The organism is Aquimarina atlantica, assembly GCF_000626715.1.
GTDB lineage: Bacteria > Bacteroidota > Bacteroidia > Flavobacteriales > Flavobacteriaceae > Aquimarina > Aquimarina atlantica.
Window position 1 is genome coordinate 1 of the sequence record NZ_AQRA01000011.1, and the last position, 115,343, is coordinate 115,343.

Consider the following 115,343-nt stretch of genomic DNA (forward strand, 5'->3'; position numbering starts at 1 on the left):
TGTTTCTGGGTCAAGTTCCTGTCCCTGGTAGGCATATCGATACGGTTCGTTTGTGATCTTACGGTTAGGCATGGGCATCCCAAAAGGATAATAATCGGTTGCACTGGTCATTGCCATAGGTTGCCCTTGTGCATTTCTACCTACTACCGCACGTACATTACCCAAATGATCGGTTAATTGATACAAGTGAATCCCATCTGATTTTCTTATTCCTAATCTGCTTGTACCATAGATCGTATTCTCTATAACTTGCCCATTACGATAAATCGCCATTGCTGTTCCTGCGGCATCTCGCACATAATGCTCTGTAAAAATTAGGCTTCCGTTGCTAGGGTTATAGGATTCTTTACGTACCCTATGTCCCTTGTCATTGTAAAAGAACTTAACTAGTGGCTGATTTCCTTTTTTTACTTCGGTTACCAAACCACTGGCATTGTAAATATAGGTAATATTTTCAGAACTGTTCTTTATTAATTGTCCAATACTATTATACTCATAATTATCACCATTTTGGTCTCCTATATCCTCTGCTCCTGCCACATCGCCGGCAGCATCCTCTACTCTTCTTAATTGGTTTGGCTTATAGAATTCATTGGGGTTAGCGGGATTGGGGTCATCATAATACTTATACGATAACTGATCCATAGCATTATTACCGTTCTCTGTATGCTTATTACGATGTAATGATAAGATATTACCATTGGCATCATAGGTAATATTGTCTACTTTATAATCGCCATTACTATCCTCATTAAAAGCTACTTCTGCTTCTACAATACTTGCAGAAAATGTACTCCCGGCTTTACTATGAAATCCAGGTTTTAAGGTAATTGATCGGGTAGCCGTAAGATCAAGAGTCGCCCCAGAATTGATCACATCGGTAGATATAATATCTTCTTGCCCTGTAGTAGTAGCACCTTCTCCATACGTCCCATACACAGCAGATTTTAACCAATTGTTACGATCATACTGGTAACTATATGCATGGTGTTTCCCCTGGATTGGGTTATAATCAGAGTTCCAACGGATTCCTTTGATATTACCATTATATTGGTCTTTACCGTAGGGCGCACTCTTGATACTTGCTACAGGGCGATTATAATCTTCGTTATGGTAATCCAGAATCATCCCAAAAAGGTCATTGCTATCTCCTCCCGGATCATCGTTATTTGTTAAACTAGGATGATTGATACTTTTTAACGCTCCTTGTAAATTATAGATATAATCTATCCCCTGTAAACCTTGAGCAATATTGGTACGTTTTAAGCCCCCGGTTTCATAATACTCGTAGGTAGCTTGTTCTGTAAAATTGGTATCATCTACCGATGTTTCTACTTTGGTTAAACTATAATCTGCAGGGTCATAGGTATAGCGATGTACAAACTGTTCTCCAGACATTCCTTTTTGGTAATATACTTTGGTTACCTGGCTGGTTACGGGATCATATACATAATCTATTGTTTTTACTCCAGATAATCCATTAATCTGCTGTACTATCCATTGTACTCTCCCGTAGATATCATAACTATACCAGGTGGTCGTGGTTTCTGGGTTTACGGTATACGTTTTTGCAACATTACCCGCCACAAAAGACTGTTGCGCATAATTACTTTTTCTGGTATCACTACCAAAAGCAGTAGATAATCCATTATTGTCATTACTATCATATTGTGTGACATGCTCTTCTTTTTTGGTGCCAGAAGGTAAGTTTGCATCTGGATCACTGGTCGTAAAACCAGTATGTATAAGTACCCCACTTTCTATCGGGCGTCCTCGATCATCATAGTTGGTATAGGAAAACTCTCCTGCCGCCTGTTGCTTACTATTTTGTGAGAAGCGTATTTGCCCGTCTCGACGATACTTAAACCAGGCCTCTCCTTCATCGGGACTCTTGGTGTATTCTAATTGCCCCAAAGCATTGTATTGGTACTCACTTTTTAGTTTATGTAGTGGTTGATACGAAGACACTAAACGCCCTGCTTTGTCATATTCATTAAGACTATAATCATAATAATTTTCGGGATAGGCTACCTTAATGTTTTGTGCAGCAGCATCAAAATCATTTAAATTTGTCACTGCTATACGATAAAAACCAGGAGGCAAATTGCTTAGACCTGTAGCTATCTTTTTTTCTGTTATTAGATTATAAATTTCAATTTGTTTTGGTGCCAGAGATTGATTTTGAGTAACCGTAACTCCTTGTAACCCCACCGGGATATGCACATCTACATATCCTTGTGCACCCATTACCACTGTAGACGTTCTAGAATTCGTATTTCCGTTTTCATTACCACTACGAGCAGCCGCCAGGGTATTACCATCGGTATCTGTAAATACTACATTATCTATCCCATGTACGTCTCTGCTAATTGTTTTTACAATCTTATAGTTATTATACTTTGCATCCCCAAAAGCGGCAGTACTTGATAATTCTTGCCCGGCAGGCATAGAAAAGACGTATCCATTTTTCCATTGTCCGTCAATTTTGTTACCTCCAACAGTTTTTAGTATTGCTCCCGGGTTTAACTCACTATAGATGGTACGAGAATACGGTCGTTCTGTTATGTCTTGATACGGTTCTGTAGTATTATTAGTGCTATAATACCAACCTACGGTATTAGCTTGCGAATTTACAGTACTTGGATTTTCTGGATCATTTTCAAAATCGGCCGTTGTAAATGTAGCATTGCCAGAATTTTGTATAAAATTATTCTTAAATTCAAACAATGCCTGATTACGAACTGGTGCAGACAAGGTTTGCAGCGCTGACCTACCTTGATTGTCGTATAGTGTTTGAGCTGTCCAAATCTTTCCATTCTTTATATCATATGTTTGTGATTGAGTTGGCTTCCCTAATTCATCAAAATAAGATTTGGTAGCAGAAATCAGATCTCCATTACTATTAAAACTTAATTGCCTTATAGAATTTAATTTTTCATTAGGGTTTTCATCCACAAGACAACCATTATTTGGTCCTTTTTCACCAATACAGTTATCCAGATTATTATCTACATATCCTGGAGGGGGTTTACACCCTTTTTCAGGTGTTGAATCTCCTGAATGATCTGGAAATGCAATCCCTCCTGAAAGATCACTTGAATGCAAAGGGTCATTGGGATCTCCAAAACCATCTCCATCCTTATCTCTATACCAGGTCATAAGATTAACATCTGGATCATTATCATTACAATCTCCCTTCCATACTGAAAACCCAGTATCAGGTACTCTACAGGTAGAGTATCCCATACCTGCACCATATCCATCCCCATCTTTATCTATATATACTGTAGTTTCTGCCTGAGCCTGACAATAAGGTTCTCCTGTTGGTAAATTTATAATTGAAGGGTCGTCATCATTATAATCTCCACCAACCTCGGCATATCCTGCAGGCTTTTCACAGAAAAGTTCTCCGGTTCCAATTCCAAAACCATCATTATCACTGTCTACATAGTAACGTTTTTTTGCAGTAATATTTGGATCGTTATCATTACAATCTATCTTATAGGCATATCCCAAAACTTTGGCACAGGATACTATGCCTGGTTTACTATCATCTCCATGACCGTCACCATCTGTATCTGGATACCAGGTAGAAGCTTCATAAAGCCACTGATTATCATCATGACAATCATCATTATTATATGCAACACGAAGACCTCCTGATCCAATAATTTCTCCTGTTAAATCTATAAAAGCCTTTATGACAGGAGGGTCAAAAGTGATAAACTGATCACAGGATGTTATTCTTATTACACTTGCATTTACATCTCCTTTACCATCTTTATCGCGATCCGGCCAATAATCTCCTAACCTACACGATTCTAAACCAGGTGGTAACGGTGGACCTACTTCTTGCGACGCTTCCCCTCCAATCTGTGACTCTCCTTGTTGTACTTCTTGGGTTTGCCCATTAACAACAGAGCAAATACACACGAATAAAAGCCCAATAATATATCCAAATTTTGTAGTTCTTCTATGATTTGATTTTATATACATATCCATAGCTATTATTGGTTTTTATATTTGTATTGCACTGTATTGCTTAATTTAAATCCTCCTATACCTTTTCCATTAATGGTATCAGCAAAGATGTCCTGGATTTTTTGTTTATCAACATCAGAGAGACATCGATAGGTTCGTAATGCTTCGGGGTTAGATACTGTATAAGTAGCTTGTTCGTAATACTCCTGAAGTTTTTGCCCAAATTCTGTATCATTCATTGCAGATAGAGTTGCCGTATTCATACCCAGTGCATTTGCTATAATATGTAAATCAAGAGATCCAACATTTTGACGCACACAATCTTTTATGTAAGAAATACTATTTATAAAAATATTCTTGATTTGATTTTGTTCTTCAGTATCAATTAAATAATCCGTAGAACTATCTACTACTTCTACATACGTTTTTTTCAACCTACCAGCTTCATCATATTCATATCGGGTAGCTAAATTATTAGCCCCAATAATATGGGTTAATTCATCCCATTGATTATATACATAACTGGTCATAGAAGATTCAACCGGATGTATCCTAAAATCATCTGCATTTATTTCTCCTGCAGAAGACGTTTCTATAAAAATGGTTTGTGCATTTGTAGATAAATATTCATAATGATTTAATAATATCCAGTTTCCGGCAGTTATAATCTCTCCGTTAAATGGTTTGGAAACTCCATTAATATTAATTTTGGTTTGTGTTGGGTCATATACTTCACTAGTCGCTCTAGGAATCCCATTAGAAGTTGTAGTGATACGATGTTTATTATAAACCCAAACCGATATTTTATAGTCTCCTGCTCGATGTTCATTACTCTTCATCACGGTTTTAAAGACCTGATCTCCAGATTTTATTCCTAAAGATCTGGATCCGGTATGTGCTCCTGCCCATTGAATACTTGTATTTCCTGCCTCAATTTCTTTCCCGATATAACTTCCATTCTTATATTCTGCCCCAGAGTAAAACATTTCGTTATATCCAGCATTTGCCACTGCCATTATTTTGGTATTGTTATCACCCATTTTGGTTGCCACTTTATTGCCGTTAATATCTTCTGATTCTAATGGCATCGAATAATGATCATACATCGTTACCGTAGCCGTATTGATCCATTTGGGATTGGTTTGCGTACTTCCCCAAACAAATCCATCAAAATCTCCCGTATATCCGACATATGCTCCATCTGCATCAACATCTCCTTTCCAGGTATAGGTTTTATGCTTTCGCCAGATTTTTTGAGCCCCTGTAGCTAATGGCTCTATCGTGCCATCGTGTTTTCGATATGTCCAATTATCGTTCCAGGTAGTAATATCAGCTCCTATGGTTTTCCAAGTAGACCCAACTTTTATTTGAGTTAGATTTGCTGCCGTTTGAGTGAGCATATTTTTATGGGTAGGGTTATCTACTTTAGAGCCCATACTCTCATATTCTATATAAGCAGGAATTATTTTTGTTTTGTATTCTGTACCATTGCTAGAAACTGTTTTGGTTTCGGTTACCTGACCAGTTAAGAAATCGTGATTATCGAAGTAGGTTATATTTGTAAACCCACTTTGAACATTTGTAGTACTTTCTAATACACTTGGGTAATCCACTTTACTAGAAGATGTAATTAAAAAGTTAATATCATCTCCTTTTTTAAGCTTTTTAATACTTTTATAAGATTGTTGGGATACTCCTATTTGACCGTCATTATCTAAATTTTCTTTATAGTTACTGACTGTTTTATTTAAAACCTGACCATATTTATTATAAGAGGTTACTGCTTTTACTCTCCCAATATCACTTATTTTATTATATATCGTATATTTATTAGCTTGAACCTGTCCATTAAAAAATTTTTGATTTTGTTGTTCTTTTACTTTGAAAAAATCCCCTAAGCTGAAAAGATAATCAGGGTTCTCTTCAAAAGGTTTTAATACATCAAATTCATACGATGTGCTTCCTAAAAAGTTATTGTTCCCATCATAATTCTTTAAAGTAACATTTCCATATGTTACTAATGGAGAGGGAAGTTCTGAAACATAAGGAATACCCTTTTGCTCTTTTGAAGGGGCATATGACGTAATTCCTGATATCTTATTATCATGTAGATTAGTATAATCATAGACTGTTCTTAATCTAGTCCCATCTCCCGTAACTTCAATACTTGAAACACGAAGTCCTCCTCCCCTTTTTCCGTTAGCATTAATATCTGTATATAAAAGGTTAGGTGCTTTAGTACTTTTTATACTTGGCTTAGAAAAATGATATACCGTTGAATATGTTGAAGTATTAGTGTTACTTAGGTTAGTCAAAGGGAAATTGTTGATATGTTCTCCTCTTGCACCATCTACATAATCTACAATTTTAAAACTGGCTTTTTTGCTCGAATTATTAATACTTATTGCTTTAATTTTTGTGGTAGGAGTATAACTGCCATAAGCAGGATATGTAAAATCCAAATTAAAAAACAGGCTAGTTTCTGTGTTTATGTTGAAATATTGATCCAAATTAATATTCGTGTCAAGAAAAGTAATTTCTAAAATATCACTATTAGAATTTTTATTTACGATAATATTCTCAAAAACTTTAGTAGCATCATATGCTGCTTCTGAATAATAAGAATCTGAGTCTTGGTTAATTTTAATTATTCCTCCTGTTGGGGTAACAATTGAATTTAAACTCCAAGCTTGAGGGTATGAATTATGATAACCCCATTCATCTTGATTATTTTTATCATATGATATGGCTGATTCATTATAAAAAAATCTATACGGTGGAATTAAAGATTTTCCCTTTTTCCCCTTAAAATTAACCTCCTTTAAAGACAAACGTCCTTTTGTTGAAGCTTCAGAATTGGAAGATTGCTGAGCAAGTGAGTAATCATAATTAAAATCAATTACCTGACTTGCTTTTTCCTCTAAATTTAACCCTGCAACGTCCTTTATATCAAGAACTTTTTGATGTTGATGAATTTTAAAATCTTTTAGTACAGCTTTTTCTGTTAATAAGTGAAGGTCGCTATATTGCAACCAAGGTAAGGTACCTCCACTTGCCTGTTTCCCATTGGCAATCACATTTACATACCCCGTATTAAAACCAGAATATCCCGTAAGAGAATTTGTTAAGACTCCTCTACTTTTATTTATAGTACTTATATTTTCATTTTTCAATAATAAAATTTTTGACAATCCCAACGTTTTATTTTCAGGAATATCTATGTATTTAAAAGAAGACTGATCTCCACGATATTCCTGAAATACAATATCACGTCCTCCCCAAGTATTCCAGGGTAGACTTATTTCTTCATTATTTGTTTTAAACACCTTGTCATATGGTTTAGCAAAAGGTGTTTTAAGTGAATTATTTGAACTGAACACTTTGCTATGATGCAATACATCGAAAGTACCTCCTGTATACTTATTTTTATAAATATCTTTAAAACTATTAGATGATTTATTATCAACTCTAAGATGTTTAACAAAAAGTGCAGTATGTGTTCTGGTTTTTACAGCATCCAAATAATATACTTGTTTTCTTCCCCAATAGTAAGAATACGTCTTATCATCAGGGTTCTCTTTATTCTCATTCACTTCATAACCATCAACTGGACCTTTCCAAACATATCCGTCCGTCCACTTGCCGTAATCAAACTCTACCCAATACCCATAATCTTCTTTATCTACTTTCCCATCTGCATTTACATCTATATAATCAGGTCCTGTAATAGCAGTTAACAACCAATGAGTTGCGTAAGGCTCTGTCTTCTTTATTTCAAAGAAATTTTGATCTTCATTACTTTGATCTTTAAAGTTTTTATAAAACAGCTCGAAATTGTATACAGGTAAAGAGTAATGATAAATCTTACCGTCTATTGCTGTAATTCTAAAAGCGCCAATTCCTTCATCTAAGAATGTATCTACTTCTTGTGCTCTATTAATATTTTTGGCTTCAATAAATCCTGTTATATTAGAATTTTCTCTAATCTGTTTATTAGTAAAAGTTTCTATATAACTACCTGATCGTTTTCTATTTCCTGATTTTAATTTGTCTCCATTTGGTAAAACTGTACTGCTATAGATATTTGTATTCGCTGTTTCGAATCCTTTAAACAACAAAAAATCAGAAGCTTCAGTTGCACCATTGGCTATAAGATTTTTATATATAGTAGATCTATCCATTCTTAAAAATGTGCTGAATTCATTTTCAAAATAAAAATGCGTGCTCCCTCCTAAATCATTCGCTCTATCCAAATAACTATCAAAATTGTCCGCAACATATGCTGTATAGATATTATCGTTATTGGCTTCCCCTCTACCTCTATCTACCATGTTCAACTCATGAAAAGAGGCAGGTGTAATATTACCTGATAATCCTTGAGAAGTCACCGTATAAGAATCATACGAAGGCAAGGAAAAGTTATTTTTATCAACTTTATAATTTTGTTCAATCAGATGATCTAAGCTCATGTTTTTATGAGAAAATGCAGAAAACTCATTAACATCCATAAAATAATCCTCTTCCATTAAATAACTAGGATTTTGGTTTGAATCTAACTTAGTTTTATTGGCATGATATGGATAGGCTGCACCTGAAACTGTAAGATCATTTTTTTTGTATAAAGAATAGGATATTCTTTTATGACCAAAACCAATATAAAAAGTATAAATTGGTATTATGGCTTGAAAAGAGCTAATATTAATATCATAGTTTCCTCCAGAAAGGCTAAAATTTGTATTAGAAATACCAGCACCCCGACCATTTACAGAACCGCCAATTGTGGCTCCATTAGAGCCAAAATTAATTCCTAATGAAGATGATTTTATTTCACTATTTACTTTTTCCGAGCTACTAACAGAAAAACCTCCAGAAAGACCTGAATTGTAATTATAATTTAAACTTAATCCAAAACCTGCTCCACTATTTTTATTAGAGGTACCATAACCTATTCCTATACCATTTGTACCAATATTTACTCTATAACCATTCATGCTTCCACCTGCTCCACCAACGGTATACCCTACTCCAGCATTAACTCCATCTGTCCCAGCGGTTACACTTCCTCCAACTCCACTACCTCCTGGTGTATATCCTAAGGAAACAAATCCACCTGTTGATCGATGAGACCCCCATGAAGCACCTAGTCCAACGGAAACTGTACCATTTATTGTTGCTCCTACACTAAAATTATATTCATTTTCTGTCCAACCTGCATCATAAAAGAATTCATCATATTTTGTCTTTCCCCAATCATCAGGATATCCATTTATATTACGATTTATTGATCCCGGATTCAAATTCCATCCTAATCCTACCCATGAAGCCTCTTGATTTTGAGCGATTCCACCATGGTAAGATAATGCTAATGGATACCCCCCTTCTGGACTTGGCACATTAAGCAAGGGTAATACATATGAGAAATCCCCAGTTAACAGATTTACCATATCACTTGCATCGACAGGTTCAAAAGAAGCGGCTTCCGGAGCATTAGGTCCATTATTATTTGCCCGTAATTGATTGTATGGAATCAATGTTTGTAAAAAGGTTAGCGTAAAAAACAGAGCAATTACCCGGTGTCGGCTAGGTGTCCGAAGTCTGGACTCCGAAGCTAGAGGTCGGGTGTCAGGTATCAGAGGTTGGGAGTTTGAAGTCTGAAATCGAGTGTCCCAAGTCAGGTGTCTGAGGTCTGATACTAAGGACCGAAGTTTAAGGTTCAAAGTCTTAAACTTATCTAGTAAAAAAGTTTTAATCTTAGTGAAATTCATAAACTATATTTATTTCTATTTGCGCCCCGACAACACTTCGACTAGCTCAGTGTGACAGCTTAGCGTGGCAATTGGTTTTTATTTTATGTTGTCCGAAGTCGGAGGTTTGAAGTCCGAAGTCGGGATCGGAAGTTGGGTGACCGATATCCGAGGTTTTCTATTTTTTTACCTGAAGCCCGAAGACAGAAGTAGGATGCTCTGTGTTTTTTTGTCATCAAACTTCTGACTTCGGTCACCCGACCTCTAACTCATTTAAACTGTAATTTTGGTTCATTGTTTATTATTTTCGTTGGGATCTTAAATTTTACTTCGCCAGTATAAAATCCTAAATCTTCTATCGTTAGTGTCATAAATTCAGATGTTGTTACTTTTTCTTCTCTGGGGTACACAAACATCATCGTGGTTGATCCACTCATTCCATACATTCTGGGATAAATATAATCTGCCATTGCTATGGTATCTTTTGTTGGAGTGTATAGATGTACTTTCTGTTCCATCCCAAAAGCCAATTGATTTACCATAGCACCGAATCTTTGTTTATCTCTTGCTACGTTGGTTAATAATTCCTGATTGTTTTTAGACATCGATACTATGAAATACATATACTCTTTATATTTATTTCGTAAACTATCGATCTTAGCAGGTATAATTTTATCTCCTAATTCCTGAGCAACAAGTAAATCTGTTGGCTTGTATAGTAAAGAAAAGTCAACTCCGTTTACCGTTTTTACATATCTATACTCATTACCCGGTTCTTCGATATACCTTACTAATTCTTCTGAGGAATCAAAAATCTTGTTAGAACAGGATACGAAGATGAGTAGTATGTTTATGATTAGTGTTTTGAGTCCGAATTTGGAAATCCGAAGTCGGGTGACCCAAGTTGGAAATCCAAAGTTGGGTGACCGAAGACGGATGTCCGAAGTCTGAAATATGAACATTGGAATCTTACTACTGACTTTCTTATGATTTTTATCTTTTATCATTTAGTTTTTAATTATTGCTTTTCTGTCAGAGGTCGGAAGACCGATGACGAAAGTCATAGGTTTTTCTCTTCTGATTTTTGATCTCTGGCTTCGGTCTTCCGGTTTCTGACCGGTTTTCTCTCATCAATTAATTTTATTTTTAAAAGCTACCATCATATTCATGAGTTCGTAACTTTGATTATAATATTTTTTAAACTCTACTTTAGTCATATAGTTTCTTCTATCTGCTTTATGAAGACATGTTATCACTTCTGCCAAGGATCGTATTGCATATCCCATAAATCTTTTAAATTCAGGATTAGTTTGACCTATAGACCCTTCAGAAATATTAAGCGCAATAGAATCCACAGCTCTTCTTGTTTGAGATGTTAGATTATAAAGTTCTGTTTTAGGGAATTTTGATGTTATTTTATGTAATTCTTCCCCTAAATCCATTGCTTTTTGCCAGATTATTAGATTTTCAAATTTGAATTTCATTTCTTTTTTATAAATCTGAAGTCAGATGATTGATGTCGAAGGCTACATTTATTTTTTAGTCTGAGGATCAAAGTCAAAAGGAATTTTTTGTCGGAAGTTGGGTAACCGAAGTATGATGTTTTGCTTTTATAACATCCGTCTTCCAGTCTCCGACTTCGGTTTTTTTCTTCTAACTTCTGACCTCCGACTTCCGTCATCGGTCTTCCTACCTTTTACTTCTCCCCTTCAAATTCAGCATTTAATTCTTTTAAAACAGCCTCTGTTAGATCTGAAGACTCTTCTCCATACATAATGGTTCCATTTCCAGTAGCTCCAAAAATCACTTTATATCCTTTCTTTTTACCATATTCTTTCACAAAATCATTAATATCATTAATCACAGTTTGTGTTACTTTTTTATCCTCTTCTACCAATTGTTTTTGTACAGCTTGCTGGTAATTATTAATCTTTTGTTGTTTATTTCCTAATAATTCTTGTTTTAGCTCTAACTCTTTTTTACTCATACTACTACGTTCTTTTTCATATACTTTGAGCTCTGTCTGCCAATTTGAAATTAAACTATCTACATTAGCCTGCATTGTTTTGGCTTTCTTCTCGAATTCTGCCTTTACAATTTCGGTCCTCTTATAACCTTCTAATAGTCTATTTACATCTACATATACTAATTCTGATGAAGATTGTAAAAAGAAAAAAGATCCTACTGATACAATTAATGCTAAAATGGCAATGGGTAATGCTAATTTGTTCATAGTTTTTTATTAAGTCAGAAGACCAAGGTTGGAAGTCTGAAGTTTTATTTTGGTTTTTAGTTTGATATCGGAAGTCGGGTGACTGGTGTTTGATGTCCGAGGTCAGGTGACCGATGTCCGAGGTTTTGTTTTGCTTTTTAGTACGATGTCAGAAGTCAGCTTACTTAATTAGGAATACGAATAACTTCTGTCTTCTGACTTCCGTCATCAGACTCTTAATCATCTACTTTTTATTAATGAGATTTTCTATTTTTTTCAATCGATCCTCTAACGCTTTATTTACTTTTTGTTGTTCTTTTAATTGTTTTTCCTGTGCTATGGTATACAATGTAAGTTCTTCTATTTTTTCAAGAAGCTTCATGTTCATAACTCCCAACGCTACCCCATTTTTCTCCATTTCGGTTGCAGAAGGGATATTAGGCAAATGTCCTTTTTCTTTAATATGCTGCTGTATTTCTTCTATGGTTAATAGATCATAGTCTTTGGCAAACACATAATCCGGAGCAGGAACACTAAGATCTACTTTCACCTCTTCGGCATGAATTTTTCCTTTTACAGTGAGTTTGGAGTCTGGCGATGTAGTTCCAATACCTACATTGCCATTGGTTTTAATCATTATTTTTTCCTTTCCTTTAGTCATAATACCAAAATCATGATCTGACACTGTACCTACTCTAGCATTACCACCAGTATGTGACCATAATGACGTTTGAACACCGGTCGTTCGCTCTTCAATTAGTATTCTCGAATGAATATTATCATCAATATTTATTGTTTGTCCCCAACCAGCTGGGTTAGAAAATACTTCATCTCCCACATAAAGATGACCATTTCTAATATCTACTTTGGCTGTTGGGTCGCTAGTTCCGATACCTACATTACCACTATTCTTTATTGTTATTCCTTTTCCCTTATTTTTCAGATTTAAATCATAACCATCTCTGTTTGTAAAAAAACCTAAAAGCTTTGTATTAGTGCTTCCTTCTCCTAACCACCATACTTCATTTCCACTTTTATCATATCCACCTAGCCATCCCCGAAAATCATTTGTCGTATTTTCATGGGAAGTATCCTGAAGTTTGATTACTGCGCCATCACCTGCTATATGTAATTTAGAACCTGGACTAGTAGTTCCTATTCCTACATTTCCACTTGTAGGAAAAGTATTGGTTTGTGCAATACCAAGTGTTGACATAAATACCATAATAGTACAGAATAAAAAGTTTTTCATTATTTATTATTTTTTAATTAAAAGTGCTAGTTTATTTTCTAAGGTTTTAAGTCTGGTTTCTTGTTCGTTAAGTTTATTTTCCTGTGCAATGGTATATAATGTAAGTTCTTCGATTTTCTCAAGAAGCTTCATATTCATAACTCCTAGCTCCACACCATTTTTCTCCATTTCGATTGCAGAAGGGATATTAGGTAAATGTCCTTTTTCTTTAATATGCTGCTGTATTTCTTCTATGGTTAACAAATCATAGTCTTTGGTAAACACATAATCTGGAGCAGGAACACTAAGATCTACTTTCACCTCTTCTGCATGGATGTTTCCTTTTACTGTGAGTTTGGAGTCTGGATTAGCAGTACCAATACCTACATCTCCGTTTCCGTTTATTCCTAATGCAACGTCTCCATATGTACCATCTGCTTTTCTTGTTAAAAAAGCAAACCTGGAATCAGGTGCTCCTAAATTTTCAAAATAAAAAGTATTATCGAGTTTCTTATGATATAAATTAGTTCCAATATCATAAGAATCCCCCATACCTAATCTAATTCCAGAAATAGAATTCGAAGCAGTACTATTATTATATATACCTAACCATACAGGTCCATTAACATCATCATAAACTTGCAATTTTGATGTTGGACTAGTAGTTCCTATTCCCACATTACCACTCGCAGGAAAGGTATTGGTTTGTGCAATCCCAAGTGTTGATATAAACACCAAAACGATGTTGATTAAGAATTTTCTCATAAATTGTTTTTTTATTTTATCTTATCTCTTTTAATACAATAATCTTACTTCACTCATCTTCTTTTCTCAAGCATCAAAAAGAAGGCGCAAATATAGAAACCTTAAGGTATTCCCATATATTGAACTTATAATTGTTAACAAAAACTTAATTCGTCACTACTTTTTTTAATAAATCTTATCAAAAATCTATTTTCTTTGTACATTACAACAAGAAGTCATTTGAACTTCTAATAAAACCCTCCCACGCCGAAACATGGGAGAATTTTAAGAATTGCAAAAAAAATCAGCTAATAGCCAAAAAATAAAAAGGGGTAACCCTACCCTTACATAGTCCAAAATTTCATCCCGACTTAGTCCTACCCTGGTCAGGATTTAAAATTGGATTTGTCATTATTGCAATTGTTTTATAGTGCAATAATAAAACACGCCAGTTTCATTTTTCGGAACTGGCGAAAAAAAAGTCACTTTTTTTGATATTTTTTTCTTTGTATTAAAAAAAGCTTCCTACACCCCTATTTTATTGACCCTATGGTTAAATTAATTTTATATTTTCAAGCTATTTTCTGTTTAACGAAATTAAATTCTCATATAATTAGGATAGTTTTAACTTTGATCAATATTATCACATATTCCTAATATCTACCTTTACAGAAAGCAATGTTCATTGCTTTTTTAAATTCAATAACAGATATACATGCAACATCAAAAACATCTCTTTGATCTATCAGACAATATCACTTATCTAAATGGGGCGTATATGGCACCTCAACTAAAATCTGTAACAGAAGTTGGTCTTGCCTCTGTTATTCAAAAAGCCAAACCTAATGAAATCATGCCTCAAGATTTTTTTACTCAAAGAGAGATTTTAAAGCAACGTTTTGCCACGTTGATCGATGCCCCTGATTATAGAAATATTGCGATTATACCTTCGGTATCCTACGGTATTGCTAATGCTGCTAATAACGTCCCGATCAATCCTGGAGATGAAATTATAGTAGTTGATGAGCAGTTTCCCAGTAATGTATATGTCTGGCAAGAGGTAGCAAATAGACATGGTGCTTCTATAACAGTAATCAAGCCTCCAAAAGATTTTAAAGATCGAGGTGCAATATGGAACCAGAATATCATAAACGCAATTACCAAAAAAACTGCTGTTGTAGCAATGTCACATGTACACTGGGCAGATGGTACATTATTTGACCTAAAAGCAATACGAGCAAAAACTAAAGCTGTACATGCTTTTTTAATCATTGATGGGACTCAAAGTGTGGGAGCACTTCCTTTCTCTGTCTCAGAAATTAAACCCGATGCTTTGATTTGCGCAGGATATAAATGGTTGCTTGGTCCCTATTCTACCGGGGTAGCATATTATAGTGATGCTTTTAATGAAGGAACACCTATAGAACACAACTGGATGAATCGTTATAACAGTGAGGATTTTACCAGGTTAACTCAATACGAAGATCGCTACAAAGAAAAGGCTGCCAGATACTCGGTTGGAGAATCTAGTAATTTTGTATTAACCCCAATGTTGATTAAGGCAATAGAACAATTGATCGAATGGTCACCAGAAGCTATCCAGCAATATTGTAAAACAATCTCTACAACTGCCATACAACAGCTTAGAGATTTAGGCTGTTTTATCGAAGAAGACCATCATAGAGCACATCATCTTTTTGGTATTTATTTGCCAGATCATATCGACTTAGAAAAATTAAGCGCCAAACTCAAAAAAGAAAATATATTTATTTCTTTTCGTGGTAATGCCATTCGAGTTTCTTCTAATGTATATAATTCTGAAACAGATTTTAATCGATTACTGGCACAATTTAATTAGTATAAGTTAAAACAGATTACATATTTCTTTGGCGTGCCCTTCGGGTCGAGCTATCTGCTATATCTTTTGTTTATAAAAAAGCCTTTAAACAGTTTTAAACCCCAATATATGCATTAGAGCAAACAACTTGGATTGCAAAATATAGAAAACAAAAGGATGCCGCTACTATCCCTCACGCAATATATCCAAACATAGAAATTTAAAATCCCTTTGCCAGAAATTGATATAGCTCTTATATTTGCTACAAAACATCATTACGTGAGTGTAAATTTAATCTCGCAAATCGTTGCACAGTCTCGGCAAATGCAGAAACTGGGAGAAGCTATTGCCCAGTCCGAAACAAAAATACATCTGCAAGGAAGTATCGGATCATCGTTATCATTTATTATTGAAAACAGCTTTACCCAAGCCGAAAAACCATTTCTCTGCATTTTTAATGATAAAGAAGAAGCTGCGTATTATCTCAATGACCTCGAACAATTACTCGGAGATAAAAATGTGCTTTTTTATCCTGGGAGCTATCGTAGACCCTACCAAATCGAAGAAACCGATAATGCAAATGTACTACTAAGAGCAGAAGTACTTAATCGCATCAATTCTAGAAAAAAACCAGCATTAATTATTACGTATCCCGATGCACTATTTGAAAAAGTGGTAACTCGAAAAGAACTCGAAAAGAACACCTTAAAAATTAGTATTAATGATACGCTTTCACTTGATTTTGTAAACGAAGTATTATTCGAATATCAGTTTCAAAGAGTAGATTTTGTTACTGAGCCTGGAGAATTTTCGGTTCGAGGGGGAATTGTAGATGTGTTTTCTTTTAGTAATGACGAACCTTATAGAATCGAGTTTTTTGGCGATGAAGTTGATAGCATTAGAACTTTTGATGTAGAGACTCAACTATCTACAGATCAAATTAAAAAAATCTCTATCATCCCCAATGTAGAGAATAAAGCATTACAAGAAACCAGGGAAAGTTTCTTAAAATATATTACTTCAAAAACAGTAATTATCACAAAAGACATCGACCTTCTTTCTGCCAGAATTGATAAAAACTTTAAAAAAGCCGAAGAAGCATTCGAAACACTTTCTAAGGAGATCAAACATAGTACCCCAACAGAACTTTTTGCTACATCAGAAGGTATCAAAAAACAATTATTAGATTTTACATTGATCGAAATCGGTAATCGACCTATTACCAAAGCAGATTATGCCATAAAATTTGACACCAAACCTCAACCCTCTTTCAATAAACAATTTGATTTACTGATCAAAAACCTGAATGAAAATCATGAAACGGGTTATAAGAACTATATCTTCTGCGTAAGCGAACAACAAGCAAAACGTTTTCATGATATTTTTGATGACGCAGATCTTGATGTAAAACAATATGAAACTATTGTTTTTTCTGCCTTTCAGGGATTTATTGATCATGATCGTAAAATTGCCTGCTATACAGATCACCAGATATTCGAGCGTTACCATAAATTTAATCTCAAAAATGGATATGCCAAAAAACAGGCGATCACTCTAAAAGAGCTCACCAACCTGGATGTAGGTGATTATGTAACTCATATCGATCATGGGATTGGTAAATTTGGTGGATTACAAAAGATAGATGTAGAAGGCAAAAAACAAGAGGCCATCAAATTAATTTACGGAGAAAGAGATGTGCTTTACCTTAGTATACATTCGCTTCATAAAATCTCGAAGTTTAATGGTAAAGATGGTAAACCTCCGCAGGTATATAAATTAGGCTCCAAAGCCTGGAAAACACTTAAACAAAAGACCAAAGCCCGGGTAAAACATATAGCTTTCAATTTGATTCAGTTATATGCAAAACGAAAACTACAAAAAGGATTTCAGTATAACCCAGATAGTTATTTACAACATGAGTTAGAAGCTTCTTTTATATATGAAGATACCCCCGATCAAAGTACGGCTACAGAAGCAGTAAAAACCGATATGGAAAGTGAGCGACCAATGGATCGGCTTATTTGTGGAGATGTTGGTTTTGGTAAAACCGAAGTCGCTATCCGGGCAGCATTTAAGGCTGTTGATAACGGGAAACAAGTAGCTGTTCTGGTGCCCACTACAATTCTTGCATTTCAGCATGCAAAAACCTTTAGAGAACGTCTTAAAGATTTTCCTGTGACGGTAGAATATATAAATCGTTTTCGCACAGCAAAACAAAAAAAAGAAGTTCTCGAAGACCTGGCCGTAGGTAAAGTAGATATCATTATTGGGACTCACCAGCTAGTTAACAAAAATGTGAAGTTTAAAGATCTTGGGTTATTGGTTATTGATGAAGAACAAAAATTTGGAGTATCGGTAAAAGATAAACTCAAAACCATAAAAGAAAATGTAGATACCCTAACTTTGACCGCTACACCAATCCCAAGAACGTTACAGTTTAGCCTTATGGCAGCACGGGATTTATCTACCATTACCACTCCCCCTCCTAATCGTTATCCTATAGAGACCAATGTGATACGATTTAGCGAAGAAACAATACGCGACGCAGTGAGTTATGAAATCCAACGTGGTGGTCAGGTGTTTTTTATTCATAATCGAATTGAGAATATTAAAGAAGTTGCAGGGATGGTACAACGCTTAGTTCCCGATGCCAAAATAGGTGTTGGCCATGGGCAGATGGATGGAAAAAAACTAGAAAGTCTTATGCTTTCTTTTATGAACGGAGAATTTGACGTATTGATTTCTACCACTATTGTAGAAAGTGGGTTAGATGTTCCTAATGCAAATACTATTTTTATTAATAATGCCAATAATTTTGGACTTTCTGATCTGCACCAAATGCGAGGACGTGTAGGTCGAAGTAATAAAAAAGCATTTTGTTACTTTATCACTCCACCTTATTCTGCAATGACCGAAGATGCTCGTAAACGTATCACAGCATTAGAGCAGTTCTCTGAACTGGGAAGCGGTTTTAACATTGCGATGAAAGATCTCGAAATTCGGGGAGCAGGAGATCTGTTAGGAGGAGAACAGAGTGGATTTATTAATGAAATTGGTTTCGAAACATACCAAAAAATCCTAAATGAAGCCATCGAAGAACTCAAAGAAAATGAGTTTGCAGAATTATATAAAGAAGAGGCAACAGATAAGATATATCTAAAAGACACACAGATCGATACCGATTTCGAATTGTTATTCCCCGATGATTATATCAATAATATTACCGAACGTCTTAGTCTATACACCGAACTTAATACCATTAAAAAAGAATCAGACTTGCAGGAGTATGAAAAACGATTGATAGATCGTTTTGGCGAATTACCCGATCAGGCAATAGATTTATTAAATTCGGTTCGAATCAAATGGATAGCCACATCTATTGGATTAGAAAAAATTATTATGAAACAAGATAAATTGATTGGCTATTTCATTAGTGATCAACAATCTGGTTTTTATCAAAGTCCGGCATTTACATCTGTATTGCAATTTGTACAACAAAATCCCGGAGTTTGTAAGATGAAGGAAAAGAATACCAGAAACGGGTTACGCTTATTATTAACTTTTGAAAACGTTACCACAGTAGATAAAGCCCTACAAGTATTGCAACCGCTACAACCTAAGATTGATATTGAAGCGTAATGATAATAAATAAAATAATATGAGTTCGATAGAAAATCATATCGAACTCATATCATTTAAGAGTATCAAAAGGTTTAGTAAAACCAATCATTATAGTTTTGAAAGTTCCTTAATCATTTTTTCAAAATCTTCATTCTTTTTAAAGGACTTGTTATGGTAATCAGGGTTTGTAAAAGTTAATGATTCTGTAACTTTAGTAGTATTACTTTCAGAAGAATTCTCACCCATAAAAAAACTTCCATAAACAGTACCTTTTGAAAAATTGGTCTCCTCATATTTTAAATTTTCTAACTTAAAATGAGGATAGAGATCAAAAAACTCCTGAGGTAGTTCTGGTATAGTTTGATATGCAAGCTCATTACTTCTGAAACTCCAGCTATCATAACGAAATTTTTTCTCCACAGAATCATTAAAATGATACGACCATGTTGATCGTTTAGTACTATATTTTTGATCCGCTGTATACTCAAAAGCGTTTATAGAGCTATTGATTAAATTAAAATCTGTAGTGTACGAAGGAACAGTTATAGCTTCAAGTGTAGGAGATTCTCTCGTATAGGCATAACTATAGTTTTCTACATAATTAGATGTATAAACCCGTATGTAAAAATCATAAAAATTCTCAAAAACACCAAAAGTAGATGCTGCCTCACTTTCAATTCTGGTAAATAAAGCTGTTTCAAATATTTCTTCTGGTGTAAGATGAGCTCTCAAATCTTTAAAATAAGTATTACCGTCATTTGGCAAGTTAATAGGAAGATATGCATCGAATTCTTTTAATTCACTACCGTCAACAATAATTTCTTGTTCGTCCTGTATATTATCAATAAGAATATATTTTGATTTTTCTAATTCAAAATGAACCGTAATTAAAAATTTATTGTAGTTATTACGAAATGAGACATTATAATCCATCGAATTATTTGTTCCAGAACCAGAATAACTAGCACCACCATTGTTTGACGATATCGAAACTTTATTATACCCTTCAATATTTTGAATTTTCAAAGAAAAACTTTTCGAGTTCTCGTTGGTTTCTCCTGTGTTAGAGGTAACATTACTAGTATCATAACCTTCAAAATTCCATATCGTTCCTTTCTTAATATTAAAAAAAGAACTTAAAAAATTAACCTGTGAAGATTCTCTGTTTCTGTACATAAATCTAGAAACTGTAAAAGATTCTTTTTCTTCTCCTTTTTTTGCTTTAAAAACGTATTCTTTATTATTTTCTATTTGGGTGTGTGCCAAAATATTTCCCTCGTTATCATTAAGAATAAGATAACCCGAATTCACTACTTCACCGATATAAAATTCATTTACCTTTAAAGTAAAGTAAGTGATACTATCATTTACAGGGTGGGTTTCGTTATTTGAATCAGAATTAATTACAGGTTCATCATCTTTTGAACAACTAACAATAATGGCAAGTAAAGCTAAAAATAATAATTTCTTCATGATATGTTTTCTATGATATAAATACCTTCGAAATATAAATGTCTTAACAGAAATAAATGTTACTCCTTTTTTATAGAAATCTAAAATTTCTGCACTCATTTTATATTTTTTTCTAATCAAGAAAAAACCATCCGTCGATAAAAAATAACACTTTAACGATAGTTTTAATGTATTTTACCGACAAATACCTTTTAATGAGGCATATATTTTTTAACTTTATCATCACAATAAACCAACATTGATTATGAACACAAGAGAAGAATTTAGTTTTTTAAAAGATCCCTGGAAACAACTACAAAAGATAAATAATCAAGTTAATCAATTGATAGATGGTTTTAATACTAATAAACTATATGCAATAAATTATTCAAACCTAAAGAGGAGATATACAGAAGAAATAGAAAACTATAAAAACAATCCAGAATTAATCGATATAGAAGAATTTTCTATGAATTATTCTTTTGGATATCATTGCTATAATAACATTGATGATGTATACAGTAAAGAAGCTATGTACATTGAAGTTAAAAGTTATCTAAGGGCACTAAAAATAAGAACAGCATAGCGCTTCTTAAACATTCTTTTCTTAATCTGTATTCAAAATCAATCAATAATTTATATAACCACCAATCCTTTATCATCATCAATAATTAATACGTTCGAATTTATTTTTCTATAACATACAAGAATTACTATTAGTATAACGGCCACTACCTTCAATCTTAAAAGTGTTTAAAAACACAAACATGCTATCTATAAAAAGTGATTTCTAAAAAAACATAGCCTATTCAATAGAATAATTCCTATATTTCGAACCCTAGAGATTCTTTTACAAATCCTTGAAAAGCATTGCTATACCCGTATTGTCGGGTGAATGTCGGGTGAAATACAAACTAAAAAATTTGAGAACCTATTTCTGAGAACTAATATTGCTGAACAAAATGAAAATTAATCAAATCATGAAACAGCCAGAATTAGGTCAAAAAATTTCTGAACTCAGAAAGTCTAAAGGGCTTACCCAAGAAGAACTGGTAGAACAATGTAATATTAGTGTTCGTACAATCCAGCGTATTGAAGCTGGAGAAGTAACTCCAAGAAGTTATACTATAAAAACTATTTTATCAGCACTGGATTATAACCTCGAAAGAATACAAACAGAAGAATCTCGAGTAACTAAAGAGTTTAAAAAACTATTTCTCCTCGATATAGATGATAGTAAAGAAGTTGGTTTTCTAATCAAACAACTTTCTATCGCATGGATCAGTGGGATCGTATATTTTATTCTTGGATTTGCAGAAATCACTGTAGACTATTACAGATACACCGAAGATCTAATGGTTACAAATAACGTTGTTTATATTGTATTAAAAATAGCCATGCTAGCTTCAGTTATTCTATTTACAAGAGGGTTTATTCTTACCGGAAAAATTTTAAAAAATTACTTATTACGGATTACTGCATTCATTTTTATTTTTATCGGAGTATTATTTTATATCTATGATATTCTATCACTATACATTGTTGATTTTGATTATCAATTCGTTCTTGGAGCCGAAGCAGTAACTTATGGTGTTATTGGGATATTATTTGGAATATCAATATTACGTCTGCATAATGGACTAGGAACACTTGCTACTGTAACCGGTATTTTTGAAATCATTACTTATGGTTTTATGGTTACCATTATTTTATCTCTCGTTGGATTGGTTTTACTTACTCCTACAATAATTCTAGAAATTATCCTACTTTATAAAGTTTCTCAAATGCTAAAAGCAAAGCAAAAAGAACTCACTCTTGATTAATTCTTAAAAATCATTTCTAGAATATCCTACCAATATCATTGAGCTATTTACCAATGACAGGAATTCCTTTGTTTAATTTTAAATCAATATTTAGCATGAAAAAAGTATGTACTATCCTTATTTTGGTTATAATTCTTCCACTACTTTTTTACCTACTAGAGCCAATCTTTACATATAATTTGGGTTGGTCTGCTTTTCCTAAAAACACCAAATTACAACCAGTAGTGCAACATCAAGATTCGGTTTTGAAAAAAGCAGATAGTCTTCTTTTAGATATATTTACTCGTATAAAAACACCTGCAATTTCTGTTGCAGTTGGTAAAAACGGTAAAATAGTTTGGGCTAATGCTATTGGCTATGAGGATATAGAAAAAAACAAAAAAGCGAGCTTAAAAACAAAATTTAGAATTGGTAGTACTTCAAAAGCAGTGACTTCTATTGGATTAGGAGTGCTTCTTCAAAACAAGAAACTCAGTTTTGATTCTAAAGTCAAAGAATTTGTCCCATATGCCAGTAAAACACTTTCAGAAATAACCTTAAGACAACTTGCTTCTCATACTTCGGGAATACGTAATTACGGAATCTGTTCTTGTTTCCCCATTTGGGAATATTACAACAATGATGAGTATGCTACCACCAAAGAAAGTGTTGCTGTGTTTAATAATGATGATTTATTATTCTCCCCGGGTACAGATTTTAGCTATAGTACGTACAACTATACGATGCTTAGTGCAATGATTGAAGGAGCTTCAGAAATGAATTTTCCTGATTTTATGAAAACTTCAATATTCAAACCTCTAGACATAGATATTGCTACTGAACAACAAACTGCTACAATAGAGAACTTATCAAAATTCTATGAAGTTGAAGAAAATCAATACAAAGAAGTATATAAGGTAAACAATAGTAATAAATGGGCTGGTGGTGGATTCTTAGCATCTCCAACAGATCTGGTAACGCTAGGAAACGCTTTTCTAAATCAACAACTCCTAAACAAAAAAACTGTACAATCTCTTACACAACCTGTAACCTTAATCAATGGGCAAATAAATGAGCAGAGTTATGCCATTGGTTGGCGAAGTCATATATCGAAATCAGTTTTTGAAGATAATCATCCTGTTCAGGTTTTTCATCACGCTGGTATGGCAACAGGAGCAACATCAATCTTTGTGTTATTTCCAGAATATAATGCATCAATATCTTTATTAATAAACAAAACCGAACCTCCATCAAATCTTTTTAAATACGTATACGATTTAATACATCTTTTTATCCATAAACCCTAAACATCATGAAAAGTCTAATCTTATCAGCTTTATTACTCATTTTAAGCATTATAAAAGCAATGGTGTAAGCAGCCAATTACAATATATAATAAAGTGAAAAAGGCGAGAATCTTTGGATTCTCGCCTTTACTAATTTTAAATACTCACTATTACTTAAAATTGAATTAATCTCAATACTAACTTATTCTTTCTCTCATACCAGTTTTTTTTATAGCATATTGCTATTTATTAACCTTCTTGGCAGTGTATTGCCCAAACTCCAAGATTTCCACAACAGACAAGATCTTCAATAGGTCCAAAACAAGAAGATGAAATCGCTGCAAGTACCCCTGTAGAAGTATCGCAAGCAGATCCTTCAGAGGGACAAGAGTTATCCCACCCTCTTCCTTTTATTTCTTTTTGAATTTTTCTTTCCAGAATGGTTATCCCTTGCAGTTTTAAAATTGATTGTAACATAATGATATAGTTTTAAGGTGAATAATTAATGATATTGATCAACCTAATATCAACCACATACTATATTTCTGAGTGGTTGTTTTTTTGGTTGGTTTCGAATTTAAGATGCATCAATATCACAAATCGACTTTTTGTATACAATCAAACCTATTGACATCAATTTTGTAATAATTTTCCTTAATACACAACAGGTTATTTTAATAAAATTTAATTTTCCGTATGCCTCCAGTTCCTCCAAATTCTGATATATAAATTGCTGTACGTAATGGATCAGAAGTAATCCCATTAGGGCCATTAAACGATGCTTCTTTAAGCAATCCATCGGTTTGAGCAGCATCTCCGGTACCCGCAAACTCCTCTACTGTACCATCCATAGAAATTTTAAATATTTTATTAACTCCAATACCAGTAGCAAAAATTGAATTTCTAACTACGGTTAGGTAACCAATCCCGAAACCATTAACCACAGCATCGGTAATAGTTGTAATAAGAGATACGTTTCCGTCTGGATCTATAGATAAAATATCTGCCGTAGAAAAATTACCAACAATTAAATTTCCTTTACGATCAAAATCGATCCCTACGCCACCTGCTAATTTAGGGTCTGATGCATACACAGTTACTTCTCCTTCTGCGGTGATTTTATGAACTGTTGGGGTTCCAAAATTTGATACATACAGATTATTATCATGATCCAAAGTTAGTCCAGATGGGAAACCACTAACGCTTGCCAATACTGTTTGTGTTCCGTCTGGTGTAATTTTAAGAATATCTCCTGATCCACCACCACTACTATTAACAACATATAGGTTACCTTGCAGGTCAATTGCATTCCCTAATGGGCCAGTTAAGTTCGATGCAAATTCTGTAACCTCACCATCTTTGGATATTTTAAAAACTCTCGTTCCACTACCATTTGCTCCTGCAAACTGACCAAACTCTGAGACATAAATATTGCCGTATTTATCTACACTAACAGCATCATTACCAAAAAAAGGAGAAACTACAGTTTCTACCTCGAGGTCTGGATCTAATCCATCTCCGTAACAAGAAATTAGTGTGATTGATATTGAGGATAAAACAAAAAGCATTACTGCTTTTATACCAATGTGTTTAATACATGTTTTCATGTTGAATGATTTTTAAGTTTGCACTAAAGTATTTAGGCACTTCATAAAAATCGACGGTTTGGATCAATTCACACTTATTTTAAGCCGCTTTTAATCCTTTAATGTAGTTTCTTGGTGTATCCTTAACCTCTAATTTAAAGGCTTTATTAAAAGTAGATTTCGAATTAAAACCTACTTCCATAGCAATGGCAAGTATAGTATGATGAAGATGTTCGTTATTATCTATCTTCGATAAAAATTCCTGTATCCTAAAATGATTAATATAATCATAAAAGTTACTTTTTGACACATGATTAAGATACCATGAAATATTATGAGTAGAAGTATTTAATCGTAGAGAAAGATCTCGAAGGGTTAAATCAGGTTTTAGAAAAATCTTTTCTTTCTCGATTAGAGTGTTTAATCCTTTTCCTATTAAAATAATCTGATCTTGTGGTAAACGTTGTTGTGATTTTGTTTTTTCTTTTTGAAACGATATTCTAAACAGTTCTGGTTCTTTAAGGCTGTAGTATCCGACTACAAATATGAATATCGAGATTGTACCCCAAACCGAGTTATAATTAATAAATTTTATAGAATAACTAAAAAAGTGCATCGAGGTATAACTGATCATCCAAACTGTGATGACAATTAAGACTGAAATTTGAAAAAACTTCAAAAACGACATCAAACTTTGAGTATAAGAAACATGGTTTTTCTCGTTATGGATATATGTTTTTAAAATTTTCACATTAAGAATCCAATAGTATACATTAGAAACAATCCCGGCTCCTTCAATAATTAAAAAAGGTGTCTTAAAGAACCCTGCTGATAAATGATCCGAAAACTCATTTCCACTAAAAGAAAAAATATAAAACGAAAATAAAAGATGAACACTTACAGGTATATAATGAAACCATGAAAGCATAAATGTGTCGTTTTTAGAAAAGATTAATCGTCTACTGTATATATAACATAGCGGCCCAAATAAGAAAATCACAGAATCTATAAGAATAGCCCATTGAAATAATCTTGCAGTCAAAAATTTAAAAAAAATCATTCTGCCCAAAAGCATAAAAACAGAAAGCATAAGCATAATCGAAAGGATTTTGTTTGCAGCTTTGTTTTTATTTTTAATAACCTGAAGAGTAACTGCTAAAAAAACACCTTGGCTTATGCCAAAAAAAAGTATAAGATCAATGAATTCGAAAGATTGCATTAACAAATGATTACTAGTTACTGCAAAACTATCACATTATCTTATACTTTTCGACCGAATGGATCATATCGTACTTTTAAAAAGAGAATCATCATTAAATATAAAAGATAATACTAAATCGTATTTAGCTTCTTAATATAATTACTTGGTGTATCCTTTATAACTGTTTTAAATGCTTTATTGAAAGTTGACTTAGAGTTAAATCCAGAATCCATTGATAACGCAAGCAGTGTATGATGATGATGTTCACCTTTCTCAATCTTTTCTACAAATGTTTTCACTCTATATGTATTGATATAATCATAAAAACTACTTTTATGAATATTATTAAGAAGCCACGACACATTATTTGTTGATGTATTTAATTGATTCGCCAAATCAACCAGAGTAAGTTTATGATTAAGGTATATTTTTTCTGTTACCATAAGGTTTTCGAGTTTTTGATTTAGATCTTCTATTGCCTGTCCTTCTAATCTTTCTTTATTTCTGGTCAGATTTTTTTTAGATAATGGCATTCTAAAAATTTCGGGTTGCTTTAAGCTATAAAAACCTATAACATAAATAGAGATAGGAATAGAAACCCACACCAAGTTATAATTTATCACCGAAGTATAAACATGTAAAAAATATACCTTACTATAGCTTAGCAACCAAAGTGTCAAAAACAAGAGTACTGTAATCAAAAAGGAATATAAAAATGGTATTAGACTTTGAGAATAGGATAAATTTTTCTTTTCTTCTTTTTGGTAGGTTCTTATTAATTGAAAACAACGATAACAATAATATATATTGAAAAAGATTCCTACCGTTTCCATAATAAAGTAAGGTATTACAAGTATGCCTTGATTAAACAGAAGAAAAAACTCTTCGTACGAATAACTCAATGTCCAAAAGTAATAGCCAATCATACATGCCGCCGGAATGAAATTAGAAAAGTGTAGCTTATAAAGAGGAGTTTCATTAAACACTAATCGTCTGAAGTACAAATAAAATAGTGGTCCAAATACAAATATCAAAGTATCTACAAAGGCCGCAACCCTAAAAAGCCATTCACTATCAGAATATCTAAAATAAAATAATCTACCAGTTAGCATTATAGAGGCTATTAACAAAATTATAGACAATACTTTATTAGCGTCTCTGTTTTTGTTTTGAATAATCTGAATAGTCACAGCTAAAAAAACACCTTGGCTTACTCCTAAAAAAAGTATAAGATCAATGAATTCGAAAGATTGCATACAGAAGCACTTATTTTTTCACACAAAATTATTTTATAATCAAGTATTTTTCGACCTAATGTGTACAATTGCACCATTAAAAATGATAAAAAGCATCTTCTAAATGCTCCATCCTGGTGCCTAATTTATTTTCTATAATAGCCACGATATCAAAACGTACTTCTACATCTAAATCATTATCTGTTATATAATGATCAATGGCCTTGACCAGAGATTGTATTTGTTTAGGTTTTACAAAATCCTGAGGGTTACCAAATTCAGGGGTGCTTCGGGTTTTTACCTCTACTGCTACCACAATATTTTCTTTTCTGGCAATAATATCAACCTCATGTTTCAGATATCGATAATTTCTTTCAAGAATTTTATAGCCTTTCTCGATAAGAAAATCAGTTGCCTTCTTTTCTCCTTTTTTACCAAGAGCATTATGTTCTGCCATACCTATATATATTCTAATCTTACTTGATCCTTATCGACTTGTAAAAAAGCTTCTGCACCCATCATTAAAGTTCTATTATCCTCGACATGTCCCATTGGAAAATTAAACACTACCGGAAAATCATACTCCTGTACTATATCGAGAACAATTCTTTTAGCTTTTTTACCAAAAGAAATATTATTATCATGCATTTTGGTCATTCCTCCAACAATTAATCCAGATAAGTTGTCGAAAAATCCATTACGTCTAAGGTTTTGCAACATACGATCAATATGATAAAGATACTCATCCAGATCTTCTATACATAAAATTTTACCAGAAGTATTTATAGAGGACGCAGAACCACATAGAGAATATAAAATCGATAAATTACCCCCTATTAACTGTCCTCTACAGCTTCCCAAAATATTTTTTTTAGAAGAAGGAATATTATAGTTAACTTTTTTACCAAAAACAGTATCTTTTAACGAATCAATCGATGCTTCTGTTCCTTTATGGATATCTATTGGCATAGGTGCATGTAATGAGCATACACCAAGTTTATGTAGATGAGAGTGAAGCACGGTAACATCAGAATATCCTATCACCCATTTTGGGTATTTTAGTATATTAGAAAAATCAATCTTATCAATAATCCTTACAGTTCCATATCCTCCTCTTGCACACCATATCGCTTTGATTTCCTTATCATCTAACATCTTTTGAAAATCGGATGCTCGTTCCTGATCTGATCCTGCAAATTGATTTTCTTCTTTTCCAACCGTTGAACCAATTACAGGAACCAATCCCCATTTTTCTAATAGTGCTACTGCTTCTCTTATTTCCTTTAAACTAATCTTTCTCGCTGTAGAAACAATAGCAATTTTATCTCCTTTTTTAACAAAATCTGGTTCTAATATTTTCACTCTCGAGTTTATTTTTTTTAATAGTAGTGCAATAGATTTATTATGATAAAAAACATTCGTTTTCTCGACAACAACAACTTCTTACAAGGCTCTTTTCTTGTTTTTTTTTCAATTTTGAGATACTAATTAACAAATACTTTCGTTATAATCTATTATATTGTAAGGAATTTTGTCCCCGTTACTCTACTTTTAAACCCTATTGCCTATGATGTCGGATACTTCATGTAATCTTGCTTCCCTAGCAGAATATGTGCCTTCTCCGGGTAACCCCTGGAACGTAAGCAAAATAAATCATTTGTATCGTAGAATTGCTTTTGGAGCATCAAAAGCAGAGGTTCTGGCTGCTTTGGCTCAAAACAATCCTTCTGCATTGGTTGATCAGCTTATTGATGATGCTATTGCTCTAAATGCCACTCCCCCTCCAGCTTGGGGTTTATGGAATAGAGATCAATTTGAAGCTGCAGAGACAGCTAACCCCAATAACGATGTAGGTTTTTATCGAACCCAAGGGAAAAATCAAATGATAAATGATTTGATTCAAAATAAAGTAAGAGAACGTCTTACCTTATTTTGGAGTAATCATTTTGTCACCGAAGATGATACCTATCGTAGCCCCGCATATCAATCTCAGTATTACAATCTTCTTCAAATACACGCTTTGGGGAATTTTAGAGATTTTGTATACGATATAGGTATATCAAATGCCATGTTGGTATATCTTAATGGTGATGAAAATATAAGAGATAGACCCAATGAAAATTATGCCCGTGAGTTGTATGAACTTTTTACTCTTGGTGTAGACAATGGGTATACAGAAGATGATATCCAGGAAACGGCAAAAGCATTAACAGGATACGTTAATACAAATGATATCCCCTGGGGTGATATTCTGTTTGACCCGGCACAGTTTAGCAATGAATCTAAAACTATTTTCGGTCAGACCGGAAACTGGACTTATGACGATGTTGTTAATATTTTGTTTCAGCAAAGAAGCAATCAAGTGGCAACTTTTATTTGCGCAAAATTATATACCTATTTTGTAAGCCCTACCTGTAATGATGCTATTGTTGCCCAAATGGCACAAACTTTTATTACAAGTGGTTATCAGGTGGCAGCTGTACTACGCCAGTTATTTAAAAGTGAACATTTTTTTAATATAGAAGCTATAGGGGCAGTTATCAAAAGCCCTTGTGATTTAAACATAAGTTTTTTTAATGAATTAGGATTTGCACTCCCTGCAGATGTAGATCATATCGATTTTTACCGAAATACAGTACGCACATTGGGGCAAGATGTATTAAACCCAATAGATGTTGAAGGCTGGCAAGGTGATGACGACTGGATTAGCCCCGATTTATTGATCGGTCGCTGGGAAAGTATTCGATATATTGTAAGTCGAACATGGAGCCAAAATCAGGAACAATTTAGAGATTTTTTAGTAGGAATGCCAATTGGCGAACAAAGCGATGGAAATCTATTAGTATCTACTGCAGATGTTGATCTTGTGGTAAGAACTATTCTAAATTATTTCTTTCCAAGAGGGATTAATGATCTCATTACTTTTGGTGAAGCTTTAGGAGCTTTCAAAATTGATGGTATCCCAGACAATTACTATGAAGATGGTACATGGACTTTAGGTTTTCCTCAAGTACCTCAGCAATTTGCTGCTTTACTAAATTACATTGCAGAAATCCCAGAATTCCAACTTAAATAAAAATCTTATGTGCGAAACTAATCACTCCAAGAATATAAAAAAAGACGGGTCTTGTAATACCGAAGACCATATAAAATGGAACAGAAGATCTTTCCTTCAGGCACTAGGTCTTGTTGGCGGAGGATCTATGATGTTAGCCAACACATCGCTTTCGGTTTCTCGACCTTCTCCATTGTCAATAGCCCTTAGTCAGGCACCAAACGAAAACATTCTAATCCTTGTTAGGCTACAGGGAGGTAATGATGGTTTTAATACCATTATCCCTGTTTATGATTATGATATTTATGCCAATGCTAGGCCTCTTATAAAAATCCCCCCAAGTGAATTTATTACACTTGATGATGATTATGCCATGCCAAAACCAATGAATAAGCTAGAAAGTGTGTGGGGCGATGGCCAAATGAGAGTTGTTCATGGTGTTGGATACGAAGATTCATCTTTATCTCATTTTAGAGGTTCTGATATCTATGCCAATACTAACTTAGAAGAAGAAGACAGAACTGGTTTTATGGGAAGATATTTTCAGGAAATTTACCCCGATTATATTTTTAACCCACCTGCCAGCCCTCCTTCTATACAGATAGGGAGTATCGGGAACTTAATTTTTAAAGGACCAGAAAATGATTTCTCTTTTGCCGTTTCTGATCCAAGAAGGTTATTGCAAATTGCAGAAAATGGGACATCCTATAGCTTAGATGGTCTAGGGGATTGTACCTATGACGATAGAGTACGACATCTTAGAGAAGTTACAAATACTACATTTACCTATGCCGATGTAATTAGTTCTGCTTATGAAAGATCTACCGATTTTGGAGGATATCTTGATGATAGCCTGGGTAGACAATTAAGTATCATTGCAAGATTAATTAAAGGAAACCTGGGAACCAAAGTATATTTAGTGACTTTAGGAGGGTTCGATACTCATAACAATCAAATACAAAGACACCAGGAGCTTCTTAATTCATTTTCTGAAGCGATAAGTAATTTCTATAAAGATCTAACTGCAGCAGGGTGGGATGACAAAGTACTTACTATGACCATGTCTGAATTTGGTAGGCGATTTAGAGAAAATGGATCTTTGGGAACAGATCATGGTACTGCAGCACCAACTATGTTTTTTGGCTCTGCTCTTAACGGAAGTGGTTTTGCCGGAGAACATCCGGATTTATCTAACTTAACCCGAGGAGGTAATGTATTTAATACAACCGATTTCAGGCAAGTATATGCTACCGTAATGAAAGATTGGTTATGTATTGATGAAAACACTGTAGGAAGAGTCCTTCTGGGTAGTTCTTTTGAGTCCTTAGATTTAGGATTCAATTGCTCGGGTATTAATCCTAATATCCCTATTGATGGAGAAGGAATTACCCATATCGTTACCTATAGTGATAGTCAGACCTATATAAATATTGCAAATCCCGAAACTACACATGTAGATATTGCGCTTTATAACGTGGTAGGACAAAAAGTAGCTACCTTAAGAAACGAAGTGTTAACAGAAGGAGAACATGTTATCGATGTAAAACAATCTGCAAATACAAGATTAAGTACTGGTCCTTATGTATATCAGATTCAGACCAATAATGGTAATTATAGTAAATCAATTTTGATTTCATAAAATAGATGAACACATCCCTGCATTCGTTCAAAATAATTGAATGATGCAGGGTTATATTTTGCAAGTGTTTTTATTACCTTTGTGCCTTATTTTTTAGCATTATGAGCACGACGGGAAGATATACAATTACAGCAGCTTTACCATATACCAATGGTCCTATTCATATAGGTCATCTGGCGGGGGTTTATATCCCTGCAGATATTTACTCACGTTTCCTTAGAATGACTGGCAATGATGTTGCTTTTATTTGTGGTAGTGATGAACATGGGGCTGCTATCCCAATGCGTGCAAGAAAAGAAGGAGTTTCTCCACAAGTAATTATTGATAAGTATCATACCATCATAAAAAAGTCTTTTGAAGATTTCGGAATTTTATTTGATAATTACTCAAGAACCTCTGCTCCTATTCATCATGAAACCGCTTCAGAGTTTTTTAAGAAACTATATGATGATGGTAAGTTTATAGAAGAAACATCAGAGCAACTATATGATCCAGAGGCTGATCAATTCCTGGCAGATCGGTTTGTAGTAGGTACTTGCCCTAAGTGTGGTCATGAAGAAGCGTATGGAGATCAATGCGAAAATTGTGGTAGTTCTCTTAATGCAACAGATCTAATCAATCCTAAATCAACAATTTCTGGTGCACAGCCTATCCTAAAACAAACCAAACACTGGTTTTTACCATTAGATCAATATGAGAGTTTTCTAAGAGAATGGGTTCTCGATGGGCATAAAAAAGATTGGAAAACCAATGTATATGGCCAAATCAAGTCCTGGGTAGATGATGGATTACGACCTCGTGCAGTAACACGGGATTTGGATTGGGGAATTCCTGTTCCGGTAGCTGGTGCAGAAGGAAAAGTACTATATGTTTGGTTTGATGCTCCTATTGGATATATTTCTTCTACCAAAGAATGGGCCGAACGAGAAGGAAAAGACTGGAAACCTTACTGGAAAGATAAGAATACGAAATTAGTTCACTTTATAGGAAAAGATAATATAGTTTTTCACTGTATTATTTTCCCGAGTATGCTCAAAGCCGAAGGAAGTTATATACTACCCGAAAATGTCCCTGCTAATGAGTTTTTAAATCTTGAAGGTAATAAACTTTCGACATCAAAAAACTGGGCAGTCTGGCTACATGAATATCTTGATGAATTTCCTGATCAACAGGACGTATTGCGATATGCATTAACTGCCAATGCTCCCGAAACTAAAGATAATGATTTTACCTGGAAAGACTTTCAGGCACGAAATAACAATGAATTGGTTGCCATATTCGGAAACTTTATCAATAGAGTAGTCGTATTAACCAATAAATATTATGGTGGCGTGGTACCTTCACCAGGTACTTTTTCTGAAGTTGATGAGCAAACCTTAGCAGAGCTTAAAGCCTATCCTGCGGTTATCGCAAGTTCTATAGAACGATATCGATTTAGAGAAGCCAGCCAGGAATTGCTAAATGTTGCTCGATTAGGGAATAAATACCTGGCAGATGAGGAACCCTGGAAATTGATTAAAACAGACGAAGAGCGTACTAAAACTATAATGTATGTTGCATTGCAAATTGCTTCAGCATTAGCAATAGTATCAGAGCCATTTTTACCATTTACTTCAGGGAAATTAAAATCCATTCTCAGCTTTTCGAAACTCGATCAGCAAACTACATGGAATGAAATTGCAACAAAAGAGGTACTTCTTCCGGCAGGACATCAAATCGAAAAAGGAGAATTGCTGTTCTCTAAAATCGAAGATACTGAAATCCAAAAACAATTAGATAAACTGGAAGCAACCAAAAAAGCTAACGAGGCTGAAAACAAGGTAGTAGAACCACAAAAAGATACAGCGACTTTTGATGATTTTACCAAATTAGATATTCGTGTGGGAACTATCATCGAAGCCGAGAAGATGCCCAAAGCCAAAAAGCTTTTGGTACTTAAAGTAGATACAGGAATTAATACCAGAACGATCGTTTCAGGTATTGCCGAACACTTTTCTCCAGAAGAAATCGTAGGTAAAAAGGTAACTGTATTGGTTAATCTTTCTCCAAGAGCATTACGAGGTGTAGAAAGTGAAGGAATGATCCTAATGACCGAAACACCTGAAGGAAAGCTGGTATTCCTAAATCCTGATGAGGATGGAGTGAATCCCGGGGCGGTAATTAGTTAGGTCATATGCTCAAAATAGCATATCACCCGATCTATACGCATCCTTTGCCAGAAAAACATCGGTTCCCGATGATTAAATATGAGCTATTGCCTAAACAATTGCTTTATGAGGGAACGTGCAAAGAAGAAAATTTCTTTGAACCCGAAATTCCGGATCCACAACCTATCCTGGCGGTTCATACAAAAGGTTACTATCAAAGTCTTATCGAATTATCGTTAGGCTCTAAAGCAGCCAGAAAAATCGGTTTTCCGCTATCAAAAGAGCTGATCGATCGTGAGGTAATTATTGCTGATGGTACTATCAAAGCTTCACAATATGCCATGCAATACGGTATCGCTATGAATATAGCTGGTGGTACTCATCATGCCTATACAGATCGTGGTGAAGCATTTTGTTTATTAAATGATCAAGCAATTGGAGCACGATATCTTTTACAACATGGTTTAGCAAAAAAAGTTTTGATCGTAGATCTTGATGTACACCAAGGTAACGGAACTGCACAAATATTCGAAAATGATGAGAGTGTATTTACCTTCTCGATGCACGGAGCAAACAATTATCCTTTCAAAAAAGAAAAATCAGATCTGGATATCGAACTTCTTAATCAAACTGAAGATGAGGAATACCTAAGAATTCTAAAAGAAACGCTCCCCCAGCTCATTGAAGACCAAAAACCAGATTTTATGTATTATTTGAGTGGTGTAGATATCTTATCCACCGATAAATTAGGGAAATTAGGATGCTCGCTAGCAGGTTGTGCAGAACGAGATCGATTTGTACTTCAAACCTGTAAAGATCTCAATATCCCAGTTATGTGCTCTATGGGTGGTGGTTATTCTCCAGATATAAAGACTATTATAGAAGCACACTCTAACACTTACAGATTAGCGCAAGATATTTTCTTTTGATATTTGGCATTAATCATTTGTAAACGGATATTTATTGTATCTTCATATCAAATTATATTCTTATGCAAAAAGAATGCCCGGTATGTGGTGATAAAATTGTTGGTCGAGCAGATAAAAAGTTCTGTGGTGATTACTGTCGTAATGCATATAATAATCAACTTAATAAAGACAGTAAAAACCTAATCCGTAATATCAACAATCTATTACGTAAAAACTATCGCATTCTCGAAGAATTAAATCCAAAAGATAAAACTAAAACCACCAAAACAAAACTTATGGCTAAAGGGTTTGATTTTCAGCATTTCACAAGTATCTATGTTACCAAAACCGGAAACACTTATTATTTTGTGTATGATCAGGGATATCTTCCATTAGAAAATGATTTTTATGCAATTGTAAAAAGAAATTAAATAATCCTATTCTCTGGCTAAAAATAATTATCATCATAATAAAATGGCAAAAATACTTCCCGAGATAAGTTCAGAATTAAAAGATTTTATAGCAAAACAAAAAGTTTTCTTTGTAGGAACAGCAGCCAATGAAGGACGGGTTAATATTTCTCCTAAAGGAATGGATACCTTTCGGGTTATTGGACCAAACAAAATTGTCTGGTTAAATCTTACAGGAAGTGGAAATGAAACTGCTGCTCACGTAATAAAAAATAATAGAATGACCATTCTATTTTGTGCTTTTGAAGGAAAACCCTTAATCTTAAGATTTTACGGAACTGCGAATATATTTCATAAACAAGATGAAACCTATCATGATTATATTCATTTATTTCCTAAGATCGTGGGTTCAAGACAAATTATTGAAATGAACGTAGATATGGTACAAACCTCTTGCGGATATGCGGTTCCGTTTATGGATTTTAAAGAAGAAAGGACACAGTTAAAATCCTGGTCCGAAAAACAGGGAGAAGAACGACTAGAGAATTATCGAAAAGAAAAGAATGCGCTTAGTATAGATGGTTTCGAAACCAGAATAACAGGATCTGATAAGAAATAAAGGTGTTATTAAATCTGTTATTCTTAGCTTCTACTATGTTTGATTACCGATTTCTCCAATTTTGACTATTCATTTTTAACGCTGCTTTCATTACATCTTTCTGGCTAATTTGCCCAACTAACTTACCATCTTCCAAAATAGGAAAGCGTCTTCTTTTGGTTTGCAAAAACTTATTAGCTGCATCAAAAATATTAAGATTTCCATCTATTGTTTCTACATCTTTAGCCATAAAATTTTCTACTCTGGCATCTTCAATAGGCATGTTATAATATCGGCTTTCATTTAATTGTTTAATGCAATCGCCTTCAGAAATAACACCTAACAATTGATTATTATCATCAACTACTGGTCCTCCCGATATTTTATGCTTTACTAATGTCTCGATAACCTCCATAACTGGTTGACCAGGACTAAATGTAATCAAATCTCTTGTCATATAATCAGAGACTTTTATTAGTGTCTCATCTTGCTTCTTCGTCTTAGAGCGAGCTCCTTGAAAACTGATTATTCCCATAATATCTAGTGATTTAGTGAATCTTAAATATAGTGATTTACAATAACTTATTCAAGTTAGATTTGAATTACATTAAAATTAAAATCTAATTTTTATACCTTTAACTACATCATTTTTTAACTTTTAAATGAAATCATCAACTATCATTTCGAAAGGTATATTTTTAATAATTGTAGCTTATTTCTTACCTTTAGCCTAAACCAATATTCACACATGCGAAAGTTTCCCTCTTTACTTACGTTGCTCCTTATTTTAATTTCATTAGTTTACACATTTTACAGCAGTAAACCACAAAAAATAACCGACCTTAAGACTTCTAAACAGGAATTCTCTACACTTCGTGCTTTAGAACATGTAAAAAACATCTCTAAACAATCTCACTATCTAGGTAGTTTGGCACACGAAGGAACAAAAACATATATCCTGGATGAATTAAAAAAACTAGGGTTACAACCCGAAATTCAAGAAGGCATCTCTATTTCTAAAGGAGGCGCAATAAGCCGACCCAAAAATATCATTGCAAAGATTAAGGGTAGTAATTCTACAAAGTCGTTGGTACTTATGTCTCATTATGACAGTTCGCCACATTCTTCGTACGGAGCCAGTGATGCGGGTAGCGGTGTTGCAACTATCCTCGAAGGAATCAGAGCCTATTTGGCGACAAATAAGGTTCCTAAAAATGATATTATCATTTGTATTACCGATGGAGAAGAAATCGGGCTTATTGGAGCAGATCTTTTTGTAAAAAAACATCCCTGGGCCAAAAATGTTGGACTTGCACTTAATTTTGAAGCCAGAGGAAGCGGTGGTAATTCTTATATGCTGATAGAAACCAATGGCAAGAATGGAAAAATGATTGAAGAATTCTCTAAAGCCAGGGTAAAATATCCTGTTACTAATTCTCTTGCATATAGTATTTATAAAATGCTCCCCAACGATACCGATCTTACTGTTTTAAGAAAACAAGGGGATATCGAAGGGTTCAACTTTGCTTTTATAGATGATCATTTTGATTACCATACGGCCAATGACACATGGCAAAACCTGGATCTAAACACATTACAACACCAAGGAAGCTACTTAATACCTCTACTCTCCTACTTTTCTGAGATCGACCTGAGTGTACTTAAATCTGATCGGGACTACATTTATTTTAATACTCCGATTTTTAATCTTATTAAATACCCTTTTAGTTGGATATATGCTTTATTAAGTATTGCAATTATCTTATTTATAGGATTAATTTTTTACGGAAAATTTGCATATCGAATAGATTTCAAAGAAGCTTTGTTAGGATTAGGCGCTTTTCTTTTATGTCTGATATTAGCAGGAGGAATAACTTTTGGTGGATGGCAACTGATTAAGATTATCTACCCTCATTATAATGAAATTCAACATGGGTTTACGTATAATGGATATCAATATATCACTGTTTTTGTATTATTATCGATCGCTATTTGCTTTAAAGTATATGCCAAATTCAGTAAAAGTAAAAATCAAGCTAGTTTACTTGTAGGACCGTTATTCATTTGGCTGGTTGTTTGTACTATGGCTGCTTTGTACCTTAAGGGAGCTAGTTATTTTATAATCGTTGTATTATTTGGATTGATATCATTAGTTGTTCTTATTCGGCAAAAAAGACCTAATTCGATATTAATGGTTATTTTGGCATTACCAGCTATCTTTATCATATCCCCTTTTATAGCAGCCTTTCCTGTAGCTTTAGGCTTAAAAATTCTTTTTGTTTCTTCTATACTATCGGTTTTATTGTTTGGTGCATTAATCCCTGTTTTTGGGTTTTATCAAAGAAAAAACTTATTTGGCAATTTATGCCTTCTCCTAAGTTTAGTTTTCTTTATTGCAGCACATATAAAATCTGATTTTACAGAAACCCGGCAAAAACCCAATAGCCTTGTCTACATCTTAGATACCGACCAAAATAAGGCCGTTTGGGCTTCTTATGATAATATTCTTGATTCATGGACACAAAATTATATTAACCCAGAAGAAAATATTGCCGAAACTTATAATGTAAATACATTACAAAGTAAATATCGAAAATCATTTGCTTATGCCAATCAAGCTCCTATCAAAAGTATTAGACAACCAAAGCTAGACATTAGTAAAGATACGATAATCGGAAACCTGAGGCACATGGAGTTATGTATTGCCCCCCAACGAGATATCCAAAGGGTTGATTTATATACCGAAACTCTGTTTAATTTTGATGCTTTACGGGTTAATGGTGAAACTGCAAAAGACTTTACCTATTATGACGGTAATACCTATAACGCATTTACAAAAAGATGGAGTCAAAATTTACTTACGTATCATGTAAGTAAAAATCAACCGTTAGAATTACAAATGCAGTTTCACAAGGATTCACTACCAAAATTTGTATTATATGAATCTTCTTATGACTTACTTGCAAATGATCATTTTTCAATTCCGGAAAGAGATAAAAATATGATGCCCAAACCATTTGTAATAAATGATGCTGTAGTCATCAAAAAAGGGTTTGCCATAGAAGAATACGAGGAGAAGAAAATAGACACAACACTTACATTGGATAATACACCAATCCAAGTACAAGAAATAAATGAATAAGCACAATGTTTAAAAAACATGAATGGTGACTATACATCTGTTTTTTGATGGTTTAGAAGCCTTTCTAACCTTTTCATAAAGAAACTGGCTTAAATCTAATATTAAACACTTAAAAACGAATGATTGAAACCAATAATCATCATAAAACAGCTTATTATCAATATTTTAAAAAATAATGCAATAAAAAAACCGAAGTATATACTACTTCGGTTTCTATTTTATAATGGTAAAGAAAATAACTATCCTTTCATACTTGCTTTTAAATATTCACGGTTCATACGTGCTATATTTTCTAATGATATTCCTTTAGGACATTCGATTTCACATGCTCCTGTATTAGTACAGTTCCCAAATCCTTCTTCATCCATTTGGTTTACCATTGCCAGCACACGCTCTGTAGCTTCTACCTGACCTTGTGGCAACAACGCAAATTGCGAAACTTTGGCCGAAGTAAATAACATTGCCGAGGCATTTTTACAAGCCGCTACGCAAGCACCACAACCAATACAGGTTGCTGCATCCATAGCCTCATCTGCATCTTCTTTGCGAATAGGGATAGCATTTGCGTCTTGTGTATTTCCTGAAGTATTAACAGAAATATATCCTCCTGCCTGCTGTATACGCTCAAAAGAAGAACGGTCAACCATTAAATCCTTTACTACCGGGAATGCTTTTGCTCTAAATGGCTCTATATAAATAGTATCTCCATCGTTAAACTTACGCATATGTAACTGACAGGTAGTTATCAAACGATCTGGTCCATGAGGTTCTCCATTGATCTGTAATGAACAAGCACCACAAATCCCTTCTCTACAGTCGTGGTCAAAAACCACAGGTTCTTCTCCTTTATTAATTAAGTCTTCATTTAACACGTCTAACATTTCTAAAAAAGACATGTCTCCTTCTACTCCAGAAATATTATAGTCTACTAACTTTCCTTTGGAATTAGCATCACTTTGACGCCATATTTTTAATGTAAGATTCATAGCTTTTTATTTATAAGAACGTGTTTTTAATTCAATATTTTCGAAGACCAGGTCTTCTTTGTGGAGTTCTGCATCTTTAGGTTCTCCTTTGTATTCCCACGCAGCTACATACTTAAAGTTTTTATCATCTCTAAGCGCTTCTCCTTTTTGTTCTCCAGATTGTTCTACAGATTCTTCTCTAAAATGTCCTCCACAAGATTCATTACGATGTAAGGCATCTTTAGCAAATAATTCTCCTAATTCTAAGAAATCAGCTACTCTTCCTGCTTTTTCCAGTTCAGGATTCATGCTATTAATCGTTCCTGGAACTTTTACATTTTTCCAGAAATCCTCACGTAATACCGCAATCTCTTCTATAGCTTCTTTTAGCTCCTTTTCATTACGAGACATCCCACACTTATTCCACATGATTTTACCCAATTTTTTATGGTAATAATCTACAGAATGTTCTCCTGATCCGTTCATCAATTTCTCGATACGATCTTTCACTTCTTTTTCAGCCTGATCAAACTCTGGTGTGTCTGTTGGGATTTTTCCTGTTCGAATATCTTGAGACAAATAGTCTCCGATAGTGTATGGTAAAACAAAATATCCATCTGCCAAACCTTGCATTAATGCTGATGCTCCCAGACGGTTAGCTCCATGATCCGAAAAGTTTGCCTCTCCTGCTGCATAACATCCAGGAATCGTAGTTTGCAAATTATAATCTACCCATAAACCACCCATCGTATAATGTACAGCAGGATAAATCATCATTGGAGTTTTATATGGATTTGCATCTACAATCTTTTCATACATCTGAAATAAGTTTCCGTATTTGCTTTCGATAACTTCTTCTCCCAATTTCGTAATTTCTGCTGCAGAAGGGTTATGCATACCAGAGGTTAATGCTTTTTCTTTTCCGTATCGTTGGATTGCCGATGCAAAATCCAGGTATACAGCTTCTCCTGTCTTATTTACTCCAAAACCAGCATCACAACGTTCTTTTGCTGCTCTGGATGCTACATCACGTGGCACCAGGTTACCAAAAGCCGGATAACGACGTTCTAGATAATAATCTCTTTCTTCTTCAGATAACTGAGTAGGTTTTAACTTACCTGCTCGTATTGCTTCGACATCCTCTTTGCGCTTTGGAACCCATATACGTCCATCATTACGTAACGACTCAGACATCAATGTTAATTTAGACTGATGATCTCCTGATACTGGTATACATGTCGGATGAATCTGGGTATAACAAGGATTTGCAAAGAAAGCTCCTCTACGGTGTGCTCTCCATGCTGCCATAACATTACTTCCCATTGCATTGGTACTTAAGAAGAACACATTTCCGTACCCTCCACTAGCTAATACTACCGCATGAGCTGAATGACGTTCTATTTCTCCTGTAACCAGATTACGAGCGATAATTCCACGAGCTTTACCATCAACCTTCACCAAATCTAACATTTCGTGACGATTAAACGCTTGTATTTTTCCTCTATTGATTTGACGATTCATTGCAGAATAGGCTCCAAGGAGTAATTGCTGCCCAGTTTGTCCTTTGGCATAAAATGTTCGGGATACTAATACTCCTCCAAAAGAACGATTATCTAATAATCCACCATACTCACGTGCAAAAGGAACTCCCTGTGCTACACACTGATCAATAATATTTCCCGAAACTTCGGCCAATCGATATACATTAGCCTCACGAGAACGGTAATCTCCTCCTTTTACAGTATCGTAAAATAATCGATAATCAGAATCACCATCACCTTGATAGTTCTTTGCTGCATTAATTCCTCCTTGTGCAGCAATCGAATGCGCACGACGAGGAGAATCCTGATAACAGAATGTTTTTACATTATATCCAAGCTCGGCCAAAGAAGCAGCCGCGCTTCCCCCTGCTAATCCTGTACCAACAACGATAATATCTATATTTCGTTTATTCGCAGGGTTAACCAGGTTAATTGTATTTTTATGATTTGTCCACTTATCTGCCAGTGGACCTTCAGGTATTTTAGAATCTAAAATTGACATACTAGTGGTGTTTTTAATGATTAAGATGAAGCACTATAGCAATAATAATAAATCCTACAGGAATTACTATTGCAAAAGCCTTTGCAAACTTGGTTGCCGCTACCGAGTATTTATTATTAAACCCAACAGATTGAAACGAAGATGCAAATCCATGCCATAAATGCAATGCTAAAAACACAAACGAAAGCGCGTATAGTCCTGTACGAATCGGGCTTTCAAACTTATGTAGCAATTCTGGATAATATCGTGTAGGGTCTTCTGGAGCAAACTCTACATATTTATGTACTATTTCTGGTACCCAAAAATCATAGAAATGTAATCCTAAAAATGCAAGGATCACTAATCCAGAGTAAATCATATTTCTAGACATCCAGGAAGCGTTAGCTCCTCCATTATATTTTGCATACTTAATCGCTCTGGCATTTTTGTTTTTGATTTCTAATACAAACCCCATCACAAAATGAAACACTACTCCAAAAATTAAAACAGGTTGCAATACAAATTGAACTAACGGATTTGTACCCATAAAATGAGATAGCTCATTAAATATATCTGCACTGAAAATTGAAGTAAAATTGATAGTAAAGTGTTGTAATAAGAAAAAAACTAAGAAAAGTCCTGAAAGTGCCATCGCAACTTTTCTAGCTATTGAAGATTTTATCAATCCACCCATTATTTAAAATGTTTAATTAGTTGTGAAGCAAAAATAGGGTTCAATGCTTTTTTAGCCAAGCTTTACCTTGGGTTTATTTCGCTATTTATAATGAATATAAAAAAGAAAGATACTTTGTTTATCGTTAAGTCCTAAAACGCTTGAAATATAGAATTAACTTTAAACAAAAAACAATGCTTTTTTTTACAATTATGCTAATTTTACCTTATGCAAAATATCAATTCCAAACTTCCAGAGGTTTCAACTACCATATTTACAGTAATGAGTCAATTAGCTCATAAACACAATGCATTAAATCTGTCCCAGGGTTTTCCTAATTTTGAAGCTAGTCCAGAACTAATTGACTTGGTAACTCGTGGTATGCAAAATGGGTATAACCAATATGCTCCAATGCCAGGATCACTTTCTTTAAGAGAAATTATAACTAAAAAAACCAACTCACTATATGGCAGTCATTATCATCCTGAAACCGATATTACTATAACCTCTGGTGCTACACAGGCAATTTTCACTATTATTTCGGCTTTTATACATCCGGGGGATGAGGTAATTATATTTAAACCTGCCTATGATTCATATGAACCATCGATCAAATTATACGGAGGAACGATTGTTCCAATTCAATTAACAGCTCCTGATTTTAGTATTGACTGGCAAGAAGTTGCTTCTAAAATTACTTCGAAAACTAAAATGATTATTATCAATACACCTCATAATCCCAGTGGTAGTATTTTGTCTAAAGAAGATATGCTTCAGTTAGAAAAATTAATGAAGAACACAGATATTATTTTATTGAGTGATGAAGTTTATGAGCACATCATTTTTGATGATCAGAAACATCAAAGTGCTGCATTATTTCCCGGATTAGCCGAACGTGCTTTTATTACTGCTTCTTTCGGGAAAACATTTCATACTACCGGATGGAAAATGGGGTATTGTCTGGCTCCCAAAGAATTAATGGCAGAATTTAGAAAAGTACATCAATTCAACGTCTTTTCTAGTAGTCATCCTATGCAATATGCCTTGGCCGAATATTTAAAGGTTCCAGAACATTATCTTTCTCTTCCTGGATTTTATCAGCAAAAACGAGATTTTTTCCTATCTATGATTAAGAATTCTCGTTTTAAGTTCATTCCAGCATCCGGAACATATTTTCAGGTATTAGATTATTCTGCTATTACTGATGAAAGCGATATAGCTTTCGCAGAACGATTAACCAAAGAACATAAAATTGCATCTATCCCGGTATCGGTTTTTAACTTAAACCAGAAAGATGATAAAGTACTGCGTTTCTGCTTTGCCAAAACCGAAGATACGTTAAAACGAGCGGCAGAAATTTTGTGTGAGATTTGATTCAAAATCACCTCAACCCCAGTGATTCAACTGATAGGATGAACCCTTCAGTAAGCTGAATAGGACCCCTGAGAATGGTGATTTTTGTACTAAAAAAACCTTTCTTCATTTTATGCTGAAAAACAACAGAATTGATGTTTCTTAAAAATCAAACCGTAACTGAATAATCTCTACCTCTTCTTTTTCTTTTTCCTTTTTCTTCTCCTTACCGGTATTGAGATTAGAGAGTGAAATCCCTAATAATCGAACAGAATCTTTCATCTTATCTTGATACAACAACTCTTTGGCTGTTTCTAATAAGATATCGGTATCACTTACAAAATAAGGCAATGTTTTACTACGGGTCTGTAGCGTAAAATCACTATATCTAATTTTTAGGGTCACCGTTCTACCAGCAACTTTACTTCGTTTAAGGCGTTTTTGAAGCTCTTCTGCAATACTTTCTAATCGCTCGAGCATATAAATTTCTGAAGCTATATTTTCGCTAAAGGTGCGCTCTGCTGCCAGGGATTTACGCTCGCGATTTGGTTTTACTTCGCTTAAATGAATTCCTCTTACAATACGGTAATAGTGCCCTCCTGATTTACCAAAATGTTGTGTAAGAAACTCCTCGGATTTTGATTTTAAGTCCTTTCCGGTATAAATACCCATTTGATACATTTTAGCCTGCGTAACTTTACCAACTCCATAGAATTTTTTAACATCCAAGCCTTCCAAAAACTCAATTACTTCTTCGGGGTTTACCGTTTTTTGTCCGTTAGGTTTATTATAGTCACTTGCTACTTTAGCAATAAACTTATTGATCGATATTCCTGCAGAAGCAGTTAATCCAACTTCATCAAAAATCTGTTTTCTAATTTCCTGAGCAATAAGTGTTGCACTGGGATTTCCTTTTTTATTCTCGGTAACATCCAGATAAGCCTCATCTAGCGATAAAGGCTCTACCAAATCTGTATACTCAAAAAATATCTTCCTGATTCGAGAAGAAATTTCCTGATACCGATCAAATCGAGGTCGAACAAAAATCAGATCAGGGCAAAGTTTCCTTGCTTTAAAACCAGGCATAGCAGATCGTACACCAAATACGCGGGCTTCATAACTGGCTGCACTAACCACACCTCGTTTTCCACCACCACCAACAGCTAACGGCTTTCCTCTAAGTTCGGGATTGTCGAATTGCTCTACCGAAGCATAGAATGCGTCCATATCTACATGTATGATTTTTCTATATGTACCCAACTCTTCCACAATACAAAAATAATAGATATTGATGATCCAAATTATAATATCTTTATCTCTGATTATAAAACATTTCTACATCGTCTGAAATAACCGAATAATTAATCATGATTGAAATAGAACGTAAATTCCTGGTAACCTCTGAAACGTTTAAAAATGAAGCACAAAAAAGTACACTCATCAAACAAGGGTTTCTAAATACTGATCCGGCACGAACGGTTCGTATACGAATCAAAGGAAAATATGCCTTTATCACCGTAAAAGGAATCGGTAACACTTCGGGAACTTCACGATTTGAATGGGAAAAAGAAATTGACGTATCAGAAGCAGAGCAATTAATGCCTTTATGCGAAAAAGGAATCATAGAAAAAATACGCTACGAAATCCCTCTGGGAAATCATACCTATGAAGTTGATGAGTTCTTTGGAGAAAACAAAGGTCTTATCATAGCCGAAATTGAATTAGACAACGAAAATGAAACATTCCTAAAGCCAGATTGGTTAGAAAAAGAAGTTACAGGAGATAGAAGATATTATAATTCTCAATTAAGTAAAAAGCCATACAAAACCTGGTAAATATTTTAAAAACTAATAGAATGAAGAAGCTTTTAAATCTGATTATGTTACTACTTATTTTTCTTTCTTTTTTGAATTGCAAAGATCCCAGAAGTACAAAAAATCAGCAGAGTGAGAATAAAGATGATTATCAAAATAACATAGAAGTAACTTCAAAAAAAATTGACAGTACTATAGTTCATTATGTAACTGCTATTAGCGGACTTAGTGTACGAAAACAGCCTGATATTAATTCTGAAAAGATAAGTACTTTGGAATATGGAACCCCTGTTGAAATTATTGAAGAGACTCGCCAAACTTTTCAGGTTAAAGAAGACGCGAAAACAATTGATGGTAAATGGGTGCTAATAGATTCAAAAGAAACTACCAGGATAAAAGGCTACGTTTTCGATGGGTTCTTAACTACAAAAAACCCAATGCCATATCGATTATCTAACGCCGATTTAAACTCTACTCGTTCTTACAATAAGAATAGTGATATAGATAAATATCTTATTTTAGAGTTAATTTCAAAAAAAACTTATGAAGATTTAAAACAAAGGCAAAACAACTTCATAGCTATTAGAAAAGATACATTAGAGATCAAAAAAAGTAATGGTAAAATAGATTTACCCACTGATAAGGGTGTTATTACATTGCTAGATATAAGAGAAAAAGATATGGGTGATGTATCTTATCATTATTTAGGAGTTATCGATAGTTTAAATACCTATGTGATTCAAGGAAATTATATAGGGTATAGTGAACATTTACTAATTAATAAAGCTACTGCCAAAAGAGATACTCTTGCCGAAAAACCAATTATTTCGCCAAATTGGAAAAAAATGATCACCGCTTCTATAGATGGGCAAACTATAGAACCAACAGATCTACAGTTATTTGATATAGAAAAAAGTAATATTATACCGAGGTTGATAGTTAATTTTATAGGATGGTTCCATTCACAAGAAGAAGGTAGTATTTTTTGGATAAACAAAGACGAGTTTTGCATGAAAATAATGTCATTACAACATGCCGAAAATAAAGGATTCGAAGAACATTGCTATCAATATATAAAAATAAAAGTATTATAATTAATAATCATTTTGTTAAACAAATATACACCTCAATTTTCTTTCTCAATCAAGTAAAAACCTCACTTTTTATGGTAAAAAAGCAAAGCCAATAGGTTTTTAGCTTTGATTAACATTATCTTAAAAAATCTTAACAAAAGAGTAACATGTACTATTGGTAAGGTATGCCAGAAGAATACGGCTAAGCATACTCGATTTATTAACCAAAATTAGAGTTATGTTACACAAATCTAAAAGATCCCTATTAGGGATCACATTATGTATTTTCCCATTTTTAAATGTTATAGGGCAGATTCCTGTAAATGGGTTTTACCCTAAAAAGAATTCTTTTACATTAGCACCTAGTTATGGATACAAAAGTTATGATCAATTCTATAGGGGATCTACATTATCTGAAGGAAATCCTGCTGGTTTAGGAGAAATTTCTTCATCTATTATCTCTTTTTATAGTCAATATGCCATCACAAACTGGTTATCTACAACCGTTACCCTACCATATATTAGTGTCGAAAGTGAAGATGAAGCACTTGATCCCGTTCAAAATGTAGCACAGATAGATGGTATTCAGGATTTAGGGATTTTTCTGAAAGCTAAAGTTCTGGAGAAAAAATTTGACAACTTTTCTCAAATAACCCTGGGAGGTGCTTCTGGGGTGACATTTCCTGTAGGCAATTATAAAGGAGGAGGCGTACTTTCTCTAGGTAACGAAGCTATCACTGTCAATGGTTCAGCTATATTTCAGTATAGCACTCCGTTTAAAATATTTAGTGAACTACAATTAGGATATAGTATACGTAACAGTAATAATTTTGATATTCCTAATGCTATGTTATATAGCGCCAAAATAGGGTACTATAATGAATTTCTTTATGTACATGCTAAACTTGACATACAAGATTCTATGTCGGGATATGATATTGGCACTCCAGAATTTGCCAATGCAGGAGGACCTGCTATTTTGCCAGAAACCGAAGTAGATTTCACCAATCTTTCTTTCGATTTTTATGTCCCCGTTTACAAAAACACTTTAGGTGTTTCTGCTGGTTACGGCACTACTCTAGATGGTAGAAATTATAATAAAGAATCTGTTTTTTCATTTGGATTAGTATATACCTCGAAGTAGCATATTTAAAAAAGAATAACTCCCATCAATATAACTTGGTGGGATTATCTTAACATAGATATGAGTTATAACCTAATGTGCAAGTCACACACTTTCTAATAGCGACTCTAATTGTTCTTCATTAATGGGTTTAATAAGGTAGCCAGAAACCAATTCAAATTCTTTAGCTTTTTCTGTATCTGTTGGATTGTCTGACGATGATAAGATATAAATAATAATCTCTTTTTTAATTTCTGGAGTGATTGTAACAAATTCTTCCAAAAACCCCCAGCCATCCATAACAGGCATATTTATGTCTAGTAAAATTAAATCTGGTAATTTCTCTATTTTTCCAATTGTTGATCTTATAAAATTAATACCCTCTTCTCCGTTAGAAAACACAAGTAGCTTTTGATTCGGACTAAGCTTATGTACGATTTTTTTTATGATAAACTGGTGAATATTATCATCATCTATAAGACATAAAATATGGTTCTCCTTACTCATAACACAATATTTATAGTAAATTTAGTTCCTTTACCAAGCTCGCTATCAATAGCTATCGTTCCTTTTAAGGCTTCAATCTGAGATTTGATTATAAAAAGACCTAGTCCTTTGGCGCTAGCATTTTTATGAAACGTTTTTCTAAACCCGAACACTTTGTCTCCATATTTCTTTAGGTCAATCCCTAACCCATTATCACTAAAAATTAGTCGAATTCTATTATTTATTTTTTCTGAAGAAATATGAATAACAGGTTTTCTTTCTGAAGAACAATATTTTAACGAGTTTGAAATAAGATTAAGAAATATACTTCTTAGATAAGCAATCGAATAGGAAATTTCTTCAACCTTAAAATCAGTAATAATTTTTGCCTGAGTCTCCATGATTTTTGCACTTAATTGCCTTTTTACTTCTATACATGTTTCTTCAAGAGAAATATTCTGAATCGTCATATCTGTAGATTCGTTAATCTGTACCACATTTATCAAATCTTTCATGGTTTTATTAAGTACTTCTGCAGAATTTTTGATCATATCTGTGTAGTTCATTTGCTCTTCGGTAAGTGCACTTTCTTCCAAAAATTTGGTAAGCATAAAGATATTAGCAACAGGTGATCTTAAGTTATGCGAGGTAATATAGGCGTAGTCTTCTAACTGCTTATTTTTTGCTATCAATTCTTGTAACGTTGCTTCTATTTTTTGTTCTTGTCTGATTGCTTTTGTAATATCTCTGGCAATTCCAAACACTTCTCCGGTATGATCCAGTGCAGTAGCGTTCCAATCTAACCAAACAATTTCTCCTGTTTTAGTAAGATATCTATTTCTAAAATTAAATATAGTAGTACCATCAAATTGTTTTGCTGCTTCTGCAACAGTATTTTGTTGATCATCTGGATGCACAAATGCCAAATAAGGCTTATCCATTAATTCTGTTTCGGTATACCCCATAGTTTTACTCCATTGCGGGTTCAATTTGGTAAAATATCCTTCAGGGTTTGAAATCGTTATTAAATCCTGACTTAAGTTAAATAAATCTTCTAATTGTCTATTTTTAAGTTTTAGAGCAATCAAATCTGCTTCTATAGAAGATTTTTCTGTTTTTCTTTGTGTTATATCTTTTGCTATTAACAAAAAGCCTTCTTTATACCCTATCCTGGTTATAATCGATTCTAACCATATGATATCTCCCATTTTACTGATAAGTCTAACCGTAAATGGCTCAGAATTCGGAGCTTGCATTCTATTCTCGATCACTTGTTTGGCTTTACTCCTATCTTCGTAGTGTATTAAAGTTAAATAAGGAATATTTAACAATTCCTTTTTACCATATCCCAATAAAACAGACCACTGAGGGTTTGACTCAACAAAATATCCATTATCATTTACTATTGTGATAAGATCATTATTGAGTACATTTTTTTTTATATATACAGAACTTGTTTTCATCATATTTTCATTACAGCATTATATAAAATTTTGACATTGAAATTTATTAATGAGGTAGCCTAATAAACTATCATTGTAGTTATTTCGTTTTTAATATTTAGATATTAAAAAACCGGTCTCAGGGTAAGGTAAAACATTAGAATAATAGGGATATAATGTTTATATTAAAGTTACTACAATAACACAACATAAACAACTGTAAATCAATAATAAAAAAAATAAAATTTACATCTTCTAAAAGACATCAACAGAAAATTGTATTATTTGGATATATCACCAAATATTCCTGATCTATTATAAACCTAGCGTTTTCTACGTATCATATACCCTATATTCATACAAATAAGAATATCATTTTAGTTGGCTTAAAATATCATTTCTAATACTAAAAAAAGAAGAGGAAATAGTATCTATATCGGTTTAAACTACCATCTAACTCTATTTTGATCGCTAAATAATCCCTTCAAGTTCAAGTAAAATTCATTATTTTAACCCCACAAATCGCTAAAAGCTTCATTAACATGAAAAAACTACTCATATTTTTTGCTTTACTATTCCTTTTCTCTTGTAAACAACAATCTAAAGAAGAAAGCATCCTACAATCGGAGAGTATAAAAGAGGTTACTGAAGAAATAAAACCTTCGGCAAAATCAATCAAAGAAAAGTTGAAAAAAGACGGGTTTAAGATCTTTGATTATATAGATGAAGAAACCGGAGATACTGTAATTATGCAACAATATTTTATTGCTTTCTTAAAAAAAGGCCCTAATCGTTCTCAAAATAAGGAAGAAGCCGACAGTTTACAAAAATTACACCTCGGACATCTTGGTAGAATGTATAAAGAAGGGTATGCCGATATTTCGGGACCTTTTGGAGATGATGGTGATATACGTGGAATCACAATTTACAATACACCGACACAAAAAATGGCAGATAGCTTGGCTAACATGGATCCCATGGTAAAATCCGGCCGTTTAATTATCGAAATACATCCGTGGTGGGCTGCAAAAGGGTTTCCTTTGAGATAAGTAAATTAAAAAGAGTGAGTTCCTGATAAAACTCAGAAATCCCACTCTCTTTTTCATATTTTACATACTAAGCTAGCTAGTTTGATTTTATCGCTTCACAAAGCGTTTAGTATATTGATTTTTCCCATCGGTAAATTTCAAGAAATAGATTCCTTGTTTTAAATTTCCGACGTTTATAGTTGATCTATTTTTACCTGTTTCCGAGATAATTGTTTTTCCTACAATATCTATTACCGAATACGAGACTTCTTCAAACCCTGAGTTGAACGATACATTAAGTATATCTCTTGCCGGATTAGGATAAAGCGTTACATTATTATTTTGTTTTGCAGCAACCGATCCACCAATCACAACAGTATAATCTTCGACTTCTCCATAATTAAATGACCCACAAGGAGAAGGAGATGTACTATATCTCATGATAACTCGCATTCTTGTAGCTCCATTGCTAGCAGACGAGGGTACGGTAAAACTTCCGCTTACAGTTGTGTTTTGGGTTGCAGATTGTGTCCAAACCTGTTCTCCGGCATCTGTAAAATCACCATCTTGATTATAATCTATCCACACTCTATATGCTTCATTATATGTCGTACCGGTCCAGGTAGGTGTCACTGTAATGGTATTTGAGCTTCCTTTGGATAGATTTGTAGATTCTGATGTAAAATCGCTATATCCTCCACTTCCTGCGGTAGAAGTTTTATCAATAGATCCTAGTTGAACTCTACTAATATATTCTTCAGAGGCATTATTTCCATTTGCAGAACAATAGGTAACTCCACCACCGCCTGTAGTGGTCACATTAACGGTATTACTAAATCCAGAAATGTTTCCAGCTGCATCTTTGGCCTTTACTCTAAATTGGTATGCAGTATTAGCCGTTAATCCCGTAATATTTGCTGAAGTACCTGTTACTGATGTAGCAATTGAGTTTCCTTGATACACATCATACCCAGTTACACCAACGTTATCGGTAGAGGCATTCCATGAAAGTGATACCGAGGTCGCTGTAACATTAGAGGCACTTAATCCAGCAGGAGTAGAAGGTGCCTGTGTATCTCCACCACTCCCTGGGTTATGTCCATCTACTATTTTGGTAGTACATCCAGGAGCCAGCCACTGGCAAATATTTGGATAGGTTACAGACAAACGTCCGTACCAATCTTCCAGGTCATTGCCGCAAGCAGCATATCCACCATGTAACTGCCCAACTATTCTTTTGTTCTGATCAAATAACCCTGAACCCGAGGACCCTCCTTCGGTGGTTCCATCGTTCCAATCCTGAATTCTCCAGTGAGTAGTTCCTGATCCTGGTGCTCCACGATACTTTGAAATTGTAGGTGCATCATTATCAAATGATATTTTTTTCACATCTCCTGCCGGGTGATGAATAGCCGTTGTTTTGGTAGGAGTATTTCCTGTGGCATCCCATCCAGAATAATATACATTATAACTTGAAGGAGGTGTAGACGAAAGTTTTAATAATGCATAATCAGAACTCGATCCGCTATCCATCATCTGTGAACCAGAAATAGACTGACTTGTGGATCCATCAGAGTTATTGGTACACCCTGGAGATTCATAATTAAATACAAAAACCCAATTGGTCACATCACGACCCGAAGTACAGTGATTTGCTGTTAAAAAGTAAGGCGTTCCGTTGTTAGCAGTGTTGTTCATTAAAGATCCAGAACACCATCTGGTTCCGTTTCCTAAAATTACTAATGCAACAGATCTAATTTGATCTCTCCATGGATCTCCTTCTGAACAAATTACATTGTTATTACAAGATCCAGAATCTCCAAAGTTTTTTGCCATACTCATTATTCCTCTATAATCATGTGCAACTGTAGAAATGTTTAACTCTGGTTGTTGTTTTACCTGAGCCGGTTGAAAATATTCTACTATGATTTTATCTCCTTTTACAGGAGCTAAACCTAAGCGTTTTGAGCTTTTATTATTAGCAGAAGTAAATGCTCCGCGAACATCAGATTTGTCTCTGTTATAGACAAATAATTTACCTCCTTCAGGAATTTTGAAATTCGAAAAAGTAAGGTTAAGCGACAGTGCTCCTTTTGATTCGATCTCAATCAGCCAATACTTGTCACCTTTCGAATTGGTATACCATTTTCCAGAATTTTTTGGATTAAGATTCGTTTTATGAGCATACGCAAAACGCATTGGTACGTCTTTACTTGATTCTAATGCATCTTCTTTGAGTAGTTTAGCTACATCCAGTTTAGGTAATGTGACACCAGGAATTTGGCTTGATTTAGAAACACGTTCATTCGAGAACAAAGGTTCTCCTCCCTGGCCTATTTGGGAATAGGCGGTAATGCTTGAACATAACAATATGACAAGCAATAAAATTGCATTTTTCATTGGTTTTAAGAGTTAAGTTTGAGTTATACGTTAATAATTAACGCTAGCTAGTTTGTAAAATGTTGATTCTAAGATAGCAAGACAATTGTTCAAAATTTAACAATTTTAATGTTTTAACACAAAATTGCAGTATTTTATATATTTATTAACAATCTCATTATAAGACTGTTTACGCGAAAAAAACAGAAGAATTACGGGATTAAATCAAAATCAATCTTTGATTTCTATTTTCCGTTTTAATTCATTTCCTTTTTCGTCTAAAACGGTGATAGTGTGTATTCCTGGTTTAGGAGCTACAGGCATTTCATGAAATTGCTTTGTTGTACCAACAAATTGATCATCTATATACCAAAACACACGAGTTTCGGGATTTGTATGTGCAATTTTAAGAATTACCTCGTTAGTTTTACCATCAAATCCTTTGGGTAAATATACACTACTACTGGGTTTTGGAAAAATAAAATCCATTCGTTCCTGAGATTCTTTTATACAATCTGGTCGATATGGTGGTAAGGAACGATAATCTGAATTACCTGTTTTAAAAAAATACCCTTGTAACGGGGGTAGAACAAACCAAGATTCATGAATCATATTGCTAACAGATTCGCAAGAAGAGTTTACTCTGTATTGTCTTGTCTTATCCAGGTGTACTAATTGATGATATGGGCAAGGTTTAGTCCTGGTTTCCGAAACGGGAACATCCATTAGTTTGGTTGGACAATTACTACCTGCCAAAAAACCACTTTTGGTACAGACCGTTACAGGAATCAGATCATCATAAGGAGTGGGAAACCACTTAGATTTTGGCAATAGGTTATATACATCAAATAAAACAGGTGCAGCCGAATTTAATCCTGTGAGCTCTGGTCGCCCTTCCCCATCGGCATTACCAACCCAAATCCCTACTACATACTTTTGGCTGGCACCTATTGCCCAGGCATCTCTGTTACCATAACTGGTTCCTGTTTTCCAGGCAATCTCTCTAGAAGAATCATAAAACTCCCAGGCTTCGTCACCTTCTGGTCGGTTTACTTTTTTCATAGCTTCAAAGGTTAACCAAATACTTCCAGCACCATACACTGGTTTTTGTTGCGTTCTTTTGCCAAAATCTACTTCCCTTTCTGCCAAAACAATTGGTTCGGTAAATTCCTGAGTAAAATATTCACTAGAGGTACTTTGATAGTGATTTAACGTCCCTGCAAAACCTGCATACGTTTTACTAAGATCCCAAAGATTTCCTTCTGCTCCTCCAACAATTAATGACAATCCATAATGATCAGCCCCATATCTCAGATCTCTAATTTGAAATACATTCAATTCATCTCTAAATCTCTGTAAACCATATTTTTGTAATAATCGAACTGCTGGTATATTTAAAGAACGTGCCAAAGCTCGATTTGCTGCAACAGCACCACTATAGCCTTCATCAAAATTCTTGGGATTATACCCAGAAATTACGGTAGGAATATCAGATACTAATTGTTCTGGTAACAATTCGCCTTTATCCATCATTGCGGCATATAATAATGGTTTTAATATACTTCCTGTACTACGTCCTGCCTCGATAATATCTACATCTTTTTGATGTGCTTTATCTGTTGGTGAATTTCCTACATAACTTAGTATTTCTCTGGTTTCGACATCCAAAATCAAAACTGCCATATTATGCACTTCATTTTGTTTTAACACTTCATAATGTCGTTTAACCACTCGATTTACCTGTTTTTGTAAAATTAGATCGATTGTAGTTTGCACTCTTTTACCTTTATGTTTTTTTGCTAACCTATCTAACAAATGCGGAGCAGTCTGCGGTAAAAAATAAGGTTTCTGAGGTAGTGTTTCGCTTATTGATAGCTCATATGTTAATGAATCTATTGTTTCTTCTTCTAAAAGTGTAAGAAGTAATCGATTTCTTTTTTTTAATAACTTAATTTGATTTTTTCCCGGGTAGATGAGAGAAGGGGCGTTAGGTAGTACTGCAAGTGTTGCAGTCTCTGCCCACGATAGTTGATGAGCCGGTAGTCCAAAATAACGCCAGGCTGCCATATCAATTCCTACTACGTTACCACCAAAAGGAGCATGAGAAGCGTATAGTTTCAGAATCTTTTCTTTAGAAGCTCCGAACTCTAATCGTGTAGCCAGTACTAATTCTTTAAGTTTTTCAAAATAAGTACGCCTTTTACCTTTTCGCGCCAAACGAATAACCTGCTGAGTGATCGTACTTCCTCCTCTTACCACTTTTCCTGCACTACTATTTTCGATAATTGCTTCTCCCATCGCAACAGCGTTAAATCCTAAATGTCTATAAAATTGCTGGTCTTCAAATGCAATGATACATCGTTTGAATTTTTCGGGTACACTATCGGTTTCAGGAAAACGCCATTGTCCATCGGCGGCAATTTTGGCACCTAATAATTCTCCATTTCTGGTCTCAATTACTGTTGCCGTTGGATCATCAAATAATGGTCTTGGTAATAAAAAATAATATATGATTAACACCACTCCAAGAATTAAGAAGCGTTTTGGGTGGTTTTTTATATAGTTTCTTATGTTTTTAAACAATGTGTGTACTATAGATGAATCTATAAATATTCTAAAAGGTATTTTAAACCTCTATTGATCTCCCTTTTGCTGTTTTATTTCTATTGGTATCAAAATAAAAATCAATTTGTCCCATATACACTCCGCTTTTACCGCATTGATTAATAAGCACTTTCTCTCCTACTATATTATCAACAATAACTGGTTTCGGTAATAAAGTATGTGTATGTCCCCCTATAATCAGGTCAATATCTTTTGTCTTTTTGGCTAGATGAAGATCAGAAACTACATCTTGAGCATTTTTATAATCATATCCAATATGAGAAAGGCAAATTACAAGGTCGCACTGCTGCTCTTCTTTTAATTCTCTGGTGATATCCTGGGCAACTTCAATAGGATCTATATATTGGGTTTCTTTATATAAACTTTTATTCACTAATCCTTCAAGTTTAACTCCTAATCCAAAGACTCCGATTTTTATCCCTTCTCTAATTAGGATTTTATACGGTTCTACAATACCATCAAGTACTGTATTTTTAAACCCGTAATTGGCAGATACAAAATCAAAAGTTGCATTAGGCAATTGGTTCAGTAATCCATTTATTCCGTTATCAAAATCATGATTCCCAATGGTAGCAAGATCATAGTTTAGTTTTGACATTAGTTTAAATTCAATTTCCCCACCATAATAATTAAAATATGGAGTACCTTGAAAGATATCCCCTGCATCTAATAAAATAGTATTCGGATTTTCTTTTCGTACTTTTTCTATAACCGATGCTCTTCTTGCAAATCCTCCTAATCCCGGGTATTTATAATGATTATTTGGTAGAGGATCAATCTGGCTATGCACATCATTAGTATGTAGCACTGTTATCTTTTTTGATGTTGGTTTAACACAGGACACCAAGCTTCCCCCTCCTAAACTGGCAAAAGCTGTTGCTGATACTATTTGCTGTATAAATCTTCTCCTATTCTGCATATCTCATTCTTTTATCCAGTTGTACTTTTAATGTGTCTATTGATTTAAAATAATCGATTAATGCATTTCTGAATTTATAATCTGTTTTATATAATTGTATAGGATCTTTAAAGAAATTCATACTATCTCCCCCTTGTTGCAAATAGTCTGTAGTAAGCACTAAATAGGTTTTACCTTTTTGTAATGGTTCTCCATTAATGGTTAACTTTTGTACTTCTTTTGATTGTTTTACAATACTAAGCTGTAAATTAGAAACAGGGTGTGCTTGTTGTTTTTCGGTTAAATAAGAAACTAACTGCTGTACTTTTTCATAAGATAATTCTGCCACTACCAATTCATTTTCAAAAGGCATCACTTCAAAGGCTGTTCTTGCAGTTACCGGTCCTTTTAGTATTGGTGCCCGCAGCCCCCCATGATTTAACAATACAAAATCAATTTCTTTATTATATCTTTTTTTAAAAATCGGTTCTACCTGATGTAAAGAAATATCTGCTGTAAGGTTACCTAATCTGCTTTCTAATTTTCTATCGTGTTTGGTAAAATCTACTGCAGCAATGCACAGTGTAGCATCCAAAGTTTTATTTAAATGATCTCGAAAAGGTGCAATAAATGAATCTATAGCTTGATCCGCGATTACTGTAGAATCAATTTTTTGTTGAATTGCTGAGATCTTATGTACAGAAACCGATTGTTGCTTACACGAACAAATACTTATCAAGCAAAAAAGGCCTGGTAAGAGCTTATAAAACTTGGTATTCATATATTTTCGATTTTTCGACAATGGTAACAAAAAAAACAGTACGTTGCTTTACGGTTACGTTAAAATAACTACTTTGCTAGATCAGGATAATATAGATGAATAATGTTGTACTACAGGAAAAGGATCATAAAAATGATGTAATAATTTTTTCCATTCCTGATACTCTTCAGATTTTCTGAAACCTGTTTCATGATCTTCTATCGTTTCCCACTCAACCAACAATACATATTTATCATTTTCTTCTATACATTTCAATACATCATGCCTGATATACCCTTTCATTGTAGAAATGATTTTTTGGGCTTCTTTAAAGGCTTTCTCAAAAGCTTCTGATTCTCCCGGTTTTATATGTAAAATCGCTTGTTCTAAAATCATTATTTCATCAAACTAATACGGCAACAATTTTTATTTGCTTAAGATGGTTTCTATTTTAGAAAATGAAATTTCATTTATATTTTTAGCATATGCTCCATAGACCATCTTTTTTTTGAGATCAACATCCAAAAAACCAACTTCACAAGCAAAAAAATCATAATCTCCTTTTTTTCCATTTTCAGAATCATTCCAAATTTTGTTTGGAGCAATTAAATAATGGTTACCAATTTTAAAATTATCAGTATACGGCCGGCATAGCATTCCATTATCTCCCCATATCTGAATGGTTTTACGAGTATCTTCACCTTTGTATTTTTTGATAACTTCTACTTTCATCGCCAAAGGCATTTTCTTCAATTTCCCATCATCTTCAAATTCTAAAAATTCAGAATACTCAATTACTTTTACCAAAGCAACAAGCCCTCCTGTTGAAACTGAAGAAAACGAACAGTCCCCATCACAGTCACAATCACAAGCAAAGGATTGAGTAGAATATAATCCCAGTACTAAGAAAATTATATATTTAAGTGTATCTTTTTTCATAATAATTATACCTTTTCAACCATTATTACAACGACTGTTCTTCAACCAAATTTTTAAGATCATTTCTAAAACATATCTCAAATATACAGATAATGTCCTTACAAAGAGAAACCTTTCTCTACTCCTAGAAAACAATCATCTACAACACCACAATAAGCACTTACACCTATACAATATCTATCTACAGTATTGCAATATACACTTACATCTATACAATACCCATCTACAGTACTGCAATATGCACTTACACCTATACAATACTTATCTACAGTACTGCAATATGCACTTACACTTATACAATACTTATCTACAGTACTGCAATATGCGCTTACACCTATACAATATTCATTTACATCAATACCATGCTTACTTAGATTCTAATCCTACTTCCTGGTTCTTCTAAAAAGGGGTTTCCTCACAAATTCAAAGATTTAACATAACTACCCCAGTTCTACTTCACTACCTCAACCCATTTTCCTTGACTTCTTACCAAATAACTATTATCATACATCGCTTCGCATTGGATACCTGGCAGATAATATTTACCAAGGTAGGATGCATTTAATAAAATGGTCATCGTTTTACTCTCATTTGGTTTTAGATCAAAATAGAAATTCACTCTATCATCACGTATATCGGTATGTGTTACAGCATTAGCTTTAAAGGATCCAAAATCTGTAAATCGAGTATTGACTACTTCCCACCCAGATGGGAAAATTTCGGTTAATGCAATGTCTTTTACTTTAGAACCAGTAGTATTCGTAATAGTTACTTCTGCCACAAAATCTGTTCCTTGAGTTAGTAGTATTGGGTTAATAATATTACCATCTCTAGTTTTGTAATCTACAATTGCTTTAAACTTACTTTGAATTACTTTTTCCTGGCCAACAGGTAGAATCCCACTGGTTGCGATTTGCACAAAAATGGTATTATCCTTATTGTTCTTAAGAATTAGTTTATTGTCTTTTAGAATGGATAGTTCACCAGAAGTTGCTAGTGTTTTATCTGTATTGGCATTTGTTGATTTTCCGTTAAGAATATAGTTTATGTTTATTCCTTTCCCGCCTACATAGGCTGCATACTTAGCCATTGCCATTAATGCATAGGATGTAGTTTGTGTACTCATCCAGTTTTTGGAAGATAATTCTTTTGCCAGATCTACTGCTACTTTCTGAGCTTTCGCTTTTTGATCCAAAGCTACGAGGGTCTCCAGAGCCATTGCCCGGTTTCGGTTGGTAGAGCCATAAGTGTAATGGCTATTATTTCTGGGCTGAAAATCAATATTTGCTGAATTAAGCAATTGGTTTGCTGCTTTTGTCTGAGTAATTAATCCATAAGCTGCTGCTAATCTCAATTTGGCATCATTTGATAACCCCGAAGTTTCTCTTAACCTGTTCATCGAAGATAGATCAGGACTACCGGCAAGTGCTAACGTATATAGTCGATAGGCTTGTGCCAGATCATTATTGCCACTTCTCCATCGTTTGGCCTGTTGTTGTTGATAATTAATCCAGCTACTTTTAAAACCTATTGGCAATACATATCCTTGTTTATTTGCTTCTAGCAAGAAATGACCAGCATAAGTCGTTCCCCAATCATTAGGATTACTATATCCAGGCCAATATGACATACCACCATTAGGTTGTATAAAACGTTTAAGTCTATACATTGCAGCTTCTATATTTTTCTGTATTTTCTGCTTTTTATCAGATGATAAATTAAATACATCACCAAGATACAATTGTGGAAATGCTGCCGAAGTTGTTTGTTCGACACAACCATGTGGATAACGAATCAGATAACTTAACCTACTTTCAAAATTCATTGGTGGTAAAGATGAGAACTCAATCGTTGCACTATTGCTTCCATCAATTCCAAATGCTGCAAAATCTACTTCCTGTTCGCTATTGGGTTCTAAAACTATAGAAGTAACTTCTGTTGTCATTGGATTTGGGTTCACTATATTGATTGGAACCTTGTATGATGCTTTTTCTCCTCCGCCACTTGCCACTACTTCGATATCTGTAAGTGAAGCTCCTTCTAACACTTCGATATCAAAATAGGCCATTTTCTCATCGGGTTGAGGAAACGATAGTTTTTGTTGCGTCTCGCCAATTACAGTAAATCCTTTATTAGGTTTTAAAGTAACGGTAACATTTTTCACTTTATTTTCCATCGCAAAAACGGTAACCGGGACGGTTACTTTTTCTCCCGGAGTAATTTTACGAGGAATTGAAGTCAGTACCATTAGTGGTTTACGTACAGGTGTGGTCTTATCTACACTACCATAAGCTGCCTTTTCTGCATCAGAAGCTACAATCATCGTACGTACAGATCCTACATATTTTGGAATTTTAATTTTATGAGCACGTGTCTCTCCTTTTTTGAGTTCAAATGGCCCTTCATAAACAACCATAGGTTTAAATCGGTTAGCCTTTTTTGATTTACTACCACCTGCTTCGGCATCACCTCCAATACTAAATACCTGATTGATGCTGCCGCCATAGGCTCCAATTACATCATCATAAACATCCCAGGTTTTTACTCCAAGTGCTTCACGAGCATAAAAACTATTCCATGGATTTGGTGTTTTAAATCGTGTTAAATCTAGTAAACCTTCATCTACAATAGCAATAGAATATGTCATGGGTTTACCATTATTTTCTCCTACTTTCAACGTAATTGTTTCTTCTGGCCGCAATACATCTGGCATCGTTAGCTTAGGTTGCACCTTAGTATTTGGATCTTCAACAGAAATCGGAACGATACCATACAAACGTATCGGTAAATCGTTTGCTGTATCCGCATGTGGTTGTAATAATGTAATATGAATATACACATTAGGAGTATACAATTCTTCGATCGGTAATTCGAATTTTGTTTCTCCTTTTTGTGGAGTTATCCATTGTGAAGATAGTACCTCGGTACCATTTTCTACAGTCACTAATGCCCTTCCTCCTTCACTAGAAGGGAAGGTTACAATAGCTTTCTCTCCGACAGTATAGGTGTTTTTATCTGTCGAAAATAATAACATTGTTGCTGCCGAAGGGTCATTTTTACGTGATTTACCCGCCCAACCTGGCCAATCGATATACATTATTTTTCCGGTCGCATGTCCTCCATTTGGATCTACTACTCTTACCAGATATCTTCCCCATTCTGGATATTTTAATTCAAAATTAAAGTTTGCTTTACCATTACTGTTAGTTGTTACTTTGGTTTTGAATACTTCATTATGATATGACCCTCTATTATAAGAAGACAGATTATCTTCTGATGTATCCCACCACCATCTCCAATCGACTTTATAGATAAAGACCTCAAGATCTTTGACAGACTTAGGGTTTCCTTTGTCATCTACAGCGACCACTTCAAAATTATGTTTTGTATCGGTTAATAACATCCCTCGTGCTTTATCACCTTTAGGAACATTTACCCCGATATAAGTACTATATGGAGAAAAATCTTTACTAATGACATCGGTACTAAAATCTCCTCCGTTTTCATATACCTTGGTAATAAAAGAAGCTTTTAGCATTCCTGCTGCTTTATTTTCAAGTTTTGGTCTAAGGTTAAAACTCGCTTTTCCTTCGTTAGAAATTTGTCCTTGAAATACTTCTTGTTCTTCGGTTCCAAATCTACGGGTTGGATCATCAAAAACATATCCCGGGAAGGTTTTAAAACTGGTTGTTTTTGGATTGAATCGAACATTGATGTCTGTTTTCAGATTTTTTGCTATTGCACCATGTAACCATAATACTTCGAGATTACCTTGTAGGTTCTTATTAACTCCTAAAACTTCATCATCAAAGGTTGTTTTGATTTTAAGACGATTAGGTTTTATGGTTTCGATTTTAAGTGTTTTGCTAAAACTAGCTCCTCCTACATTAACTTTGGCTTGCCAATTACCTGTAGGTGCTTCCTCAGACGTATGTACAATAAATTTGTAGAAATTGTTGATACCGTTGGTCTTTGTTTCCTGGTAAGTCACTTTACCATATGGATCGCGTAATTCGAATTTTACCGGGTGTCCTTTAGGTAATTTATTTGCATTATCGTTAAGCATAAAAGATAAAAACAAGGTGTCCCCCGGCCTCCAGACACCACGTTCTCCATAAATATATCCTTTAATTCCTTTTTGCAATCGCACTCCAGAAACATCAAATTTACTTACAGATAGTGCGTTCCCATCATTTAGTTTTACATAGGTTTGCTGCTTTCCGGATTGAGCAATGGCAAAATATGCAGAGCGATCTGCATCAAAACCAGTTATTCCTTCTGCATCGGTTGTTGCCACTCCCATTTCTTGTTGCTGATAATTGTAAAAAGTTACTTTTACATTTGGCACAGGGCTAGTGGTAATAATATCATTAACCGTAACCATGTAGGCATTATTAAGCCCTTTTTTAACAACTACTCCCAGATTAGAAGCTAATACATTTGCACTAATCTTTTTATCTCTAAAGTAAGAAGTGCTACATGGGTTTTCTCTTTCTTCCCAATTGTAGTCGTAGTAATCATCATAATAATATTGAGAACTATCCCAAAAACTAGATTCTTCTTCTTCGTCATAATTATCTGTTAATTCATCAATCGGAGTATCATCTGCAGCTACACCATCACATTTGTACAGTGAATAGGCCTTACGATAATTTAGTTCTACTCTATAGATTGCTCCGGGATCTGGTGTAATCAGCTTTTTTAAATCAATTGCAAAAGCATTCCATTTACTAAGATTTAAAGATGGGTTTTCCTGAAGATTAATTAGTTTTTTGGCAATTGGCCTTGCTACACTTCTTAAATCGCCAGAACCGTTAAGGTTATTGTTTTGTAAAAACTGAAGCACATTATTTTCAAAGACTTTAACTACCTGTACTTCGACAGCACGAAGGTTGATCGCTTCAAAATTAAATTTCAGATTATCCGAAGTTGGTAAAATCACTCCGCTTTGCAATAAACGAATCTCTGGATTTGGTTGTTGAAAAGATACTTTTTCGGTATATGTGTTCTTTAATTTATAGTTATCTGTACTTTTAATCCCTTCAAAAACAGTTACCTCTAATGTTCCTTTAAGTTCTTGTTTTGGATATACTTTAAGGACATTGCCCTGCACAGTATATTTTAAGTTTTTAGCTCCAGAAATAGTAACCAAACCATTAAAGTTTTGATTTTTCTTAAGCGGATCAGAAAAATTGATCTCGACATATTGATTATCTACATTAGCAACCGAAACACTAATTATAGAAAAATTATTCTTCCCGGGAATGGATAATACATCTTCGCCTTCTGTGTCTATATCGAAAGATTTACCAGACCATTTAATAGTAACTTCTGAATCTTCTTCAAAACGTTGAATACTATCAATTCTAAAACTAAACTGACGACTTTTATTGATGGATTCACTAAATTTTACAGCTACTTTCTTTCCTTTTTGCGATGCAGTAATGAGTTGCTTTGCAACATCAAATTTCATTTGGTCGCTAGATGTTATTGTTCCGTCTATATATTGCCAATCTTTACTATACGACTGAAGATTATCGGTAATTATAGAAAACTGTTGTTTTAATGTTTTCACTGTAAAGACAAACTCTTCATCTAGATCGTCCTTAAAATCTTTAACTAATTCTTCTAGATCTAGCGTAAAAGTATAAGCTGTGTCCTCATCAAACCCTTCTTCTGGTTGAAAAGAAATAGTTCGATTATTTACAGCAATAATTTTACCTTTTACTTTTGGTGATACGGTGAGTATATCTTTTGGTAGTTCCTGATTATCATCCCAACCTTCTACAGGTGTTTGTAATACTACATACACATTATCTAAAACCGAAATTACCCCAGAAGATACATCTGAGATATATTCCTGATATTTGTTTAATTCTGAAGCATTAGCTTCAGCTATGGATTGGTCGTCCTTTTTTTTACAAGAAAATGCGAATGCTACAAAAAGTAACAGATAGAGAATTCGTGATAATTTCATATTAGTCGATGTTTAGCGGATTAAAGGTAGTAATTATTAACTGTATTCTGCACTATCTTAACCTGCTTAAAGTTGTAAATTTCAATTTTATTTTTTAACCCTTTTTAATCTATCTTTTTTGACACCTATTCAACATCTATAAATTCACTTATTTACAGTTAACCTGAAAAACAGGTTTATCTTCAATTTTATAATTAACTGATTTAGCAAATGTAGCTGTACACAATTCATATTTATAGATGATCGATATATCAAAAAATGCTTCGTCATCAGTTCTATCTTCATTTCCTTCTTTATAAAACCCTGGAATAATATATGCTTGCTTTTCTTTGTCAAAAACATGACTTGCATTTATGTCTTCTTTAAAAGGATTATATGAAGGATTATAAAAGAGCATATTTTCAGAAGTATTCTTATTGGCTATTGCTCTAATAAATTCTATATCCTCTCCTTCTGTTGGTAAAGGGCGTTTTTCTGAATATTCGTTTTCATCTATGTATAGTTTGTTGTCTTTTAATGTAGCATAAAAAGGATATGCCTCATTTTCTCTAGTAAAAAAACAAGCTATAAAATCATTAAATCCTTTTATATTAAAGTCATAGATAGCCGTATTCATTCCTTCATTTATGGCCATAAAAGAAATCACGTCTGAATCTTTTTTAAAAGTACCTACATAAGGATAACCAAAACAGTTAGCATCATCATTAAACACCTGTTTCATGATATAGTGATCATCTTTTGATTTCTTTAAACTCACAAAACTTCGTGATTCTTCAAAACCTGTAAAAAAGATCTTTAGGCTGTCTTGTATCTTTTTATTGTATCTTCCATAAAGTTCGAATTCATTTTTTTTGGTGTCTGGGGTAAATAAAAAAGTTTGATCTCTATCTACGCGCCAGCTTCCTACCTGTGCCCCTCCAAAATAAGTAATCACAAATTTGCCATTTTCTAAAACAAACAGGTGACTTCCTCCTTCGGGAGAATGAGATCCTAATGCATATAAACCAGCTATATTTTCTTTATTTTGAGCCATACCTTTATTCATCATACAGATTATTACAAAAATCAATATTCTTTTCATCGATTTACCATTTATACCATTGAAATTATTGGATAAAAGTAATGAGATTTTTGGTTCTATTTCCCCCAGAAAATAGTGATTTTTGACTCTTAATATCCCCAAAATAAAAAACCCTCCTTAGTATTAGGAGGGTAATTTTTTTTAACTTAAAAACAGGAGTATCATTCTTTATAAATTCCTATAGTAAGGTCTCCGGTAGCATTCATTGTAGCACGATACATTCCGGCAGTATTAAATTCCATCGTTACATTACCCTTATTATCTATTGCTACAATTCCTCCTGTACCACCAAGATCGGTAAGTTTTTTCTGTATTACTTCCTTGGCAGCTTCTTCAAGAGAAAGCCCTTTATACTCCATTAATGCCGAAATATCATGCGCTACCATCGCACGTATAAAATACTCTCCCCATCCTGTACTTGATACCGCACAAGTGGCATTATTAGCATATGTTCCTGCACCAATAATTGGTGAATCTCCTATACGATTCCATTTTTTATTAGTCATCCCACCTGTAGAGGTTCCTGCGGCCAAATTTCCATTTTTATCTAATGCTGCACAGCCAACTGTTCCAAACTTAGAGTCTTTTACAAACGGGTCATAAAAAGCTGTAGTTTTATTTGCCTCTTTGTTTTTTAGTTTTTCTTTTACTCGCTCAAGTGATTTCATGCGATCTTCTGTAAAGAAATATCCTGGATCAACAATCTCAAGGTTTCTTTCTTTAGCAAATAATTCGGCTCCACTACCCGACAATAATACGTGAGGAGAATTAAGCATTACTTCTCTAGCCAGATTAATCGGATTTTTAACGGTTTTAACTCCTGCTACTGCCCCGGCATTAAGGTTACTACCATCCATAATAGAAGCATCTAATTCATTCGTTCCTTCGTTAGTAAATACTGCTCCTTTACCTGCATTAAATAATGGAGAATTCTCAAGAACATTTATCGTTTTTTCAACGGCTTCAAGGCTGGTTCCTCCATTTTTAAGAATGGTATGTCCTACTTTTATTGCTTCTTCGAGTTTAGCTTTGTAAGCTGCTTCTTTTTCTGGAGTCATATTCTTTTTCAAGATAGTTCCTGCTCCACCATGAATTACAATTCCAAAACTATCCTCTGGTTTTTTAATTTCCTCCTTGGTAGTTTCGACAATAGGTGTTTCTGCTGTTTCCTTTGACTGTTCTTTACAAGCCAAAAACAAAATAAAACTAAAAAAGATGATTACTCTTTTCATAATTAAGATAATTTGTGTTTACAATAATCGATTAAAGCGATTCTCCCTTGAAAGAATCTGAAGGTTAAATGTATACTATTTCCACCATTATCTTCCAAAATTATTGATTTATTTAACTCAATATCATAAGGTTGATGTTGCCCCCCTTCTATCGCTATGTTATCAGCATATAATGATATCTTGTTGTTTGACTTCAATACAGGTTTTATCCTACCCATAATCCCAGGTGTTTCGCCAGATTTATTAAGGATTACAGAACCTGATCCTTTTAATTTTTCGATAGTTACTTCTATATCCTCCTTTGGGTTAATATCTTTAAACAATACCGCCGGATATTCTGGATGGGCAATAAGTACAGTGTATAATTTGCGCGTTCGAATGATAAAATGTGCCAATCCTTTTTCATCAGAAAACCCTTCAAGATATGTAGAATTATTAGCCACTAAGACTACTTTGGCATTTTTAATCGATTCTTCTTTTTCATTTATCACTTTAATAGTAAAAATGAAAGGTTTTGGATTGATCAGGGTAGAAATTTTTGACCATTTACTTTTCAAAAAGGTTTGATCTTTTTTAAGTTTTTTTTCGATCAACCCTGCAAACTCATCTGGACTTCTATCTTTCAAGTTAATATATCCTACTGTTTTTAATATCCCAGGAATCTCTGTATCGTCAAATCTGGCGGGCAAAATATACTCTCTACTTTCCTGAAATGCTCTCGCCTGCATAGAAACTCTCTCATGGTTGGTCCATAATTTTTGATTGTAAAACCCTGATATAAATAGTACCGTATATCTTGCCCTGTTTTGATATATCTCAGACAAATATTCATATAAGTTTTTACCCCACAAGTTTGTTTCCTCAAACAGGTCATAAAACACTTTAATTCCTCTTATCCTGAGGCTATTTGCAACCTCCTCTACATATGCTCTATTCTCTCCAGCAAAAGAAAGCGCAACATCATATTCATAATTCTTGTTTTTCATCACTGACTTCTTTTTTCTTTTTAACCTAAAACCGACTAATTCTTACTAAAAACTGCTACTACAAAATTACTTTGTTTATTTGGAATATTTCCAATTTTAATAGGAAATATTCCAACAAAACTTTTACTTTTAAACCGTAAAAAAAGATGTATTTAGAGATTTGAAGTCAATGATAATAAAGGATAATAGGTTGTTATCAATTATTTGGAAATATGACGGTAACAATTTTATTGAAAAAGTATAGGGGGGTCAATTTTTAAGAAATAATAATGATAGTTTTACAGGAAAAAGTTGAATACAAAGGTTAGTATATAAAACCTGAGAATATGTTTAAACATAATCTAATTTAATTTTCCTGATTTAATAAACTCTCTTTTTATTCCATCGGTTATATCGTGATACGAAACTTTTACCCTTTCTTTGGCAAGTGCATTAAGACAGACATATTGTACTACATTCATAATATCTGCGCCAGTTAACTCAAATTTTTGTGCGAGCTGCCTCATGTTTATTTCTGAATCGAGTTGAATTTTATCAGGAAAAGCTCTCTGCCATAGATATAAGCGTTCTTGTACTCTTGGCATCGGGAAATGAATAATAGATTGAAAACGTCTTATAAAGGCTTCATCAATATTGCTTTTAAAATTTGAAGCTAAAATAATTAAACCTTGATAGGTTTCAATGCGTTGAAGCAGGTATGCCACCTCTTGATTTGCATAACGATCATGAGAATTCTGAACTTGGGTTCGTCTTCCAAAAAGCGCATCTGCTTCGTCAAAAAATAGAATCCAATCCTTGTTTTCGGCTCTGTTAAAAAGATTAGCCAGGTTTTTCTCTGTCTCTCCAATGTATTTTGATACCACAGAAGACAAATCGACTCTGTAGATATCTCTATTTGTGTATTTTCCCAGCAAATTTGCAGTAAGTGTTTTCCCTGTACCAGGCGGACCATAGAATAAAGCCCGATAACCTGGTTTTAGTTTACTACTCATCTCTAATTCGTCTAGCAGTATTTCTTTATACCTAAGCCAGGTAAGTATATCCTGTATTTGTGTTAAAGTAGATTTTGGCAATACAAGGTCATCCCAAGTTTGCTGTGTTGTAATTCGCGCAGCAGGAAAATCAGAACTAAAGCTCGGTCTTGTAATTTTTCCTAATGTTATTTTTTCTACATACTCCCTATCCATGATAAGCTGGCCACTCATCTCCGGTTCGTTTTTCTCTGGTTCTGCCAATCGTAATATCTGTTTTTTAGCAAACCAATGATCTGGTGAAAAAAGATGTTGAATTTGAAATCGGTCTTCAAGATTTTCACCAGCCAGAAGGAAAAGTGCCGTTTCTCCTGAAGGTAAAAACCCTCTATGTCCCTTACCTCTCACTCCTCCTAAATGCGGAAACGCGCCACCATTAGGATAAACACTCTGAATAAGCCGATCAAAATAATGAGGCCGTATATGTGGCACTAACGCAAGCGTAATGATTACCAATTCGTTAAAATCAATTTTTGACACAGGAAAATGTGGGGTTAACACACTAGACCAGGAGTTAAAATCTTCTATATTAACTTCAAAACTTGTATTGGTTTCGAATGACTTTAACCTACTTAAAAGTAAGTTTTTCAACCCTATTAGAGCGTTTTCCAATGAAATATTGATATCCTCAGTAATCATATATTATCCTTTTTGTTGTACCACATGAGTTAACTCATGAACCAATAGATGTTTCCCTTCTCGAGAGTAGGGATTATATTTTCCTGTATTGAAATAAATATCATAACCATGGGTAAAAGCCTGAGCATGCAACATGGCCGATAATTCAATTGCTTTTTCGTCTGTATGAATACGTACATTAGAAAAATCGGCTTTCATCTCTGCTTCTAGTTCTACTTTTATCTCCTCCGGTAATGGCATCCCTTGCCCCTTGGTTTCCTGAATCATACTTTCTATAGATTCCATCGATGGTTGAGCATCCATTTTATTTTTATTATTTTTTGAAGAACCTCCTTTAGCTTGTACCGATTCATTTTCTACGTGATGAAACTTTGAAATAGTTGAAGATTCTTCGGCTTTCCTTTGAACCTGTTTAGTAGCGGGTTCTTCCTCCTCGGCTTGCCGTTGGATACGCTTAGCAGCAGGTTCTTCCTCTTCAGCTTGTCTTTGAATACGTTTAGCAGCCGGCTCTTCCTCTTCTGCTTGTCTTTGAATACGTTTGGCAGCAGGTTCCTCCTCCTCAGCTTGCCGCTGAATTCGTTTTGCTGCAGGTTCCTCTTCTTCAGCTTGTCGTTGGATACGCTTAGCGGCCGGTTCTTCCTCTTCCGCCTGCCTTTGGATACGTTTTGCAGCAGGTTCCTCTTCTTCTGCTTGTCGCTGGATGCGTTTTGCTGCGGGTTCTTCTTCCTCGGCTTGCCTCTGAATACGCTTAGCAGCTGGCTCCTCTTCTTCTGCTTGCCTCTGAATACGCTTTGCTGCAGGTTCTTCTTCCTCGGCTTGTCTCTGGATTCGTTTTGCCGCAGGTTCCTCCTCTTCAGCTTGTCTCTGGATTCGTTTTGCTGCGGGTTCTTCTTCCTCGGCCTGTCTTTGTACCGACTGTTTTCCGAAGGCATCTCCAGTAGACTTATCTTTATTGTTATCCAACACATGATCGGCCATTGCATCTGCTTCTTTTTCAAAAGGACTGCTGGGATCACCTACTTCCAATTTGGCCTGAAAGAAACTATCACTTCCGGTATTTTCTTTTCCTTTATGTTCTTTTTGAGAGAAAAAATTATTCTGTTCCTCTTTACGATTTCTTTTTGTTTTACTAGGATGATGACGTTTCATACTAAATTAATTTTAAAAGTTTATAAATATTATATGTTTATGACCTTTTCCGTGAATTGCGAAACATTTTGTTGAGCTAATCAATATTGAGATCACTCAACAAAAGCCCCAGATTCTTAATCTCCAGGTTTTTTCGCATTGCATATTACAATCTACCTATTTCCAAAACAAAAGATTAGCTTGGCTTGCTAGGATCGGCAATTAACTTTTTCCAGTTTTAGAAAATGCGAATTACTTTTAGGCTTGCGATTAATAGAAGTCTATGATAACGTTTATCCATTTGCTGTAATTTATCATATTTCATTGATGTTACTGATTTCATAAAAGCTTCATTTTTTGACTAATAAATCTTCAATATTATTAACCCTAATCATTATCTGATTGATCTTTCCAAGCGTGATCTTTGATTTCCTCCCAATTTTCTACTTTAATAGTATAACCATCTGCAGTACCGTCGTCTTCTATCAATTCACCTTCTATTTTATATATTTTATCACTTTCACTTGGAAGGCCTCCCATCATATCTAAAAAGTCTTTCATAGCTAAAAAACTTCTAAATGCCGCATGATTAGAACCTATATTTGGTTGTTCTTCTCCAAATCGATAACCCACTACTTTTTTGGGAGTGCTTGGAAGTGAATCTTTTTCCTTAGTTGTATTTGGAGCTATGATAATTTCAAAATCCAAATCTGCATCCTCCTGATCTTTTGTAGGCTCAGTGAAAGCAATATTGATACCAATTCCCTCTTTCAATTGCCCTTGATAGTTTTGTTTGATCCCTTGAGCCTGAGCCATTTTTGCCTGTCTTAATTCTTTATAAGTACTATATTCTCCTCCTCCTTGTTTTAATTCAGCTGCAGCGGCCTTTGCAATTTTTTTATGCTCTTTATCATCCTTACCTTTTAAGAAACTTTTTGCTTTATTTTTAACCCATAAAATCATCTTATCAAGTGCCTTATCGATAGGATCTCTAATCTTTTTTAAGATATTTTGCAAGGCATCTCCTATTTTACCTAGTCCTATAAACTCAGCTAAAAAGCTTACTGCCAATACCAAGATTCCTTTCATGGTGTTGACTACCTTTGTAGCTGCAGGCACTAGGTTTCCTGCCACGATATCTGCAATAGAGTTCATAAAGGCAACTCCTACCTGAATAATTTTTTGAATACGCTGAATAAATACTTGAATAGCTCCCCAAATAGCCAGAATGGCTTGAATAAATCCAGCTCCAGGAATAAACATACTTACCAACTTTGCCACTGCCTTTGTAACCACCGTCTGGGTCACCCAAGAGATGATCTCACCAATCACCGTATCCTTGAGCGTCGTAATATGTTCCATAATCTTCTTCCAAGCTGCAGCAGGACCTTCTGTCACTAATAATTGGATCAGCTCAAAACCTTCCTCCAGAACCGTAACTGGCCCTTCACCTAAATGCTCTACTAATTTGGCTCTCATATTCTCCCAGGTAAGCCCCAATACAGATAATACAAACTTCAAAATCTCTACAAAATCAAGTCCTGTCGGAATATAAACACCTGCACCCGCTAAAGTCCCAGTCAACCAATCGATCAATACATCCCTTAAAATGCTACCGATATTATCTTTAAACATCTGAAAGCCCATTTTTCCGGCCTGTACCAAATTACCTAAAAAGGCCATAGGGTTCTCAAAAATAGATTGAATAGCACCTCCTGCTCGTTCTAGGAATGGCATGGCCCCGGGAGCAACTACCGAAAAGATGATTTTCAAAAGTTCCCACATTGCATTTCCCGCCCAGGAAACAAAATCTACTACAAAATTGGCAAAAACTAACGCAATTTTGGCAAAAGCTCTAGGTACTACGACCAAGTCTACTATGGTTAATGATTTTAACGCGTTTATAAATCGACTAGGAATACTGGTTACCAAGGCAATTAATTGCCCCATAGCGCCCTGAAACCATGCCCAAGCTCGTGCAATGGCATTTCCTTTTTTGATATTTTCCCAAATTTCTTCCTGACCAATTAACTTCATAAAGCCACCAATAAGGGTCTCGGCCGTTCTTGGAACAGCATCGCCAGTAATAGGATTTGTGCCAAGAACTGCTATAAGCAAATCCCAACCATTTGTCCCCTCTGCAAGACTTGCTAAAGGTCTAAGAATTGCTTCTTTGATAAATTCTAAAATATCCGAAACTAATCCCTTAACAAAGTTAATTAGCATAGTAATTGGCGATGTAAAAATACGTTTCGCCCTACGCCATAAACTACCTAATCTAGCTATATCTGTTATCCCCAGAGATCCAACAAATTCTCTAAAAGAGCTTACAATAGAGGCTCCAATGTCTCCAAGAGTATCCAGTTGTTGTACAATCCAATTTCCTACTTTATTGAATATACCATGGTTGTTAAGTGCCTCCCAGATCAAATTTCCTCCTGGTAAAAAGCCCATGATACCTCTAAAGATATTTGCAGCATTACGAGGGACATCTTGCCCATTAATTGGGTTAAATCCTAAAATGACCGTTAACATCGAATATCCAGGGATATTATTTGCCTTGTCTGCTGCCCAATTACGTGCTCTTGAAATCACTCCTCTCTGAACCATAGCAGGAGCACTTTGATTGACCTGAACATTGGCACTTCGTTGTACCGAATTTTTGGTAGCTGCGCCTTGTTGTACAACATGGGTTAATTCATGAGCCAATAATCGTGTACCTTCTTTTTTCTCTGGCTGATATGTTCCTTTATTAAAATAAATATCACTACCATGAGTAAATGCATGTGCTTGCACCTGATTACTCATTCCCTCAGCATTAGAATCGGTATGAATCCTCACATTGCTAAAATCTGCTCCAAAGGCAGATTCCATTTGTGTTTTTGTTTTTCTTGACATTGAAGCCCCTCCTCCTTTGCTGGAATGCAATTTAGATTCAAAACCAGAATCTGTATGCTGACCTTCTGCTATTTCACTTAGGTTCGCTTTGCGCTGAATCTCTCCAGTTTCTGTTTCTGCAATATCTTCTTCCTGATGCTTCGTTGGAGGTGGTGTTGTAGTTGTGGTAATAGCCTCAGCAATTGCAGAACGTTGTACTTCAGGATTGTTCGCTGTATTTAAGTCAAGTTCTGTTGGGCTTTCAAAAGCTGGTTTACGTTGAAAAAAAGAAAGTCTTTGCACATTTGTTCCTGTATCATCAAGAGCAGGAGGTGCAACTGGAGAAAGGAAACCTTCGCCTCCCGAGTATATCGACTCTGTTACCTCATCTGCTACCCTGTCGGCTTCTACTTCAAATGGATCATTTATTTTGTTTACCTGAAGTTTAGGTTGAAAAAAGGTAGTAGCGTTATCAGAAGTAGTATCTGATTTATTTTGCATTCCTAATGAAACAGACGCATGATTCTCTTTGCTCTTTCGTTGAGCAAAGTGCAAATTTGAAGCACTAGAAGAGTCATGACTTATGCTGGATTTATTCATAAACCGAAATAAAAATTAACAACTACTATATTCTTACTATGTCCACATAACCTGTATTATATTTGGCAACCATGGTAAACGTATGATGCTTAGGCTCCAGGGTAAACGGCTTAACAAAATGTCCTCAGCTTTTTGTCCTACGAGTAAACTCCAATGATCATCTTTTAACGTTAATTTTCCTTCACGCAGAAAGAAATTGGTTCTTAACCCTTCTATTGACGTGTTTTTTAGAACCGACCAATGCTCTATCAACGATGATAATAATGAATTTGATTCTTGTTTTTGTTCTTCTGTAATATCGAATTCTGATCCGACATAAGTTTCAAAAGGGAGGCCGCAAATACATTTAAATAAAGTCATTTCATGTTCTGGACACAAGGTCTTTCCTGTTGCCAAATAAGCCAAAAGTTGAACCCCTTTTTTTGCATGATTTGGGGATATCCACTCTCCGTTATTCAATAATTCTAAAGAGTCAAAAAAACGTTCTAAAAAAGGATGTACCAAAACCACTCCTGCCATCGTAACGTATATCCCCTCACCCTTTTCCTGGTCCAAAGAAAGTTCTGTTGTTGATAGCATTTTCTGAAAATCTTCATGATCTTTATATATAGAAGATCTTTTCCCCTCTTGTTTAAAGGATTCGCTGAAATTTTGATGTTTATTCTTTTTCGATATTATTTCTTCGTTGTCAATACCAGTTGACTGCTTGTTGCTTTTCTTATGCGTTTTAGAACTTCTGGATGTGTGTACAGTTTTTGGTCTTTTAGGGTCGTTTTTTTCTAAAATCTCCTTGATCTGAGCTAAAATATTCTCTTTGGGATTAGAATCACTTATCGTATTTTTTTTGGATAAATCAGGTTTATTAAAAGCTTCTTTACCTCTTTTCTCTGCCCTATATTTTGAAAAATTCTTTTTAATTAAAAACAGGATGAAATCATCAACAACATCTCTACTTTTATCTTTTGTTTTGACTGCAGATCGAAAAAGTCCTTCCCAATACTCGATTCTAAAATTTTGAATGCTAATTTGATGTCCAAATGTGTTACAAAATGCATCAAAAAGAGATGTCATTTGCGGAATCTTTTCTCCGTCAATATTGGTAAAACCAATAAGAACAAACAACGAATCATCTGTAAAAATATCAAACAGCCGCTGTTTATATTTAGGTGTTTTTAGTATGCCATGTATTATTTTTTTTGCAGCAGTCGTATCAAGAGTTTTCAAACAAGAATCTTCGATAGTTCTTTGTGCTACTGTTGAGTAATACCAAGGGAATAGACCATATTCTAAAAAGTAATATAAAGCAGAAAGATGTATGGTTTTAGAAGAGAGTTTTTGACTGGCTTTAGGAATGAAGTCTATTTTATTGAATTCGATATCTATAGCTTCCTCAAATACTGTTTTAAGATTTTTTTCCCAATTATGGTCGACCTTAAGATTTAATTCTATTTCTATTTTATCGATAAAAACCCATTCATCACCTTTTTCAACCTTACTTAATTTATCTTCTATAACTGAAATCAAATATTCCTGCGAATACATGCTCAATCTTTCCCAATTCTCTGTATCCAAGTCTATTGAATTAACATCAAAATTGAAAGAAAGTTTACCAACCATATTTTCTTCTTGCGTAATCATAACTACGGATTAATGATTTCATTTAAAACTGCAACCAATTCATTATGGCTATTAGTGAGGTCGGTCTCTGTAGCGGTAGTATCGGTTTTATTGATTAACCAATTACGATATACATTTTCGAAATTGTTAAGTGACGGGGTTGTTGAGGTGTCTATACCGGTATTCGTATCCAAAAAATAGATTTCGGGAAGAATATGTGCCGGAGTCTCTTCTCTAATGGTTCTCTCCATGAACTCTCTAAAGGCTCGACTTCGCATTCTGAAGGACCATATTCTAGGCTGAGGACCACTTTCGGTTGCACCAAAATCACGTTCAAAACCTGAAGGAAAAAAGAAACTAATTCTAAAAGAATAAGGATCAGTTACCGGGAAGTTTTCTTCGCTATTAAAAATGGCAGGTAAAAAAGCATCTACATTTGAAATATTATTTCGTATTGGACGTAATAAAACATGTTCTATAAGATAAAATCCCTCACCACCTCTATGAATTTGCAACAAATTATTCTTGGCAATATTAATAGCTTTATTACGAAGCAAATCCTCGGGTATTGATGTATCTAATAAGATTCTCAAATTAGCTATTACAGATAATGTGTTGTCTTGTAACGGTGTAATCATATAATCTTCACCATCTATATTTTGAATGCTAGAGCTTCCATAATTTCCAGAAAAAACACCTAAGCTTATTACTTCTATAGCCGCGTTTTCTGCTGAATTTATATTCGGAAACAATTCACTTTCTAAAAGAATATCAGAATTATGATCCAGTAGTCTGAAACCAAAATTTGGTCCAGAGGAAAAAAAGTCGAAATAATCATTAGGGTTTGGATCTCCACTATAGTTACGCCTTTGTAGATCTGGTATACCAAATAAGTAACCCAATCTTTTTTGCAGACCAGAAATATTATCCGTATCCCATACGTCTCCCCCTCCTGGCTGCGGATTAATTTCAAAAGCTTTTCCTCTATTAGAACTGATTTCTATATAGTTTTGAAAAAACCGAATCTTATCACGGATAAGGTAAATATTAACATCTGAATAAAGTAAGGAAGCCGGATCAGGGAAATTCTCACCAAATCGAGCTAGCAGGTGATCCAATAATCTGCTTCTTCTATCTAAGAAAACAGTGTTGTTCTCGAAATACGTATCCAATCCTATCCTATAACCATTTTCGGGGTCCGCAATAAAGTTTTCAAAACTCACTCCACTTTGTAAAAAACTAACCAATAACGAATCTATCCCAGAGATGGTATAGAGTGGTTGATTGTAATAGGTACGGTCAATAGCCTCATCGGGTGAATAGAACTGACATAAATTAGCAATCTGAGAAGAATAGTTGGCCAATATTTGATCGAAAAAAGTCAAATACGCTTTGAGTTGAAGTGATTGTGATATTCGTAAATCAGAGGCAGAATTAGATATATTATTTTTTCCAACTCCATAAGTAGCCGGAAACTCGTTTTGAATTGAATGATATTGATCTAATAGTAGTTTTTCACCTGTAGGAATCTCTAAACCAAGATCTGACGTGCCAGGAATTGATGCAGCTGCATTTTCTAGGGATGTTAGTTCTGCATCTACCAGGGTTTGTTCTACTGGAACTACAATACCATTGCGCTCAAAAATGATTTCAGATTTTGATATACTAAACTTCGGTTTAAAACGATCTGTATCGATAAGCCTTAAACAATTTGTTTCTGGAGTAGCTCCGCTCACCAATATATTATCAATAAAATTAGAAATCGTTAATCCTGATACCGAGAACACTCCTTCCTGGTTCATAATTAATCTAATGAGGTCTGAAGTATATACAATACCTTCTCGTATGATAGCATCCAGATCTTCATTTCTAATAAATCCGCTCGATAAGAAAGGACCTTCTAAAATTTCATCTATTCTTAATCCCAGTTCTTTTAATCTATCAAGAGTATACCATAGAAAAGTAGGGCATAAAAATTGATCAATTACAAAATAAATTCGGGCCAGTAATTTATTGGGATCTGCATCAGGTCGTAATTCTATTGTTGTATTTATTGCTATTTCCTGAATACGAACTGCTTCTATCTGCAACAAGTCTTCACATAAATTTCTATTCGCATAAAAAACCTGTTGTACTTCTTGTATAATCGTATTTATCTCTTCCAGTTTCCTCTTATAAGAAGAAAAAATACTATCTACGGTGATATCTTGTGCTAATGTTTCCAGTTCTGTAATTACAGCATTAATCAAGGCCACATTTGATATGTCCTGTATAGGCGGCTCAATTCTTGCACTAAAAGAAAAATCCTCTATAAGAATAGAATTATCTATTTCTATTGCCAATTCTCCAAAAAATGTCGTTATAGGGTCATCTGTGACTGCACTAACGGGTGCAGTAAATACAATGTCTGTAATAGCTCCAGGTTCTAGCCATTGGGGATCAGCCTCGTCCCAATAAGGAACTGCAATTGACACTTCAAAAGATCTTGGTTCGACAACATTTACCTCAATGTCGGTAATAATGATATTAGAATTTAAATCTCCAAAGTTTTGTGAGTTCTCAAGTTCAACTTTAATTTGGTATAGCCCATTTAGATCTACACTTATCGGGGTGGGGTCATAGATGATCAATTTTAAGGACTCACTATAAAAGAATTCTTGTTCTGCTTGTAATGCTTTTTGTAGATAAATATTTCTTACCCCTACAATATCGATCAAAATTTTCCTGAGATCTTTCTCTGTCCAGGCACAATTTGGAAGTATTTTTTGAGCATTTGGAAATACAGATTCTAATTTTTCATCGGTTATACCGGGTTGACTTGATAAGATATCTTCGATTGGTAAATTAATCCGGTTCCCTAATTCGGTCAACGCATAGCAGAGCACTTCGAGAATGGTAATCCCCGGATCATGAATATTATGGTCGGTCCATGTATCGCCTGCAAGGTCTTGAAGGCCTGTAATCCCCTTTTCTCGTAACAGAAAATAATCCATACTTTTTAGTACAGGAGGCTTTTTTGATATGTTGGAAGAAATAGCCATTACAAATTGTTTACTATATCGCTAATATTTTCATCATCAGAGATTATTCACTCTTTTTTCTTCTTGCTGTAGTTCTTGATGTTTTTTTGGCAGCTGCAGTTCTTGTTGTTTTCTTAGTTACCTGGGCGCTCTTTTTTATCCCTTCGGTTTTATTAAAAGCTAGCTTTGTAAATTTTGGGGTGATGTTAAGCATTTCGGTAGTGGTTTTGGCCTTTTTCAATTCATTGCTTATCCTTAGCTTTTCTTTGTTAAAACTTTCCAATTCTTTTTTGACAGTAGTTTTTTCTTCGGCCGTTCCCCCACCCGCCATAACTTCTAAAACTCGTGAATCAGAAAATATTTTTTTCCTGGCTTTTTCGATATCCCTTTCTTGATGGGCTTCAAGATAACCCTGTAGCTCTTTTTTGTCCTTGACCATTCGACCTATAAAAGTTTTTACATCATCTGTTTGATAAAAAGGTATGCCTTTAAGTCTAAGCATATTATTGGGCTCATCGATTTCAAGATGCTTATATATCTCTTTCAAGGGTTGACTCAAATCTTTTTTACTCTCTTCTACAAGTTTTAATTTTCCATCTGTTTCCAATATATATTTCCCAGGAGAAGCTGTAAACTGAAATCTATTTCCAGATGAGCGCGAATGTCTAATCAGTCTCTTTTTGAGATTATATACCTTAATATATGTCGCTTGAATATTTCCTTCTTGCTCTAGTGTAACAGTATTATTATCACCAGATATTTCGATTATTTTTTTCATAATTTTTATACTAAACGTTGCCAGGTAACAACTGGATTAAAGATTATTTTTCAGATTACAATACTTCTAATTTTAGATTGAGAACTTCTTAATTAAACTCGAAACTCATTATAGGATTACCGCTTGATTCTGCCGCACCTAAAGTCAGATAAACTACTAGTAGTTGAATGTTATTATGAAGCAAGGGTAGGTCAAGTGCAATTAATTCATCAACAAAAACATTATCTGTAGTACTACCTGGTACGACAATTTCCTCACTTACTACAGTATGCTTAAAAAATCCCCCAAAAATATCGAATCCAGAAAGTGGAAAATCGGTATTTTGGATATCTGAATAATAAAACAACGTAAACGTAGCAGTAACATCCCCAGCTCCATCAGGGTTTACTCTCCAGGAAAATCTGACGTTACTTGCTTCATTAACACCTAATGGAATTGAAAAAGCTTCAATGATAAATACATCTTCCCCGACTTCTAAAAAACGAGTCATCCAACCTTGCGCCAAAGAATTTTCGGCAAGATTAAAATTGGAGTCAATTAAATCAACAAACTGGTTTTGAGTAGGACGATCTCCGGTTTCAAAATAACTATACAATGTGGGTCTGTCTACAATGGCCATAATTCTTTCTTTTTTTTATGAAACAATAAAATCATATTCTAATATCATTGTGCCAATACCAGAAGGTATTTCTGCACTGGCACATACCAATTCACCTGGTTGCAACACAACGATATCGTGTTTTTGTGCAGAAACCAATATCGAACGAGCTGTAGAAGCTTCTGCAAAGTCAATTACCTCTTCTCTACCATCTTCAAATATTTCGAAATCAATATCAACACACATTTCCCCTATACCTGGACTTTTATTAAGATGATACAATTTGAAATCGGTAACATAATCAACATAGGTTTGCTCTTCTAAAAATGCCAGTATACTTGATTTGTAGATACGTCCTCCAAAAGTGATATCCTTCCCTTTTTCGAAGGCCCAGGGAGATAAAAATCGTTTGAGATCTTCATTCAATAGTTGTCCGTAAAAACTACCATCAAATCCTGGTTTCAGCCCAACTTTTAAATCAACGAGTATAGGTTCGTATTTGGGATTCTCAACAAAAAGAGAAACAAAAAACGGGATGTATTGAGTAACATAGTTTTTTATAGATGCTCTAAGTATAAAACTTGTCTTTGGTTGAAGAGGATTAGCGGCATTCTTATTTTGTAAATCCGGAATAACAATAAGAGTAACATTTCCCGGACTTGCTTCAGAAAAACCCTGTGCATGATTAAGACTTTTAACTTTATAAATAAAAGGGAAGCCTTCAAGAACAATTCTCTCATAATCCCACACTCCAATTGCTCTTTGCTTGTGTCGTAAACGTTCGCTCACTCGGTTAAGAAAGTTATTTTCCCGTTCTGAAGGTCTTCCTCCAAACGATGCATAAGGCTGTTCTACACTTTTGATCGCACCTATACCAGATATCAATTTACTAATAACATTAGGTTCCAGAGGTTTTGAAAATTGTTGTAAACCATTTTCCTCTTGCACAAAAGTTGCAGACATTGCCTGAGTATGAAAGTCAATAGCCCTGCTTATTCCTGCCGGATCTTTTAAAATTTCAGCCCTTAACCAGTGTTGGCCAGAGGGGACTACATTATGCATTTTGTTTGCCTTGGCTGGTATTGAAAAATCAATAATTCCTGAGGTTTGCAACCCTTGCGTAGTATCAATCTGTATTTCACTATCGGTTAAATAAACCCATTCATCATTTATTAAATAACTCCATTGCACATCTCTTCTACTTATTGCTATATCGGGGTCTGCACTTCCTTCCAAAACCTGAAATAGAACACTTAGGTTTTGAGGCGGTTCTAGCTCATTAATTCCTATAAATAAAGAACCATTAGGTAATTGTGGGAAACAAAATGTACTTGTCTCGGCTTTTTTTAATACACTCCCAAATGGTTCTATATAAAAGAATTGTTCGAACCCTTCGTTTTCAATTCCAAAAGTGACACTTTCTTTAGTAGCATAATTCAGTTCTACAGATTTTAATTTTGGTGTATATGGAGTATTAGGTAACGTACCTGTATCTCCACTTGCTATATCTAAGGCTTGTTGAGCATATATATTTTGAAAAATATAGTGACCAAAATCGGGAGATAATAATGATAGTCTTATAAAGCCACCGTTCCTATCATTAGAGAATGAATCAAACTCTTCTAGCCTGGGATCTCTTTCCTGAATAGAAAGTAGGGGAATGTTTATGGTAAATGGTGATTGTATAAATGTACCATTGGAAGATGTATTAAATAATTCAATATCATTTGGAGAAGGAGGAGAAATCCATTTTCCATTTTGTAGATATCGAATATCAGCCTGCCGGTTACTAATGAAATAAGGAGCCGGGTATCCTGCATAATATGAAACAAACCCCATATTTACAGTCGGCAGATCTGCCCAAGAAAGCGTTAAAGATAAATTTTCCAGCTTTTTTTGAAATACTTCGTGATTACCTATATAAAAATTAGAGTTAAGAGAAGGACGTGCTCCAAAAGGCAAAAATGCCTGTTCTGCATCTAAGGGTCCATCTTCATTTTGAAGTACAAGGTTGCGTACTCCACTTACCTCAACCTCTATATCGTATGAAAGGACTTGTAAATCTCCTAGTAATTCATACAGATATGTATCTGATAACGGATTAAACAGAACTTTTATAGCTGGATATTTTGTTAAAAGCCCTGCAGATTCATCATTCCCTGGAAAGAAAACTAATGGTGGGTCCTGTATTTCAATCTGAAAAATAAAAGTAAGTTGATTCTGTCCTGTGATAGTTACTGAAGCCGGGTCGTTTCTAAACCATGAATCCAATGTAGAGGTGTAGCCTATAAAACCATTTTTTAGTTGATTAGACCTCATACCTCTAAAAGGATTTTTTGTTTCAGCAATCAAATCTTCGATATAAAATTCATATTCATCTCCTAAAATAGACTGTGCCACTTTTTCAAAATCATCCTGATTTTTAAAAGATTGCTCTTGTATGGGTTTGAGTAAATTAAGAATAGATGGAGGGAAGCCATAACTTAAGAAATCAAAATTTGCATCAGACAAACGAAAACTTTGAAAGGTCATTTCTAAGGTAATAGTTCTGCTTCCTTCTTTTAGTAATAATATGGGCGATGCAATAGCGAAACCTAAATCACCATCAATCATTGTCTTTTTATCATTTGATTTTCCAAACTGGCTTTCTCCAAAAATATTCCAGCTTGGTTCATCAGGATTCAATGCTCCTCCAATGCCATCTACCGAGTTAGCCTGTAGTGCTGCGTATACTCGTTTGTCATTATCAAAATCAACATAAATTGTTCTTATATTGGATAGTTTGGCCTTATTGATCACAATATCTCTATCGGTTTCATACACCAATTTGTTATTGTTTTCGTCTTTTCCTGCATCTAATAAGCTTCCCCTTTTTAGTAGGTAAGGGTCATTTGCATTTTTGGCGATACCGAACAATATATGAACCTTATCAGGGATCGATTCTTTTGTTGTAAAACGTAAAACATCTTTGTAGTAGAATTCTAGGTGCTTTTGGGCTAATTGATTCAAATCGTTTCTTACCAGCTCTAGTAATTGTAAAAAAGTAACCAACAAAGCCAAATGTGGATCTAGATTGCTTTCGGGATCCGATAATTCTATCAAGTTTTGGACAAATGGATCCGACGGAAAAAAATCTTGCCAGTTACCATCTACCTGATTCTTTTTATTGTAGTAAGCAATTTCTTGAGAAAAAACTCTAATGATTCGTAATAAATCAGTTGTTTTTCTTTCCTCAATTTTTACAAATGAAGGATCTAGCGCTTGTAGTAACCGCTGTCTTTGACTGGTTCCATCTCTTTGTATTATAGCTTTTTTGAACCCCATTCTACAGTTAGTTATTAATTTGTGTTTTACTTATATTGGTTTCTTTGAAATCTATTTTTGACTATCTACTAAATCCACTATTTCTTAAAATGATGTCTTGATCAATACCTTCATCCGTATAAAAAGGATATACAAAATTGAATCTCGAATTTGTACTCCTAATCGTGTAATCAATTTCAATAAGGATTAAACCACTATTTATATTCTCGGTATTTACTTCAATTCTATTGGCATCAATTCTGGCTTCATAGAATAAAATAGATTTCTTAATCAGGCCTTTAACAAATGTGATTAAGGTGGTTGTTATGGGTTCAAAAAGCATGATGTCAAGATTGCACCCAAAGGAGGGTTGCATTATTCTTTCTCCTGGCCTTGTTGATAATAAGATATTCAAACTTTGTTCGATATCTTTTTCATTAACTACCATATCGACTTGTTTTCTAAGCTTGTCAAAAATCGGTGGAAAACTCCAGCCTTTTCCTAAATATGATTGTTCTGCGTCTTTCTTCATAACTATCCTATTAACACTGTAAATTCTCCTAAAATAATACTCCCCCCATGAGCCGTTGTATCTCCCAGCCTTGCTGCTGGCATACCGCCTATTAACACCGTTGTTGACCCCATAATGATGGTATCTGGTGGTCCCGCGCATGTTGCCATATCTCCAACTCGTGCTGCTGGCATTCCTCCGATAAGAACCGTAGGTTCTCCTGCCGGTAGTATTGGTCCTCCAACATGTGGTGACGGACTTGCCAACGGGCATACGTGCATATCATTAATTCTGGCTGCTGGTTGTCCCATAATTATCTAATTTATTTGTACCAATGATCCTTTTAAAACTGCAACAGCACTTGTACTTAACTCGGCTCCTGCACTTCCTTCTGCCTTAAAACTAGCTCCAGCTTTTAATTCCAGGTTTGTTCCTCCTTCTACTTTTAAATCCTGACTAGATTTAAGCTCTAGTTTTCCTCCACTTTCAATAACAATCCCCTCACTATCCATAATAAGTTTATTGTTATTCTCATCTTCTAATTTTATCGCTCCTTCATCTTCATCGAGAACTATTTTTTTCCCAGCCGGAGTCTCAATACTTACACTTTTCTTCTCATCATCAAACACAAGTTTGATTCCTTCTTTTGAAACATATCCTTTTTCAAAATTATCATCTGTTGCTTCAAAAGGAGCTGCTTTTGAACTACTATGCAGCATCCCAACAACTATTGGGTCGTGAGAGTCATTATTCAGGAATCCAACGACCACTTCATCCTCAATTTCTGGCAAGAAAAAGGTCCCTCGGTTTTCTCCGGCATCCAGTGTTGCTATTCTTGCCCATACACCATCTGCATCATTATCTATGATGGGCAGTTTTACCAGGATACGATGTTCCCCATCGGGATCGTCCTGCAATTGCGTAACTACTCCTATTTGCAATCCTATATTGATTTGGTTTCGATATGTACCGAGAGAGACATTCGTCTTTTTTTTCCCTATCTCCCATTTTTCGGGTAAACCGAATTGTACGTCTGTATGCCAAGTTCCATTTTGTATTTCTTGGCGTACTCCCGATACAAATACGAGTCCATTAAATCGATCACCAAATCCCTTTAAGGTGATCAACGTATTTGGTTTTACCACCGGAGACCCTTGAAATTTTACACGACCTTGTATTTTGGCTAACCGGATTTGTAACAATTGTGCATCTGCCCGTGTTTGAAGTTCGTCTTGCAGTAAATGTCCACTATGTCGTAAAACTAATTCGGGATCATCTCCTGTCGAAGCTAGATCTGACGCTTTTAGATTACCTCCCTCTTCAATTTCGGGTTCTGCAGCATCAACCTCAAGAAGTTCCTGGTTTGTATGATCCCAGCTACTTGCCTTAACTGAAGCGTACTGTTTTCTTGCGTCTATTTCACCATCAAATTCAAGTACAGATGCTCCATAAGTAGCTGTTAAAACAGGATCCTGATCAAAATTGGGTTCCTGAACACTTAATTCACCATCATCTACAAGGCATAAAAAACTATTAGATTCTGACCTTGCCAAAATGAAGTCCCAATCGGTTGTTTCATATTGCACTAATTCCTGATGGGTAACCTCTGAAGTGGAAATTTCTGTGCCTAAATCATAATCGCTCAAAATTTCCTCTATAGCTTCAGAGTCTTTAACTTCATTGAAATATCTATTACGAGGGACGAGAGTTGTTTTAAAAGCTTTGTCTCTACAATCAAGTTTTAGCATTGATGATCCGTTTTGGCGGATTTTTATGCCTTGTTTTACGATAACTCCTTTAAAAATAACATTTTCATTGGCCTGATATCCGACTAATACTTCAATTTCATTTCCTGGAGTAAATAATTCGTCATTACTTACCGGAAAGTCTTCCTGAGCAGGATCTCCGTCTTTTATAATTATTTTAGCAAATGAAATACGATTTATTTCTTTGACCACCACCATAGTTAATACCTGATACGTTCGTGGTATATCATCTCCATTAATTCGAATAATCGAAGTAACAACACTTGGTGTTCCGTTAGTGGGTATAAGACGGTCGTCATTCATAAGTTACACTTTTGCTAATGGTGGAAAAATAATTTTTTGACCTACTTTAAGATTCCTGAAAGAGATAAGTTTATTCACTCGGGCCACCTCTATATAATATTTAGGGTCTCCGTAGATATCTTTACAAAACAAGGGTAGTGTATCCCCTTCTTTTACACTTCGAATATGAGTAAGATCGGGAGACTGATCATTTTCCTGAGCCACTCGTTCGTTAGGTTCAACCAGTTCTTTAAATTTGGCATCGACTTCAGCTCTTACAGGTTTACCATCCGGGCGAAATAATTTATAATTAATTTTCATTCCGGTAAGGACACATCTGGACAGTAAATCCCCCCAAATAATTTCAAGAAATGGCGGAGCATGTTTCTCTCCTACATAATCAAATACTACTTTTTTAAATTGCGCAATTTGAGAAGCAATTCCTTTTTCTCTTTCTTCATCTGTTGTACCTGGTAATGCACCAGTACTATCAAAAATGAATTTAAATCCCAGGCTCAGAGGTTCAGTTTTATCAAATTTTGGTAAATCCCCACTAGTCCCCGATGCTTGATCATCACTATATTTAATCTTATAGTCAAGAGCATAGGTCTCTGGGTTTATCCTTACCATAAACTCTCCCTCTGAGATTTTCTCAGATTCCTCAAACGTTGCTTCTTTATAAGCAGTAATCTTTAATTTCTGAAGATTTCCATCCATTAGGGTTCCATTTTTTCTTTTAATATTTCAATTACCTGCTCAACACACTCTGCTATAATTTGATCTTTATTCATTGCAGATTCGCTACCGCTTTCGGTAGCAGTATCAGCTTCCTGTTCAGGGCTGCCTTGTTGCTCATTGGCATTCACTGTTACCTTTACATACAATTCTTTTATCTGAAGTGGCATTACTGTTCTATTGTGAAATATTGATATTCTAATTCGAGTGTTTCAATAACTAATCCTCCTTTTTCGGCGTTAAAATCTGATACCGACCATTTTTTTGGCCATGCTTGTACGATATTCCAGGTCATTAAAGGTTCATGCTCTTCATTAAGTAGATATACCAATACATCTTTTGGATAAATCAATAGTGTCTTAAACGCATCCGTACACCATTCTATCAACTTGGAATTTTTGGTCAACCCTCGCTTTAAAGTAAGGTTTGTGTATTTAGTACGTATGGGTAGCACATGCTCAAAGCGATGTTCTCCACCCTCTTTAACCGATTGCGTTTGCATATCTACAGTAAGACCATTTATCGATTGAAACCGAACATCGATATCTTCTTTATCCAGGTCCTGAAATTCTACTTTGAAATGAAATCCGACAGGGGGATAAAAAATTTCCATATTACAAGAATTCAGTTGTTAAACCTTCATGAGCTAGTTCCATGGTTTCAATAGCTACTTCATTACCATCTCCTTTAAGGTCTGTAGATTGTATTTTTACAGGCCATGCATTGTTTAATTGCCATGTCACAACAGGTTGATGCTCTTCGTTAAGCAATTTGATTGTTACGGTTCTTCGCTCTACCTTATTCATTACAATGGTTTTATACCAATCTCCAAAAGACCCCAATCCTTTAAACATTCCTCTTTTTAAGGTAACATTGCTATATTTTACCATCCCTGGCATTTTTACTTTACTGTACTCTGGGTTAAAGCCATCTCGATATTCGATCATTTCGATTTCTTTATCTAGACCCGAGACCTCTGTAAACCTTAGATCGGGTTCGTCTGTGTTCCCTCCTTCACCCCATTCTACCTGGAAATGAAACTTGGTTAATGGATAATCTGCCATGATATATTTATTTTAGTTTTTAAAAAAATTAACTGATTTATGCTTCTTGCATTTTATGAGAGAATTTCAAGATGATAAACTCTGCCGGACGCACTACTGCCATTCCTATTTCCACAATCATTCTACCTTCGAGGATATCTAATGCTGTCATAGTTTCTCCCAGTCCAATTTTCACAAAGAAAGCTTGATCAGGGTTTGCTCCTGCTAAGGCACCTGCACGCCATTGAAGAGTCAAGAAATTTGAAATCATTGACTTGATCTTGGTCCATGTATTTGCATCATTTGGCTCAAAAACAAAAGGTTCTGTTGCTTTTTTAATAGATTCTTCGGCAAAAATGAAGAATCTGCGCACTGGTACATATCTCCATTCGTTATCATTACCAGCGAGGGTTCGTGATCCCCATACCAAAATTCCTTTTCCGGTAAACGTTCGAATTGCATTAATAGACTTTCCAGAGACAGTATTCACATTAAGCTCATCTTGTTCTGGCTGATCGATAGCATAGCTAAGCCCAATGGCTCCGTTAACACTCACATTTGCAGGAGCTTTAAAAACTCCACGATCATTATCAGTTTTTGCATAAATTCCCACCATAGCTCCACTTGGAGGTAATACGGTTGTAGAATTACGTAACTCTGTTATAAGAGATCGGTATACCACATGTGTATTAAACAGAGCTTCTTCACCTTCGTTTTCATAATTTCCCGAAGCAGCTGTTAAAGAAGCAAAAGCTGTATAAATTTGCTCAAACAAGTTGATTAATTCTGGTAATGCATTAAGTCTTCTTTCGTTATCATTAGCACCGGTAAAGGGAGTTATATTAGGTGCTGGCCCCGGAGGGTTTACCGGATCAAAAGCATCCCCCCATTCTGCTGCATTAAAGGTAAAAGTAGCAAAACGGTTATATGCTCCACTCAATGCTGTATCTGCTCCTTTATCAAAAGCCACTAAGTTCGTAACAGAGGTTCCTAAACTATCTCCAATAAGATTTGTTATATCGGTAATCAGATCTGCATTATCCAATTCGGTATTCCCGACAGCAGGAATCCACCCATCAATGGTAAGAATGATATTATAAATATTATCCAGAATATTCCGATAATTAGTTGGGCTATTGGTACCACGAAAAGTATCTACTAGCGAAAGGAATTCTTCTCTAACTCCATTTGCTCCTAATGAGGATACTTCTCCTGCTATTCTATCATTATCATCTATAGCATTATTAAGGTTTGTTAAAATCGTTTGCGCATCTGTACTATCTGTTAAAGTAGCCAGATCTACCAGTATCCCTCCTCGAAATACACGATCTCTAATATCCCTATAATTAAGAGTGATCCCTAAACTGCTTATGAGATGAGGAGTATAGGCAGCAGCATATTTAAGGTCATTAATTCCTATATTATCTCTAAATTCCTGAACTCCGACTGCCCAATCAAAAGCTGCATCACCATCTCTGGTTTCTATCAAATCAAGAACAGTAAACCGATCTTGCATTTTGGCACAATGGGCAATTGCATCTCTCTGAACATTGTATAAATTAGTTCCTAACCCTATGGCATCAGGAAATAAAATTAATGTGGGTTCATCATATTTTTCGAGTGTTGTTAGTGCATCTGTATAGTTACCCTGTTCGTTAGGATCATTGTATGAGCCAATGGAAACGATATAACAGTTACCTCCACCATTAGCATAGAACATACGTATACTATCATATAAATAATTGGCTCTAGACATATCACTGCCGGTTAATACATTATTTTCATCAATGTTTACAGCAGTCACTTGCATAGAAGGACCAAATCCGAAAAGCTCTTCATATTCTAGTAATGAGCGAACCTTGGTAGGAACTCCATCCAAATCTCCTGGCACTAATTTTTGTGCCTTTTGGGTGTAACCGATAAATGCCGGAATTGCAGTAGCTACCTCGGCAACAGATGGTGGAAATTTTGAAATTTCTTCAACATATACACCTGGTGTTTTGTATTGCATAATGATATCTTTTTAATTAAACATGTTCGTTTCTTATTCAGGAGGGCCAAAACCACCTCCCATATTGAGTTCTGAATATATTCTTCCATTTTCTGGATAAATCATCTGTACATTTGGGTTGGGCAACAATTGTAAATCTCCATTCCCTAAAGTGACTCTTATTTCTCGTCCTATTTGTGTAAGCGCAAGAGGGTTCGATGAGATTAAAATTCTATGATTTGGTGCATTCACATCAGGATCTAAATTTTCTAGTACTGTCGATGTTAAATCGGGAGTACCAGAGTAATAATATCTCCACCATGTAGCTCGATTTTTCCATCGTATTGTATAGTCTGGAGTACGTAAACGACTTGAATCACTTTGATCTAACCATCTATATTCACCAAGACTTTCGTTGGGTTCATAAAAGCATTCGATAACAGCAAGCGGACGTTCTTCATATATATGATCATCCATATAGCATGTTAATGATAGTGCGGGTATAGGAGTTCCTAAATTGTTTTGTACTTCTATTTGATAATATCCCGATTCTAAGTCACTTAAGTCCAGTTCACATTCTAATAATGGTGTCCCTGATTCTGAAGTTTGATGTTGTACCGTCTTTACTACTGTATCATTACTATCTCTTATTAAAAACGTAAGTATTTCTTCTGCCGCAATCTCGACATCATGCTTGAAAATAGAAGGCCTCGATACGATTCTATCAAGACTGGTAACAAACTGAAACAAAGGATTAACACCAATAAATATCTGTCTCCAATTATTAGCATCAAAGGCTCCGGGACCATTATTTTCTATAGCTTCAAACATGGTAGGATTTAACGGATCTGAAGCATCTACAAAAATTTCACTGGCTTCATAGGCATAGGAAGTATCAAAATCTGATATAGGAGTACTTAGATACAGGTTATTATCTACTATGTTATTCGCTCTATTAGAAAAATAATAGATAAACTGATCTTTATTGGCCAATTCTTCTTCTAACCTAATATTGGTGAAGTTGAAAAAATAAGGGTTTCGTGCAGATACCTGAAATTTGAGGCTAAACGATTCATCCATCGCAACAAAAGGAGTAAATACTCCTGCTCCCAAATCACTTACCTGGCACCCCACAAAAAAACCTTGATTATTTCTTTTAAATAGTAACTTCTTGTCTTTAAGAGTTTTTACCGTTTCGGGAGTGGGTTCTACATAGAGATCACGCTCAAGATCATATCTCCCCACCTGTTCTGCAAGCACTTCACTCATGGGGTTATCTGGAGTATTTTGATAAAGATCTACCTCTTCGGTGAGATAATAGTCTAGTAACAACTGAACCGAGAAAAGTTGACGATATTGATGCAAACTACTCATAGAGATAGATTAATAGATTGTTTTGTTTTTGTTTGAAAGTCCTGAATATTAGCTCCTCTTCTTGTTGTTCGTTCTCTTTGTAGAGGTAATACTCGAGCTTTATACATAACAAAAGGCATTTGTTTTCCTCCTAGAGATCCCCAAAGATGATTTACCTGTTCAAATGTTAGAGGATAAAGTTCTACTACAATACGTATATCCTGAAGCGAAGGGTTTTGTACAATTTCGGGGTCGGGAGCATTTTGCGGTGTAAAAACATTTTGGCTCTGAAAAAACTCAATAACATTAGACAATAATGTTATTCCATTATTATATGGTGTCTGACTGCTGCTACCTCCTCCTTGAGGGCTTGTGAAATTTGAGGTAAATAGCAAAAATAAATTAAGAAAAGTAGGAGGATTCTCTATTTCTGGTTGAAATGAGTTAGTTCGATAAGGTGAAGCATTTTTTAAGGTAACTTCTTCTATAAGATTAACCAGACTTAAAACGATCTTGTCTTGCATATAAGATTCACTTCCTCCCAAAGCATTAGATAAGCCAATATTGCCCAATACAACTGGAGGCTCCTCAATATCTTCATTTATCTGAAGAATATAAGTGGTTAATTGATTAACTAATAATTGTAAGATGGTCCTGATCATAACAGTATTTAATCATCAAATAGTTGGCTTGCCCACCTTTTTGAAGGATGGGGTTTATAATTTTAAAGTAAAATTTTAAAAAGGAATGACGATGCACTACATCGTTCAAGTTTAAACAACAATCGTACTAATAACAAGGACGAACAAAATTGGGGAAGTCCTTCATGATTATCTTGGGGTTATATCATTATACTCAATGATTCTTATACTAAATTGTATCTTTTTATACCAAAATGCAATGGTCATTTGACCAACGGTATCTAAAAAGGAAGGAACGCCTACCCTTGAATAATAATAGGGAATTTGTTATCTTTTTTAATATTTGATAAGAAACTTTCTTTTCTTCTTCGTGAAATGGGTATTTGATGCCCATTATTCATAATTAAACTACCTTCTTTATAGTATTTTTTAATTTTTGAAAGATTTATCAGAAAAGATTTATGAGGAGAGAAAAAGCCGAAAGGAAGAAGTAGTTTCACAAATTCTCCGATATTATAAGAACTAATAATATTAGAACAGGAAGCCGTAATGAGTTTGGTACATTTTTGCATCCCTTCACAGCAAATAATCTGTTCAATAGGTAAAAACTCATAACCTTCTAAAGTAGGAATCCCGATTACATCTTTTTGAGGTCGAATACTTGTTTCATTTTTTATATTTTCTTTTTGTAAGATAATTTTTTGTTGCACGTGTTTAATAATATTTAATAGTTGAGTTTCCTGAATGGGACTATGTAGATAACCAAAAACATTATATTGCAAAGCTGTAATATCCAAATATTTTTTTTCAGTAATGAAAATAATCTCAAAGCTAATATTACTAATTTCTCTTAATACCTGAAGATATATTTTTTGCTCATCATCAATACCAAAAAATACCAAATCCAGAGATTTGGTATCAATCCATGCCTTTGCCATATCTTTACAGTTAACTTTTCCTGTTATGGTAATATAAGGACAATGATATTTAAGCATATCCTCAAGTGCATTACATGTATTTGCGTCAGAACTAATAAGAAGTGAGGTGATTTTTTGTTGGTTTTTATAATTTATTTTATCATCATCTTTTCCCTTACACCAAGCTTTTCCATTATACCTCGTAAAAGTCGGAATCACTTTTTCTAATTGGGTCACTGATGGAGAAAATTTGTTAATCTCTTCTTTGTAAACCTCTGGTGTTTTATACTGTGCTGGCATAATTTTATCTTTTATACAAATAGTAATATCATCTTGAAGAATAATCCGAAATTATCTCGAGAACCACAAAAAGGTCTCTTTTAATACTAAATTTTAAAGCTTATTTATTCTTTCTCATGAGATCTATAACGAAGTACATAGTTTTTTTAGAATCTCAATTCTACAGTTGCAAAACTCAATTTGATGTTTTGTAAAAACAAAGACTCTGAGAACATTAATTATATCTCACACAAGCAAATGTCTACAGATATATTTTGATCAGCTATTCATCTGTTTATTAACCATATAAAGTTGAAAAAATATTTATGCGGGCACAAGGGGGATTTGCCCCCTTTTTATTTTTAAACACCCCCTTTTTTGATATCATAACTAGAAATATTCAGGTATCAAGAATATAGCAGAAATAGGAATTATTCCTTTTTTGTTTGGAATTATTCCGTAAATAAATTTTACCTTTATACCTAAAATCATCCATTGTAATGAAAACACAAAAGCATATAAAAGGTAGAGGGGCTCAAGAAAAAGTTCATAATAGATTTTTTGAACTACATCATGAAACAAGAGATGATTTTCTTAATTATTGTCTTAATCAGGGAGAGTTAATCGACAAACATCAAACTACTTATATAGAAACGTTTCCAAAAACGATTGTGAACAAAGTAACCAGTCCTGATGTTGGTATGTTATATTCTCTTAACCCTTATCAAGGTTGTGAACACGGTTGTGTATATTGTTATGCTAGAAATTCTCATGAATATTGGGGCTATGGTGCTGGATTAGATTTTGAAAGTAAAATTTTAGTTAAAAAAAATGCTCCTGAATTATTAGAGAAGAAGTTGCGAAATAAAAAATGGAAAGCATATCCTATCTCGCTTTCTGGAAATACAGATTGTTATCAACCTATTGAAAAAAAACTTGAAATCACCCGTAAACTTCTTGAAATTTTTCTAAAATACAGGCATCCTGTTGGTATCATCACTAAGAATGCTTTAATCCTTAGAGATTTAGATCTTCTCTCTGAATTATCCAAACATAATCTGGTAGCAGTATACCTCTCTATCACTACATTAAGAGAGGATACACGAAGAATTCTTGAACCAAGAACTGCTAGTATAAAAAAGCGATTAGAAACTCTAGAAAGACTAAATGCATCTGGGATTCCTACAAATGTGATGATGGCGCCAATAATTCCTTCTGTTAATAGTCATGAAATATTACCGCTAACCAAAGAAATTTCAAAGCGCGGTGCAAAAAGCATAGGGTATACAATCGTAAGGTTAAATGGAGCAATCGGGAAAATATTTATCAAATGGTTAGAAAACACATTACCAGATCGTAAAGAGAAAATCCTACATCAGATTATGCAGTGTCATGAAGGTAATCTAAATGATAGTACTTTTGGAAGAAGAATGAGAGGATCAGGAAATATGGCTGATCAAATCCACCAGTTATTTACTATAGCAAGGCAAAAATACTTTTCTCAGAAACAAAGGATACATCTAAACTGCGATCTACATCAATTTCATAAAGATGAACAATTACGATTGTTCTAATCAAGACTTCCCTTCCCATTCTTGATAGAACTGTTCTAGAAACTGTTCCATAAATTGGTGTCGTTCTACTGCCAATTTTCTTCCGGTTTTAGTATTCATTCTATCTTTAAGTAGTAACAACTTTTCGTAGAAGTGATTAATGGTTGGCGATGTTGAAGATTTATACTCTTCTTTACTCATCTTTAGGTTTGGAGCAATTTCTGGATCATACAATGCCCTGTTTTTAAACCCTCCATAATTAAAACATCTCGCTATTCCTATAGCTCCAATAGCATCTAAACGATCTGCATCTTGTATGACATCTAATTCTGGAGATCTAAATTTTTGATCTATATTCCCTCCTTTGAAAGAAATATTTTTGATGATCTTAACTACATGATTAATGACTGTGGGGTCTACTCGAAGGTCTTCTAAAAAATCTGCAGCCATTTTTGGCCCTATAGTTTCATCACCATCATAAAATTTTGAATCTGCAATATCATGAAGTAATGCACCCAGAGAGACTACAAAAAAATTAACATCTTCTTCTTTAGAAATTAATTGAGCATTCTTAAAAACTCTTTCGATATGAAACCAATCATGTCCTCCTTCTGCTCCACTAAGAGTATCTTTTACAAAATCAATAGTTTTAGATATAACCTGATCTTCAATCATATCGAAATTATTATTTTGCCAATGCGGGCTGTACCCACTTAAATTCAAAAATTTCTTCCGGAATAACCAATCGTTCACTAATACGCTGCATTCTAGCAGGTAATTTCATTACAAAATCACGTGCTCTTTCTGCTTCATCGGTAAGATCAATTATTTTATCAATTTCCCATCGATCGATAAGACGTTGCATAATATCAATATAATCTTGTGAGGTATATACTCCGATACGTTGCGCAGACCAAGAAAAATCTTCAAAAGCAGTTCCTATAGACTGGCCAGATTCTCTAAGCAAATGTGCTGGCATAACAATCTTTTTCTTCATCATATCGCTAAATGCAATCATCATCTGACTTGGATCCACTTCAAAAATACTTCTTACAAACTCACTATATGCGTTATGGTGACGCATCTCATCTCCTGCAATAATTTTGCACATCTTAGATAATGACTTATTAGAATATTTTCTAGCTAGTTTTGCAACTCTGTTATGAGAAATATAGGTTGCCAATTCTTGAAAACTGGTATATACAAAGTTTTTATAAGGGTCTCTATCTGTCCCTATATCAAAACCATCATTAATTAAGTGTTGCGTGGTTCTTTCTACTTCAATCATATTCACTCGACCCGACAAATAGAGGTATTTATTCAATACATCTCCATGTCTATTCTCTTCACCTGTCCAATAACGTACCCATTTGGCCCAACCATTATCTTTTCCATCTTCATGCTGGTTGATTCCTTCTACATCCATTAACCAGGATTCGTAAGTAGGCAAAGCTTCTTCGGTAATAGTATCCCCAACCAAAACTACCCAAAAATCATAGGGAAGTTCTTTAGCCAATTCTCTTAATTCTTTCACTTCTTCATAAAAAGTATCTTCATTTTGTGAATCGGGTAAAAAATCAGTTGGTTGCCATATTTTATCTACCGGAATCAAGAATTTATCTATAAAACCATCTACTTTCTTTTCTAGTAGTTGCATTACCTCTAATCTAATATTATCTAAAGCCATTATGGTTGGTGTTACGTTCTGATTGCTAAAGTAACCCTTTCTTCTATTTTATCTAATAATATTTCGGGTTCTTTATTAATTGTTATTGGTTCTTGTACTTCTAATGTCATATGTATCCCTACTCCCATAGGGAAATTACCAAATCTAACCAGTTTCCAGCTATTATTTATAGTTACTGGTACTATCAAAGCTTCTGGAGCATTCTTAAATAAGATTTTTAGTCCTGTCGGAGCAAAGGATTTAGGTTTTCCGTCTCTACTACGTGTTCCTTCGGGAAAAATAACCGCTGAAAAATTATTTTTTGCCACAAATTTTCCAAATTTTGACAATGCCGGGATGGATTGTTTTGGGTTTTTCCTATCAATTAAAACATTACCTCCATGACGTAAATTAAAAGATATACTTGGTATACCCTTACCTAATTCAATCTTAGAAATAAATTTTGGTTTATGTTTTCTTAAATACCAAGATATCAAAGGTATATCAAACATGCTTTGATGATTAGACACTATTATTAATGGTTGATCCTGAGGTAATGTATATTGATTTTTACAACTAAATGTTACTCCCAAAACGTGTAAACATCGCAACAAGCATAGATTCATAATATTTACAACTCCTCTATGTCCTCTGGACCCTCCTAATTTTATGCCTAGCCATTGTAGTGCATGAAAAATCACCAAGGTTAAACCAAAAAACAAATAGAAAACTATAGAAAGCGGATAACTTAATATCTTTTTTATTGCCCCCATTTTATCTGTATAATTAATAAAATTTAATTTGTGTAAAGGTATTAAAAGGTCTCATATTATATGAGTAAATCAAATAGATTTATCAAAATAAAAACCGCCTGCAATGGCAAACGGTTTTTATTTATTTTTAATGTATACGCCTTACTTTTTAGCAATGTTCGTTATACGCATCTTTAAGATTTTCTGCTATCATTTCTGCCGGACGCCCTTCGATATGATGACGCTCTAGCATATGAACTAATTCTCCATTTCTGAACAATGCCATAGAGGGTGATGATGGAGGAAACGGAATCATATAACTACGTGCTTTATCTGTCGCTTCTCTATCAACTCCTGCAAAAACGGTTACCAAATTATCAGGCTTTTTGTCATTTTCTAGCGAGGCTTTTGCTCCCGGACGAGCATTTGCCGCAGCACAACCGCATACCGAATTTACAACTACCAATGTAGTTCCTTCTTTAGCTATTGCCATTTCTACTGCCTCTTCTGTATGTAATTCTTCAAAACCAATACTTGTAAGATCTTCTCTCATTGGTTTTACTAAATCTGCTGGATACATATTTTTATCTTTTATTTTCGTGTTTCAATTGTATGCAAAGTTACAAATTATGTACCACATAAGAACAACTGACAAGTAGTCTGAAAATTCACTTAGGGTCTATTCGTAAAATCAAATTAAATATATTCTAATTTTATCTTTTTACACATTATTTAAAAACTCAAAAACACCTTTTAACCTATATCGAGAATTAATCAATATGATCTAATATTATAATCTATTTCGTAACAAATTAAGGATACTGTTTACTAATATAATAGAGTAATAAAAAATTATCTTTTAATAATTAGTTTATCTTTACAACCCAAAAAAATGTTTTGAATGATTAAATGGTTTGCTGCTATACTAGGCTACATGTTTTTTAGATTACCGGGAGCAGTTCTAGGTTTTATATTAGGTAGTTTACTCGATGCTACAAAAATCAAAACCAGTGGTGGATTTAAAACAGTATTTTCTCAGGAACCCCAAGTAACTCCAGCCGATTTTGAACTTAATTTACTCTCATTATCTTCTATTGTTATTAAAGCAGATGGAAGAGTAAATCAAACAGAGCTTGATTATGTAAGACGTTATTTTGTAAGTGCTTACGGAAAAGAACGAGCTAATGCTACCTTTAGAACTTTTAATGAAATTATCAAAAACAGACATGTTTCTGCACAACGTGTTTGTATGTATATCAATCAACATACCCGATATCCATCCAGATTACAGATTCTACACTTTTTATTTGGAATTGCCAATGCCGATGGGGCAGTAAGTATCTCTGAAGCCGAAGAGATTCAGAAAATAGCAGGGTTTTTACGAATAAACTTTAAAGATTTCGAGAGTATTAAAGCTATGTTTTTTAAAACTGGAGATCATGCTTATAAAATCTTAGAAATTGATAAAACTGCTACTGATGCCGAAGTAAAAAAAGCATTTAGAACTATGGCAAAAAAATACCATCCTGATAAAGTACAGCATATGGATGAGATTCATATCAAAGGTGCCGAAGCCAAATTTAGAGAGGTACAAAAGGCATATGATCAGATTAAAAAAGAACGAGGGATTGTCTAGTTAATTCTTATGTATGTTATTATTTCTATCTAGGTTGTAAAACAGATCTAAGTTAAGCTTCTAATGTTAATAATAAAGTGCCTTCCGTAGCCTCATTTCCGTCATAATCTTCATTGTAATAGAATGAAACAGGATAATTAATATTTAGTTCTGTTAGATTTTCTTTTGTAAAATATTTCTGTACAGCTCTTTTCATAAAATCTTCTGTAAGACGAGATATGAAATAGTACGTTGTTTCGAGTAATTGATGATATTTTGAATCATAGTCATAGTTTTCAATTATGCCTTCATCTTCAAAACGCATGCCTCCTTCTCCTATACTAGTAAATATTTCCTCAAACTCATCAATTGTCATTACCTCTTCAGATGGATCATAATTCGAAGGTTCTCCATTTTCATTTTGATGAGCAAATAATGTAATCATTCCATGAGGTTCACTTATTCTGAAATCAAACACATTAATAGTTACTTTTTTGAATCCCGAATTACGATTAAGCGTATTTAAAAATGTACTAAATGTATTGTGAATACTTTCCTCGTTACAAAATAATCGCATAATATTATTCAGATTATCCAAAATAAAAGAATCATATTCAATTTTAATTTCCTCTATATCAACATTCTCATAAAGTTCCTGAATTAATGACCTTTGCTTTAAATAGTTGATCTTTTCTTCGTCTGAAAATAATGTACCGTTGTTAAACAATTCACTTAAAGGTTTTGACATTTGTTGCTTTTTTTATTGTTAATAATTACTAAAGCGGGATACTTTTTTATACCTGTTACATAAACGTATCACCTATATTATATTTTTCTTCGGATCTTATTAGTTCATGCTGGTATGATCCCTTTATTTTTAATTATTTCATCTAATATTGCTGCCGAGTTACCTTTTTCTTTAGCTTTTTTCACATAGTTTAGCGCTTCTTCTGGCTGTTTCATTTTATAGTACACTTCGCCAATATTTGCATAGTACATAGCATCAGAAGGATTAGCAAGTGCCGCTTTTTTAAAATAAGCCAGAGACTCTTCAAGTTTATTTTTTTCATCAAACGCACAACCACTTAAATTGTATAAACTAGCAATTGCTATTTTATCATGCACTGCTTTTTCTTCAAAATCCTTGCGCTGTTCTAAATAGATATCGATTCCTTCTGTTAACCACAATAAGCGAGCTTTGAAATAATGTGCCTGACCATAATTAGGATCAATAGACAACACAAGATCTCCTTTGGTTTTTGCAGCTTCAAAATCCTTATTTTGTAGCGCATTCCAAGCTTCTTGTAATATTGCTTGTTTGCCATTTCTCTTAAGAAAGGAAATATCTTTATCATCAAAAAGATCAGGATGTTTTTCAATAACATCAATCAACGGTAAAATCGTAGAAGCGATTTCGGGATGATCTTCCATAAGTTGAAACATAGAATAATGGATGAGATAAATGGCCATTTTTCGATCTCTATCATACAATTCGTTAGTTTGTATAACCGTCTCACGTAAACGTGAAATCAATTTATCAACAAACAGATTTTTATCTTCCTGAAATAGTATTGCAAAAAAATGATACCAAGAATTTTTATACAATTCAGGTTTTTCATTTTCGGGCCATACAGTCCCTTTTTCATCATCCAGATTTTTCAATATTTTCTGTACAGTCAACCTACGAAGAAGTGTAACCAAAAACTCCTCTCTTAACAAGTCAGAATCCTCTTTATCCTCTTTTTTGAAATCTCCATTTTGTTCATAAGTGTATTTATAGCGCTCTGCTTCGTCATAAATTTTTTCAGAAAACTCATCCTGCCCTAATTTTGCTAATATGGCAACAATGCTAATGATACTTTCTCTTAATTGATATTCTATCTCATCACTTTCATTATAAGTAGTATAGGCTTTAATAAGTTTTTCTTTGAAAGGGAGAAAGCAAGAAGGGGGTAATGCAGATAAATTTATACCATCACCGTTGGTTCCGCCAAGATACATGTAATGATTAAAATTTAATTCGGTTGTTAACAAATAATCAATATGAGCATGAATACTTGGATGATCATATTTTTTTAATCGAATCGCAATTTTTGTTGCTAATTTGTCTTCAATATCATTTAACAAGGCAGTTTCAAGTACAGACCTTACTTCTTTATCATTCTCAAAATCTTCAAAAATCTTATAATCATTATCAGCAAAAATGCTTAAATATTCGGGATCATTGACAATAACAGAACCTTCTAAATCTTCAGGAATCGGCTTGCCGTATTTAACACCATTCAAAAGAACTTTTTTCACCAAACTTTTGTCTGCCTTTGCACTAAATATCCAAAGCGCATAATCTTTAATTTGCTTTCTTTTTTCTACATCTTTTCCTTGTGTAATATCATCATTCAAAATTTCAATAAACTGTTCCAGAATGGCTGGTTCGGCAATTTTTCCTGCTAGCTTCCTAAATAAGTCAATATTATAAACCGAAAGAATCTTGGCAACATTTGTTTCTGTCTCATTATTTTTCTTTGATTTCTTTTTCTTTTGCTCGTCTTTTATAACGGATCTAATCGGTGTCCAGGGATTATCAGGGAATGATAAAAATGTAGTCGAATTGTTAATAGAAACCATCACCGTTTTGGCGGCTTTCTTTTTAAAATTCTCTTTTTCTACAATAGCATTGATGATGGATTGCAGATCGTAAGTGATATCATGTACTTTTGGATCATAAGTAATGTTTTGAGTCTCAGACAAAAAATCGGATACCGAAAATGAGGTAGTTGTAACCGTATCGACCCCATAGGGATTTTCGTTTACTGCAAAACTACTACAAGGATGAATTTCAAATTGGACAGCATAGAAATGCGGATTCCAGCCTACAATTAATTTTCCAATATTCATTTCTGCTTTTTTCTCACAGTAATGCGCTACAGTAGTAAGCATCATCTCTGCCAATTCGTCTTGAATAGAATAGGTTTCTTTTTTCTCTACTATTTTCTTTTGTTTTTCAAAAATATAGATTTCATCTTGACTAAATGACATTAATGTATTGTCTATAAACACATTGCATATATTAGAATACACCATTTCTGGATATTCTTTTGTTTCTGATAAGCAATCCATCCATTTTGCCGAAACCAATTTACCATCAACATTCACTAGTTGTTTTAGTAGAACATTTCCATCTCCAACGATTACATTATCCGGAATCTTACCTGTAAAATCATAAACCGGAGCAATTGCATCTTTATTAGAAGAATCGTCTTGATTTACATGAATAAAAATCGGGTTTTTGGGGTCCTTGATATTGATAACATCTCCACCAATCAAATGTTGATCAATTATTCTGAAATAATGGTTTTCGCCTGTCTTAAAACTCACTATTTTGGAAGCTATTTTTGGTTGGGTTGGTACACTAACATCCAATATCAGAAGTGAACCCCAGTCTAAAAACAACAAACCATCCTTTGCCGTTGCACCACCCTGGCTGCCAACATAATATTCTGATAACAGCAACTTAGCCGGTATTTGTTTCAGGTCATAAATTTCGAGATGCTGCTTATTTACAGCATAAAGCATACCCTGATCAACAGCTGCACAAGAATAGCGAGAGTTACTATTTTGATTTTTAATAGTTTGAGTCAATTCAAATTTATGGCCATTGATATCAAAACACAAAATACCTTCTTCCTCAATAGGAACATAAAGTATATCCTTTTCTACAAACACATCCTTAATCTCTGCAGATGCATCAAAGGTGTACGAATCTAATTTATTCCACTCATAGGTTTTGGTTAACTCCGCAATAAAAATTTCCTGATCGGCGTATACAATAAAAACAGATTCAGACAACGGGTGAATCCAGTAGATTTCATCAATACTTATTTCATTTGTTTTAATATAGTGTTCGTCAAATTCATTTAGTTGAGTAGTACGAATTTCACTGTCGGGACTTCGAAATTCTTTGGTTTTCGATTCTGCTATAAATTGCTTTTTTTCTTCCTCCTTTTTATACCATCGAGCTACTTCATTTTTGATACTAGTACTGCTTTTGAATTCAAAATTTACAAGCGTTAATAAATTACCGTAATCCAGGTCGATTTCTCTGAAAAAATGAATCGCTTTTTCTTCATTTCCTTTTTGCAAATACAGTTTTGTTAAAGCAAATGCCGGATTGTATTGAGAGGTTCTATTTTTCCTTTCTTCGAACAGTTTTAAACAGTCTTTTTCGATACTATCTAATTTATCTGGATTTCCAACATGTGTTTTAATATCATACAACCAACTGGACAATTCTACTTCTTTTCGACCCGAATCATCTTCGATAGTATTATAGTAAAGATCAAATTCTTTTTTATCATCAAGGAAATAGCACGATTCGAGAATATAGTGCATATCATATTTTGATAGGTTTTTGATCTCTGATAAAATCATAATCACTTTCTTGAAATCCCCTTTTTCGAAATAAGTTGATGCTAATCCTAATTTGAGTTTGCCGTACTCATTATGCTCGGCAGGAAGCTGTTTTAGTAAGGTCTCTACAGCCTCTGTACCATAAGTAAATAAGTGTTGTTTTTGCTTAGAAGACAGCTTCTGATTATTTTCTATGAATACCTTAATCCAATTTTCGACTTCAGGTTCTTTTTCGAGTGGATTAGGAACGAAGTCTTTGTCTATTATTTTCTCAGGAAATTGCTCAATAAGTTTTTTAAACTCACTAAACAATAATTCGTAAGGTAAATCTCCTCGATCTTCCTTAGTATGCCCGGCACTCAATTCCCAATCTTCAAACTCATCATCCATTCGAAAGACAACTTCATCTGGATTATCCTTAGGTGTCGAATAGATGTACTTAATATGTTTCATGTCGACGGTGTATACATTACTCTCTTTTTTCAAACTATCATCTAGTTTATTCCCCTTAGGATAAAAAAGTGTAAAACCATTTTCATTGAATTTTAAATACGGATAGGTTAACTTTATATCAGGAAGGGTTAACATGACATTATGAAAAGGCCCCTCACCATTTGCATGCGTAAAAGCAGCAACGTAATTATACTCTTCATAATCATGCATCATATTGTTGAGTACAATTCCTACGACATGTTTAAACGTATCTGCAAAGTATTGAGTAGCTGCAGTCCTGGCGGCTTTAATTGTTTGAGAGAATAGTGCTTGTCGTAAGCAGATTAAATAACTTTTATAAGCTGAATCCGAAATATGATCAAACGTAAGTTTCTGTTTTACATCACTGTATTTTTGAATATACTCACTTGCTGGTTCACTATATTTGTCTAGATTCTTACCAAGTCCTGCATCTGCCAAATCCAACCACATACTTATATCAATTAACCCAATAGGACTATCATTGGTTGTTAGTGAGAAAAAAGTTTCCCACTCTTTTGAATGATAAATTTCTAACGCATCAAAAGATGAATTAGGATGGATAATGATCATTCTAATTTTCTTAGTATTAATATGCTCTTGCTCAATAGCGTTATCAATGATTTTTTTGAGTTCTGCAGTTATATGTTTTGTTATATTGAGTGTTGTCATGATTGTTGAATTATTTTTTTAATGGGTATACATTTTTCACCGGTTACGAATCGCTATTTAATTACAGGGCTCTGCTATAATACCGGTGAATTTTCCACTATTAATGACTTTAGCCACTTTCTCATTAACTATGATTTCAAGATGTGATTCGGCAAGTCTGAACATAGATAACCCTTTTACCTTTTCTTCATCAATTTTTATTTTATGAAAGTAATACCCACTACCAAAAGGTAAATGTTCTGACGATTCTAGATCGACACAAGAAACAAGTCCTATTATATTTACCAGTGCATACTTATAGTTTAGTACTTCTCCTGTAAACGCATCTTCTATTTCTACAGGAAAGACCTGTAAATTATCAACTCCTGTATCCTTCAACGCATTAACTAACGCCAAAGTCATTAAGGACGATTCACTATAATAATCTACTAGCCTTTCTTCTATAGTAGGCTGTACATATTCTCCTTCAAAATCAGGATCATATTGATCATAACCTGATTCTTCTCCTGCAAACATTTTAATTTTAAAAGGGAGTTCTATTTTCTTTTCATAAATAGAAGCGCCACTGGTATGATGTATTTCTCGATGCGAATCACGTTTCATCATAATATTCTTACCTTCATCGGGCGAAATAATTCTATAATACGTCATACCCTGTCTTTACTAAATAATAGTATAGTGCTCTCCTTACTTAAGGTTCTCTTTGCCATTTTCTTGTTGGGATTAGATTAACCCCTTTTATGTTATGCTCTTTTAATGCATTAGCTACTTTTTCATGAATAAAAATTCCTCCCCCTACTCCTCTCGAGATCTCTTTGCGAAAAATCAAGGCTCCATTTGTCTTTTTCGGGTCTATTAACGAGCCCGCAAATTCATAAAAATCTTCTCCTAATGGTAATGTATCTGATTCACTTTTTTTTGTACAAGAAACTAACTCAAGAATATTAAAAACGATATAATCTTCTCGTATCTCATTTGTGTTTTTATTGATAAATTGCAGAGGTAATACCTGAATATTATCTACACCACAATCCTGAAGAACAGTATACATTTTCTTGCTCATGATACACTGCGTTTCAAAAAATTCCCAAAGATGGTCCTCTCCAGTTTCTCTAATTAAACCGCTCAAACCAATTTTTTCTATGGTATCATTTCCCATAATATTAAGAAGAGGGTGATGATCTGGTTCATTATATGTATACACATAGGGTAAGTCTTCATAATCTTCATCAATCTTACGGCCTCTGGTCAAACTATCCTGCGTTCGATTTATGGATTCGACATAAGTGGTCATCGCTCCCGGGTTGCATAAATGATAATACATACTCATCTTTATTAGTATAAAATTTCCTATAAAACATGGTAACGCACCTACCATATCAATACTTGTATTAATTAACCTTCCAAAAATAGTTTTTACGGTAAAAATATACTTCACTGTTTTCAGGGGTTTATAAATCGAAATTATGATTTTACCTATGTGCTAGTCTTCAAAAAACCAAATACTATTAATTTAGTTTAAAAACTCGCCTGCACAACGCTTTTAAAAAATTTGCAGCGGGTAGACTTGTAGTAATTTTAATGTCTTCTAATAGCGTAGTTTCTTCGTCTAAAAATTTTAGAATCTTTGTGCTCTTATTTTTTTGAAATAACCTGGAAAACAAATTCGAACCTATTCTGTTTTCTGTATATAAAACATCCAGAAATAGTAAATCATAGTACCAGAACTTGGTTCTTTTACTAAATTTTGAAAGATCTGTATTACTTTTAAGGTAAGAGGTAAGGGTATTTATTTTCTTAAGAGATATGTTAAATGTATATCCTGTACTAGGTTTTGTCCAGCCTCCAGCTGTACCAATATGCAATATGTTTTTAGAATTATGCTTTCTAAATTCATAACAGGTCATTGGGATACATCCTTTTTCTTTTTCGATAATCTCATATTCATCGATTCCTTTTTCTTTTATGTATCTTGCTATTTCATTTTCATATTCTTTCTCTTGTAAAAGATTTTCAGAAAATAATGTGTATTCAAACAATGCTTCTGTTTCAGAAATAGGTAGCACATACATAAATCGGGTATTGTTTTTCTGAGCTACAGTAAAATCCATAAAAGTAGCTGTTTTAATATCAAATAGAGGGTTTTGTGTTTTTACAAACCATCCTACAAAATGTTGATTCAAAACAGGGTATCGGCTTTGTTTTTTGTATGCTCTGGATAACAGCGCACTATTAAAAACTTTATCTGCAAGATGTATTCGGGTGTTGGTTTCAACTCTAACTATGTTTCCTTCATCGGTTAAAGAAATGATTTCTTCCTGTGAGATGGTGATGTTAGATTTTTCTTTTAAAACTTTAAAAATAAAATCATAAAAATCTTTACTTCTCACAAGCTTATACTGATAAGGCAAGATCTTTATTTGTTTTGAAAAATGAGTGCTTCCAAAATAGATAGTATCCCATTTTTTGCTTACAATTTCATCCCAGATACCTATATCTTTTTCCCAAAAACACCAAGTGCGATCATTCTGATTTTTTAGTTCTTTATCAATTAGCAAGATTTGTTTTTCATCAAAAAAAGAATCCAAAACCATATGATAAGCGAGCATCAAACCCGAAGCTCCTAAACCCGAAATTATGTAATCGTATTTTTGCATATATTATGATAGTCAAATATAAAATGAAAATTCAGCAATATGACTATATCATTAAGTATTTAGGTTTATTTCTTATACATCTTTCTTATCAATCATTTTTAAGTATCAAAACCAGTATTGTTGATGTCAAAACAAATGCTGGTAAAGCTGCGGCAGTACGAACTGGTGCCAAATACTTAAATAGTAGAGAAGACATTAAATGTATAGAAATACTTCTTTAATAACAGTTTTTTAAACTTTTTAAAATAGAGTTTGGTTAACTTTCCTTTTCTTTGCCAAATGATTTCTAACAAGATAAAAGCTCATTTGGCTCTATTGAGCGTTAATATTATATATGGAGCAAATTATCTTGTCGCAAAAGGATTAATGCCTAATAAAATTGAAGCTTCTGCATTGGTATTTCTTCGAATTAGTGGTGCGGGTCTATTGTTCTTAATCCTTAAACTCTTTATTAAAGAACAAGTAGAAAGAAAAGATATTCCTCGCTTAGCATTATGTGGTTTTTTAGGAATTGCTACCAATCAATTCTTTTCGATGAATGGATTAAGCCTCACTTCTCCAGTCGATGCTGCAATTATTATTACTGCAATGCCTATTTTTACAGTAATTATTAGTTATTTCTTGCTTAAAGAACCCTTAACTTTACAACGTATTTTGGGGATATCAATAGGAGGTATTGGTGCTGTTTTATTAATTTATTTAGGAAATTCTGGATTAGGAACCAGCTCTTTGTTAGGAAATATTTTTGTATGTATCAACGCTTTAGCATTTGCATTCTACTTAGTAATTGTAAAACCACTAATGTCTAAGTATAAACCTGTTACTGTAATTGTTTGGACGTTTTTATTTGGGTTTATATTTATGTTTCCGTTTTGTATAGAGAAATTAATTTATACTGATTTTAGCACTTTTGCTACTTCAAATTGGGTTTCTTTATTTTATGTTGTAGTAGGGCCGACTTTTCTGGCATATTTACTTAATATGTTTGCTTTACAGTTTGTAAAACCTACCGTTTCTAGTAGTTATATTTATGTACAACCTGCAGTTGCTATGATTCTTGTGGGTGTTATCTCATATTTTATGGTAAACAGTCAATATAAAGGAGATATCACGATACCAAAATTATTATGTTGTATTTTAATTTTTTGTGGAGTTTACCTCATTAGTAGTGGTCCTTTGAGGTGGTTTAAAAAATCAAATTCCTAATGACAACCACAACCTGTACTACCACAAGATTTTGATGATTTTTTCTTTGTAGAAGAGATTGAAGGTTTCCAAAAGAATTTTTTAATCAAAAACCCTATTGCTCCAACAAAAATTAAAAGCACAATTATATTTTGGATAAGAATACTCATAATATATAAAGTCGTATAAAAATACTAAAACTAACGTTCTTATTTTAAAATTTGATATACAATTAAGGCTACACTGTAAGCAAAGATGCTCATAAAAACAAGCTGAATCATTGGCCATTTCCAGCTGTTAGTTTCTCGTTTTACTATAGCTAAGGTACTCATACATTGCATCGCAAAGGCGTAAAACAATAATAATGAGATACCACTGGCTAAATTAAACAAAGGGCCTCCTGTTGCCTGATTGACCTCTGCGGCCATTCTATTTTTTATCGTTTCTTCCTCATCACTCCCTACACTATATATGGTTGCTAACGTTCCTACAAAAACTTCTCTGGCGGCAAAAGAACTAATAATTCCTATTCCTATTTTCCAATCATAACCCAAAGGAGCTACTATAGGTTCTATAGCTTTACCTGCATATCCAATAAAGGAATATTCTAGTTTGTAAGATGCTATTTTGTTATCTAATTCTTCTTGCGAAAGATTAGGATGTAGCTCTGTTATAATTTCTTCGGCATTACTAAAATTTTCATTTGGTCCAAAACTTGCTAAAACCCATAAAATGATAGAGATTGCCAAAATGATTTTTCCAGCTCCAAAAACAAAAGCCTTTGTTTTTTCGATTACATTTATTATCACATTTTTAAATAGCGGAACTTTATATCCTGGCATTTCGATTACAAAATAAGATTTGCTTTTGATTTTTAATATCTTGTTAAGTAACCAGGCCGATCCGACTGCTGTACCAAAGCCTAGAAAATACAACAACATCAAAGTAAGGCTTTGATAGCCAAATATCCAACCTACCTTTTCATCAGGAATAACTAATGCAATAATAATAAGATATACCGGTAACCTTGCCGAACATGTTGTAAAAGGAACGACCAGAATTGTGATTAACCTTTCTTTCCAGTTTTCTATATTTCTTGTTGCCATTACCGCAGGGATAGCACAGGCTGTACCCGAAACTAAAGGAACTACACTTTTACCACTTAATCCAAACCTACGCATCACCCTATCCATAAGAAAAACTACACGACTCATATAACCGCTTTCTTCTAATATCGAAATAAAGAGAAACAAAAATGCGATTTGAGGAATGAAAATAACAATCCCTCCTAAACCAGGAATAATACCTTCTGTAATCAAGTCGACAAAAGGTCCCGACGGTAGCAAAGCTTTTGTTACTTCACTTAACCATGCAAAAGCTTCATCTATTAAGTCCATTGGATATGATGACCAATCATAAATGGCTTGAAATATCAATAAGAGTATTGCTAAGAAAATAAAATATCCCCAAAATTTATGGGTAAGTATCCTATCCATCTTTGCCCGTATTCCTGTAGCTGCTTTTTCATCTACTATAAGGCCTTTTTTAAGCACATTATTAATAAATTGATATCGCTTAATAGTCTCTTTCTGTTGTAGTCTTTTTAGTTCACTTTCAGGTTTTATCTTAAAATCAGGTGAAACAACTATTTCTTGTTTATCAACTTTCCTGAAATTAACATCTTGAGTTATGATCAACCAAAGCTTATATAAAGATTGATCAGGAAATGCTTTTTGTAATCTACCAAAATAATCTGGTGCAAAAGACAATGCATCAAAACAAGGTTTTTTTGATAATGAGGTATATGATTCTATTAATTTTTTAAGTTCATCGATCCCTTCTCCTTTACGAGCACTTACCAAAGCTATTTTGGTATTTAGTTCTTTTTCTAATAGGGGAATATCTAATGAAATTCCCTTTCTACGCATACGATCTGCCATATTGATAACCAAAATAGTAGGAATATCAAGATCTTTAATTTGTGTAAAAAGAAGTAAATTTCGTTTCAGGTTTTCTACATCGCTTACTACGACAGCTACATCGGGGTAGTCTTTGTCTTTTTTATTAAGTAGTAATTCGATCACTACATTTTCATCTAATGAAGAAGCATTAAGGCTATAAGTACCTGGTAAATCCATAATGTGAGCCTTAACTCCACGAGATAATTTACATACTCCTTTTTTTTTCTCTACAGTAATACCTGGATAATTACCAACCTGTTGATTAAGGCCAGTAAGCAAATTAAAAACAGATGTTTTTCCGGTATTTGGGTTTCCAATAAGTGAAACTTTAATTTGCTTAGCCATAAAAAGAATTGCTATTTAAATAATTTGAACTTCAATTTGGGCTGCAATTTCTTTACGGATGGCAAGATGGCTACCATTTATATTAAGATACATTGGACATTGAAAAGGAGCTGTCTGAAGTAATTCAACTTCGTTTCCCGGCAAACATCCCATTTCTAATAATTTTAGAGGAATAATATCTGAAGTAATCTCCTTAATCAAAGCACGCTGACCTCTCTTAAGTGTAGCAATTGTAGTCTTCAAAGTTTATTTAGATTAATTTTAAACTAAACAAAAGTAATAGAAAAAAATGGTTCTAAAAAACCAATTCATACTAAACTAGGCCTAACAATAAGTTAAATAACTACAATCATTCAAGTCATAACATCTAAAAAGCAATAGAGATTTAACCTTCTAATTTAAGTTATAAACCCCAATATTAGTCTGAAATCTTTGAAATTCAAAGATTTCGGACATTCTTAAGACAACATCAATATAGTTTTGCTCCATCTAAATTTAGTTCAAGGCGGAAACCGAAAAGCCTTAAAAAAAGAGTAGGTAAAAACTCATAAAACCTTATAATCATGCGTCACTTTAAAATTAACTTATTATTCTGTGCTTGTATGATATTTTTAATATCATGTGAGAAAAGTGATCACTTTGTAGAAGATCAGGACGTTTCTTCTGAAATTGAAGAATCTTCTGATACTGATGCAAAAATCATATTAAGTAATGGAAATTCCATTCGTTTTCATCAAATCAACGATGGTGAGTTACAAGGAACTTTTCTTCTTGAAGAAAGCGATTGCGAGTCCTGTTCTGTGCTTAACAACATCACAAAAATTGCCGGAAAAGATATTTCTGAAGCAGATATTTTCTGGGCTCTTTCTGAACCCGGAACAGTAATTCCTTCATTTTTAAAAAACGGGAATAACAGCTTTGATCAAAAAAACAGTAAACAACAAGGTTGGGCACGAAACGTGGCATTGGATCTTCCTATAACCATAGAAACCAATCCTAGCCGAACTATTGTTGCCTGTAAAAACAGTAATTTTACAGGGTCTATCGCCGGAGGTTTTTTAGGAAACCCTGAATTTGTTGCTCTAGACAAAACTCCAAATAATTATAATGGTTTTGTTGATGACTGCGCTAATTTATCTCCTTCTGCTTGTAATAAAGGGACAAGGTATAAACTACATGCAGTAATGCATGGCATAAAAAAATGGAGAGGAAAGATCTGTAGTAAAGCTGTGCAAAGTAGTACTAATGATCATTATATTTCTAATAGTATTGGAGGCCATATCTGCCAAAGCCCTCCTTGTAGTGCATATGTAGGTCCTGAATTATATTTCGAATATTATTCCAATAGAAAATGGAAGTCTATGAAGAATCCATCTGGTCAATATCCTGAAGGTTTTGAGGTACCAGCCAATACTACAAAGGTATATAGTTACTGGTGGAACACATCAACAAAAACCTCTTTTAGATTAAGAGTAAAAAATGCTATGGGTAAAGATCAATTTGACTTTATGATGGATCAACCTGATCCTGTTGTCACCCCACCAGGTGGAGGAAACCCTCCTACCCCAGAAGATTTTCCACAATTACCAGCACATATTGAATTATCACATGGAACTTTGGGAGGGCAAAATTATAGAATTGTGGTAGATTTTACCACTATCATCGATAAGAAACCAAGGATTACTATTCCTGAACAGTTTTTACCTGTTCTTCCAGAATATGATGGAGAGGTAATATTTCCAAACAATTTTTGTGGAATGAGAATCTTAAAAGCAGATCGATTTATATGGGAAACGGGCGATGGACAATTAGTTAATCAAGATCCATATAATTACGTTCCCGAAGATAGTTCAATAGAAAAACTATTTGGTTTTTCTATTTATAATAGCGGGATAGAATTTTCAGGACCTATTGGGGCATGCCATAATAGTAATGAAAACTGGGCATTTCCGTTTCCATTTACAGACACTGGCAATATGACCAATCAACCATTAAGATTAACCATCGAACTTTTATCGGATTCAGAGATCGAATTTTTAAATCATACCCTGCCTGGAAATGAACCTCTTGATGCCCATGAATTATTTGAAGAAGTGGATTTTGATGAACTCATCGCGTTTTATAATGAAACATTTTATGAAGGTTTCGAGCAATGGATTGACGCCGTTTGTGAAGAAAATCCAAATGATTGTCCTCTACAAGATTAAACAATTATAAACTAAAGTAACTTCGAGTGGAGTCAATTTCTGACTTCACTCTATGTTATGTTTATATTTTTCTTTCTTTAAAACAGCAATATCTTCTATCAATCGATCAATATCTTCTGGATTGGTGCCATCATAAAATCCTCGAATACGTTTCTTTTTATCAACCAAAATAAAGTTCTCGGTATGCACCATATCATATGGTCCACCATCTCCATCAGACTTGGCAGCCAAATAGGATTTACGTGCTAAATCATAAATCTGTTTTTTATCTCCGGTAACCAGGTTCCACTTAGCATCATCTACTCCTTTTTCGATAGCATATTTTTTTAGCCTGGCGACACTATCTATGGTTGGCGTTACAGAATGCGAAAGCAAAAGCACATCACCATCATCTCTTAACCGCTCCTGCACCTCTTTCATATGTCCTGTCATAATAGGACAAATTGTTTGACAAGTCGTAAAGAAAAAATCTGCCACATAAATTTTATCTTCATAATTTTTCTGAGTTACTTCTTCTCCATTTTGATTCGTTAATTTAAAATCCGGAATTTTATGATATTTACGAATATACTGCACTGTACTATCTACCAATTTTGTATTCACCATATCGGGTTCATACACGGGTAAAACTCGATTGGGTTTAAGAATTGAATATATTATAGAAATAATAATAACAGATAATACAAAAAGTACAATTGCGAAAAATTTGTATTTAGAAAAAAACTGAAGCATATTGATTTATTATGCTTACAAAATTACGAGGATTATCACTTATAAAAAGGTCGTTTTCATTAAAAAAATCCTAAATCTACCGAACTGTGTGGTAGTTTTTTTTCATATACTCTTCTAAAAGGTTACTTTTGCGTGATTTAATTTTGAACAACGACTTATGAGTCCATTTTTTATAAAAGCAATACAGTTACTATTAAGTTTATCTATTCTGATCGTATTACACGAATTGGGACACTTTATTCCTGCCAAATTATTTAAAACAAGAGTAGAAAAATTCTATTTGTTTTTTGACATAAAATTCTCACTGTTTAAGAAAAAAATAGGTGAAACCGTTTATGGTATTGGTTGGTTACCTCTAGGAGGATATGTAAAAATAGCCGGAATGATTGATGAGAGTATGGATAAAGAGCAGATGGCTGGTCCACCACAACCATGGGAATTTCGATCTAAACCTGCATGGCAAAGATTGATTATCATGCTAGGTGGTGTTACTGTAAATATCATCCTTGGATTCTTAATCTATATGGCAATTATATTTACGTGGGGAACCAATTATGTTGGTTTTGATGATATGCCAAATGGTTTTGCCGTAGAAGATTCATTTAAAAAATTAGGGTTTGAAGATGGAGATCGAATTCTTGAAATAAACGGTAAGACCTTAGAAGATGTAACACAAATCAACCACTATTTGTTTATGCGTGATGTCAAAAACATTAGTGTTTTACACCAAAATGGAAATAAAGAAACAATCCAAATTCCTGAGAATATAGGAACAACTATGTTTGAATCTGGAGTTTTACGACCTTTTTCTCCTATAAACAAACCTATTATAGATAGTACATATCTCGAAATAGCTGAAAAAGCTGGTCTTAAAAAAGGAGATAAAATAACTGAAGTAAACGGAAAACCTATACAGTATTGGCATGAGTTTAGAAAAACAATTCAAGAAAGTAAAGGCACTCCTATTGCTCTAAATTATGTAAGAAATAATGAGACTAATTCTACTTCGATAACTCCAAACGAAGATGGTCTAATTGGTGTAGTAGTTAAAAATGGGTATAAAGTTCAAGAAAAAAAATATTCTTTTGGAGAAAGCATTACCAAAGGTTTTGATTTTGGATATTGGACTTTACATGATTATATAGCACAGTTTAAATATGTATTTACCAAAAAAGGAGCTAGCCAGGTAGGTGGATTTGGTGCGATTGGAAATCTTTTTCCCGATGCCTGGAACTGGAGAGCTTTTTGGGGAACCACAGCTTTTATTTCTATTATTTTGGCATTTATGAATATCCTTCCTATCCCGGCATTAGATGGGGGTCATG

85 protein-coding genes (1 of these 85 running past the window's edge) are annotated in these 115,343 nt (G+C 34.2%); 23 read left to right on the forward strand and 62 right to left on the reverse strand.

Annotated features, from left to right (window positions below):
- From ATO12_RS21255 to ATO12_RS25140, 7 genes are all read right to left on the reverse strand, one after another.
- Positions 1 to 4,002: RHS repeat domain-containing protein (locus ATO12_RS21255; protein ID WP_034246417.1), on the reverse strand; the 4,002-nt coding region annotated here is incomplete at its 3' end.
- 5 nt (positions 4,003 to 4,007) lie between these two features.
- The gene (locus ATO12_RS21260; protein ID WP_034246419.1) at positions 4,008 to 9,512 is read right to left on the reverse strand and encodes a hypothetical protein; all 5,505 of its coding nucleotides are present in this window, start codon (positions 9,510 to 9,512) and stop codon (positions 4,008 to 4,010) included.
- Between the two features lie 482 nt (positions 9,513 to 9,994).
- Complete coding sequence (locus ATO12_RS21265; protein WP_240486164.1) at positions 9,995 to 10,732, reverse strand: hypothetical protein; 738 nt, start codon at positions 10,730 to 10,732, stop codon at positions 9,995 to 9,997.
- A 123-nt stretch (positions 10,733 to 10,855) separates the two neighbouring features.
- Positions 10,856 to 11,209 carry a four helix bundle protein gene (locus tag ATO12_RS21270; protein ID WP_034246422.1) on the reverse strand — a complete coding sequence of 118 codons (354 nt, stop codon included), beginning with the start codon at positions 11,207 to 11,209 and terminating at the stop codon, positions 10,856 to 10,858.
- Positions 11,210 to 11,421: 212 nt separating this feature from the next.
- Positions 11,422 to 11,958, reverse strand: a complete 537-nt coding sequence (locus tag ATO12_RS21275; protein ID WP_034246424.1) for an OmpH family outer membrane protein — start codon at positions 11,956 to 11,958, stop codon at positions 11,422 to 11,424.
- A 223-nt stretch (positions 11,959 to 12,181) separates the two neighbouring features.
- The gene (locus ATO12_RS25135) at positions 12,182 to 13,189 is read right to left on the reverse strand and encodes a tail fiber protein (protein WP_051576004.1); all 1,008 of its coding nucleotides are present in this window, start codon (positions 13,187 to 13,189) and stop codon (positions 12,182 to 12,184) included.
- A gap of 6 nt (positions 13,190 to 13,195) precedes the next feature.
- Positions 13,196 to 13,933 carry a tail fiber protein gene (locus ATO12_RS25140; RefSeq protein WP_131248874.1) on the reverse strand — a complete coding sequence of 246 codons (738 nt, stop codon included), beginning with the start codon at positions 13,931 to 13,933 and terminating at the stop codon, positions 13,196 to 13,198.
- Positions 13,934 to 14,627: 694 nt separating this feature from the next.
- Here ATO12_RS25140 and ATO12_RS21290 point away from each other — a divergent pair.
- Together ATO12_RS21290 and mfd are read left to right on the forward strand one after the other, a co-directional pair.
- On the forward strand, positions 14,628 to 15,770 hold the full coding sequence (locus ATO12_RS21290) for an aminotransferase class V-fold PLP-dependent enzyme (RefSeq protein ID WP_051576006.1): 1,143 nt from the start codon (positions 14,628 to 14,630) through the stop codon (positions 15,768 to 15,770).
- A 303-nt stretch (positions 15,771 to 16,073) separates the two neighbouring features.
- Positions 16,074 to 19,388 carry a transcription-repair coupling factor gene (gene mfd / locus ATO12_RS21295; protein WP_394331727.1) on the forward strand — a complete coding sequence of 1,105 codons (3,315 nt, stop codon included), beginning with the start codon at positions 16,074 to 16,076 and terminating at the stop codon, positions 19,386 to 19,388.
- A 90-nt stretch (positions 19,389 to 19,478) separates the two neighbouring features.
- Here mfd and ATO12_RS21300 read toward each other — a convergent pair whose 3' ends face one another.
- Entirely contained in the window at positions 19,479 to 20,942 is a 1,464-nt protein-coding gene (locus ATO12_RS21300; protein WP_034246433.1) for a hypothetical protein, read from the reverse strand.
- A gap of 145 nt (positions 20,943 to 21,087) precedes the next feature.
- Here ATO12_RS21300 and ATO12_RS21305 point away from each other — a divergent pair, with 145 nt between their 5' ends.
- The 3 genes from ATO12_RS21305 (at position 21,088) to ATO12_RS21315 (ending at position 23,931) form a co-directional block, all read left to right on the forward strand.
- On the forward strand, positions 21,088 to 21,408 hold the full coding sequence (locus ATO12_RS21305; protein ID WP_034246435.1) for a hypothetical protein: 321 nt from the start codon (positions 21,088 to 21,090) through the stop codon (positions 21,406 to 21,408).
- Between the two features lie 376 nt (positions 21,409 to 21,784).
- A complete protein-coding gene (locus ATO12_RS21310; RefSeq protein WP_051576007.1) occupies positions 21,785 to 22,645 on the forward strand; it encodes a helix-turn-helix domain-containing protein in 861 nt (286 codons plus the stop codon).
- Positions 22,646 to 22,740: 95 nt separating this feature from the next.
- The gene (locus ATO12_RS21315) at positions 22,741 to 23,931 is read left to right on the forward strand and encodes a serine hydrolase domain-containing protein (protein ID WP_034246438.1); all 1,191 of its coding nucleotides are present in this window, start codon (positions 22,741 to 22,743) and stop codon (positions 23,929 to 23,931) included.
- A 228-nt stretch (positions 23,932 to 24,159) separates the two neighbouring features.
- Here the strand turns inward: ATO12_RS21315 and ATO12_RS21320 are convergent, their stop codons facing one another.
- The 6 genes from ATO12_RS21320 to ATO12_RS21345 form a co-directional block, all read right to left on the reverse strand.
- Positions 24,160 to 24,387 (reverse strand): hypothetical protein, encoded by a 228-nt coding sequence (locus ATO12_RS21320; RefSeq protein WP_034246440.1) that lies wholly within the window; start codon positions 24,385 to 24,387, stop codon positions 24,160 to 24,162.
- A 197-nt stretch (positions 24,388 to 24,584) separates the two neighbouring features.
- Positions 24,585 to 25,517, reverse strand: coding sequence for a virginiamycin B lyase family protein (locus ATO12_RS21325; RefSeq protein ID WP_034246443.1), 933 nt, complete (start codon positions 25,515 to 25,517; stop codon positions 24,585 to 24,587).
- Positions 25,518 to 25,596: 79 nt separating this feature from the next.
- On the reverse strand, positions 25,597 to 26,715 hold the full coding sequence (locus ATO12_RS21330; RefSeq protein ID WP_034246446.1) for a helix-turn-helix domain-containing protein: 1,119 nt from the start codon (positions 26,713 to 26,715) through the stop codon (positions 25,597 to 25,599).
- A 113-nt stretch (positions 26,716 to 26,828) separates the two neighbouring features.
- Positions 26,829 to 27,953: a helix-turn-helix domain-containing protein gene (locus ATO12_RS21335; RefSeq protein WP_034246448.1), complete on the reverse strand. Its 1,125-nt coding sequence runs from the start codon at positions 27,951 to 27,953 to the stop codon at positions 26,829 to 26,831.
- Between the two features lie 76 nt (positions 27,954 to 28,029).
- A complete protein-coding gene (locus tag ATO12_RS21340) occupies positions 28,030 to 28,389 on the reverse strand; it encodes a YraN family protein (protein ID WP_034246451.1) in 360 nt (119 codons plus the stop codon).
- A gap of 2 nt (positions 28,390 to 28,391) precedes the next feature.
- Positions 28,392 to 29,288, reverse strand: a complete 897-nt coding sequence (locus ATO12_RS21345) for a S66 peptidase family protein (RefSeq protein ID WP_034246673.1) — start codon at positions 29,286 to 29,288, stop codon at positions 28,392 to 28,394.
- A 211-nt stretch (positions 29,289 to 29,499) separates the two neighbouring features.
- Between ATO12_RS21345 and ATO12_RS21350 the strand changes: the two genes are divergently transcribed.
- The 6 genes from ATO12_RS21350 (at position 29,500) to ATO12_RS21375 (ending at position 36,710) form a co-directional block, all read left to right on the forward strand.
- The gene (locus ATO12_RS21350; RefSeq protein ID WP_034246453.1) at positions 29,500 to 31,008 is read left to right on the forward strand and encodes a DUF1800 domain-containing protein; all 1,509 of its coding nucleotides are present in this window, start codon (positions 29,500 to 29,502) and stop codon (positions 31,006 to 31,008) included.
- Between the two features lie 7 nt (positions 31,009 to 31,015).
- Positions 31,016 to 32,626 carry a DUF1501 domain-containing protein gene (locus tag ATO12_RS21355; RefSeq protein ID WP_034246455.1) on the forward strand — a complete coding sequence of 537 codons (1,611 nt, stop codon included), beginning with the start codon at positions 31,016 to 31,018 and terminating at the stop codon, positions 32,624 to 32,626.
- A 101-nt stretch (positions 32,627 to 32,727) separates the two neighbouring features.
- Positions 32,728 to 34,794 carry a methionine--tRNA ligase gene (gene metG, locus ATO12_RS21360; protein WP_034246458.1) on the forward strand — a complete coding sequence of 689 codons (2,067 nt, stop codon included), beginning with the start codon at positions 32,728 to 32,730 and terminating at the stop codon, positions 34,792 to 34,794.
- A gap of 5 nt (positions 34,795 to 34,799) precedes the next feature.
- Complete coding sequence (locus ATO12_RS21365; RefSeq protein WP_034246461.1) at positions 34,800 to 35,702, forward strand: histone deacetylase family protein; 903 nt, start codon at positions 34,800 to 34,802, stop codon at positions 35,700 to 35,702.
- 62 nt (positions 35,703 to 35,764) lie between these two features.
- Entirely contained in the window at positions 35,765 to 36,112 is a 348-nt protein-coding gene (locus tag ATO12_RS21370) for a hypothetical protein (RefSeq protein ID WP_034246464.1), read from the forward strand.
- Positions 36,113 to 36,155: 43 nt separating this feature from the next.
- Positions 36,156 to 36,710 carry a pyridoxamine 5'-phosphate oxidase family protein gene (locus ATO12_RS21375; protein ID WP_034246467.1) on the forward strand — a complete coding sequence of 185 codons (555 nt, stop codon included), beginning with the start codon at positions 36,156 to 36,158 and terminating at the stop codon, positions 36,708 to 36,710.
- Between the two features lie 43 nt (positions 36,711 to 36,753).
- On the opposite strand, the gene ATO12_RS21380 is transcribed toward ATO12_RS21375, so the two are convergent.
- Entirely contained in the window at positions 36,754 to 37,224 is a 471-nt protein-coding gene (locus tag ATO12_RS21380) for a CBS domain-containing protein (protein ID WP_034246469.1), read from the reverse strand.
- Between the two features lie 213 nt (positions 37,225 to 37,437).
- On the opposite strand from ATO12_RS21380, the gene ATO12_RS21385 reads away from it, so the two are divergent.
- The gene (locus tag ATO12_RS21385) at positions 37,438 to 39,831 is read left to right on the forward strand and encodes a M28 family peptidase (protein ID WP_081802132.1); all 2,394 of its coding nucleotides are present in this window, start codon (positions 37,438 to 37,440) and stop codon (positions 39,829 to 39,831) included.
- Between the two features lie 239 nt (positions 39,832 to 40,070).
- Here ATO12_RS21385 and ATO12_RS21390 read toward each other — a convergent pair whose 3' ends face one another.
- The 3 genes from ATO12_RS21390 to ATO12_RS21400 are packed head-to-tail and all read right to left on the reverse strand — an operon-like array spanning position 40,071 to position 43,512.
- Positions 40,071 to 40,817 (reverse strand): succinate dehydrogenase/fumarate reductase iron-sulfur subunit, encoded by a 747-nt coding sequence (locus ATO12_RS21390; RefSeq protein WP_034246472.1) that lies wholly within the window; start codon positions 40,815 to 40,817, stop codon positions 40,071 to 40,073.
- 6 nt (positions 40,818 to 40,823) lie between these two features.
- Positions 40,824 to 42,839 (reverse strand): fumarate reductase/succinate dehydrogenase flavoprotein subunit, encoded by a 2,016-nt coding sequence (locus ATO12_RS21395; RefSeq protein WP_034246474.1) that lies wholly within the window; start codon positions 42,837 to 42,839, stop codon positions 40,824 to 40,826.
- A 13-nt stretch (positions 42,840 to 42,852) separates the two neighbouring features.
- Positions 42,853 to 43,512 carry a succinate dehydrogenase cytochrome b subunit gene (locus ATO12_RS21400; protein ID WP_034246476.1) on the reverse strand — a complete coding sequence of 220 codons (660 nt, stop codon included), beginning with the start codon at positions 43,510 to 43,512 and terminating at the stop codon, positions 42,853 to 42,855.
- A 207-nt stretch (positions 43,513 to 43,719) separates the two neighbouring features.
- Between ATO12_RS21400 and ATO12_RS21405 the strand changes: the two genes are divergently transcribed.
- Positions 43,720 to 44,865 (forward strand): methionine aminotransferase, encoded by a 1,146-nt coding sequence (locus ATO12_RS21405; protein WP_034246479.1) that lies wholly within the window; start codon positions 43,720 to 43,722, stop codon positions 44,863 to 44,865.
- Positions 44,866 to 45,006: 141 nt separating this feature from the next.
- Here ATO12_RS21405 and dinB read toward each other — a convergent pair whose 3' ends face one another.
- Positions 45,007 to 46,113 (reverse strand): DNA polymerase IV, encoded by a 1,107-nt coding sequence (gene dinB, locus ATO12_RS21410; protein WP_034246482.1) that lies wholly within the window; start codon positions 46,111 to 46,113, stop codon positions 45,007 to 45,009.
- A 98-nt stretch (positions 46,114 to 46,211) separates the two neighbouring features.
- Here dinB and ATO12_RS21415 point away from each other — a divergent pair, with 98 nt between their 5' ends.
- From ATO12_RS21415 to ATO12_RS21425, 3 genes are all read left to right on the forward strand, one after another.
- The gene (locus ATO12_RS21415) at positions 46,212 to 46,679 is read left to right on the forward strand and encodes a CYTH domain-containing protein (RefSeq protein WP_034246485.1); all 468 of its coding nucleotides are present in this window, start codon (positions 46,212 to 46,214) and stop codon (positions 46,677 to 46,679) included.
- A gap of 20 nt (positions 46,680 to 46,699) precedes the next feature.
- Positions 46,700 to 47,752, forward strand: a complete 1,053-nt coding sequence (locus ATO12_RS21420; RefSeq protein WP_034246488.1) for an SH3 domain-containing protein — start codon at positions 46,700 to 46,702, stop codon at positions 47,750 to 47,752.
- A 217-nt stretch (positions 47,753 to 47,969) separates the two neighbouring features.
- Positions 47,970 to 48,875 (forward strand): hypothetical protein, encoded by a 906-nt coding sequence (locus tag ATO12_RS21425; RefSeq protein ID WP_034246490.1) that lies wholly within the window; start codon positions 47,970 to 47,972, stop codon positions 48,873 to 48,875.
- A gap of 84 nt (positions 48,876 to 48,959) precedes the next feature.
- Here the strand turns inward: ATO12_RS21425 and ATO12_RS21430 are convergent, their stop codons facing one another.
- Together ATO12_RS21430 and ATO12_RS21435 are read right to left on the reverse strand one after the other, a co-directional pair.
- Positions 48,960 to 49,361: a response regulator gene (locus ATO12_RS21430; RefSeq protein WP_034246491.1), complete on the reverse strand. Its 402-nt coding sequence runs from the start codon at positions 49,359 to 49,361 to the stop codon at positions 48,960 to 48,962.
- On the reverse strand, positions 49,358 to 50,806 hold the full coding sequence (locus tag ATO12_RS21435) for a sensor histidine kinase (protein ID WP_081802133.1): 1,449 nt from the start codon (positions 50,804 to 50,806) through the stop codon (positions 49,358 to 49,360). Before ATO12_RS21435 ends, ATO12_RS21430 begins: the two co-directional genes overlap by 4 nt.
- Positions 50,807 to 51,324: 518 nt before the next feature.
- On the opposite strand from ATO12_RS21435, the gene ATO12_RS21440 reads away from it, so the two are divergent.
- Positions 51,325 to 51,831 carry a YciI family protein gene (locus ATO12_RS21440; protein ID WP_034246496.1) on the forward strand — a complete coding sequence of 169 codons (507 nt, stop codon included), beginning with the start codon at positions 51,325 to 51,327 and terminating at the stop codon, positions 51,829 to 51,831.
- A gap of 87 nt (positions 51,832 to 51,918) precedes the next feature.
- Here the strand turns inward: ATO12_RS21440 and ATO12_RS25145 are convergent, their stop codons facing one another.
- The 29 genes from ATO12_RS25145 to ATO12_RS21590 form a co-directional block, all read right to left on the reverse strand.
- Positions 51,919 to 54,210 (reverse strand): GEVED domain-containing protein, encoded by a 2,292-nt coding sequence (locus ATO12_RS25145; RefSeq protein ID WP_051576009.1) that lies wholly within the window; start codon positions 54,208 to 54,210, stop codon positions 51,919 to 51,921.
- 210 nt (positions 54,211 to 54,420) lie between these two features.
- Positions 54,421 to 56,712, reverse strand: a complete 2,292-nt coding sequence (gene pbpC, locus ATO12_RS21455) for a penicillin-binding protein 1C (protein ID WP_117590085.1) — start codon at positions 56,710 to 56,712, stop codon at positions 54,421 to 54,423.
- A gap of 103 nt (positions 56,713 to 56,815) precedes the next feature.
- On the reverse strand, positions 56,816 to 57,733 hold the full coding sequence (locus ATO12_RS21460; RefSeq protein ID WP_034246502.1) for a bifunctional metallophosphatase/5'-nucleotidase: 918 nt from the start codon (positions 57,731 to 57,733) through the stop codon (positions 56,816 to 56,818).
- Positions 57,723 to 58,493, reverse strand: coding sequence for a 5'-nucleotidase C-terminal domain-containing protein (locus ATO12_RS21465; RefSeq protein ID WP_051576010.1), 771 nt, complete (start codon positions 58,491 to 58,493; stop codon positions 57,723 to 57,725). Before ATO12_RS21465 ends, ATO12_RS21460 begins: the two co-directional genes overlap by 11 nt.
- 81 nt (positions 58,494 to 58,574) lie before the next feature.
- Positions 58,575 to 58,868, reverse strand: coding sequence for an antibiotic biosynthesis monooxygenase family protein (locus tag ATO12_RS21470; RefSeq protein WP_034246505.1), 294 nt, complete (start codon positions 58,866 to 58,868; stop codon positions 58,575 to 58,577).
- A gap of 30 nt (positions 58,869 to 58,898) precedes the next feature.
- Positions 58,899 to 59,411, reverse strand: coding sequence for a hypothetical protein (locus ATO12_RS21475; protein ID WP_034246508.1), 513 nt, complete (start codon positions 59,409 to 59,411; stop codon positions 58,899 to 58,901).
- A 451-nt stretch (positions 59,412 to 59,862) separates the two neighbouring features.
- The gene (locus tag ATO12_RS21480) at positions 59,863 to 65,388 is read right to left on the reverse strand and encodes an alpha-2-macroglobulin family protein (protein WP_034246511.1); all 5,526 of its coding nucleotides are present in this window, start codon (positions 65,386 to 65,388) and stop codon (positions 59,863 to 59,865) included.
- 148 nt (positions 65,389 to 65,536) lie between these two features.
- Positions 65,537 to 66,469, reverse strand: coding sequence for a hypothetical protein (locus ATO12_RS21485; protein WP_131248875.1), 933 nt, complete (start codon positions 66,467 to 66,469; stop codon positions 65,537 to 65,539).
- A gap of 161 nt (positions 66,470 to 66,630) precedes the next feature.
- On the reverse strand, positions 66,631 to 67,701 hold the full coding sequence (locus tag ATO12_RS21490; RefSeq protein WP_034246514.1) for an isoaspartyl peptidase/L-asparaginase family protein: 1,071 nt from the start codon (positions 67,699 to 67,701) through the stop codon (positions 66,631 to 66,633).
- 2 nt (positions 67,702 to 67,703) lie between these two features.
- Positions 67,704 to 68,687 (reverse strand): toll/interleukin-1 receptor domain-containing protein, encoded by a 984-nt coding sequence (locus ATO12_RS21495; protein ID WP_034246516.1) that lies wholly within the window; start codon positions 68,685 to 68,687, stop codon positions 67,704 to 67,706.
- A 341-nt stretch (positions 68,688 to 69,028) separates the two neighbouring features.
- Entirely contained in the window at positions 69,029 to 70,357 is a 1,329-nt protein-coding gene (locus ATO12_RS21500; protein WP_034246518.1) for an ATP-binding protein, read from the reverse strand.
- Positions 70,358 to 70,360: 3 nt separating this feature from the next.
- Positions 70,361 to 71,506 carry an eCIS core domain-containing protein gene (locus ATO12_RS26520; RefSeq protein WP_034246521.1) on the reverse strand — a complete coding sequence of 382 codons (1,146 nt, stop codon included), beginning with the start codon at positions 71,504 to 71,506 and terminating at the stop codon, positions 70,361 to 70,363.
- Positions 71,507 to 71,872: 366 nt separating this feature from the next.
- On the reverse strand, positions 71,873 to 74,962 hold the full coding sequence (locus tag ATO12_RS21510) for an eCIS core domain-containing protein (protein WP_051576011.1): 3,090 nt from the start codon (positions 74,960 to 74,962) through the stop codon (positions 71,873 to 71,875).
- A 36-nt stretch (positions 74,963 to 74,998) separates the two neighbouring features.
- Complete coding sequence (locus ATO12_RS25150) at positions 74,999 to 76,600, reverse strand: contractile injection system tape measure protein (protein WP_051576012.1); 1,602 nt, start codon at positions 76,598 to 76,600, stop codon at positions 74,999 to 75,001.
- 2 nt (positions 76,601 to 76,602) lie between these two features.
- Positions 76,603 to 79,620: a hypothetical protein gene (locus ATO12_RS21520; RefSeq protein WP_034246524.1), complete on the reverse strand. Its 3,018-nt coding sequence runs from the start codon at positions 79,618 to 79,620 to the stop codon at positions 76,603 to 76,605.
- A gap of 43 nt (positions 79,621 to 79,663) precedes the next feature.
- Positions 79,664 to 80,377, reverse strand: coding sequence for a hypothetical protein (locus ATO12_RS21525; protein WP_034246526.1), 714 nt, complete (start codon positions 80,375 to 80,377; stop codon positions 79,664 to 79,666).
- A gap of 88 nt (positions 80,378 to 80,465) precedes the next feature.
- Positions 80,466 to 80,996, reverse strand: coding sequence for a hypothetical protein (locus tag ATO12_RS21530; protein ID WP_034246528.1), 531 nt, complete (start codon positions 80,994 to 80,996; stop codon positions 80,466 to 80,468).
- Between the two features lie 15 nt (positions 80,997 to 81,011).
- Complete coding sequence (locus tag ATO12_RS21535; protein ID WP_034246532.1) at positions 81,012 to 84,299, reverse strand: baseplate J/gp47 family protein; 3,288 nt, start codon at positions 84,297 to 84,299, stop codon at positions 81,012 to 81,014.
- A gap of 61 nt (positions 84,300 to 84,360) precedes the next feature.
- Positions 84,361 to 84,810, reverse strand: a complete 450-nt coding sequence (locus ATO12_RS21540; protein WP_034246534.1) for a GPW/gp25 family protein — start codon at positions 84,808 to 84,810, stop codon at positions 84,361 to 84,363.
- Positions 84,811 to 84,812: 2 nt separating this feature from the next.
- Positions 84,813 to 85,100, reverse strand: a complete 288-nt coding sequence (locus tag ATO12_RS21545) for a PAAR domain-containing protein (RefSeq protein WP_034246537.1) — start codon at positions 85,098 to 85,100, stop codon at positions 84,813 to 84,815.
- A 6-nt stretch (positions 85,101 to 85,106) separates the two neighbouring features.
- Complete coding sequence (gene vgrG / locus ATO12_RS21550) at positions 85,107 to 86,858, reverse strand: type VI secretion system tip protein VgrG (RefSeq protein WP_034246540.1); 1,752 nt, start codon at positions 86,856 to 86,858, stop codon at positions 85,107 to 85,109.
- A 3-nt stretch (positions 86,859 to 86,861) separates the two neighbouring features.
- Positions 86,862 to 87,554 (reverse strand): CIS tube protein, encoded by a 693-nt coding sequence (locus tag ATO12_RS21555; protein WP_034246548.1) that lies wholly within the window; start codon positions 87,552 to 87,554, stop codon positions 86,862 to 86,864.
- The gene (locus ATO12_RS21560; protein ID WP_034246558.1) at positions 87,554 to 87,742 is read right to left on the reverse strand and encodes a DUF5908 family protein; all 189 of its coding nucleotides are present in this window, start codon (positions 87,740 to 87,742) and stop codon (positions 87,554 to 87,556) included. Before ATO12_RS21560 ends, ATO12_RS21555 begins: the two co-directional genes overlap by 1 nt.
- Complete coding sequence (locus ATO12_RS21565) at positions 87,742 to 88,185, reverse strand: phage tail protein (RefSeq protein ID WP_034246561.1); 444 nt, start codon at positions 88,183 to 88,185, stop codon at positions 87,742 to 87,744. The genes ATO12_RS21560 and ATO12_RS21565 overlap by 1 nt, the downstream gene beginning before the upstream one ends.
- A 1-nt stretch (position 88,186) precedes the next feature.
- Positions 88,187 to 88,636 carry a phage tail protein gene (locus ATO12_RS21570; protein ID WP_034246565.1) on the reverse strand — a complete coding sequence of 150 codons (450 nt, stop codon included), beginning with the start codon at positions 88,634 to 88,636 and terminating at the stop codon, positions 88,187 to 88,189.
- Positions 88,637 to 88,673: 37 nt separating this feature from the next.
- The gene (locus tag ATO12_RS21575; protein WP_034246568.1) at positions 88,674 to 90,626 is read right to left on the reverse strand and encodes a phage tail sheath family protein; all 1,953 of its coding nucleotides are present in this window, start codon (positions 90,624 to 90,626) and stop codon (positions 88,674 to 88,676) included.
- A gap of 33 nt (positions 90,627 to 90,659) precedes the next feature.
- Positions 90,660 to 91,979, reverse strand: coding sequence for a hypothetical protein (locus ATO12_RS21580; RefSeq protein WP_034246570.1), 1,320 nt, complete (start codon positions 91,977 to 91,979; stop codon positions 90,660 to 90,662).
- On the reverse strand, positions 91,976 to 92,620 hold the full coding sequence (locus ATO12_RS21585; protein WP_051576013.1) for a DUF4255 domain-containing protein: 645 nt from the start codon (positions 92,618 to 92,620) through the stop codon (positions 91,976 to 91,978). Before ATO12_RS21585 ends, ATO12_RS21580 begins: the two co-directional genes overlap by 4 nt.
- A gap of 278 nt (positions 92,621 to 92,898) precedes the next feature.
- Entirely contained in the window at positions 92,899 to 93,816 is a 918-nt protein-coding gene (locus tag ATO12_RS21590; RefSeq protein ID WP_034246572.1) for a LytR/AlgR family response regulator transcription factor, read from the reverse strand.
- A 479-nt stretch (positions 93,817 to 94,295) separates the two neighbouring features.
- On the opposite strand from ATO12_RS21590, the gene ATO12_RS21595 reads away from it, so the two are divergent.
- Positions 94,296 to 95,369, forward strand: coding sequence for a PA0069 family radical SAM protein (locus tag ATO12_RS21595; protein WP_034246574.1), 1,074 nt, complete (start codon positions 94,296 to 94,298; stop codon positions 95,367 to 95,369).
- On the opposite strand, the gene ATO12_RS21600 is transcribed toward ATO12_RS21595, so the two are convergent.
- From ATO12_RS21600 to ATO12_RS21615, 4 genes are all read right to left on the reverse strand, one after another.
- Positions 95,370 to 96,023, reverse strand: coding sequence for an HD domain-containing protein (locus ATO12_RS21600; RefSeq protein WP_034246577.1), 654 nt, complete (start codon positions 96,021 to 96,023; stop codon positions 95,370 to 95,372).
- Positions 96,024 to 96,033: 10 nt separating this feature from the next.
- Positions 96,034 to 97,035, reverse strand: a complete 1,002-nt coding sequence (locus ATO12_RS21605) for an acyl-ACP desaturase (RefSeq protein WP_034246580.1) — start codon at positions 97,033 to 97,035, stop codon at positions 96,034 to 96,036.
- A gap of 11 nt (positions 97,036 to 97,046) precedes the next feature.
- The gene (locus ATO12_RS21610) at positions 97,047 to 97,787 is read right to left on the reverse strand and encodes a lysophospholipid acyltransferase family protein (protein ID WP_316932939.1); all 741 of its coding nucleotides are present in this window, start codon (positions 97,785 to 97,787) and stop codon (positions 97,047 to 97,049) included.
- Positions 97,788 to 97,935: 148 nt separating this feature from the next.
- The gene (locus ATO12_RS21615) at positions 97,936 to 98,346 is read right to left on the reverse strand and encodes a BrxA/BrxB family bacilliredoxin (RefSeq protein ID WP_034246582.1); all 411 of its coding nucleotides are present in this window, start codon (positions 98,344 to 98,346) and stop codon (positions 97,936 to 97,938) included.
- A 321-nt stretch (positions 98,347 to 98,667) separates the two neighbouring features.
- Here ATO12_RS21615 and ATO12_RS21620 point away from each other — a divergent pair, with 321 nt between their 5' ends.
- Complete coding sequence (locus ATO12_RS21620; protein ID WP_034246584.1) at positions 98,668 to 99,402, forward strand: TerB family tellurite resistance protein; 735 nt, start codon at positions 98,668 to 98,670, stop codon at positions 99,400 to 99,402.
- Between the two features lie 52 nt (positions 99,403 to 99,454).
- Here the strand turns inward: ATO12_RS21620 and ATO12_RS21625 are convergent, their stop codons facing one another.
- The 5 genes from ATO12_RS21625 to ATO12_RS21645 all read right to left on the reverse strand — a co-directional run bounded on the left by ATO12_RS21625 (position 99,455) and on the right by ATO12_RS21645 (position 107,588).
- Positions 99,455 to 100,129, reverse strand: a complete 675-nt coding sequence (locus ATO12_RS21625) for a hypothetical protein (protein WP_034246587.1) — start codon at positions 100,127 to 100,129, stop codon at positions 99,455 to 99,457.
- 104 nt (positions 100,130 to 100,233) lie between these two features.
- Positions 100,234 to 104,931: a tetratricopeptide repeat protein gene (locus ATO12_RS21630; protein ID WP_034246590.1), complete on the reverse strand. Its 4,698-nt coding sequence runs from the start codon at positions 104,929 to 104,931 to the stop codon at positions 100,234 to 100,236.
- A 57-nt stretch (positions 104,932 to 104,988) separates the two neighbouring features.
- A complete protein-coding gene (locus tag ATO12_RS21635) occupies positions 104,989 to 105,582 on the reverse strand; it encodes an imm11 family protein (RefSeq protein WP_034246592.1) in 594 nt (197 codons plus the stop codon).
- A 40-nt stretch (positions 105,583 to 105,622) separates the two neighbouring features.
- On the reverse strand, positions 105,623 to 106,369 hold the full coding sequence (locus tag ATO12_RS21640; RefSeq protein WP_131248876.1) for an imm11 family protein: 747 nt from the start codon (positions 106,367 to 106,369) through the stop codon (positions 105,623 to 105,625).
- Positions 106,370 to 106,439: 70 nt separating this feature from the next.
- Complete coding sequence (locus ATO12_RS21645) at positions 106,440 to 107,588, reverse strand: lycopene cyclase family protein (protein WP_034246598.1); 1,149 nt, start codon at positions 107,586 to 107,588, stop codon at positions 106,440 to 106,442.
- Between the two features lie 23 nt (positions 107,589 to 107,611).
- Between ATO12_RS21645 and ATO12_RS26410 the strand changes: the two genes are divergently transcribed.
- Together ATO12_RS26410 and ATO12_RS21655 are read left to right on the forward strand one after the other, a co-directional pair.
- Positions 107,612 to 107,809, forward strand: a complete 198-nt coding sequence (locus tag ATO12_RS26410) for a hypothetical protein (protein WP_034246601.1) — start codon at positions 107,612 to 107,614, stop codon at positions 107,807 to 107,809.
- A 58-nt stretch (positions 107,810 to 107,867) separates the two neighbouring features.
- Positions 107,868 to 108,794, forward strand: a complete 927-nt coding sequence (locus tag ATO12_RS21655; RefSeq protein WP_051576014.1) for a DMT family transporter — start codon at positions 107,868 to 107,870, stop codon at positions 108,792 to 108,794.
- 188 nt (positions 108,795 to 108,982) lie between these two features.
- Here the strand turns inward: ATO12_RS21655 and feoB are convergent, their stop codons facing one another.
- Both feoB and ATO12_RS21665 read right to left on the reverse strand, forming a co-directional pair.
- Complete coding sequence (gene feoB, locus ATO12_RS21660) at positions 108,983 to 111,079, reverse strand: ferrous iron transport protein B (protein ID WP_034246603.1); 2,097 nt, start codon at positions 111,077 to 111,079, stop codon at positions 108,983 to 108,985.
- A gap of 15 nt (positions 111,080 to 111,094) precedes the next feature.
- Positions 111,095 to 111,322 carry a FeoA family protein gene (locus ATO12_RS21665; RefSeq protein ID WP_034246606.1) on the reverse strand — a complete coding sequence of 76 codons (228 nt, stop codon included), beginning with the start codon at positions 111,320 to 111,322 and terminating at the stop codon, positions 111,095 to 111,097.
- A gap of 359 nt (positions 111,323 to 111,681) precedes the next feature.
- Between ATO12_RS21665 and ATO12_RS21670 the strand changes: the two genes are divergently transcribed.
- A complete protein-coding gene (locus ATO12_RS21670; protein WP_034246607.1) occupies positions 111,682 to 113,286 on the forward strand; it encodes a hypothetical protein in 1,605 nt (534 codons plus the stop codon).
- A 45-nt stretch (positions 113,287 to 113,331) separates the two neighbouring features.
- On the opposite strand, the gene ATO12_RS21675 is transcribed toward ATO12_RS21670, so the two are convergent.
- Complete coding sequence (locus tag ATO12_RS21675; protein WP_034246609.1) at positions 113,332 to 114,018, reverse strand: SCO family protein; 687 nt, start codon at positions 114,016 to 114,018, stop codon at positions 113,332 to 113,334.
- Positions 114,019 to 114,175: 157 nt separating this feature from the next.
- On the opposite strand from ATO12_RS21675, the gene rseP reads away from it, so the two are divergent.
- On the forward strand, positions 114,176 to 115,343 hold the 5' portion of the coding sequence (gene rseP / locus ATO12_RS21680) for an RIP metalloprotease RseP (RefSeq protein ID WP_034246611.1). It continues 149 nt past the right edge of the window; 1,168 of the gene's 1,317 nt are visible here — the first part of the coding sequence; the start codon lies at positions 114,176 to 114,178; its stop codon lies beyond the right edge, outside the window.

What these genes read in the sequence shown, in the direction of transcription:
- ATO12_RS21615 (WP_034246582.1), bottom strand. Translation starts at nt 98,346, where the DNA reads ATGTATCCAGCAGATTTAGTAAAACCAATGAGAGAAGATCTTACAAGT.
- ATO12_RS21275 (WP_034246424.1), bottom strand. Translation starts at nt 11,958, where the DNA reads ATGAACAAATTAGCATTACCCATTGCCATTTTAGCATTAATTGTATCA.
- ATO12_RS21465 (WP_051576010.1), bottom strand. Translation starts at nt 58,493, where the DNA reads ATGAATACCAAGTTTTATAAGCTCTTACCAGGCCTTTTTTGCTTGATA.
- vgrG (WP_034246540.1), bottom strand. Translation starts at nt 86,858, where the DNA reads ATGAATGACGACCGTCTTATACCCACTAACGGAACACCAAGTGTTGTT.
- ATO12_RS21545 (WP_034246537.1), bottom strand. Translation starts at nt 85,100, where the DNA reads ATGGGACAACCAGCAGCCAGAATTAATGATATGCACGTATGCCCGTTG.
- ATO12_RS21375 (WP_034246467.1), top strand. Translation starts at nt 36,156, where the DNA reads ATGGCAAAAATACTTCCCGAGATAAGTTCAGAATTAAAAGATTTTATA.
- ATO12_RS21420 (WP_034246488.1), top strand. Translation starts at nt 46,700, where the DNA reads ATGAAGAAGCTTTTAAATCTGATTATGTTACTACTTATTTTTCTTTCT.
- ATO12_RS21325 (WP_034246443.1), bottom strand. Translation starts at nt 25,517, where the DNA reads ATGAAAACATGTATTAAACACATTGGTATAAAAGCAGTAATGCTTTTT.
- ATO12_RS25140 (WP_131248874.1), bottom strand. Translation starts at nt 13,933, where the DNA reads ATGAGAAAATTCTTAATCAACATCGTTTTGGTGTTTATATCAACACTT.
- ATO12_RS25150 (WP_051576012.1), bottom strand. Translation starts at nt 76,600, where the DNA reads ATGATTACGCAAGAAGAAAATATGGTTGGTAAACTTTCTTTCAATTTT.
- ATO12_RS21400 (WP_034246476.1), bottom strand. Translation starts at nt 43,512, where the DNA reads ATGGGTGGATTGATAAAATCTTCAATAGCTAGAAAAGTTGCGATGGCA.
- ATO12_RS21355 (WP_034246455.1), top strand. Translation starts at nt 31,016, where the DNA reads ATGTGCGAAACTAATCACTCCAAGAATATAAAAAAAGACGGGTCTTGT.
- ATO12_RS21540 (WP_034246534.1), bottom strand. Translation starts at nt 84,810, where the DNA reads ATGAAGAAAGACGCAGAACAATCATATTTAGGAAAAGGCTGGAGTTTT.
- ATO12_RS21330 (WP_034246446.1), bottom strand. Translation starts at nt 26,715, where the DNA reads ATGCAATCTTTCGAATTCATTGATCTTATACTTTTTTTTGGCATAAGC.
- ATO12_RS21585 (WP_051576013.1), bottom strand. Translation starts at nt 92,620, where the DNA reads ATGATCAGGACCATCTTACAATTATTAGTTAATCAATTAACCACTTAT.
- ATO12_RS21415 (WP_034246485.1), top strand. Translation starts at nt 46,212, where the DNA reads ATGATTGAAATAGAACGTAAATTCCTGGTAACCTCTGAAACGTTTAAA.
- ATO12_RS21335 (WP_034246448.1), bottom strand. Translation starts at nt 27,953, where the DNA reads ATGCAATCTTTCGAATTCATTGATCTTATACTTTTTTTAGGAGTAAGC.
- ATO12_RS21565 (WP_034246561.1), bottom strand. Translation starts at nt 88,185, where the DNA reads ATGGAAATTTTTTATCCCCCTGTCGGATTTCATTTCAAAGTAGAATTT.
- ATO12_RS21425 (WP_034246490.1), top strand. Translation starts at nt 47,970, where the DNA reads ATGTTACACAAATCTAAAAGATCCCTATTAGGGATCACATTATGTATT.
- ATO12_RS21495 (WP_034246516.1), bottom strand. Translation starts at nt 68,687, where the DNA reads ATGAAAAACAAGAATTATGAATATGATGTTGCGCTTTCTTTTGCTGGA.
- ATO12_RS21570 (WP_034246565.1), bottom strand. Translation starts at nt 88,636, where the DNA reads ATGGCAGATTATCCATTAACCAAGTTTCATTTCCAGGTAGAATGGGGT.
- ATO12_RS21645 (WP_034246598.1), bottom strand. Translation starts at nt 107,588, where the DNA reads ATGCAAAAATACGATTACATAATTTCGGGTTTAGGAGCTTCGGGTTTG.
- ATO12_RS21525 (WP_034246526.1), bottom strand. Translation starts at nt 80,377, where the DNA reads ATGAAAAAAATAATCGAAATATCTGGTGATAATAATACTGTTACACTA.
- ATO12_RS21510 (WP_051576011.1), bottom strand. Translation starts at nt 74,962, where the DNA reads ATGAATAAATCCAGCATAAGTCATGACTCTTCTAGTGCTTCAAATTTG.
- ATO12_RS21580 (WP_034246570.1), bottom strand. Translation starts at nt 91,979, where the DNA reads ATGAGTAGTTTGCATCAATATCGTCAACTTTTCTCGGTTCAGTTGTTA.
- ATO12_RS21405 (WP_034246479.1), top strand. Translation starts at nt 43,720, where the DNA reads ATGCAAAATATCAATTCCAAACTTCCAGAGGTTTCAACTACCATATTT.
- ATO12_RS21290 (WP_051576006.1), top strand. Translation starts at nt 14,628, where the DNA reads ATGCAACATCAAAAACATCTCTTTGATCTATCAGACAATATCACTTAT.
- ATO12_RS21435 (WP_081802133.1), bottom strand. Translation starts at nt 50,806, where the DNA reads ATGATGAAAACAAGTTCTGTATATATAAAAAAAAATGTACTCAATAAT.
- ATO12_RS21350 (WP_034246453.1), top strand. Translation starts at nt 29,500, where the DNA reads ATGATGTCGGATACTTCATGTAATCTTGCTTCCCTAGCAGAATATGTG.
- ATO12_RS21535 (WP_034246532.1), bottom strand. Translation starts at nt 84,299, where the DNA reads ATGGGGTTCAAAAAAGCTATAATACAAAGAGATGGAACCAGTCAAAGA.
- ATO12_RS21470 (WP_034246505.1), bottom strand. Translation starts at nt 58,868, where the DNA reads ATGATTTTAGAACAAGCGATTTTACATATAAAACCGGGAGAATCAGAA.
- ATO12_RS21390 (WP_034246472.1), bottom strand. Translation starts at nt 40,817, where the DNA reads ATGAATCTTACATTAAAAATATGGCGTCAAAGTGATGCTAATTCCAAA.
- ATO12_RS21500 (WP_034246518.1), bottom strand. Translation starts at nt 70,357, where the DNA reads ATGATTACTGAGGATATCAATATTTCATTGGAAAACGCTCTAATAGGG.
- ATO12_RS21340 (WP_034246451.1), bottom strand. Translation starts at nt 28,389, where the DNA reads ATGGCAGAACATAATGCTCTTGGTAAAAAAGGAGAAAAGAAGGCAACT.
- ATO12_RS21370 (WP_034246464.1), top strand. Translation starts at nt 35,765, where the DNA reads ATGCAAAAAGAATGCCCGGTATGTGGTGATAAAATTGTTGGTCGAGCA.
- ATO12_RS21265 (WP_240486164.1), bottom strand. Translation starts at nt 10,732, where the DNA reads ATGATAAAAGATAAAAATCATAAGAAAGTCAGTAGTAAGATTCCAATG.
- ATO12_RS26410 (WP_034246601.1), top strand. Translation starts at nt 107,612, where the DNA reads ATGAAAATTCAGCAATATGACTATATCATTAAGTATTTAGGTTTATTT.
- ATO12_RS21480 (WP_034246511.1), bottom strand. Translation starts at nt 65,388, where the DNA reads ATGAAATTATCACGAATTCTCTATCTGTTACTTTTTGTAGCATTCGCA.
- ATO12_RS21635 (WP_034246592.1), bottom strand. Translation starts at nt 105,582, where the DNA reads ATGACGTATTATAGAATTATTTCGCCCGATGAAGGTAAGAATATTATG.
- ATO12_RS21625 (WP_034246587.1), bottom strand. Translation starts at nt 100,129, where the DNA reads ATGTCAAAACCTTTAAGTGAATTGTTTAACAACGGTACATTATTTTCA.
- ATO12_RS21365 (WP_034246461.1), top strand. Translation starts at nt 34,800, where the DNA reads ATGCTCAAAATAGCATATCACCCGATCTATACGCATCCTTTGCCAGAA.
- ATO12_RS21490 (WP_034246514.1), bottom strand. Translation starts at nt 67,701, where the DNA reads ATGAAAAGAGTAATCATCTTTTTTAGTTTTATTTTGTTTTTGGCTTGT.
- ATO12_RS21560 (WP_034246558.1), bottom strand. Translation starts at nt 87,742, where the DNA reads ATGCCACTTCAGATAAAAGAATTGTATGTAAAGGTAACAGTGAATGCC.
- ATO12_RS21620 (WP_034246584.1), top strand. Translation starts at nt 98,668, where the DNA reads ATGATTAAATGGTTTGCTGCTATACTAGGCTACATGTTTTTTAGATTA.
- ATO12_RS21300 (WP_034246433.1), bottom strand. Translation starts at nt 20,942, where the DNA reads ATGAGTGCAGAAATTTTAGATTTCTATAAAAAAGGAGTAACATTTATT.
- ATO12_RS21385 (WP_081802132.1), top strand. Translation starts at nt 37,438, where the DNA reads ATGCGAAAGTTTCCCTCTTTACTTACGTTGCTCCTTATTTTAATTTCA.
- ATO12_RS21380 (WP_034246469.1), bottom strand. Translation starts at nt 37,224, where the DNA reads ATGGGAATAATCAGTTTTCAAGGAGCTCGCTCTAAGACGAAGAAGCAA.
- ATO12_RS21305 (WP_034246435.1), top strand. Translation starts at nt 21,088, where the DNA reads ATGAACACAAGAGAAGAATTTAGTTTTTTAAAAGATCCCTGGAAACAA.
- ATO12_RS21670 (WP_034246607.1), top strand. Translation starts at nt 111,682, where the DNA reads ATGATATTTTTAATATCATGTGAGAAAAGTGATCACTTTGTAGAAGAT.
- ATO12_RS21310 (WP_051576007.1), top strand. Translation starts at nt 21,785, where the DNA reads ATGAAAATTAATCAAATCATGAAACAGCCAGAATTAGGTCAAAAAATT.
- mfd (WP_394331727.1), top strand. Translation starts at nt 16,074, where the DNA reads ATGCAGAAACTGGGAGAAGCTATTGCCCAGTCCGAAACAAAAATACAT.
- ATO12_RS21590 (WP_034246572.1), bottom strand. Translation starts at nt 93,816, where the DNA reads ATGCCAGCACAGTATAAAACACCAGAGGTTTACAAAGAAGAGATTAAC.
- ATO12_RS25145 (WP_051576009.1), bottom strand. Translation starts at nt 54,210, where the DNA reads ATGAAAAATGCAATTTTATTGCTTGTCATATTGTTATGTTCAAGCATT.
- ATO12_RS25135 (WP_051576004.1), bottom strand. Translation starts at nt 13,189, where the DNA reads ATGAAAAACTTTTTATTCTGTACTATTATGGTATTTATGTCAACACTT.
- ATO12_RS21485 (WP_131248875.1), bottom strand. Translation starts at nt 66,469, where the DNA reads ATGAAAAGAATATTGATTTTTGTAATAATCTGTATGATGAATAAAGGT.
- ATO12_RS21610 (WP_316932939.1), bottom strand. Translation starts at nt 97,787, where the DNA reads ATGGGGGCAATAAAAAAGATATTAAGTTATCCGCTTTCTATAGTTTTC.
- ATO12_RS21605 (WP_034246580.1), bottom strand. Translation starts at nt 97,035, where the DNA reads ATGGCTTTAGATAATATTAGATTAGAGGTAATGCAACTACTAGAAAAG.
- ATO12_RS21430 (WP_034246491.1), bottom strand. Translation starts at nt 49,361, where the DNA reads ATGAGTAAGGAGAACCATATTTTATGTCTTATAGATGATGATAATATT.
- ATO12_RS21395 (WP_034246474.1), bottom strand. Translation starts at nt 42,839, where the DNA reads ATGTCAATTTTAGATTCTAAAATACCTGAAGGTCCACTGGCAGATAAG.
- ATO12_RS21440 (WP_034246496.1), top strand. Translation starts at nt 51,325, where the DNA reads ATGAAAAAACTACTCATATTTTTTGCTTTACTATTCCTTTTCTCTTGT.
- ATO12_RS21475 (WP_034246508.1), bottom strand. Translation starts at nt 59,411, where the DNA reads ATGAAAAAAGATACACTTAAATATATAATTTTCTTAGTACTGGGATTA.
- ATO12_RS21530 (WP_034246528.1), bottom strand. Translation starts at nt 80,996, where the DNA reads ATGGCCATTGTAGACAGACCCACATTGTATAGTTATTTTGAAACCGGA.
- metG (WP_034246458.1), top strand. Translation starts at nt 32,728, where the DNA reads ATGAGCACGACGGGAAGATATACAATTACAGCAGCTTTACCATATACC.
- ATO12_RS26520 (WP_034246521.1), bottom strand. Translation starts at nt 71,506, where the DNA reads ATGAAACGTCATCATCCTAGTAAAACAAAAAGAAATCGTAAAGAGGAA.
- ATO12_RS21675 (WP_034246609.1), bottom strand. Translation starts at nt 114,018, where the DNA reads ATGCTTCAGTTTTTTTCTAAATACAAATTTTTCGCAATTGTACTTTTT.
- ATO12_RS21595 (WP_034246574.1), top strand. Translation starts at nt 94,296, where the DNA reads ATGAAAACACAAAAGCATATAAAAGGTAGAGGGGCTCAAGAAAAAGTT.
- ATO12_RS21460 (WP_034246502.1), bottom strand. Translation starts at nt 57,733, where the DNA reads ATGCAGAATAGGAGAAGATTTATACAGCAAATAGTATCAGCAACAGCT.
- ATO12_RS21315 (WP_034246438.1), top strand. Translation starts at nt 22,741, where the DNA reads ATGAAAAAAGTATGTACTATCCTTATTTTGGTTATAATTCTTCCACTA.
- ATO12_RS21320 (WP_034246440.1), bottom strand. Translation starts at nt 24,387, where the DNA reads ATGTTACAATCAATTTTAAAACTGCAAGGGATAACCATTCTGGAAAGA.
- ATO12_RS21575 (WP_034246568.1), bottom strand. Translation starts at nt 90,626, where the DNA reads ATGCAATACAAAACACCAGGTGTATATGTTGAAGAAATTTCAAAATTT.
- ATO12_RS21520 (WP_034246524.1), bottom strand. Translation starts at nt 79,620, where the DNA reads ATGGCTATTTCTTCCAACATATCAAAAAAGCCTCCTGTACTAAAAAGT.
- feoB (WP_034246603.1), bottom strand. Translation starts at nt 111,079, where the DNA reads ATGGCTAAGCAAATTAAAGTTTCACTTATTGGAAACCCAAATACCGGA.
- ATO12_RS21655 (WP_051576014.1), top strand. Translation starts at nt 107,868, where the DNA reads ATGATTTCTAACAAGATAAAAGCTCATTTGGCTCTATTGAGCGTTAAT.
- ATO12_RS21270 (WP_034246422.1), bottom strand. Translation starts at nt 11,209, where the DNA reads ATGAAATTCAAATTTGAAAATCTAATAATCTGGCAAAAAGCAATGGAT.
- ATO12_RS21630 (WP_034246590.1), bottom strand. Translation starts at nt 104,931, where the DNA reads ATGACAACACTCAATATAACAAAACATATAACTGCAGAACTCAAAAAA.
- ATO12_RS21600 (WP_034246577.1), bottom strand. Translation starts at nt 96,023, where the DNA reads ATGATTGAAGATCAGGTTATATCTAAAACTATTGATTTTGTAAAAGAT.
- ATO12_RS21555 (WP_034246548.1), bottom strand. Translation starts at nt 87,554, where the DNA reads ATGGATGGAAATCTTCAGAAATTAAAGATTACTGCTTATAAAGAAGCA.